Source organism: Microbulbifer maximicatervae (SeqCode) (assembly GCF_052468295.1).
In genome coordinates this window covers 4876939-4992281 of record NZ_CP174340.1, presented here as the reverse complement: position 1 = coordinate 4992281, position 115343 = coordinate 4876939, and the positions used below count along the sequence as shown (strand labels likewise).

The following is a 115343-nucleotide window of genomic DNA, read 5'->3' as shown; positions in this document are numbered from 1 at the left end:
TACCACTCCCAGGCCTCCGGGTTTATCGGCTCACCCACGGTGCCTAAGAGTCGCAGGGAGCTGCGCTCGGCGGCTTTTACAAACTCGTCACCCGCTCCCATCAACGCCCGAATCGCTGTCGGCGCGGTGTAGAAAATATTGACCTGATGCTTATCCACAACCTGCCAGAAGCGTGAGGCGTCCGGGAAAGTGGGCACGCCCTCAAACATCAGACTGGTGGCCCCGGCACACAATGGTCCATAGACGATATAGCTGTGCCCAGTGATCCAGCCCACATCGGCAGTACACCAGAAAATCTCTCCCTCGCGGTAATCAAAGGTATATTTGAAGGTCATGGTGGCCATCAGCAGATAGCCGGCAGTGGTATGCAGGACCCCTTTGGGTTTACCGGTAGAGCCCGAGGTATAAAGGATAAACAGCGGGTCCTCCGCTCCCATCACTTCAGGCGCGCAGTCCGGTTCCATCTCACCTATGGATTCGCCATACCAGATATCACGCTTGCTATCCCAGTCTACCGGTGTGCCCGTGTGTTTAACCACAATGGCCGTATGCACATTAGGGCAGTCCACCAGCGCTTTATCCACATTGGCTTTAAGCGGTACTCGCTTACCGCCGCGAACCGCTTCATCAGCAGTAATCACCAGGCGACAATCGGAATCGAGAATACGGTCTTTCAGGGACACCGGGGAGAAACCACCAAATACTACCGAGTGCACAGCGCCGATACGGGCACAGGCGAGCATGGCGTAAGCCGCCTCGGGGATCATCGGCATATAAATACACACCCGATCTCCCTTTTTAACCCCCCGGGATTTCAGCAGGTTGGCCAAGCGACACACATTTTCATAAAGGCTCTGATAGCTGATTGCCTTACTGTCAGCGGGATCATCTCCCTCCCACAGAATCGCAGTCTGCTCGCCACGGCTTGCCAGGTGCCGATCGATGCAGTTTACGGTTACGTTCAACTGGCCATCGGAGAACCAGGCGGTATGACCTTTGTGCAGATCCTCCTCAAGAACCTGGGTGAACGGCTTGTCCCACTGCAAAAAGTCCTTGGCCTGTTGTGCCCAAAACGCCTCTGGGCTCTCTACCGACTGGCGGTACATTGTCTCGTAGTCTTCGGCGCTAATAAGCGCATTGGCAGCAAAACCGGGGGAGACTGGGCGGGTATGCACTTCAGACATCATCTTCTCCTTTATTATTAGGGAGCCTCTGAATAACTCCGTAATGCCTCTGCGGGTCTTGAAGGCTGCAGATGTTAGGCGCAGCTCGCCGCGAATGGCCCTAGCCCTTTGCAAGAGCTGCAACGCAGCAGATGCGGCCTTCAAGGCCCGCCCTTCGGGGCTTACAGAGCGATTCACACTCCGCGTTGCGACTTCTTGAAAGGTCTAGACATTCCTGCGAAGCCGCGCCTTGATTGTGAACCGCTCTGCATGCCGGAGGCATCACGGAGTTATTCAGAGGCTCCTTAGCGCGGCATGGCTAGCCTAGAGAAATCTGAGTTTATTAGAGCTTTATTCTTGTCACTTTATAACATAGCCGCTGCGAAACAGTCCCCTCATCTCAAAATTTGGCATGGGGCGAAGACAATCCAACGCAGGCCCTGAAAGGTGCAAGTTAATCAGACAAGCAAACAGTAAAAGAAAGTTGATTAACAGCTCAATCACTTAGATCCAGACATCATTTTTCGCAGTTAGATCTCCACCGGCATCGCCCGTATTAACGACCCCTTTAGGCTCAATCAATAGTACTTCACATTCCTGTTCAGCTCTGGGTTTATGCTCCACACCCTTTGGTACTACCGTCATCTCACCAGGTCCAAGGGATATGACACTATCGCGAAACTCGATCTGCATATGCCCGGAAACTACAACAAACACCTCATCGGTATCGGGATGATCATGCCAGGTAAATTCACCCTGGATCTTAACCAATTTAAACTGGTAATCGTTCATCTCGGCAATCACTTTAGGGGACCAGTGCTCCGAGAACAGGTTCAATTTTTCTTTAAAATTGATAACTTTAGAATTCACTTTTATACCTACCTTTAATATGACTATATATCTGGAAAGCTTAGTTATCTCTGGATACTTCCAAAAGCTTCCTAAGCCTGCCCACAATATTCTGGTTAAATACCTGTATACCCTCCCTCCTCAGTAGTGCAGACACAACGCCAGAACCAACTATTTTCGTACCAGAAAAACTACCATCGTAAATATAATCACTACCACATGATGGGCTATTTTCCGTAAGTACTGCATATTTAATATTGTGCTGCAGACATAGCTGTAATGCCCGTTTAGCTCCCCGTATAAACTGCTCAGTTAAGTCTTCTTTATTTATCCCTAAAACTTTGGCTGAGCCCGCTAAAACCTCTGCACCTCTACCGCCGCTAATCTCAGCCGGAACCCTGGGAACAGGCAGTCCGACTGCAACCTCAGAAAACAAATCAACTTAAGTTTGCCTGTACCGGGTTTCCAGCCCGGTACATTTAGCAGAAAAAACTAACGAGATTGGAAAATAAGAAAGCGGTTATTACCCGAGTCGTTGATAATCAATTTATCTTCATAAGCGGTAATACCGTCGGGCCATTTCAGCGTAGCAGCACTTGGCAACTCCCCCTCGTCAGTAACCCCATTCTGGTTGCTGTCGTTGAAGGCACTGCGATCAAAATCTCCCTGCCCCAAGACAATATCTGCCGGAGCGAAGTTTTCCTGTGGCCACTGGTCCCAGATCAACACTCGGTTATTACCACTGTCCGCCACAAATAACTGAATGCCATTCGACCAGATACCCCGTTCGAATAAACTCAGGGTTTGTCGACTTGGGGGCAGGCCTTCACTGCTGACAAAATCTGCTTGCCCCAGAACTATATCCGCCGGAGCAAAGCTACTAGTCGGCATTGAGTTCCACAGGAGCACCCGGTTATTACCCGAGTCGGTGATGGCTAACTTTTCCCCATCGCTCCACACATCTTCGGGCATGTCCAATGTGCGGGCACTGGGTTGCTGAATAACCGAGCCATCTTGCTCACGGTCGTTAGCGGTGCAGTTTTCCAGTGTGGATTGGCCCAGCAGCCAATCCGGTGCCGCATCTTCCATTGAGGGCAAGTCATCCCATACCGCCACTCGAGCCATATACGACGAGGCAGCGAATACGCGCCCTTTGGCAATCATCGCACTGGAATAGGTAGCGCTGACACCCGGGCAGAAGTCCATTGGTAACTGGGCACTCGGCAGCGCCCGGCCATCTTCGGGAATAGTGTCGTAAACGAAAACACTGTAGCCATAAGTGGCAAGCGAAGAAAAAGAATAATTTATTAAAAGTTTACCGCCATCAACACTAATATTTGTTGGCCCGCTACCAAAATCTCCCCAGCTGCTATCGTCGAGGCTATCTTCATTGAGTGCCGCATTAGCCGGCGCTCCATTGCTTGTGGGGACCGAATTAAAAATTAACACCCGATTATTTGTATAATCGGGTACGAACAACTTCCCCTCATCAGTAACGGCAGCGGAACCCAGGGGCCCCTCGCCAAGATTTTTTGCACTGATGGCCGTCAAAGTACTGGAAAAATCATCCTGGCCTATCACGACCTGCGCACTGTCAAAATTCTCAAAGTACAATGGCACAGTAAAATTGTGCTGTTCAGCGGGGAGATCCAGGCCAGCGGGGTCTTTGGCTTCAAGGTGCAGGCTGCGATCCTGCCCGGACAGCCAGCGGCTCTTGGGAGCTATCACCAAGGTGTCGTCATTAAAGCGCGACTGGGACCAGGTCAGAGTGTATTCATCATCCAGCAAGGAACCGCTAATTTGCAGGCTGTCGCGATCTATCGACTCGGAAAACTGTACCGTGATTGCGCCATCCTTCTCCAAACGCTCCTGTGCTGGGGATACACTGACTACGGAAGGGGCATTTTCATCCACGGTATAGTGAGCATCAACCTCTGCCATCTGGTTGCCGGCTGCATCCTGCGCGGCAATTGTCAGGGAGAGTTCTAGCCCCTTTGCCCACTCCGCTATCGGGGTTAAGATCAGGGTGTCCTGATCGACTTGAGAGAGCTCTCCCATTTCCTGCATGGCGCCACTTAGGGACACATCCTCCAATGCCACCGCTTCGCTAAAATCCAGCAGTAGGGTGCCGGTTGCTGCAATAGAGGCCCCGCTGGCGGGAGTCAGCGTCAGGCTCGGCGGAGTGGTATCCACAGGCGCAGGATCTTCACCACCACCGCTGCCACCGCTGCCACCGCTGCAGCCATAAAACGCGGAACTGATCGCCAGTACCAATGCGGCTTTGATAAGCTTGCTATCGGCTTTAAAAAACTTGCCTTCCACCACTGCCTCCTACAGCCATTTAAATAGCCAACAGGGTATTCAGTCTTACCTGTTTATTGCCACAGCATTCACTGCCAATCTGAAACCTTAAAATGACAAAACCTAACGGGCTGGTTGCTGCGTCACAAAAAGAGAATTTTCAGGGACATTGCGCTAATCGTACTGACATCGGTGTAGAAGCGCTCATCATTGCTCACATTGTAAATATTGATTTACTCGAATTCGCGCAGACCAGCCAGTTCTGCCAGGTCCTCATCAATTGCCCAGGAACCGTCATACCAGAGTTCGGCCTGAGTCACTGCGGCCATGTGCAACTTGCACTTCAACATTTCAATTTGCATAGTTGGATGCCCCTCAGAGTTCCAGGGAAACATTGTCGATCAGGCGTGCTGCACTGGTGTACATAGCTCCCAGGATCGTGATTTCTTTATCGTCATCTGCCGCTGGCTGTAAATCCTTGCTGTAACAGATGAAGAAGTAGTCAACTCGAAAGCCACTCTCTTCAATTCGCTTGCGCGTCCCTTTCTCAAGGTCGGCGAAATTGGAGGGAACGGGGCGGACATGCACTGCGGTTTTAAATCCACTGCACTGTGGCGGGGGCGGGGGCGGGGGAGAAAGCAAACATCCAACAAGAACTGATGAAAAACTTAGAGGTATTGCGCTGGGGCCAAACCGCAACAATAGAAGGGAGATCGCCCTAAGTTTGCCTGTACCGGGTTACCAGCCCGGTACATTTAACAGAGAAAACTAGCGAGATTGGAAAATAAGAAAGCGGTTATTACCTGAGTCGTTGATAATCAACTTATCTTCATAAGCGGTAATACCGTCGGGCCATTTCAGCGTAGCAGCACTTGGCAACTCCCCCTCGTCAGTAACCCCATTTTGGTTACTGTCGTTGAAGGCACTGCGATCAAAATCTCCCTGCCCCAAGACAACATCTGCCGGAGCGAAATTTTCCTGTGGCCACTGGTTCCAGATCAACACTCGGTTATTATCACTGTCCGCCACAAATAGCTGAATACCGCTCGACCAGATACCCCGTCCGCCTAAACCCATGGTTTGTCGACTCGGGGGCCGGCTTTCATTGCTGACAAAATCTGCTTGCCCCAGAACTATATCCGCAGGAGCAAAGCTACTAAAAGGGGCAACTCTACTATTAGGCATTGAGTTCCATAGAAACACCCGGTTGTTATCCGAGTCGATGATGGCTAACTTTTCCCCATCGGTCCACACATCTCTGGGGTCAGCCAATGTGCGAGCACTGGGCTGAATAACCGAGCCATCCTGCTCACGGTCGTTAGCAGTGCAATTTTCCAGTGTAGACTGACCCAGTAGCCAATGCGGCGTCGAATTTGCAATTCGGGGCAAGTTATTCCACACCGCCACTCGAGACATAGACGACGAGACCGCGAATAGGCGCCCCTTGGCAATCTTTACACTTTCATACATAGAAAGTGAAGTTGAGCAGAAGGTATATGGCAACTTGGAAATCGGCTGCGCGCGACCATCTTCGGGAATAGTGTCGTAAACAGAAACACTGTGGCCACTTGAGGACCTAGAATAATTTATTACCAGTTTTCCGCTATCAAAACTGATGCCTGTTGGCTTACTAGCAACATCATCCTCACCGCTTTCGTCGAGACTATCTGCATTGAGCGCCGCATTAGCTGGCGCTCCATTGCTTGTGGGGATCGAATTAAAAATTAACACCCGGTCATTATTATAATCGGGTACAAATAGTTTTCCCTCATCAGTAACAGCCGCGGAACCCAGGGGGCCCTCGCCAAGATTTTTTGCATTGATGGCCGTCAAAGTACTGGAAAAATCATCCTGGCCGATCACGACCTGCGCGCTGTCAAAATTCTCAAAGTACAATGGCACAGTAAAACTGTGCTGTTCAGCGGGAATATCCAGGCCAGCGGGGTCTTTGGCTTCAAGGTGCAGGCTGCGATCCTGCCCGGACAGCCAGCGGCTCTTGGGAGCTATCACCAAGGTGTCGTCATTAAAGCGCGACTGGGACCAGGTCAGAGTGTATTCATCATCCAGCAAGGAACCGCTAATTTGCAGGCTGTCGCGATCTATCGACTCGGAAAACTGTATCGTGATTGCGCCATCCTTCTCCAAACGCTCCTGTGCTGGAGATACACTGACTACGGAAGGGGCAATTTCATCCACGGTATAGTGAGCATCAACCTCTGCCATCTGGTTGCCGGCTGCATCCTGCGCGGCAATTGTCAGGGAGAGTTCTAGCCCCTTTGCCCACTCCGCTATCGGAGTTAAGATCAGGGTGTCCTGATCGACTTGAGAGAGCTCTCCCATTTCCTGCATGGCGCCACTTAAGGACACATCCTCCAATGCCACCGCTTCGCTAAAATCCAGCAGTAGGGTGCCGGTTGCTGCAATAGAGGCCCCGCTGGCGGGAGTCAGTGTCAGGCTCGGCGGAGTGGTATCCACAGGCGCAGGATCTCCACCACCACCGCTGCCACCGCTGCAGCCATAAAACGCGGAACTGATCGCCAGTACCAATGCGGCTTTGATAAGCTTGCTATCGCCTTTAAAAAACTTGCCTTCCACCACTGCCTCCTGCAGCCATTTAAATAGCCGGCAGAGTATTCAGTCTTGCCTGTTTATTGCCACAGCAGTCACTGCCAATCTGAACCCCAAAAGTGACAAAGCCCAGCGGTTGAGTGCTGCATCACACAATGATTATTGTCAGGGGGCACTGCGCTATTCGTACTGACATCTGGGAGCCACCGGCTTCGCCGGTATTAATCAACCTATAAGGCCTAACTGTGATCAATATCTTTTTTACCGATCTAATTTTATTGATCCTAACAACTCATTTCGCTCTGGATACACTTCTCAATTCTCTAAGTTTCCCAACAGTATTTTGACTAAAAACTTTTATTCCAGCCCTTTGAACAAGTGCAGATACAACACCAAAACCCATTATTTTTTTCCCTGAAAAACTGCCATCGTAAATATAGTTACTTCCGCAAGAGGGACTATTTTCCGTAAGCACTGCATACTGGATATTGTGTTTTCTGCATAATTTCAGAGCCAGTTTGGCCCCCAGCATAAATTGCTCAGTTAGATCTGTTCTATCACTACCTATAACCCCGGCTGTTCCATCTAACACCTCTGTTCCACTTGCGCCACAGATCTCAGCCGGCACCCTCGGAATAGGCAATCCCGCCGCCACTTCCGGACACAAGGAAACAATTTTCTGCGTATCCACAAGCCACTCAAAATCATCGCTATAGGTCTCAGCACTACTACCGTCATAGCGCACGGCGCAGTTCAAAAGGCAGGAACTAACAAGTATTTTGGCCATATACATCTGAAGCTATGGTGGACACAATAGGAAACCGTACACTACCGCAACTGAGCCTAGGCTACTGGACAACGCAGGTTACCTGACAAGTAAATTAAGACAGAAAACCTGAATAGAAGGACAACCAAATCCTAGCCTGGCGAACAGCTCGTAAATAAAATCCTTAGAGTAATAAACCATGCAGCGTTCGGTCGTATTATTGATAATTTACTTGTTGGCAATCCCAGTCGCTAACGCCAAACAACTGGCAATTACTTTCGATGATGCCCCCCGTAAAGCCGATGGTTATTTTGATGGACCAACCCGGGCCAAAACGTTAATTAAAAACTTAGAAGAATATAAAGTTGGCAAAGTAGCTTTCTTTTCCAATACTCAATCCTTCGATAAGGAAGGATTGGAGCGGATGCACCGCTACGATAAGGCTGGGCATATTATTGGCAATCACACCCATAGCCATCCCAATTTTCTGGAAACAGGGCTATCCACTTATCAAACGGATTTTTTGCAGGCCCACCAGCTGCTTCAACAATTTGACAATTTTAAACCCTATTTTCGCTTTCCCTATCTGCGCGAGGGCGAAACTGTCGAAAAGCGCGATGGTATCCGGAATCTACTACAGAAAAATAACTATCAAAACGCCTATATCACCTTAAATAACTACGACTGGTATATCGAAGAACTTTTCCAAACGGCAGTAAAAGATGGGAAAGCAGTTGATATGGAAAGACTCTCCAACTTTTATGTCGACGTTCTTATGGCGAGCATTAAGTACTACGACGATATGGCAATTAAATATCTCGGGCGCTCCCCAAAGCACGTCATACTGTTGCATGAAATGGATATTTCAGCCCTATTTATTGGTGATCTGGCTGAACGACTGAGGAAGGAAGGCTGGGAGATAATTCCTTTAGAGGAGGCCTATCGGGACCCCATCGCCAAATACCAACTCGCCCAACCGATTAAATATAACCCTGGCAGAATCGGCGAAATCGCTTTAGCTAAGGGACAAAAGAAAAATCTCTGGCACTACACCCTGGATGAGTCCTACCTGGAAAAGAGGTTTAATCAGGAAGTGTTATTAATGTCTGATCAATAAGCGGCGGGGATGCTACAGGGCACAACGCCCTGTAGCGAAAAGAATCAGGCTTCGGCTAGCTGAACCGGAATCGTATTAGTGCTGCGCTCTACTTTGTTGTTCTCATCCAGGTAGACCAACTTGGGCTTGTGGTTATCGGCTTCGCCCTCTGTCATCTGCGCATAGGAAGCGATAATAATGCGGTCACCCACCTGTACTCTACGTGCAGCGGCGCCGTTCATGGAGATAATACCGGAACCGCGCTCGGCGAGGATCACATAGGTGTGGAAGCGCTCACCATTGCTCACATTGTAAATATCGATCTTCTCGAATTCGCGTAGGCCAGCCAGTTCTACCAGGTCCTCATCAATTGCACAGGAACCGTCATACCAGAGTTCGGCCTGAGTCACAGCGGCCATGTGCAACTTGCACTTCAACATTTCAATTTGCATAGTTGGATGCCCCTCAGAGTTCCAGGGAAACATTGTCGATCAGGCGCGCTGCACTGGTGTACATAGCTCCCAGGATCGTGATTTCTTTATCGTCATCTGCCGCTGGCTGTAAATCCTTGCTGTAACAGATGGAGAAGTAGTCAACTCGAAAGCCACTCTCTTCAATTCGCTTGCGCGCCTCTGTCTCGAGGTCGGCGAAATCCCGGCGTCCAGCCACAATTTCATCCTTGGCCCAGTTAAGTAACTGGTTGAGCACAGCAACCTTCGGTCGCTCTTCCGCAGTGATATAACCATTCCGAGAGCTCATTGCCAAGCCATCTTCCTCACGGTGCACCGGCGCCGCCACAATTTCCACCGGCATACACAGGTCTTCCACCATACGGCGGATCACTGCTAACTGCTGGAAATCCTTAATCCCGAAAATAGCCTTATCCGGCTGCACAATGTTGAAAAGCTTCGAAACTACGGTGGTGACCCCTTCAAAGTGACCCGGTCGGCTAGCGCCGCACAGGACATCGGTCATCGCCGGACAAACCACGCGGGTCTGCTGGTCCATGCCGTTGGGGTAAATCTCACCCTCATCCGGATGGAACAGGAAGTCACAGTCCGCTTCCCGCAGGCGGGCCATATCCCGCTCCATAGTGCGCGGATACTTATCCCAATCCTCATTCAAACCGAATTGCAGTCGGTTGACGAAGATAGATACCACAACCAGGTCGCAGTGTTGCTGGGCAATTTTGACCAGCTCTATATGGGCATCGTGCAGATTGCCCATGGTTGGCACAAAGCCGACGGTCTTGCCGTCTTTGCGGGCCTGGGCCAGCGCCTCGCGCAGACTTGCTACGTGGTGGAAGACTTGCATCTTGCTACCGCTCACTATGAATCAGCGCGGCATCATACTCGCTGAGACCTGGTGTCTCAACATAGCAAAATTGCCGCTCTCAATAAGATTTCGCCGCAGAATCCAGCCTGTGGCCCCGCCAGACAATCTCTGCCCACACCTGAATTGCTAGTCACTATCGACGCCTTCGATTGCCGCCGAATTTTACCCCATTCAGTTCAGGAAGTGTTCAGACCCGCCAGGGCAAACTTCACGCCAAGATACACAAAAGACCTGACCTGAAAGAAAAGAGCCCCACGCTCGGGAGAGATGTTATGAAACACCTCACTACTGCCATCGCCACCCTAAGCCTGCTGCTGATCGCAGCACCCGCCCTGTCCGAGTCACATCGCGGGCACCAGCGCGCCATGGACGACCACCACAAATATGGAAGAGCCGAACGCGAGCAGCGCCACTTAAAGAAACAGCACGACAAGCATCACGACCGCCAGCAGGAAAAGAAACGCCGCAGACAAGAGCGCAAGAAAGAAGAGCGCAGACGTGAACGCAGAGAGGAGCGCCAGCACCGCCGCGAAGTTCGCCACGCCTATAAAGAGGGCTACAACAAAGGCTATAACAAAGGGCATAGAAAAGGCCACAAGCAGGGCCACCGCCACGAATATCGCGCGGCACACAGACCGGTTTACCGCCACGGTTATCGCGGCCACCGCCCCCACTACCGTCCCTCGCACTACGGTTATGGCTACCGCTGGCGCCACCTGCCGCGTAATTTCGTCAGTATCAGTATCGGAACAGCGGGCTTCTACTATAGCGATGGAATTTTTTATCGCCCGGCTTCTCACGGCTACGTAGTAGCCCAGGCCCCCCACGGTGCTATCGTGCACAGCCTGCCAGCATCAGCACTGACCGTGGTAGCCGGTGGACACAATTACTACGTGGCTTATGACACCTACTACCTGTGGGACCATAGCCACCGCGGCTACCGGGTTGTCCCCAAGCCGACCTATTACTGATTACTCAATCCCCCCTCCCTGCGGCCCTCGGGCCGCCTTTTTTTACTCAAATTTGCGCAGATCAATCACCTTCTTCAGCCCCCTGTCGCAGAGTGCAAAAGAGCTGGCCACCCACTCACTCCCCATTTACTTTTCAGTGCGCAAAAATTAGCGTTTTTTTATCTATAGTTATTGCTTTCCGGCCCTGCTGGGCCCAAGATTCGCGCCCGCCAAATATCAACAGAAAGGCGCCATGAAGAAGCAACAAGTAAAAGACTGGACTTGCGAAGATTCGGCCGAACTCTACGGCATCCGCAATTGGGGCGCCGGATATTTCGATTTGAACGAAAATGGTGAAATTTCACTGCAAGTCGACGGCCCCAACGGGGTAACACACAGTGTTTCGCTGATGGACATTGCCCGAGGCGCCACCGAGCGCGGCTTGGGTATGCCCCTGCTATTGCGTATTGAGAACTTACTCGAAGCGCAGATCGCCCGGATTAACGAATCCTTTGCTCGCGCTATCGACGATTGCGGCTACGGCAATGTTTTTCGCGGCGTGTTCCCCATTAAGGTGAACCAGCAGTGTCAGGTGATTGAAGAAATTGCCAATGCCGGCCGCCGCTTTAACCACGGCCTGGAGGCGGGCAGTAAAGCAGAACTTATCGCTGCCCTGTCCATTCTGGATAACACCGAATCCCTGATCGTTTGCAACGGCTATAAGGACGAGGAATTTATTAACCTCGGACTGCAGGCCCAACGCCTGGGCGTACAGGTTTTCTTCGTCGTGGAAACGCCCTCGGAAGTGGAGACCATTATCCGCTGCGCCGAGCGCGAGCAGGTACGCCCCAATATCGGCGCACGGGTAAAACTCGCCTCCAAGGTGGGCGGCTACTGGAATGCGACCAGTGGCGACCGCAGTATTTTCGGTCTGGGCAGTAACGACCTGATCGCCATGGTCGATCAACTGCGCAACCACGATATGCTCGACTGTCTCAAGTTGCTGCACTATCACCTGGGCTCACAGGTACCGAATATCCGCGACATCCGCACCGGAGTTCTGGAAGCCTGCCGCTACTACGCCGATCTGGTGGAAGAAGGCGCACCCATGGGCTACCTGGATCTGGGCGGTGGCCTGGCGGTGGATTACGATGGCAGCAAGACCAATTACACCCACTCAAAGAATTACTCCCTGGACGAGTACTGTGTCGATGTAGTGGAAGCCATTATGGGCACCCTCGATAGCGAGGGAGTCGAACATCCGGTGATTATCACCGAATCCGGCCGCGCCACTGTAGCCTACTCCTCTGTACTGCTATTCGATATTCTCGACACTACCCGTTTCGAGCCGGTGGAGCTGGAGCACACCAAGATCAGCGAAGGCGACCACCAGATGCTGCTCAACCTGCAGGACGCAGTGCGCAGTATCACCCCCAAAAACCTGCAAGAGAGTTACAACGACGCGCTTTACTACCGCGATGAAGTGCGCTCTCTGTATCTGCACGGCCAGGTGAGCCTGCGCGAACGCGCCAATGCGGAAAACCTGTTCCTGCAGGGCGCCCAGGATATTCGCAAATTACTGGATGAGGCCGAAGAGATTCCCGCAGATCTGCAAGCTCTGCCGGAGGTACTGTCGGATATCTACTACGCCAATGTGAGCGTATTCCAATCGGTGCCGGATATCTGGGCTATCGACCAGGTATTTCCATTGTTGCCGATCCACCGCCTGGACGAAGCGCCGACGCGCTCCGCCATCATCGCCGACATCACCTGTGACTGTGACGGTAAGATCGACCGCTTTATCGGACGGGAAAAAGAGCAGAAAACCCTGCCCTTGCACGAACTAAAAGATGGCGAGGACTATATCCTCGGCACCTTCCTGATCGGCGCCTACCAGGAAACCCTGGGCGACCTGCACAACCTGTTTGGGGACACCAATGTCGTGAGCGTACGCATTCAGGAAGACGGCAGCATCGACTTCAGCCACGAGATTCACGGCGACAGTATTTCCGATGTACTGAGTTACGTAGAATATCAACCCAAGGCGCTGTTCGAGCGCTTCCGCCGCCTGGCGGAACGCGCCGTTAAACAGGGGCTGATTACCGCTGCCCAGCGCAAGCAGATTCTGCAGACTTATACCGCCAGCATGAGCGGTTACACCTATTTCGAAAAGTAAGTTTGAATAATAAGGCGCCAGCGCCTTTGAAAAGATAGCGGCAATAAAAGCCGCAGATTAAGGAGATCTTTATGGCCAACGTACTGATCATCGGCGCCGGCGGTGTCGGCCAGGTGGTTGCGCACAAGTGCGCACAGGTTGCTGAGGTATTTGAGAATATCACCCTGGCAAGCCGCACCAAAAGCAAGTGCGACAAGATTGCCGCTATGCTGCCGCGCAAAATCGACACCGCTGAAGTAGATGCGGACAATGTGCCTGAACTGGTAAAGCTGATCGAAAAAGTGAAGCCGGACCTGGTCATCAACGTGGCCCTGCCCTACCAGGATCTGCACATTATGGATGCCTGCCTGGAAACCGGCGTGCACTACCTGGATACCGCCAATTACGAGCCGCCGGAAGAGGCCAAGTTCGAGTACAAGTGGCAGTGGGCCTACCAGGAGAAATTTGAGAAAGCCGGCCTGATGGCACTGCTGGGCAGCGGCTTCGATCCCGGCGTCACCAGCGTATTTACCGCCTACGCCAAGAAGCACCACTTCGATCGTATCCACACCCTGGATATTCTCGACTGTAATGCCGGCGACCACGGCCTGCCGTTCGCCACCAACTTCAACCCGGAAATTAATATCCGCGAGATCACCGCCAACGGTCGCTACTGGGAAAATGGCCAGTGGGTTACCACCAAGCCGATGGAAGAGAAACGCGTATTCAACTTCCCCGAAGGCATTGGTGACAAGGATATCTACCTGCTCTACCACGAAGAGCTGGAATCCCTGTCCAAGCACTTCCCGGAAATTGAGCGCGCGCGTTTCTGGATGACCTTTGGCGAGAGCTACCTGAAGCACCTGGAAGTCCTGCAAAACGTCGGAATGACTGGCATTGAGCCGGTGGAGTTCCAGGGCCAGCAAATTGTACCTATCCAGTTCCTTAAAGAGTTGCTGCCAGATCCCGCCAGCCTCGGCCCGCTGACCAAGGGCAAGACCTGCATCGGCAACATTATCCGTGGCACTAAAGACGGCGAAGAGAAGATCTACTACGTCTACAACACCTGCGACCACCAGGACTGCTACCAGGAAGTTCAATCCCAGGCGATCTCCTACACCACCGGCGTACCGGCCATGATCGGTGCCAAGATGATGCTGGAAGGCAAGTGGATGAAGCCCGGCGTGTGGAATATGGAGCAGATGGATCCGGATCCCTTTATGGATGACCTGAACAAGTACGGCCTGCCCTGGCAGGAAACCTGGTTGGATAAGCCCTTCCAGTAAATCGCTTCTTTCCCGACCTAGCGGGGCGGACTCCAGTGCCCGCCCCGCCGCACCAGGATATAACGCACCATGGACCTCACTCCCCCCGTTGACTATTTCGGCAGCTTCGATCCCTACCGCGTTCCCTCTCCCTGTTTTGTGATCGATGAAATTGCCCTGCGCAATAATTTGGCATTGCTCGCCGATGTACAGGAACGCAGCGGGGCCAAGGTACTGGCAGCGCTCAAGGCCTTTTCCATGTTCAGCACCGGGCCCATCGTGGCTGAATATCTATCCGGGACCTGTGCCAGTGGCCTGCACGAAGCCAAACTGGGGTTCGAAGAGTACGGCGGTCGCGACAAAGGCAAGGAAGTTCATGTCTTCAGTGCCGCTTACAAGGATGAGGAACTGCGGGAAATACTGCAATTTGCCCACCATGTAATTTTCAATTCCTTCTCCCAGTGGAAGCGTTTTCGGGAGTTGTGCCTGGATATGCAACAGCAGCGGCCAGAGCTGCGTTTTGGCCTGCGTATCAACCCCGAACACTCCGAGGGCCACACCGATCTCTACGACCCCTGCGCCCCTTGTTCGCGCCTGGGCATCGTGCGCTCGCTGTTTGAAGGAGAGTCCCTCGAAGGCATCAGTGGCCTGCACTTCCACACGTTATGTGAACAGGATTTCAAACCTCTGCAGCGCACAATCGCTGCCGTGGAGGAGAAGTTTGGCGATCTGATACCACAAATGGAGTGGATTAATTTTGGCGGCGGCCACCATATTACTCGCCGGGATTACCAGGTGGATGAGCTGGTCGAAGCGGTGCGCAGCTTTTCCGACAAGCACAATGTACAGGTCTACCTGGAACCCGGTGAGGCCATCTCCCTGTTCGCAGGAGTCCTTGTGGCTGAGGTAGTGGATATCGCCTGGAATGGTGAAAACCAAGCCATCCTGGACGCCTCTGCCACCTGCCATATGCCCGATGTGCTGGAAATGCCCTACCGACCGGAAATTACCGGTGCCGCTCGCCCCGGTGACTTACCCCACACCTATCGCCTGGGCGGACAGAGTTGCCTGGCCGGCGACAGCATCGGCGAATACAGCTTCAGTCAACCACTGCGGATTGGCGAGCGACTGGTATTCGAGGAAATGGCCTACTACACCATGGTGAAAACCAATACTTTTAACGGTATCCCCCTACCGGCTATCGCCCTGTGGAATTCGGATACCGACGACCTGAAGATGATCAAAACTTTCGGCTACGAAGATTTTAAGGAACGCCTCTCCTAAACAGTGCCGATAGAGATAGATGCGGCAGGCAATGAGTTATTGCCTCCGCCAGAGGACCAGTAGATGTTGTCAGAAAACGAATACCCCATTTTTCTCGGCTCCGAAATCGAGCAGCCGAAGCCGGAAGACGCCCTCTTTCACATTATCCCCATCCCCTATGAGGAAACCGTCTCCTACGGTGGCGGCACCGGCAAGGGCCCGGCCTCCATCCTGGAAGCATCCTGGCAACTGGAAACTTTTGACAACTTCTCCAACCCCTGTGACCTGGGCATCTACACCCGCTCGCCGGTCTCGGTTTCCGGCCCTGCAGAACAGGTGATGGAGAATATCGCCGCCGCCACCAAAGAAGTGTTGGCGCTTGGCAAAATGCCGGTGGGTATCGGCGGTGAGCATTCGGTGACCTGGGGTATTATCAAAGGGCTACTGGACGCCGGTGAAACCGATTTTGGCGTGGTGCAGATCGATGCCCACGCCGACCTTCGCGATCGCTATGAGGGCCACAAACACAGCCACGCCAGCGTGATGCGTCTAGTGGTAGAAGCCGGTGTCCCCCTGTTCCAGCTGGGTATCCGCGCCTATTGCGAAGAGGAAGTGCAGGCCCGCAAGAACCACAACGTGGGCTATCTGGATGCCCACCAACTGGTGCCCAACAACGTGCAGGAATTCCAGTTACCGGAGAATTTCCCCAAGAAAGTCTTCTTTACACTGGATGTGGACGGTATGGACCCATCGGTCTTCCCTTCCACCGGCACCCCGGTACCCGGTGGTCTCGGCTGGTACCAGACCCTCAACTTATTCGAATCCGTTGCGCGACAAAGAGAGATTATCGGCTTCGATCTGCTGGAATTTTCACCGATCGAGGGCTTTCACGCCTATGATTTTGCCGCCGCACAGCTGATGTATAAGCTGATGGGAATCATCCAGCGCAACCGCTGACCACTGATCCAGCCTCCGGCACTTTGACAATTCTTAACCAATTAACCTGTCTTTAATGTCAGGATAAGGGTTAGTATGTCAAATGTGAGTAATCACTTCGCTGGAGAGACTGTGAATAAACTGAATGTCGTAATTGGCGCCAGTGCGTTCCTGGCGCTGGCCGCTTTTGCCTTTAGCCCACCGGCCGATGCGCGCGGTTATGAGCGCGGGGGAGATCATCGCCACCACCACCGTGGCGGTGTTTATCGCGGACCACGTGTTTCGATCGGATTTGTTGCGCCCGTACTACCCGTTGGCCATGTGCGTGTCGCAGTTGGCGGACGCCCTTTTTACTACCATGGCGGGCACTTCTACCGCCACGGTCCCCGTGGTTACGTCGTTGTCGCTGCCCCTCTGGGCGCCTCGGTAGTCACCCTGCCAACTAGTGCTGTCAGAGTCCATGTAGGCGGAATTACTTATTACCAGTACGCCGATGCCTACTATCAGTGGCACCCGGCTACCCGAACTTATGTCGTAGTAGCACCACCTGCAGTAACTGTAGCTCCAGCACCCGTAGCCGTTGTTCCTGCGCCTGCGCCGGCTGTCGCCGTTCCTGTTGCAACGGCAGCAGCTCCCGCTACTGTGCCTGCAACCCCGAACCCGGGCCCTGAGGGTTTCCAGCCAGGACAAGTGGTAGAGACCCTACCCAATGGCTACGCCGCTGAAATTATCAATGGCATCCAGTACTACCGCTATGGCGGCAATTACTTTATGCCGACCCAGCGCGATGGCCAGGAGGTCTACGTAGTCGTCAAGCTGTAAGCGCGGCTTCGCTTTCCAACCCGTGAAAGCGGGCAAACTGCCCCAGAGCCCGGTGGTAACTCGCCTCCAGCGAGACGCCGGGTTTCTTATTCCAGTGCAAGGCCTCTACCCGCAATACACCCGCATCCCGGTCTGCCTTCAAGTCCACCTGCCCCACGAATTGATCGCCGTATAAAATCGGCAGGCAAAAATAGCCATAGCGGCGCTTGGCCGCCGGTACATAGCACTCCAATTGATATTCAAAATCAAACAGCCGGCGCAGGCGTTTGCGCTGCAATATCACTGGGTCAAACGGGGATAACAGACGCACTTTGCGCGATGGTCGTACTGGCTCCCAATCCAGATGCTCGGTGAGCATCAGCTCTTTCCCCCACTGAGTGAGTTCACCGGTTGCCAACATGCGCTTAATTGCCAGCTGGATAAGGGGTTTGTCGTCCCTGCGCAGGTAAGCAATTTCCTCCGCTCGGCCAATCCCCTGGCACCCCAGAAAAGTGCGCACCAGATAGCTGCCGTACTCAATTTCCGAGGCGGCATTGGTCGAGATTTTTGCTGGCAGTATCCGCTCCGGGAGATCGAAGACTTTTTGAAAGCCCTCCCGGTGGCTGACCATCAGCTCACCTTCATGAAACAATTGCTCCAGGGCTTTCTTTTCATCAGACCACTCCCACCATCCACTCTTGGTGCGCACAAAATCGCTGGCCCGCAGGGCGCCCTCCTCTCGCACACGATCGAGAACATAGCGACACAGCTTGGCATTCTTTTCAAACCAGTGGCGCTGACCGGCGCGGATACGATCCATACGCACCCGCGCATAGGGGTAGTGGGCCATTGGCAGGTAGGCAGCGGCGTGGGACCAGTACTCGAAAATTTCGCGGTGCTCTTCAGCTTCAGCCAGGTGTGACTCGCGGTAACGGGGCAGGCGATTGTAGAGCTGGTGGTGGTGGGCCCGGGTAATTCGCTGGATAGCATCCAACTGTAGGGCGCCAAGATGTTGCAACAACCCCGACAATCCTTCAGTCCAAGAGCTGTGGATAAATTGGCGTTGCAGCACCAGTGCGCGGATCTTTTGCTCGGATAACAAGAGGTGGCTCCCCTAGGCTCGGATATTCGACAGCCGCGAACCTAGCAGAAAGGCTTATTCGCCCTGGTAGTATTCCGGCGCCAGATTATCGAAGCGAGTGTATTTGCCTACAAACGCTGCGCGGCAGGTGCCGATCTCACCGTTACGCTGCTTGCCGATAATCAACTCGGCCATCCCTTTATCCGGGCTGTCCTCGTTGTAGTATTCATCGCGGTAGATAAACAGGATCACGTCAGCGTCCTGCTCGATCGCCCCGGATTCCCGCAGGTCCGAGTTCATCGGCCGTTTGTTGGGGCGCTGCTCTACTCCCCGGTTAAGCTGCGACAGGGCAATCACCGGGCATTCATATTCTTTCGCCAGCGCCTTGAGAGAGCGGGAGATCTCGGAGATCTCCTGGGTGCGGCCCTCAGTAGACCCCTTCACCTGCATCAGCTGCAAGTAGTCCACCATAATCATGGCGGGCATACTCTTGGCCTCGGCGTCTTCGCGGCTTAACTTGGGGTTCTCGCGCATCAATTTGTTGATGTGATCGCGCACCGTGCGCTTGGTACGGGAGCGCACCTCACTGGGACTCAGTGCCGGCGTATCATCGATATACAGGGCCTTGCCCTTCATCTTCTGCACAGCGCTGGACAGCTTGGGCCAATCCTCTTCCTGCAGCTTGCCGTTCCTGATGCGCCCCTGGTCGATACGACCAATAGAGGACAACATCCGCATCACCAGGCTGTCCGAGGGCATCTCCATACTGAAGACCAGTGTCGGGCTCTCCTGGCAGAGCATGGCGCTCTCGATAAAATTCAATGCCAGTGCGGTCTTACCCATGGAGGGACGCGCGGCGAGAATAACCAGTTCGCCCGGCTGCCAGCCGGAGGTGCGCTGGTCCAGCTCGGTCAGACCGGTGCTGATACCGGTGATATCACCCTCGGTCTTGAACAGCTCATCGATGCGCTCGACGGTCTTTTTCAGCAGGGTATCCACGCCGACAAAGCCGCCCTCTTTGGCGCGCCCCTCGGCGATTTCCGCCACGCGGCGCTCAGCCATCTGCAGCAGGTCGGCGGAGGCAAGGCCACCGGGATTAAAACTGGTGCGGCTGATCTCACCGGCGGCGGCGATCAACTGGCGCAGCATGGAGCGCTCACGCACGATCTTAGCGTAGGCGACGATATTCGCTGCGGAGGGAGTGTTTTCGGCCAATTCCGCCAGGTAGGCGGGGCCACCCACTTCACCGAGCAGGTCGCGGCTGGCGAGGCCTTCGGCGAGGGTAACGATATCCAGGGGCTGTTCGCCATTACTCAGCTCGCCCATAACCGCAAAGATCTTGCGGTGGCTGGCGCTGAAGAAATCCTCTTCACTCAGCTGTTCGGCAACGGCATCAATACGGCCCGGGTCCAGCATCAGGCCGCCGAGCACAGACTGCTCCGCCTCTACCGAATGCGGCAGGGGTGAACTCTCTTCGCTGTGGATCTCTTCTTCTGGGGCGGCGTATTCGTCGATCATGGGACTTTACTGGATAGTAAAAACAAAACAGGCGCTGGACCCGATAGGGTGCAGCGCCCGATTGTAGCGCGGCTGGCGCCCGAAGCACCAACCGTTCGTCAGCAAAACCTTACTCGGCTTCGATAACGACTTTAACTGCAGCAATTACGTCGGAGTGCAGCTGTACGTCTACGTCGTACTCGCCCACTTCGCGCAGCGCGCCTTCCGGCAACTTAACTTCAGCTTTAGCTACTTCAACGCCACCAGCGGAGATCGCTTCAGCGATGTCGCGAGTGCCGATAGAACCGAACAGCTTGCCTTCGTCGCCAGCGTTAGCAGCGATGGTAACAACCAGGTCGGCCAGCTTGGTAGCGCGGCTCTCAGCTTCAGCCAGCTTAGCGGCAGCAGCGGCTTCCAGTTCAGCGCGCTTAGCTTCGAACTCAGCAATGTTAGCGGCGGTAGCAGCAATTGCCTTACCAGTCGGCAGCAGGAAATTGCGGCCAAAACCGGCTTTAACATCAACGCGGTCACCCACGTTGCCCAGTTTGCCTACTTTATCGAGCAGAATAACTTCCATCTCGGTTTCCTCAATTTCTGTATTGTGCGGGCGCGCTTATTTGGAAGAGCGTCCGCGAATATCTATCCAGCTATCTACCAGGGCCAGGCCGCAGAGGAAGCCTGCCAGGGGCAGCCCTCCAATCACCAGCATGATGTACATCGCCACCAGGGGACCTACCCCCCAACCGCGACTGGCAACCAGCCAGTGGACCAGGGCAATACCAGCTACCACCATCGGGAACGCAATCACCGCTCCCCAAAATGCGTAGCCTGGGGTTACCAAGCTGACTACCCACAACAACATACTTGTCGCTGACAGCCACAGGGGCAGGCGCAGCTGGTGGAACTCCTGGCGGAAACCGCCGGGGTTGTACAGCAGGGCCTGCCAGTAACGCCCCAGTACCAGAGCCAATGTGGCGCTCATCGCCGATATCAAGCCCAGGTAACCGGTAATTTGCAATTCACCCGAAAATATCTGCTTCAGTTCATCCATTGGAACAGTATTGGGCTGTTCCGCTGCATTCTCGACTGCCTGCAAGAACCCTTGCATCAGTCCTCCACTGAAGAGAGAGGTCAGCAATATGCCTGCTGCTGATGCCGCCGTTACAGCCACCAGGCCAGCGGCCCAGGAGCGACTGCTGCGCAATGCCATGGCGCCGCAAAATACTGCAACAAAATGGCCTGCGGATATACCAGTCACCAGTGGTGGTACATGACCACTCATACCCATAACGACAATCGGCAACAGAGCCCAGGCCAAAACCATCAGGCCGTCACTGCTGCCTCGGCGCAAACTCACCAGAGCGAGAATTGCCGGGCTTATCAGCGGAATCCCCAACATGGTGAGGATTACCGCCCTGACGCGTCCGCGCATAATAAATTCAGCTACGGCGCGCATATCTAGATAGCTTCTCTATTAATGAGTCTAAGCAAACTGCGGCTTAGGCTTCGTGGCTGTCCGTGTACGGCAGCAGGGCCAGGTAGCGAGCGCGCTTGACCGCAGAGGCCAGCTGACGCTGATACTTGGCTTTGGTACCTGTAATACGGCTAGGAACAATTTTGCCAGTCTCGGAGATGTAGGCTTTCAGGGTATCGAGATCTTTGTAGTCGATACGCTTAACACCTTCAGCGGTGAAACGGCAGAACTTGCGACGACGGAAAAAACGTGCCATCTGATAATCCCCTTACTCTTCGCTTTCAGCGTTATCGGAAGAAGCTTCTGCAGCGTCGGAAGAAGCTTTCTCTTCTCCGGCGCGCTCGCGACGCTCGGTGCGCTCTGCACGGGCAGCTTTGCGCTCACGGCTTTCTTTTTCCGCTTTCATGATCGGGCTCTCTTCAGTGATCGCCTCGTCTTCACGAATTACCAGATTACGGATAACCGCATCGTTGTAACGGAAGTTGGTAGTCAGTTCCTCAAGGGCTTCTTCAGAACATTCTACGTTCATCAGAATGTAGTGAGCCTTGTGGATCTTGTTGATCGGGTAAGCCAGACGGCGACGGCCCCAGTCTTCCAGACGGTGAACCTGTCCACCGCTCTCCTTGATGGACGCAGTGTAGCGCTCCACCATGCCAGGTACCTGCTCGCTCTGGTCCGGGTGAACCAGGAATACAATTTCGTAATGACGCATTTTAGCTCCTTACGGGTTAATCAGCCTCTCGGACAGTCCGATGAGGCAAGGAGTACAACGGGCACGGATAAACCGGGCCCATTGCGGGCGGCGTATTCTAGGCAGTTGTGGGGTTGGTTGCAAGTTGATCAATTACTTCAGCCCAATGCCTTCGCTAACCCGGTTGCAAGTTAACCAGTTGCATCAGGCCCTGTGCCTTCGCCCACCCGGTTGTAAGCTGATCAAAATGACTACCCTGCCACTCGCCTTGTTTCTGGGATTTGGCGGATTGGGACACAGCACTGCTCGGTCTGGTCATGGGTTTGGCAAGCTGGCTTCGCCTATGATGCCGGACTGTTAAAGGGAGAAGTACCATGCCCCAACAAACCCACCAATTAGAATTTGGCGCCTTCCAGGTACCAGTAACCACAGTACACAACGGCGAAGGCCCCCTGGTATTGGTGCTTCCCGCGATGGGCGTACCGGCCAACCGCTACCGCCTGCTCTTGGAAGAACTGCAAAAGCTCGGTTACAACACCGCCATCAGCGAATTGCCCGGCACCGGGGAGAGCCTGCCGCGCCCCCACCGAAATGCCGACTACGGCTACAACGATCTGGTGTTTTCGTTTATCCCGCAGTTAATCCAACTGCTGGAACAGCAATTCCCCCAGGGGCCAGCGCTGATTCTCGGCCACAGTATCGGCGGCCAAACCAGCACCCTGGCAGCCCGCGCCGGCCTCACTGGTAACGCCAAGGTTGTCAGCATCGCCTCCGGCCATGTGGACCACCGTAGCTGGAGTGGTCTGCACAAGTACGCCATCCTGCTCTTCGCCTCAATTGCCAGTGTGACCTCAAGCCTGCTGGGTTATTTCCCCGGTGCGCGCATGGGATTCGGCTGGCGCGAAGCGCGCAGGCTGATGAAAGACTGGGCCCGATCCATATTTAGCGGTCGCTTTGCACCGGAGGATCGCTTTGGGCAAATGGAAAAGACAAGCCAGCCCACCCTGCATATTGCGCTGGACGGCGACCCCTTCGCCCCTATTCAGGCTGCCCGTAAATTAGCGGCGATCGTCGGCGGCGAAACCCGGGAGATGAAACCCACTTATCCCAAGGGCAACCCTCACCTCAGCTGGATCAAGAATCCCGCCCCCGTAGTTGAGGCAGTACAGCAGTGGCTACATAAAGATCCCGCTCTCAACTGATTTTCCTTTTTTCTGTCTTTCCTGCATGGCCAAGAAAGCAATTCACAGCTTTCTTAGCCATGTATTAATAAAAACTGCCCGCTCCACCTCCCTCCCACATCGCAGCCAACAATCTTATTTGTCTTTCCGGTTTTCACGGTTCAGTTCCGTTTGTGGCCAGTGAATCAATCTCTTGAGCGGTAAATTCACCACTCAAACGACATCGCTCAAGTAGGTTATCCCCATGAACAACAGCCCATTCAATACCTTCACCAAGTTGCACCAAACTGACGCCCCATTGATCCTGCCAAATGCCTGGGATGCTGCCAGCGCTTTAATCTGCCAAAACACAGGCGCCCAAGCGGTAGGTACCAGCAGTGCCGCCGTCGCCTGGTCGCTGGGTTATGCCGATGGCGGTGCCCTGCCAGTTGAGGAACACCTAAACGCTATCGCGCGGATTGCCCGGGTGACCTCATTACCTCTGAGTGTGGATATTGAAGATGGATATTCCCAAAACCCCAAACAGGTAGCTGAGCTGGCCTGTAAAATGGTCGCGCTGGGAGTTGCAGGCATCAATATTGAAGATGGTAACGACACCCCCGAATGTCTCGGCGAAAAGATCAGCGCTATTCGCCAAGCACTAAACGGCCACCCGCTTTTTATTAATGCCCGTACCGATGTTTATCTCAACGCACTCTCCAGCGGTGATAAAGCGGTAAATATGTGTATAGAGAGGCTAGAGCTTTATAAGAGTGCCGGTGCTGACTGCGGCTTTGTGCCGGGGCTCTCTTCAGTTGAGGAGGCAAGGAGTTTGGCAGCGGGTATCGACCTGCCAATCAATATTATGCTGCTTCCGGGAATTGCTCCTATATCAGAGTTTTTTGCCGCAGGCATAAAGCGCTTTAGTACCGGGCCAGCTTTATTCCAATCCGTCTATGGCCATTTAAGCGAATCATTAAAACAGCTGGCAGCGGTTAAAAGTGACACTAATTTGTTTAGTAAGGCGTTGGACTACGGCACTATGAACTCTGCATTTACTTAAAGGATGTGGAAAGAAGTTTTATGTCCGGGTATTTCTATACCCGGCTTGTAAGGACTTGAAGTAACCCCGTGGATCAAAGTTTCGAAAGAACTAAATAAATCTCCGCTCACCAACCTAATATGGGAACACCGCAAGTTTAAATATTGAGCAATTCTCTAAATCTTAAATTGGGAAAAATTAGCTGTAGATATTTATACGACCCAACTGATGAGTTTAAAGAAACCATTACTCTATTAGGTAAGAGCCAGTTACCATTATTTATTTCGATTGCCAACCTGCCCACTTAGCAACATCTACCTGAACAACAAATGGTACTACTATCAGCCACCCACAAATACTTTTCATTCTCAGAAATATATTATTTTCCTAGTATCATTCTATGCCTCTGATATAAGTGCCATGACACTTTAACTTTTAGAGCAGTGTCAAATTGCTGCTTTTTATCTCAGCAAATATTAATAAGAAAGCCCTAAGGGGCTCCGAATAACTAAGCGATTCGAGAATCCAATTAACAATAAAAGTCATGGTAGATACTTTCATCACCATCCAGAGGTTATTTGGAAAGCTTTATAGAGGCCAGATTTGTTATAACCACTAGATTGCACGGCCAGTGAAGATCATCCCTGGCACGCGCAGAATAGACCAACTATTAGCCGTTGCGCTGACGCACGGCCTCAAACAAGCAAACACCTGTGGCAACAGAAACATTTAAGCTACTCACCTCTCCCGCCATAGGAATTTTGATCAAATGATCGCAATGTTCCCTAGTCAGGCGCCGCAAGCCGCTGCCCTCGGCCCCCATAACCAGCGCCAGAGGGCCGGTTAATTGGCTTTGGTATACATCCTGTTTCGCCTCACCGGCTGCACCATAAATCCACACTCCCACCTGTTGCAGCTGCTGCAATGCGCGAGCCAGGTTAGTTACGGTAACAAAGGGCAATACTTCGGCAGCGCCGCAGGCCACTTTGCGGGCTGTTGGCGTCAGCCCGGCAGATTTATCTTTCGGCGCAATCACCGCATGTACTCCGGCAGCCTCTGCCGAGCGCAGGCAGGCACCCAGGTTGTGGGGATCAGTCACTCCATCCAGCACTAATAAGAAAGGCGCTTCCCCGCGCTGATCCAGTTTTTTCAGCAGGTCGAACAGGAATTTTTCATCGTGAACTTTTGTTTTGCCAGAACAGATGGCAACAACACCCTGGTGATTAGCGCCATCCTCGACTTTTTCATCCAGCGCTCGCCGGTCAATAAAGCGCACGGCAATATCATTTTTTTCTGCCTGCTGAATTATTTTTTGCAGGCGCTGATCCTTGCGGCCACGCAGTAACAGAAGCTCCGATACATTCTGCGGAGAACCTTTTAGGAGGGCCTGCACCGCGTGCAGGCCATAGATAACTTCCTGACTCAATTTATTCCTCGATCACTTTTTCTTTTTACTGCTAGAAGAAATCTTTTTCTTCTTTTTTAGTTTACCCGAACGGGTTTTGGCGTTTTCAGCCTTTTGCGCGGCTTTACGGGCAGCCACTGCAGGCCGCTTTCCGCCCTTGCGTGTCGGGGTACGCTTTTTAATCTTGCGTTTGGGCTGGGCATCTTCACCTTGCCCGCCTTCACTTCGCCTATTGAGCGGCTCTTTTTCCGGTTTTGCTACAGGGGCTTCAACACTGGCCTCTACTGGCACAGCCTCATCTGAACCCACCTTGCGCTTGCGGAAAGGCGAGGACTTGGCTGTGGTCTCGGTATGCTTGGCCCAGGGGTTAGCACTGGTATTGCTGGGTTTTTCTTTTTTATCGCGACCCCGGCGCTCGCGCTCCAACTGATGTTCTACTGCCATTTCCATAGCGCGGGCACTCACCCGCGTACTCTCTTTCTTTTTCTTCGACTCACGCTTTGCGCGTGGGACCAGTTCATTCAAGGTGAAATCCACCTTGCGCTCTTCGAGATCCACCCGTGCAACCTGCACGGTGACAGAGTCACCCAAATGATAACGCTTGCCACTGCGCTCCCCGATAAGACGCTGGTGCGCCTGCTCAAAGCGATAATAGTCTTTGGGCAGGGCAGTGACATGTATCAGGCCCTCCACGTAGAGTTCATCCAACTCCACAAATAATCCAAAGCCGGTTACCGCACTTATAACACCGGAATAGGTCTCGCCCACATGGTCCTGCAAGTATTCACATTTAAGCCAGCTGAGCACATCCCGGGTCGCATCGTCGGCGCGCCGCTCGGTCAGGGAACATTGCTCCCCCAGCTGTAACATGGCCGGCATGTCGTAGGGCAAAATCTGCTCACGAGCAATCGGTTTGGCACCGGGCACAGAGTGAACTTTTTTTGCCACCGCAGCTTGGTTGGCGCTGCCGTTGCGTATCAACCAGCGCAGCGCTCGATGCAGGAGCAAATCCGGATAGCGGCGAATCGGGGAGGTGAAATGGGCATAGGCCGGGTAATCCAAACCGAAGTGTCCGCGATTCTCCGGCTGGTAAACCGCTTGGTTCATAGAGCGCAGCAGCATCACCTGAATAATATGCGCATCTGCACGGCCCTCGATCTGCTCCATCAGGTCCTGGAAATCTTTGGGCTGTGGCTCACCACCACCGGGAAGGCGCAGCCCCAATTCACCCAGGTATTCGCGCAAATTACTGAGCTTTTCCTCTTTGGGTGCATCGTGCACCCGGTAGAGTGCGGGCAGTTCCGATAACTCCATCAGACTCGCCGCGCAGACATTGGCCGCGAGCATACACTCTTCGATCAGCTTGTGAGCATCGTTGCGCACCACCGGGATAATTCGCTCAATTTTTCGCTGGGCGTCAAATATTATCCGGGTCTCGGTCGTCTCAAAATCAATAGCACCCCGGCGCTCCCGCGCTTGGCGCAACGCCAGGTAGAGGTCGTGGAGATTGTCCAGGTGTGGGGTAAGGGTCGCAAATTGCTTGCGGGCACCACTGTCGCGTTTATCCCGCTCATCGAGTATTTGCCCTACCTGGGTATAAGTCAGGCGCGCGTGGCTGCGCATAACCGCCTCAAAGAAACGATAATCCTGAATTTCACCGCTTCGGTTGATGTGCATTTCGCACACCATACACAACCGATCGACATCGGGGTTCAGGGAGCAAAGGCCGTTGGACAATTTCTCCGGCAGCATGGGTACAACAAAATCCGGAAAATAAACCGAGTTTCCGCGGCCGTGCGCTTCCTCATCCAACGCGCTACCCGGGCGCACATAGTGGGAAACATCGGCAATGGCTACCAGTAATTTCCAGTTGCCATCGGGTAAAAGTTCGCAATAGACCGCATCATCAAAATCCCGCGCGTCTTCACCATCAATAGTAACCAGCGGCAGCTGGCGTAGATCCACCCGGGATTTTTTGTGATCCTCAAGCACTTCATCGGCGATTTCATTGACCTCCGCCGTCAGTGCACTGGGCCAGGTGTGGGGAATTCCGTAATTGCGAATCGCAACGTCAATCTCCATACCCGGGGCAAGGTGGTCACCGAGAACTTCGCTAACCTCACCTTGCGGCACTTTATCCCGGCCCGGTTGGGTAACAATTTTTACTACGACATACTGGCCGTGATCGGCTCCGGCGGTATCCTCAGAGGCCACCATAATATCCAGGTTAATACGAGGATTGTCCGGGCGCACAAAACAAATACCGTTTTCCCGGTACAGGCGCCCAGCCAGCTGCTCGGTATTGTGCTTGATCACCCGAACAACAGCGCCCTCGCGTTTACCGCGAAAACCTCCGGGCGTTTCCCGCACTAATACTTCGTCACCATCAAAGACTTTGCGCATCTGTCGGTGGGATAAAAAAAGATCGGTGCCGCCATCGCTGGGGATAACAAAACCAAAACCGTCCCGGTGCCCCATAACCCGGCCGCGTATCAGGCTCATTTTATCCAGAACACCAAAATCACCGGCGCGGTTGCTGGCAATCTGCCCATCCCGGGACATGGCGATCAAGCGGCGGCGCACCCCTTCGCGGCGATCCTCATCGGTTATTTCCAGTAAATCGGCCACTGCTTCCCAGGGCACAGGTTCCGCCTGCTTCTCAAGGACTTGTAACAAGTACTCCCGACTGGGCACGGGCTTTTCATATTTCTCCGCCTCGCGCTGGGCATGAGGGTCAACATTGAAGGGGTCTGAGGTATTTTTTTGAGTCAAAACAGCATCCGTTGTTGGGCAGTTGCCAGGGTTGGCAACCTCCGGAGATTATCCGGCCATAAAGAAAGGCGGCGCCGATGGTGGATTCCTGGTCAATAATTCGCCGCTATTGCACGCATTATAAGCGATTTCGCCGATTTTCCCGACCCAAGAAAGAAATGTTGAAAAAAGCGCAACGCAGCCGTTGACACAGGGGGGGCAGATCTCTATAGTTCGCGTCCTCAACGGAGCACACGTTGAATTGCCCAGGTGGCGGAATTGGTAGACGCGCTAGCTTCAGGTGCTAGTGACCTTACGGTCGTGGAGGTTCAAGTCCTCTCCTGGGCACCAATTCCAAAAAGGCTGACTCGCAAGAGTCGGCCTTTTTTGTTTGTGGATTTTACAGTTGCCAAGATCACTTCTTTTCGATTACTTCAAAAGATAAAACACCCGATGTAAAAAAGCCGGCCCCGTGGGCCGGCTTTTTCTAAATAAAGTTAAACTCAATTAATCTAATTACATGCCCGCATTGCCCGAGAGCCCAGTGTGATCAGATTGATCAGCTGTTGAGTCTGAAGCCCCTTCATCTAGCACCGCATCAAAATCGGAACTCGTTTCAGGTACTTCCTCTACTACCGCAGATGCCGGTTGCAGCTCCCCAGATCTCAATCGCATCTCAGGGGAATTTACTGCATCCACGCCACTCGTATACGGGTTAACAGCACTGAAAATTGCGGGGTCCAACTGCGTGAAATCCTCCACACTATTTTGCACCGCAGACCTGAGGCCTTGAGCCGCTTGGGCGCCAGCGATAGATTGGAGTTCATCACCCTTACTCGTAAAGCTAGGCACCTGGCTTATAAATTCCGGTTCGTAATAAGAAATAGAAACGATTTCAACGTTCTGAGTTGCATCCATACGCAGAGGTATCAACTCACTACCAATCACACTCCAAAGTTCTGTATCCGTTCCCAGAGTGACATTGGCTGCCGTAATATGTGTATCTCCGTAGGTTTCAGCAGTAAGTGCCCCAAAGCCTAAGCTCGCCAGCTGTACGTTACCTCGCCCAGCATCGATTTCATCAATTACCAGGTCCTCTTGAGCCAGTACAGTTATATCAACATCAGGACCAGAGGTCGCTATCCCAAGAACACCAACATCAGATTCAATGTCTACATCTCCAGCAACGGTAAGCTCTGCACGATTTGCTTTCAGCACACCTCCGATAGTGCCGCTCGAACTGCTCACCACACTAATATCTCCAGTGCCATCGTAGCCCAATCGCATGCCACTAGAATGGAAAGATAATCCCGCCCCGTCACTATTAAATGGACCAGAGTAATCGCCACCATCGACAAAATCAAAACTCAAGTCTGTTTCCAGAGATAAATTACTCGCGGTGTTATCAAGCAGCTCAAATTCAGAGAAATCGTAATTACCTACACTATTTCCTGTAGAGAAAATCTGCCAAACATCGTCGGACATATTGTACTGGAAGGAATCGTTTCCAGAGCCGCCGGAAAGTGCAACAGCATGATCTCCCGCAGTATCCACCTGTAAATAGTCGTCACCGTCACCTAGCGAAATACTATCGATAGTAGTGCCAGAAAGCGTTACTGCATCGTCGCCTTCTCCACTGTCTATACCGTTAAGCTGCCCCCCAGACAAATTGAAGATATCCACTCCAGTACCAGCATAAATATATTCTATACCGCTAAATGAAAGTGACTTCTCGCTTGTCGACACACTATTTTGCGAGGCCGTTATATCCCAGTTTGCATCCACATTAGCGCCATAAAGCGAATCTTCAGCACTACCAGCAGATAAACTCTCCAAACCAGCAAAGGTTACCCCGCCTACAGTCATCGTATCCAAGCTGCTAAATACGTACTCACTAGCAACATCTTGGCCAACATAAACACCGGCGCCCTCAACAAGCTCTAGATTATCAAACTCAACAGAAATACTATTAACCGTAGCCATAGCGCCGCCGCTTACTAGCGAATTATCATTGACGCTAGAAGTCCAGGTTGCTCCATCCGCGATTACCGTGTCATCTCCAGTCCCGGCATCAAGTATTTCCAGGCCTGTAAAATTGATACCTGCAACGCTGATATCCCCCTCAGAAGAGAGGGTAAATTGATCATTACCTGAAGTACCAATTAACTTATCCGCACCATCATAACTTGTAACTAAATTAATTCCGGTAAAAGAAATACCCGCTGACTCAAGCCCATTATCAGTTAGCTCAAAAGTGTCATCAGCCCCAGTACCAAGTAATTGAGCATTATTAGTTGCAACTGCATCTATACCACTAAACTCAACATCGTTAACTGTAACTTCGCCATTGACACCATTGAGCTGCCAACTAGTTGCATCACTTGAAATTTGGTCGCCAACACTTGAACCAGCAGCTACTTGGGAAACCGAGCTGAAAGTAATTCCGCGAACCTTCAGTTCTTGCCCTAACTTACTTAGCTCAAATACATCCGACTGGTCATAGGTTGCTGCATCAACAATTGCGTTGTCAGCATCCACCATTTCAATGCCGCTGAAGTCGATACCCGTGATAGCGATATCGCCCTGATTTTGACCTAAGGTCCAACTCTCACTACTAATACTTTCTGTGCCAATAATCGAGTCTGAGGTTCCCGATGCTGCAATGCTAAACAGCGCAGAAAACTCCATATTATCGACTGTAACCAAAGCAGCGCCACCCTCACTACTAATAGTGAAGTCGTCACTATTACTGCTGCTCAGGCTGCCGTCGCCACCGCTCAGGGCTTCGGCGCCGGTGATGGTGACGCCGTTGTGCACCACTTGGTTGTCGGTGGCGGTCAGGCTCCAGCCGTAGTTGGCGCCGCCGCTGACACTGTCGGCACTGCCGCTGGCGGCGATGCTGCTGAGGCCGGCGAAGACCATGCTGTCGACGGTCACTTCGTCGGCGTCATCATTAAAGCTGTAGCTGTCGGTTTCGCTGCTGCTCAGGCTGCCGTCGCCACCGCTCAGGGCTTCGGCGCCGGTGATGGTGACACCGTTGTGCACCACTTGGTTGTCGGTGGCGGTCAGGCTCCAGCCGTAGTTGGCGCCGCCGCTGACACTGTCGGCACTGCCGCTGGCGGCGATGCTGCTGAGGCCGGCGAAGACCATGCTGTCGACGGTCACTTCGTCGGCGTCATCATTAAAGCTGTAGCTGTCGGTTTCGCTGCTGCTCAGGCTGCCGTCGCCACCACTCAGGGCTTCGGCGCCGGTGATGGTGACGCCGTTGTGCACCACTTGGTTGTCGGTGGCGGTCAGGCTCCAGCCGTAGTTGGCGCCGCCGCTGACACTGTCGGCACTGCCGCTGGCGGCGATGCTGCTGAGGTCGGCGAAGACCATGCTGTCGACGGTCACTTCGTCGGCGTCATCATTAAAGCTGTAGCTGTCGGTTTCGCTGCTGCTCAGGCTGCCGTCGCCACCGCTCAGGGCTTCGGCGCCGGTGATGGTGACGCCGTTGTGCACCACTTGGTTGTCGGTGGCGGTCAGGCTCCAGCCGTAGTTGGCGCCGCCGCTGACACTGTCGGCACTGCCGCTGGCGGCGATGCTGCTGAGGTCGGCGAAGACCATGCTGTCGACGGTCACTTCGTCGGCGTCATCATTAAAGCTGTAGCTGTCGGTTTCGCTGCTGCTCAGGCTGCCGTCGCCACCGCTCAGGGCTTCGGCGCCGGTGATGGTGACGCCGTTGTGCACCACTTGGTTGTCGGTGGCGGTCAGGCTCCAGCCGTAGTTGGCGCCGCCGCTGACACTGTCGGCACTGCCGCTGGCGGCGATGCTGCTGAGGCCGGCGAAGACCATGCTGTCGACGGTCACTTCGTCGGCGTCATCATTAAAGCTGTAGCTGTCGGTTTCGCTGCTGCTCAGGCTGCCGTCGCCACCGCTCAGGGCTTCGGCGCCGGTGATGGTGACGCCGTTGTGCACCACTTGGTTGTCGGTGGCGGTCAGGCTCCAGCCGTAGTTGGCGCCGCCGCTGGCACTGTCGGCACTGCCGCTGGCGGCGATGCTGCTGAGGCCGGCGAAGACCATGCTGTCGACGGTCACTTCGTCGGCGTCATCATTAAAGCTGTAGCTGTCGGTTTCGCTGCTGCTCAGGCTGCCGTCGCCACCGCTCAGGGCTTCGGCGCCGGTGATGGTGACGCCGTTGTGCACCACTTGGTTGTCGGTGGCGGTCAGGCTCCAGCCGTAGTTGGCGCCGCCGCTGACACTGTCGGCACTGCCGCTGGCGGCGATGCTGCTGAGGCCGGCGAAGACCATGCTGTCGACGGTCACTTCGTCGGCGTCATCATTAAAGCTGTAGCTGTCGGTTTCGCTGCTGCTCAGGCTGCCGTCGCCACCACTCAGGGCTTCGGCGCCGGTGATGGTGACGCCGTTGTGCACCACTTGGTTGTCGGTGGCGGTCAGGCTCCAGCCGTAGTTGGCGCCGCCGCTGACACTGTCGGCACTGCCGCTGGCGGCGATGCTGCTGAGGCCGGCGAAGACCATGCTGTCGACGGTCACTTCGTCGGCGTCATCATTAAAGCTGTAGCTGTCGGTTTCGCTGCTGCTCAGGCTGCCGTCGCCACCACTCAGGGCTTCGGCGCCGGTGATGGTGACGCCGTTGTGCACCACTTGGTTGTCGGTGGCGGTCAGGCTCCAGCCGTAGTTGGCGCCGCCGCTGACACTGTCGGCACTGCCGCTGGCGGCGATGCTGCTGAGGTCGGCGAAGACCATGCTGTCGACGGTCACTTCGTCGGCGTCATCATTAAAGCTGTAGCTGTCGGTTTCGCTGCTGCTCAGGCTGCCGTCGCCACCGCTCAGGGCTTCGGCGCCGGTGATGGTGACGCCGTTGTGCACCACTTGGTTGTCGGTGGCGGTCAGGCTCCAGCCGTAGTTGGCGCCGCCGCTGACACTGTCGGCACTGCCGCTGGCGGCGATGCTGCTGAGGCCGGCGAAGACCATGCTGTCGACGGTCACTTCGTCGGCGTCATCATTAAAGCTGTAGCTGTCGGTTTCGCTGCTGCTCAGGCTGCCGTCGCCACCGCTCAGGGCTTCGGCGCCGGTGATGGTGACGCCGTTGTGCACCACTTGGTTGTCGGTGGCGGTCAGGCTCCAGCCGTAGTTGGCGCCGCCGCTGACACTGTCGGCACTGCCGCTGGCGGCGATGCTGCTGAGGCCGGCGAAGACCATGCTGTCGACGGTCACTTCGTCGGCGTCATCATTAAAGCTGTAGCTGTCGGTTTCGCTGCTGCTCAGGCTGCCGTCGCCACCACTCAGGGCTTCGGCGCCGGTGATGGTGACGCCGTTGTGCACCACTTGGTTGTCGGTGGCGGTCAGGCTCCAGCCGTAGTTGGCGCCGCCGCTGACACTGTCGGCACTGCCGCTGGCGGCGATGCTGCTGAGGTCGGCGAAGACCATGCTGTCGACGGTCACTTCGTCGGCGTCATCATTAAAGCTGTAGCTGTCGGTTTCGCTGCTGCTCAGGCTGCCGTCGCCACCGCTCAGGGCTTCGGCGCCGGTGATGGTGACGCCGTTGTGCACCACTTGGTTGTCGGTGGCGGTCAGGCTCCAGCCGTAGTTGGCGCCGCCGCTGACACTGTCGGCACTGCCGCTGGCGGCGATGCTGCTGAGGTCGGCGAAGACCATGCTGTCGACGGTCACTTCGTCGGCGTCATCATTAAAGCTGTAGCTGTCGGTTTCGCTGCTGCTCAGGCTGCCGTCGCCACCGCTCAGGGCTTCGGCGCCGGTGATGGTGACGCCGTTGTGCACCACTTGGTTGTCGGTGGCGGTCAGGCTCCAGCCGTAGTTGGCGCCGCCGCTGACACTGTCGGCACTGCCGCTGGCGGCGATGCTGCTGAGGTCGGCGAAGACCATGCTGTCGACGGTCACTTCGTCGGCGTCATCATTAAAGCTGTAGCCGTCGGTTTCGCTGCTGCTCAGGCTGCCGTCGCCACCGCTCAGGGCTTCGGCGCCGGTGATGGTGACGCCGTTGTGCACCACTTGGTTGTCGGTGGCGGTCAGGCTCCAGCCGTAGTTGGCGCCGCCGCTGACACTGTCGGCACTGCCGCTGGCGGCGATGCTGCTGAGGCCGGCGAAGACCATGCTGTCGACGGTCACTTCGTCGGCGTCATCATTAAAGCTGTAGCTGTCGGTTTCGCTGCTGCTCAGGCTGCCGTCGCCACCACTCAGGGCTTCGGCGCCGGTGATGGTGACGCCGTTGTGCACCACTTGGTTGTCGGTGGCGGTCAGGCTCCAGCCGTAGTTGACGCCGCCGCTGACACTGTCGGCACTGCCGCTGGCGGCGATGCTGCTGAGGCCGGCGAAGACCATGCTGTCGACGGTCACTTCGTCGGCGTCATCATTAAAGCTGTAGCTGTCGGTTTCGCTGCTGCTCAGGCTGCCGTCGCCACCGCTCAGGGCTTCGGCGCCGGTGATGGTGACGCCGTTGTGCACCACTTGGTTGTCGGTGGCGGTCAGGCTCCAGCCGTAGTTGGCGCCGCCGCTGACACTGTCGGCACTGCCGCTGGCGGCGATGCTGCTGAGGCCGGCGAAGACCATGCTGTCGACGGTCACTTCGTCGGCGTCATCATTAAAGCTGTAGCTGTCGGTTTCGCTGCTGCTCAGGCTGCCGTCGCCACCACTCAGGGCTTCGGCGCCGGTGATGGTGACGCCGTTGTGCACCACTTGGTTGTCGGTGGCGGTCAGGCTCCAGCCGTAGTTGGCGCCGCCGCTGACACTGTCGGCACTGCCGCTGGCGGCGATGCTGCTGAGGCCGGCGAAGACCATGCTGTCGACGGTCACTTCGTCGGCGTCATCATTAAAGCTGTAGCTGTCGGTTTCGCTGCTGCTCAGGCTGCCGTCGCCACCACTCAGGGCTTCGGCGCCGGTGATGGTGACGCCGTTGTGCACCACTTGGTTGTCGGTGGCGGTCAGGCTCCAGCCGTAGTTGGCGCCGCCGCTGACACTGTCGGCACTGCCGCTGGCGGCGATGCTGCTGAGGTCGGCGAAGACCATGCTGTCGACGGTCACTTCGTCGGCGTCATCATTAAAGCTGTAGCTGTCGGTTTCGCTGCTGCTCAGGCTGCCGTCGCCACCGCTCAGGGCTTCGGCGCCGGTGATGGTGACGCCGTTGTGCACCACTTGGTTGTCGGTGGCGGTCAGGCTCCAGCCGTAGTTGGCGCCGCCGCTGACACTGTCGGCACTGCCGCTGGCGGCGATGCTGCTGAGGTCGGCGAAGACCATGCTGTCGACGGTCACTTCGTCGGCGTCATCATTAAAGCTGTAGCTGTCGGTTTCGCTGCTGCTCAGGCTGCCGTCGCCACCGCTCAGGGCTTCGGCGCCGGTGATGGTGACGCCGTTGTGCACCACTTGGTTGTCGGTGGCGGTCAGGCTCCAGCCGTAGTTGGCGCCGCCGCTGACACTGTCGGCACTGCCGCTGGCGGCGATGCTGCTGAGGCCGGCGAAGACCATGCTGTCGACGGTCACTTCGTCGGCGTCATCATTAAAGCTGTAGCTGTCGGTTTCGCTGCTGCTCAGGCTGCCGTCGCCACCGCTCAGGGCTTCGGCGCCGGTGATGGTGACGCCGTTGTGCACCACTTGGTTGTCGGTGGCGGTCAGGCTCCAGCCGTAGTTGGCGCCGCCGCTGACACTGTCGGCACTGCCGCTGGCGGCGATGCTGCTGAGGTCGGCGAAGACCATGCTGTCGACGGTCACTTCGTCGGCGTCATCATTAAAGCTGTAGCTGTCGGTTTCGCTGCTGCTCAGGCTGCCGTCGCCACCGCTCAGGGCTTCGGCGCCGGTGATGGTGACGCCGTTGTGCACCACTTGGTTGTCGGTGGCGGTCAGGCTCCAGCCGTAGTTGGCGCCGCCGCTGACACTGTCGGCACTGCCGCTGGCGGCGATGCTGCTGAGGTCGGCGAAGACCATGCTGTCGACGGTCACTTCGTCGGCGTCATCATTAAAGCTGTAGCTGTCGGTTTCGCTGCTGCTCAGGCTGCCGTCGCCACCGCTCAGGGCTTCGGCGCCGGTGATGGTGACGCCGTTGTGCACCACTTGGTTGTCGGTGGCGGTCAGGCTCCAGCCGTAGTTGGCGCCGCCGCTGACACTGTCGGCACTGCCGCTGGCGGCGATGCTGCTGAGGCCGGCGAAGACCATGCTGTCGACGGTCACTTCGTCGGCGTCATCATTAAAGCTGTAGCTGTCGGTTTCGCTGCTGCTCAGGCTGCCGTCGCCACCGCTCAGGGCTTCGGCGCCGGTGATGGTGACGCCGTTGTGCACCACTTGGTTGTCGGTGGCGGTCAGGCTCCAGCCGTAGTTGGCGCCGCCGCTGACACTGTCGGCACTGCCGCTGGCGGCGATGCTGCTGAGGTCGGCGAAGACCATGCTGTCGACGGTCACTTCGTCGGCGTCATCATTAAAGCTGTAGCTGTCGGTTTCGCTGCTGCTCAGGCTGCCGTCGCCACCGCTCAGGGCTTCGGCGCCGGTGATGGTGACGCCGTTGTGCACCACTTGGTTGTCGGTGGCGGTCAGGCTCCAGCCGTAGTTGGCGCCGCCGCTGACACTGTCGGCACTGCCGCTGGCGGCGATGCTGCTGAGGTCGGCGAAGACCATGCTGTCGACGGTCACTTCGTCGGCGTCATCATTAAAGCTGTAGCTGTCGGTTTCGCTGCTGCTCAGGCTGCCGTCGCCACCACTCAGGGCTTCGGCGCCGGTGATGGTGACGCCGTTGTGCACCACTTGGTTGTCGGTGGCGGTCAGGCTCCAGCCGTAGTTGGCGCCGCCGCTGACACTGTCGGCACTGCCGCTGGCGGCGATGCTGCTGAGGTCGGCGAAGACCATGCTGTCGACGGTCACTTCGTCGGCGTCATCATTAAAGCTGTAGCTGTCGGTTTCGCTGCTGCTCAGGCTGCCGTCGCCACCGCTCAGGGCTTCGGCGCCGGTGATGGTGACGCCGTTGTGCACCACTTGGTTGTCGGTGGCGGTCAGGCTCCAGCCGTAGTTGGCGCCGCCGCTGACACTGTCGGCACTGCCGCTGGCGGCGATGCTGCTGAGGTCGGCGAAGACCATGCTGTCGACGGTCACTTCGTCGGCGTCATCATTAAAGCTGTAGCTGTCGGTTTCGCTGCTGCTCAGGCTGCCGTCGCCACCGCTCAGGGCTTCGGCGCCGGTGATGGTGACGCCGTTGTGCACCACTTGGTTGTCGGTGGCGGTCAGGCTCCAGCCGTAGTTGGCGCCGCCGCTGACACTGTCGGCACTGCCGCTGGCGGCGATGCTGCTGAGGTCGGCGAAGACCATGCTGTCGACGGTCACTTCGTCGGCGTCATCATTAAAGCTGTAGCTGTCGGTTTCGCTGCTGCTCAGGCTGCCGTCGCCACCGCTCAGGGCTTCGGCGCCGGTGATGGTGACGCCGTTGTGCACCACTTGGTTGTCGGTGGCGGTCAGGCTCCAGCCGTAGTTGGCGCCGCCGCTGACACTGTCGGCACTGCCGCTGGCGGCGATGCTGCTGAGGCCGGCGAAGACCATGCTGTCGACGGTCACTTCGTCGGCGTCATCATTAAAGCTGTAGCTGTCGGTTTCGCTGCTGCTCAGGCTGCCGTCGCCACCACTCAGGGCTTCGGCGCCGGTGATGGTGACGCCGTTGTGCACCACTTGGTTGTCGGTGGCGGTCAGGCTCCAGCCGTAGTTGGCGCCGCCGCTGACACTGTCGGCACTGCCGCTGGCGGCGATGCTGCTGAGGTCGGCGAAGACCATGCTGTCGACGGTCACTTCGTCGGCGTCATCATTAAAGCTGTAGCTGTCGGTTTCGCTGCTGCTCAGGCTGCCGTCGCCACCGCTCAGGGCTTCGGCGCCGGTGATGGTGACGCCGTTGTGCACCACTTGGTTGTCGGTGGCGGTCAGGCTCCAGCCGTAGTTGGCGCCGCCGCTGACACTGTCGGCACTGCCGCTGGCGGCGATGCTGCTGAGGTCGGCGAAGACCATGCTGTCGACGGTCACTTCGTCGGCGTCATCATTAAAGCTGTAGCTGTCGGTTTCGCTGCTGCTCAGGCTGCCGTCGCCACCGCTCAGGGCTTCGGCGCCGGTGATGGTGACGCCGTTGTGCACCACTTGGTTGTCGGTGGCGGTCAGGCTCCAGCCGTAGTTGGCGCCGCCGCTGACACTGTCGGCACTGCCGCTGGCGGCGATGCTGCTGAGGCCGGCGAAGACCATGCTGTCGACGGTCACTTCGTCGGCGTCATCATTAAAGCTGTAGCTGTCGGTTTCGCTGCTGCTCAGGCTGCCGTCGCCACCGCTCAGGGCTTCGGCGCCGGTGATGGTGACGCCGTTGTGCACCACTTGGTTGTCGGTGGCGGTCAGGCTCCAGCCGTAGTTGGCGCCGCCGCTGACACTGTCGGCACTGCCGCTGGCGGCGATGCTGCTGAGGTCGGCGAAGACCATGCTGTCGACGGTCACTTCGTCGGCGTCATCATTAAAGCTGTAGCTGTCGGTTTCGCTGCTGCTCAGGCTGCCGTCGCCACCGCTCAGGGCTTCGGCGCCGGTGATGGTGACGCCGTTGTGCACCACTTGGTTGTCGGTGGCGGTCAGGCTCCAGCCGTAGTTGGCGCCGCCGCTGACACTGTCGGCACTGCCGCTGGCGGCGATGCTGCTGAGGCCGGCGAAGACCATGCTGTCGACGGTCACTTCGTCGGCGTCATCATTAAAGCTGTAGCTGTCGGTTTCGCTGCTGCTCAGGCTGCCGTCGCCACCGCTCAGGGCTTCGGCGCCGGTGATGGTGACACCGTTGTGCACCACTTGGTTGTCGGTGGCGGTCAGGCTCCAGCCGTAGTTGGCGCCGCCGCTGACACTGTCGGCACTGCCGCTGGCGGCGATGCTGCTGAGGCCGGCGAAGACCATGCTGTCGACGGTCACTTCGTCGGCGTCATCATTAAAGCTGTAGCTGTCGGTTTCGCTGCTGCTCAGGCTGCCGTCGCCACCACTCAGGGCTTCGGCGCCGGTGATGGTGACGCCGTTGTGCACCACTTGGTTGTCGGTGGCGGTCAGGCTCCAGCCGTAGTTGGCGCCGCCGCTGACACTGTCGGCACTGCCGCTGGCGGCGATGCTGCTGAGGCCGGCGAAGACCATGCTGTCGACGGTCACTTCGTCGGCGTCATCATTAAAGCTGTAGCTGTCGGTTTCGCTGCTGCTCAGGCTGCCGTCGCCACCACTCAGGGCTTCGGCGCCGGTGATGGTGACGCCGTTGTGCACCACTTGGTTGTCGGTGGCGGTCAGGCTCCAGCCGTAGTTGACGCCGCCGCTGACACTGTCGGCACTGCCGCTGGCGGCGATGCTGCTGAGGCCGGCGAAGACCATGCTGTCGACGGTCACTTCGTCGGCGTCATCATTAAAGATGTAGTGGTCATCATAGATACTGCTGAGGGCACCATTGCCGCCACTCACAGTGCCGGCATCAGCAATAGTAATTCCAGCATGGACCACCTGATTATCACTACTTGCCAGCGCCCAGCCATAACCATCTAAGCCTATTACTCCAGCATCGTCAGCAATTAGAAGGGTTACACCTTCAAAATTTATCTCGTAATTGGTTGCTGCATTTTCTGCTGTAACAATCCAATCCTCACCTGTATAGCCTGTAACACTATTTGCAAACCCATTAGTTATTACATTTTCCACACTCGTGAAGTTGTATTCATATCCATTGCTCAGATCACCATCAGTATCTGATGCGATATGACCACTCCCAAGAACATGAAAGTCACCTGACTGATCTGCTCCAATCGACAGGTAGCTCGCAGCGATGTCACTTAAATTAAGGAATAGAATGCCATTAATTTCACCGTCGTCTATATAAGCTTCATCGACTTCGAGCGTATCTGCTCCGCCAAGCGCATCAACAGTTTCCAGGTTGCTAAAGACAAGGCTGCCACCAACTTCTAGATCACCGCTATCAGTAATGGCAAACTCATCTACTCCATCGGTGCCCAGTAGGATATCGGTATCTGAACCATCCCCTTTGCTATTAGCATCAATAGTGCGATTAAAGCCGGTAAATGCAATCTCATTCGCAGTGATTTCACTGTCACTCACCAGAGCAAAGGTATCACTCTCCTCAGAACCAACGATTACCCCTGTTGTGCTATCAGTAAACGTCACACTATCCATATTTTGGAAAGTGATGCCGGTATTAATCAGCTCTTTGGCAGTACCAGTGAGATCTACTTGTGTTGCGGTAATCAAGGTATCCGCATCACTGGCATCCGACTCCGTACCCGCATCGATGGTGCTGTTAAAGCCCGTAAAGCTAATCTCGTTTGCAGTGATTTCCGAGCTGCTGACGATCTCGAAAGTATCACTGTTACTGGAGCCCGCAATAATGCCGGTTGTGGCATCACTAAACGCCACACTGTCCATATTCTGGAAAGTGATGCCGGTATTAATTAGCTCTTTGGCAGTACCGGTGAGATCTACTTGTGTTGCGGTAATCAGGGTATCCGCATCACTGGCATCCGACTCGACGCCCGCGTCGATGGTGCTGTTAAAGCCCGTAAAGCTAATCTCGTTTGCGGTAATTTCCGAGCTGCTGACGATCTCGAAAGTATCACTGTTACTGGAGCCCGCAATAATGCCGGTTGTGGCATCACTAAACGCCACACTGTCCATATTCTGGAAAGTGATGCCGGTATTAATTAGTTCTTTGGCAGTACCGGTGAGATCTACTTGTGTTGCGGTAATCAGGGTATCCGCATCACTGGCATCCGACTCGATACCCGCGTCGATGGTGCTGTTAAAGCCCGTAAAGCTAATCTCGTTTGCGGTAATTTCCGAGCTGCTGACGATCTCGAAAGTATCACTGTTACTGGAGCCCGCAATAATGCCGGTTGTGGCATCACTAAACGCCACACTGTCCATATTCTGGAAAGTGATGCCGGTATTAATTAGCTCTTTAGCAGTACCGGTGAGATCTACTTGTGTTGCGGTAATCAGGGTATCCGCATCACTGGCATCGGACTCGATACCCGCGTCGATGGTGCTGTTAAAGCCCGTAAAGCTAATCTCATTTGCGGTAATTTCCGAGCTGCTGACGATCTCGAAAGTATCACTGTTACTGGAGCCCGCAATTATGCCGGTTGTGGCATCGCTAAACGCCACACTGTCCATATTTTGGAAAGTGATACCGGTATTAATTAGCTCTTTGGCAGTACCGGTGAGATCTACCTGAGAAGCGGTAATCAGGGTATCCGCATCACTGGCATCGGACTCGATACCCGCGTCGATGGTGCTGTTAAAGCCCGTAAAGCTAATCTCGTTTGCGGTAATTTCCGAGCTGCTGACGATCTCGAAAGTATCACTGTTACTGGAGCCCGCAATAATGCCGGTTGTGGCATCGCTAAACGCCACACTGTCCATATTCTGGAAAGTGATGCCGGTATTAATTAGCTCTTTGGCAGTACCGGTGAGATCTACTTGTGTTGCGGTAATTAGGGTATCCGCATCACTGGCATCGGACTCGATACCCGCGTCGATGGTGCTGTTAAAGCCCGTAAAGCTAATCTCGTTTGCGGTAATTTCCGAGCTGCTGACGATCTCGAAAGTATCACTGTTACTGGAGCCCGCAATAATGCCGGTTGTGGCATCACTAAACGCCACACTGTCCATATTCTGGAAAGTGATGCCGGTATTAATTAGCTCTTTGGCAGTACCGGTGAGATCTACTTGTGTTGCGGTAATCAGGGTATCCGCATCACTGGCATCCGACTCGATACCCGCGTCGATGGTGCTGTTAAAGCCCGTAAAGCTAATCTCGTTTGCGGTAATTTCCGAGCTGCTGACGATCTCGAAAGTATCACTGTTACTGGAGCCCGCAATAATGCCGGTTGTGGCATCGCTAAACGCCACACTGTCCATATTTTGGAAAGTGATGCCGGTATTAATTAGCTCTTTGGCAGTACCGGTGAGATCTACTTGTGTTGCGGTAATCAGGGTATCCGCATCACTGGCATCGGACTCGACGCCCGCGTCGATAGTGCTGTTAAAGCCCGTAAAGCTAATCTCGTTTGCGGTAATTTCCGAGCTGCTGACGATCTCGAAAGTATCACTGTTACTGGAGCCCGCAATAATGCCGGTTGTGGCATCACTAAACGCCACACTGTCCATATTCTGGAAAGTGATGCCGGTATTAATCAGCTCTTTGGCAGTACCGGTAAGATCTACTTGTGTTGCGGTAATCAAGGTATCCGCATCACTGGCATCCGACTCGATACCCGCGTCGATGGTGCTGTTAAAGCCCGTAAAGCTAATCTCGTTTGCGGTAATTTCCGAGCTGCTGACGATCTCGAAAGTATCACTGTTACTGGAGCCCTCAATAATGCCGGTTGTGGCATCGCTAAACGCCACACTGTCCATATTCTGGAAAGTGATGCCGGTATTAATTAGCTCTTTGGCAGTACCGGTGAGATCTACTTGTGTTGCGGTAATCAGGGTATCCGCATCACTGGCATCGGACTCGGTACCCGCATCGATAGTGCTATTAAAGTCAGTAAAAGTGATGTTGTTAGCAATAAGTTCCGAGCTGCTGACGACTTCGAAAGTATCACTGTTACTGGAGCCCGCAATAATGCCGGTTGTGGCATCACTAAACGCCACACTGTCCATATTCTGGAAAGTGATGCCGGTATTAATTAGCTCTTTGGCAGTACCGGTGAGATCTACTTGTGTTGCGGTAGTTAAAGTATCTATAACACCGCTATCAGCACCGGCATCAACAATTTCCAGGTTGCTAAAGACAAGGCTGCCACCAACTTCTAGATCACCACTATCAGTAATGGCAAACTCATCTACTCCATCGGTACCCAGTAAGACATCGGTATCTGAACCATCCCCTTTGCTATTAGCATCAATAGTGCGATTAAAGCCGGTAAATGCAATCTCATTCGCAGTGATTTCACTGTCACTCACCAGAGCAAAGGTATCACTCTCCTCAGAACCAACGATTACCCCTGTTGTGCTATCAGTAAACGCCACACTATCCATATTCTGGAAAGTGATACCGGTATTAATTAGCTCTTTGGCAGTACCGGTGAGATCTACCTGAGAAGCGGTAATCAGAGTATCCGCATCACTGGCATCGGACTCGGTACCCGCATCGATAGTGCTATTAAAGTCAGTAAAAGTGATGTCGTTAGCAATAAGTTCCGAGCTGCTGACGACCTCGAAAGTATCACTGTTACTGGAGCCCGCAATAATGCCGGTTGTGGCATCACTAAACGCCACACTGTCCATATTCTGGAAAGTGATGCCGGTATTAATTAGCTCTTTGGCAGTACCGGTGAGATCTACTTGTGTTGCAGTAGTTAAAGTATCTATAACACCGCTATCAGCACCGGCATCAACAATTTCCAGGTTGCTAAAGACAAGGCTGCCACCAACTTCTAGATCACCGCTATCAGTAATGGCAAACTCATCTACTCCATCGGTGCCCAGTAGGATATCGGTATCTGAACCATCCCCTTTGCTATTAGCATCAATAGTGCGATTAAAGCCGGTAAATGCAATCTCATTCGCAGTGATTTCACTGTCACTCACCAGAGCAAAGGTATCACTCTCCTCAGAACCAACGATTACCCCTGTTGTGCTATCAGTAAACGTCACACTATCCATATTTTGGAAAGTGATGCCGGTATTAATCAGCTCTTTGGCAGTACCAGTGAGATCTACTTGTGTTGCGGTAATCAAGGTATCCGCATCACTGGCATCCGACTCCGTACCCGCATCGATGGTGCTGTTAAAGCCCGTAAAGCTAATCTCGTTTGCAGTGATTTCCGAGCTGCTGACGATCTCGAAAGTATCACTGTTACTGGAGCCCGCAATAATGCCGGTTGTGGCATCACTAAACGCCACACTGTCCATATTCTGGAAAGTGATGCCGGTATTAATTAGCTCTTTGGCAGTACCGGTGAGATCTACTTGTGTTGCGGTAATCAGGGTATCCGCATCACTGGCATCCGACTCGACGCCCGCGTCGATGGTGCTGTTAAAGCCCGTAAAGCTAATCTCGTTTGCGGTAATTTCCGAGCTGCTGACGATCTCGAAAGTATCACTGTTACTGGAGCCCGCAATAATGCCGGTTGTGGCATCACTAAACGCCACACTGTCCATATTCTGGAAAGTGATGCCGGTATTAATTAGTTCTTTGGCAGTACCGGTGAGATCTACTTGTGTTGCGGTAATCAGGGTATCCGCATCACTGGCATCCGACTCGATACCCGCGTCGATGGTGCTGTTAAAGCCCGTAAAGCTAATCTCGTTTGCGGTAATTTCCGAGCTGCTGACGATCTCGAAAGTATCACTGTTACTGGAGCCCGCAATAATGCCGGTTGTGGCATCACTAAACGCCACACTGTCCATATTCTGGAAAGTGATGCCGGTATTAATTAGCTCTTTAGCAGTACCGGTGAGATCTACTTGTGTTGCGGTAATCAGGGTATCCGCATCACTGGCATCGGACTCGATACCCGCGTCGATGGTGCTGTTAAAGCCCGTAAAGCTAATCTCATTTGCGGTAATTTCCGAGCTGCTGACGATCTCGAAAGTATCACTGTTACTGGAGCCCGCAATTATGCCGGTTGTGGCATCGCTAAACGCCACACTGTCCATATTTTGGAAAGTGATACCGGTATTAATTAGCTCTTTGGCAGTACCGGTGAGATCTACCTGAGAAGCGGTAATCAGGGTATCCGCATCACTGGCATCGGACTCGATACCCGCGTCGATGGTGCTGTTAAAGCCCGTAAAGCTAATCTCGTTTGCGGTAATTTCCGAGCTGCTGACGATCTCGAAAGTATCACTGTTACTGGAGCCCGCAATAATGCCGGTTGTGGCATCGCTAAACGCCACACTGTCCATATTCTGGAAAGTGATGCCGGTATTAATTAGCTCTTTGGCAGTACCGGTGAGATCTACTTGTGTTGCGGTAATTAGGGTATCCGCATCACTGGCATCGGACTCGATACCCGCGTCGATGGTGCTGTTAAAGCCCGTAAAGCTAATCTCGTTTGCGGTAATTTCCGAGCTGCTGACGATCTCGAAAGTATCACTGTTACTGGAGCCCGCAATAATGCCGGTTGTGGCATCACTAAACGCCACACTGTCCATATTCTGGAAAGTGATGCCGGTATTAATTAGCTCTTTGGCAGTACCGGTGAGATCTACTTGTGTTGCGGTAATCAGGGTATCCGCATCACTGGCATCCGACTCGATACCCGCGTCGATGGTGCTGTTAAAGCCCGTAAAGCTAATCTCGTTTGCGGTAATTTCCGAGCTGCTGACGATCTCGAAAGTATCACTGTTACTGGAGCCCGCAATAATGCCGGTTGTGGCATCGCTAAACGCCACACTGTCCATATTTTGGAAAGTGATGCCGGTATTAATTAGCTCTTTGGCAGTACCGGTGAGATCTACTTGTGTTGCGGTAATCAGGGTATCCGCATCACTGGCATCGGACTCGACGCCCGCGTCGATAGTGCTGTTAAAGCCCGTAAAGCTAATCTCGTTTGCGGTAATTTCCGAGCTGCTGACGATCTCGAAAGTATCACTGTTACTGGAGCCCGCAATAATGCCGGTTGTGGCATCACTAAACGCCACACTGTCCATATTCTGGAAAGTGATGCCGGTATTAATCAGCTCTTTGGCAGTACCGGTAAGATCTACTTGTGTTGCGGTAATCAAGGTATCCGCATCACTGGCATCCGACTCGATACCCGCGTCGATGGTGCTGTTAAAGCCCGTAAAGCTAATCTCGTTTGCGGTAATTTCCGAGCTGCTGACGATCTCGAAAGTATCACTGTTACTGGAGCCCGCAATAATGCCGGTTGTGGCATCACTAAACGCCACACTGTCCATATTCTGGAAAGTGATGCCGGTATTAATTAGCTCTTTAGCAGTACCGGTGAGATCTACTTGTGTTGCGGTAATCAGGGTATCCGCATCACTGGCATCGGACTCGATACCCGCGTCGATGGTGCTGTTAAAGCCCGTAAAGCTAATCTCGTTTGCGGTAATTTCCGAGCTGCTGACGATCTCGAAAGTATCACTGCCACTGGAGCCCGCAATTATGCCGGTTGTGGCATCGCTAAACGCCACACTATCCATATTTTGGAAAGTGATGCCGGTATTAATTAGTTCTTTGGCAGTACCGGTGAGATCTACTTGTGTTGCAGTAGTTAAAGTATCTATAACACCGCTATCAGCACCGGCATCAACAATTTCCAGGTTGCTAAAGACAAGGCTGCCACCAACTTCTAGATCACCGCTATCAGTAAGGGCAAACTCATCTACTCCATCGGTGCCCAGTAGGATATCGGTATCTGAACCATCCCCTTTGCTATTAGCATCAATAGTGCGATTAAAGCCGGTAAACGCAATCTCATTCGCAGTGATTTCACTGTCACTCACCAGAGCAAAGGTATCACTCTCCTCAGAACCAACGATTACCCCTGTTGTGCTATCAGTAAACGTCACACTATCCATATTCTGGAAAGTGATACCGGTATTAATTAGCTCTTTGGCAGTACCGGTGAGATCTACCTGAGAAGCGGTAATCAGGGTATCCGCATCACTGGCATCGGACTCGACGCCCGCGTCGATGGTGCTGTTAAAGCCCGTAAAGCTAATCTCGTTTGCAGTGATTTCCGAGCTACTGACGATCTCGAAAGTATCACTGTTACTGGAGCCTGCAATAATGCCGGTTGTGGCATCGCTAAACGCCACACTGTCCATATTCTGGAAAGTGATGCCGGTATTAATTAGCTCTTTAGCAGTACCGGTGAGATCTACTTGTGTTGCGGTAATCAGGGTATCCGCATCACTGGCATCCGACTCGATACCCGCATCGATAGTGCTATTAAAGTCAGTAAAAGTGATGTCGTTAGCAATAAGTTCCGAGCTGCTGACGACCTCAAAAGTATCACTGTTACTGGAACCTGCAATAATGCCGGTTGTGGCATCGCTAAACGCCACACTGTCCATATTCTGGAAAGTGATGCCGGTATTAATTAGCTCTTTGGCAGTACCGGTGAGATCTACTTGTGTTGCGGTAATCAAGGTATCCGCATCACTGGCATCCGACTCGATACCCGCGTCGATGGTGCTGTTAAAGCCCGTAAAGCTAATCTCGTTTGCAGTGATTTCCGAGCTGCTGACGATCTCGAAAGTATCACTGTTACTGGAGCCTGCAATAATGCCGGTTGTGGCATCACTAAACGCCACACTGTCCATATTCTGGAAAGTGATGCCGGTATTAATTAGCTCTTTGGCAGTACCGGTGAGATCTACTTGTGTTGCAGTAGTTAAAGTATCTATAACACCGCTATCAGCACCGGCATCAACAATTTCCAGGTTGCTAAAGACAAGGCTGCCACCAACTTCTAGATCACCGCTATCAGTAATGGCAAACTCATCTACTCCATCGGTGCCCAGTAAGACATCGGTATCTGAACCATCCCCTTTGCTATTAGCATCAATAGTGCGATTAAAGCCGGTAAATGCAATCTCATTCGCAGTGATTTCACTGTCACTCACCAGAGCAAAGGTATCACTCTCCTCAGAACCAACGATTAACCCTGTTGTGCTATCAGTAAACGTCACACTATCCATATTCTGGAAAGTGATACCGGTATTAATTAGCTCTTTGGCAGTACCGGTGAGATCTACTTGTGTTGCGGTAATCAAGGTGTCCGCATCACTGGCATCGGATTCGGTACCCGCATCGATAGTGCTGTTAAAGTCAGTAAAAGTGATGTCGTTAGCAATAAGTTCCGAGCTGCTGACGACCTCAAAAGTATCACTGTTGCTGGAACCTGCAATAATGCCGGTTGTGGCATCGCTAAACGCCACACTGTCCATATTCTGGAAAGTGATGCCGGTATTAATTAGCTCTTTGGCAGTACCGGTGAGATCTACTTGTGTTGCGGTAATCAGGGTATCCGCATCACTGGCATCGGACTCGATACCCGCGTCGATGGTGCTGTTAAAGCCCGTAAAGCTAATCTCGTTTGCGGTAATTTCCGAGCTGCTGACGATCTCGAAAGTATCACTGTTACTGGAGCCCGCAATAATGCCGGTTGTGGCATCACTAAACGCCACACTGTCCATATTCTGGAAAGTGATGCCGGTATTAATTAGCTCTTTGGCAGTACCGGTGAGATCTACTTGTGTTGCAGTAGTTAAAGTATCTATAACACCGCTATCAGCACCGGCATCAACAATTTCCAGGTTGCTAAAGACAAGGCTGCCACCAACTTCTAGATCACCGCTATCAGTAATGGCAAACTCATCTACTCCATCGGTGCCCAGTAAGACATCGGTATCTGAACCATCCCCTTTGCTATTAGCATCAATAGTGCGATTAAAGCCGGTAAATGCAATCTCATTCGCAGTGATTTCACTGTCACTCACCAGAGCAAAGGTATCACTCTCCTCAGAACCAACGATTACCCCTGTTGTGCTATCAGTAAACGTCACACTATCCATATTCTGGAAAGTGATACCGGTATTAATTAGCTCTTTGGCAGTACCGGTGAGATCTACTTGTGTTGCGGTAGTCAGAATATCCGCATCACTAGCATCCGACTCGACGCCCGCGTCGATGGTGCTATTAAAGTCGGTAAAAGTGATGTCGTTAGCAATAAGTTCCGAGCTGCTGACGACCTCGAAAGTATCACTGTTACTGGAACCTGCAATAATGCCCGTTGTGGCATCGCTAAACGCCACACTGTCCAAGTTTTGGAAAGTAATGCCGGTATTAATCAACTCTTTGGCGGTGCCGGTGAGATCTACTTGTGTTGCGGTAGTTAAAGTATCTATAACACCGCTATCAGCACCGGCATCAACAATTTCCAGATTGCTAAAGACAAGGTTGCCACCAACTTCTAGATCACCGCTATCGGTAATGGCAAACTCATCTACTCCATCGGTGCCCAGTAGGATATCGGTATCTGAACCATCCCCTTTGCTATTAGCATCAATAGCGCGATTAAAGCCGGTAAACGCAATCTCATTCGCAGTGATTTCACTGTCACTCACCAGAGTAAAGGTATCACTCTCCTCAGAACCAACAATTACCCCTGTTATGCTATCAGTAAACGTCACACTATCCATATTTTGGAAAGTGATACCGGTATTAATTAGTTCTTTGGCAGTACCGGTGAGATCTACTTGTGTTGCGGTAGCCAGGATATCCGCATCACTGGCATCCGACTCGACGCCCGCATCGATGGTGCTATTAAAGTCGGTAAAAGTGATGTCGTTAGCAATAAGTTCCGAGCTGCTGACGATTTCGAAAGTGTCACTGTTACTGGAGCCCGCAATAATGCCCGTTGTGGCATCGCTAAACGCCACACTGTCCAAGTTTTGGAAAGTAATGCCGGTATTAATCAACTCTTTGGCGGTGCCGGTGAGATCTACTTGTGTTGCGGTAGTTAAAGTATCTATAACACCGCTATCAGCACCGGCATCAACAATTTCCAGGTTGCTAAAGACAAGGTTGCCACCAACTTCTAGATCACCGCTATCGGTAATGGCAAACTCATCTACTCCATCGGTGCCCAGTAGGATATCGGTATCTGAACCATCCCCTTTGCTATTAGCATCAATAGCGCGATTAAAGCCGGTAAACGCAATCTCATTCGCAGTGATTTCACTGTCACTCACCAGAGTAAAGGTATCACTCTCCTCAGAACCAAAGATTACCCCTGTTATGCTATCAGTAAACGTCACACTATCCATATTTTGGAAAGTGATACCGGTATTAATTAGTTCTTTGGCAGTACCGGTGAGATTTACTTGTGTTGCGGTAGTCAGGATATCCGCATCACTGGCACCCGACTCGACGCCCGCATCAATGGTGCTATTAAAGTCGGTAAAAGTGATATCGTTAGCAATAAGTTCCGAGCTGCTGACGATCTCGAAAGTATCACTACTGCTGGAACCCGCAATAATGCCGGTTGTGGTATTACTAAAATCTACCGCATCCAAATTCTGAAAAGTAGTCCCATTATTAACAAGCTCTTTTTCAGCACCGGTTAAATCTGCCTGGGTGGCGGTAATTAACTTATCAGTAACACCACTATTAGAGCCGGCATCTACTACTTCTATATCGCTAAAAGATATACTAGTGGCGGAATCATCCTCACTCTTGGAAACACTAAAACTATGCTCTACAGCCCCGGAGCTAATATATTCAGCTTCGGATGAAAGCGTATATTTATCTTCTCCTTCACCACCGGTGATTACCGCAGTTCCAGAAAATTCTATATCACCAAGTTCGTTTTCTGAGCCCTCGCCAGACTGCCCCACTAAGAATGAAAAATTAGTAGCCTCGATAGAACCAGTATTAACAAATGAATCTGTCGTGTTAACCTCAAGTTGCGCATTGACATCTTCAGTTACTCCGTCAGATAGGAGAGAAACCTCTAGGTCTCCACTGTTAATAACACTCCCACCAGAACCAAAAAGACGAATTTTTCCATCACTGGTATCAATACCTCTAGCCTGAATAGAGCCTTCATTATTTACGGCAGCAGTGAATAAATCACTAGATACATTTGCTTCCATTAAGACAGTTGCAGACTCAATAGAACCACTATTAAGCACCGCACTTTCAACACCTAGCGTATTTTCCGCTACAGCAGATGTCACCTCAACTCCGATCAACCCATCGGAGTCAAAGGTTAAAGCAGCTGCATCCCCTGCTGCTAAAACCACTAACTCAGCTTGAATCAGTCCGGTTGTGTCAGCGAGAGAGGTATCTCCAAGGCTGTTCTCTACGTACTTACCTACGAGGACTGCACTAGATGCGTTAATAACGCCTCTATTAATAACAAAGCCCGCTTGACCATCAACGCCGGCACTTTCAAGTACGAAGTCCGTGTTTAAAAATTCCTCATCCGAGTATTCACTCGGGTCAATAGCAAGCCCAGAAACAGTGAGTGCGCCTACATTTACTGTCGCTGTTTCCGTGAAGAGAACCCCCCGAGGGTTCACCAAAATAACATGACCATCTGCCTGTATTGACCCGTGAATCGTACTTGCGCTTTCGTCAAGAATTCTATTGATAGCAATATCGCTTTCTGACTGCAGAAAACTAACTATCTCATCTTCCTCAACATCAAACGAATCCCAATCAATCGCTAAAAGATCTTGGCCTTGAGTAATGGTGGTTACATTACCAACCGTAGTTATACTGCTATCTTCAGCGCCGACGGTAATTACACCATTCTGCGGCGCAGCATGAACCAAAGGGCTTAGTATTCCAGCTACCATTCCAAAACATGTCAGATTTGACATTCTGATTGCTGAGGCCAGCTTAGTTAACTTCAGAGAATGTTTATTGCTTTTCATACCAGCACCTTTCGTAGAGCTCCTGCTCAACTTCAGCTAATAAATAATTTTAACTAATTAGTTATAAAATACAGAAAAATCCGCATATACCGTCGGCTCATCCATATCGAGCCCCGTGCCTTCAATTGATGAGGCAGTCTTAATCGGCCAGGCTACCGATAGTTTACTGGCAAAAAATTCATTCCAGTTAAACTTAAAGAGTAAACCTCCACCGGCAAATCTCGCCCAATCATCTTGTTTGCCTTCTTTATAGTTATTTACGATGCCATAGCCAAAATCAGTAAATAACGCCATTTGAAACATATCATTTAGACGCTGATCAAATAGGATCGGATTTATCATATCTGGAAAAGTCATATACCATTCAGCAGATAATAGTCCTGCGGTATCAGCTGAAAAATCCCTTACATCAAACGCCCGCACCCCATTGGCCCCACCGAGCGACAACTGTTCAAAAGCTGGTAAAGCACTATCACTATATTGTGCTCGGGCCTTGAGTATCAGACGTGATTGATCATCGCTAAATGGCATAGGTAAAAACAGGAGGGAACTGCCACTCAAAGAAAACTTAGCAAAATTATCACCGCGGTCCTCTTGCAGAGACTCCTCTAGCTCTCTTCGATGCTCTCCATATTGAATATTTGTACTCAATATATTAAGCATGGGAATCACACCACTAGAGAGATGATCAAAGTAAAGGCCCAGCTCTCCACCATATACGTGATCGCCCGGCTCATCAAAAGAAGTGATGGCCAAAAGATTAGACTTTTTCTCTGTTAAACTGAAAGAACCGGTAAGGTTAAAATCCCTAGATCTTCGGAATTTATGATCTAAAGTAATCGCATAACTTTTGTTATCACCATGTATATCCAGCTTATTTACTGTATTATCTGGGTCTTCTACGTCTTTTAAAATAAATTCATTGTGAGCAGCCGAGAATTGAACTCGAGTGCGGGGACCAAAAATTGGAAAACTATACTTAAACTGCCCCAAATCTGAACCAAAATTTGATTCATAATTAGTTAAGCTAGTCGATTTTAAATATCCAACGGAAAGAGCATCACCGATCCCTAAGGGATTTAGCCAGTCAATGGTTGTATAGAAACGTTGGTCGCCTGTGTAAGCTGAGCCATGGTTATCGGTTCTGAAGGTGGCTTTCCAACCTTTTGCATCTCGAACCTTTAAGTTAAGCCGTGTTTCGCCTGGATTTTCTCCTGCACTAAAATAGCCAGTAACATTTAAGCCCGGCAAGTCATTTAGTAGATAAAGCCCCTCCTCAATACTCTCATGATTAACTAATTTTCCTCGCTGCCCCTCAAAAGGCTCTGCTAACTGCTCTAATGCATATCCCTTATTGTCTTCCGCAACAACCTGCCCTAACAAACCTTCTTGAACCGTGAGAGTAACCACACCGTTTTCAACTTCCTGTGCAGGAATTTGAACTTGCGCAAGAAATAAGCCTTGGCGACGATAGAAATTAGTGAGTTCCGCGGCTATTTCTTCAAGGTCCGCATAACTAATACCACGTTCTTTATTTTGCTTTTCGATAACACTAATTAATTTTCGCAATTCCGAAGGACCCAATCCGCCTGGATTGAACTGGGCATCCATACCATCCAGCAATACTGCTAGTTCTTCCAGATTCTCCACTGTATAGCCACTAGAAAGGATTTTGTCCTCCTTCATGAACTTAATACGCAGATCCTCAGCCATCTTCTCGACCGTTTCACGATCAATACCGAATTCTGGGTACTCTTCCAGACGGTGGAATTGAAATTTTTTGATTGTAATTCGCGGTCCTTGATTCCTTTGAGATACTTCTGGAATTTCAGTATCCAGATTAGGGGCTTTTGCTTCGTAAGTGCGCTGCAAAAAATCCTTAGTTACATCAGCCTCATTAACTGTGGCTGTATCTTGATCAAAAGCCTCTCTAACCTGACTTCTAAAACTCGAACCTTCATCCTGAGCATAACCAGGACATTGAAACAGTAAAAAGCTAGCAGCCACCGCGAATGCCAGCTTATTTTTTTTAAGCCCGAGCATTTTTCCCCCAGACAATTAATTTAAGAAATTTCAGTATGCCAAGCTGTTGTGTACTTATTTCAGTCTCGGTCAAAAACAGATTATTAATTTACATCCCTAACAATACGAAACCCTGTTAATCGATCTGGCTCGCCAGTATGGTGTTTCTTGGTTATTGCCAAACAACGACTCATAGGGTCCTCTCGGCTACCGCCAAGTGCCATTATCTCTTCGCCAGTGCCACGAACCCACTCTTGAACATTCCCCACAGGGTTTACCAGACCAAACCCGTTTGCGGAACCAGAGCTCACCGGTACTAGCTCAGCACCTTTTTCAATACCCCCGTACTTCAAGTGACAGTTGCGGTCTGCAACTTCACCCTGCCCATTAGCACTCGCAGCCGCGAACCATTCCTGCTCAGTGGGCAAGCGGTATTTATACCCGGTTTCATCGCTCAACCAGTTCAGATAAGCCTCAGCTATCTCAATGGGTAAATTATTTGCTGGCAACGCTGATAAACCCAGCTGCAATGTCCCACAACCGCCAATGGTGTCACAATAAATTTGGAGGTCTCCATTACTGACCTCATATTTCCCTACAGCCAAATGGCGCCCACCTTCTCCCTTGATAACGACCATCGCCGGGCCTTGAGTTCCATCTGCCAAGCGATCACGACAACTGTATCGCTCACCTCGCCCACCACTGCCCGGCGGGAGGTGGCCGCAGAAATCCAAGCGAAACTCCTTCAAAGGTTGATAAGTAGGTACAAGAGCTCTGAACTGATCGACTAAGGACTCCGTTTGAACTGGGTCCCTCGCACCCAAGGTTGACGCGCATTTCGCCAACTCAGCGCCGACGACAGGTCTAATTTTTCTCGCTTTTACCGCATCAAGGCGCGCAAGCCGGGAAAGCTGTGCACCAACACCTGGAACGCTCATTTCAAAGCTGCAAGTCAGTGCAACCTCCATATCATCGAGCACCGCATCAATTTCTTTTTGCTTAGCGGCGGCTACACGACGGCGCTCGGCCCTCTCCTCAGCCAGACGAAGCTGCTCAGCCTCTCGTTCTGCTGCTACTCGCTCAGCTTCTAGCCTCTCCCGCAAGCTTTCTCTATCTGCAGCTAGCTGCGATTTGATCGCCGCCGCTTCACTGGAATCACCATACCAATTAGCCACGCCCTTGAGCATTACATCTGCCTGATCAAGATTGCCTAGATTCAATTGACCTGTAGCGGCTGCCAAAAATAGCTCTGATATCTGGCGACGCGAAGTATCTTGAAACTCTTTATCAGCAGGGTTCAACTCAGCGTACTCTGCCAATTCAAGCCTGAGATCCTCTTCCCAGGCAGGAGTCAGAATACTCAGTGCGATTAGCCTAGATATTGCCTCTTTTTTGTCCGCAGTACGGCGCTCCAACAACTCCTGCTCATGTTTGCGCTCCAGCTCAACCCTGACCCGCTCCTGTTCCACTGCGTTCTGTTGCTGCAAGTGGCTGTAACCTACTACAGCCCCACCTAAGACCAGTACAAACGCGCTTCCCAGAACCCACTTCCAAGCGTGACTGACGAAGAAAGCCTGAACAAATTTATCAACTGTACTTGTTCGATTTTCCCGTTTCAGCTCAAGCGCTAATTCAAGTGCTCTCCACTGCCGACGATTAAGCCCCTTGATTCGCTTGGGCCGCAGGCCCTGCTCTAGCGCCTTATCTGCTGGTGTCTTGTCATACGGGTGACGACCGCAAAACAGCTCGTAGGCTACACACCCAAGTGCAAAAACATCGTCACTCGGAGCCGGCTCTGCCCCTTTAAGCATTTCAAGGCTTGCATATGCAGGGGTCAGAGCTCCGAGAGTACCTGCGTCAAATACGGTAGTTTCACCAACCTTGTTGGCGATTCCGCCTTCAGAGACAGCTCGGGCAATACCGAAGTCAAATACTTTTGCACCTTTCTTATTGGTGACAAAAATATTGCCTGGCTTAAAGTCCGAGTGAACAATTTTATGGGAGTGGGCATATATCAGGGCTTGGGAGATATCCCAAAATACCGAGCGGGCACGCTCGGGCTCCAACCCAACATCGGCATGGTCGCGCAACAACTTGTCCAATGGAGCACCCTCAAGGAACTCCATTGTCATAAACACGCGATCTCCATCGCGGTCAAAATCGTAAACCGTTACGATATTAGGGTGTGCAAGCGTTTGTGATTTACGCGCTTCCCGCTGGAGAGAAATAAAAGCATCGGGATGCTTTTGGAAATCATCATTAAGCAGCTTGATAGCGACATAGGGCTCGCTGTCACTGGCTTCCAATTTACGGCGGTCAAGGGCTTTGTAAACTGCCCCCATCCCCCCAACACCCAGGAGTTTGTCAAGCTCAAATCGACCTTTGATTACAGTTTTAGTCACTGCATTTGAGCCGGAAGCTTCAAAGGGTTCAGGTATTACTGCCGAATCAGCAGAAACACCACCCAAAACTTCATTAGCCCCAGCCCCACTTCCCATCCGATTAGGATTAGGAGAAGGAGCAAAGACAGTAGCATCTGAGCTAAAGCTGGCAGCAGCCGAAGGGATTACCGGTTGGGCTCCTTTAACAGGGGGGTGATCATTTGCTCCAGTCTTATCCTGCTGCACAACAACGGTGATATCACCATCTTCTGTCAGCCCACTGGTTGATTGGCCTGAGCCCGGCGGAGTGTCACTCGGCCGAACAATACGCGTCTTATCGTTCAATTCCGCCTCCATGGGAAACCATTACGACACATCCAAATCCGCAAAAACTTTGTTATTGATCTAATGGGCAAGGCAATAAAGTAGGGTGCGAAGTATATCGAACAGCCTATGTGGCAACAATGAACCAATATTCAAATAAATTTGCCTTAACACGCCATCAAACTATTATTTTGATCCAGCCCCCGAAAACACTGAGTATCGCTCCGATTTAAGACTGAATTACATATTATTACAAAGCAAGCTTATCAAAAAAATACCGGTAAATGCTTTCAAATAGATATTTGACTGTCAATCAATATGCATGACTCAAACCACTTATTTATCCCCGCTAGAGATTTGTTAGTTTTTAGCAATGTTAAATTAGTGTCAGAGTCAATTTGAGCAAACAGGCATAAATCGTAACAGCATAAAATTGCCTCTCGAAATTAGTGCCAGAGTCGATTAAATAACTCGAAAATTAGTTTGTTTTTAGCTTTCTCTTTGTTTAAATCATCACAGTTGCCACCGCGACGACCACCTGAACTACTGCGAATCGCGGTGGTAAGGGATTAACCACCAACATCACACGCCAACTAATGAGGGACATCCCATGGCTATCTACATGAACTACAACAACAAAGCCATCAAAGGCAATGTTACTGCTTCCGGCTACGAGGACTGGATCGAAATTGACAGCTTCAACTTCGGCGTTGGCCGCGGTATTACCATGGAAGCTGGCGCCATGTCAAACCGCGAAGCTTCTCGTCCAAGCCTGAGCGAAGTAAGCTTCACCAAGCGCATCGACGCTGCTTCTGGCGGTCTGTTCAAATCTTCTGTAACCGGTGACGAAGGTGTTACCGTTGAGATCCACGTAGTACAAACCGGTGCTAACTCTGTAGAGAAGTACGCTGTTTACAAACTGGAAAACACCCTGATTTCCTCCTACAGCATCGGAGCTTCCGCTGGTGGCGCTCCGGCTGAGTCTGTATCCCTGAGTTACGCTAAAATCGAAGCCGACCTCAACCACGCAGACAAGACCAATAAGAACCCCAAAAATATGCGTGTTGGATACGACCTGGAAACAGCCAAGCCGCTGTAAGCCAGCAGAATCTGATCTGCATATACAATGGTCTGCAGGAAATTCTGCAGACCATTATTTTGCAGTTATTTAGCTGAGCGCTTATTGAGTTTTCAGCTAAATAACTGAATGTATAATAACTAGTACTATTCTCCAAGGCACCGTAGGGATAGTAGGGGCTGCCCATGACTACATTAAATCAAGATAGAAGACTGATTAAAGTCGACAGCCCGCTCGGCACGGATGCGGTAATCGCTACCAGCCTGCAAGGCGAAGAGCACATATCCAAACTCTTCCGCTATGAACTTCAGCTCCTGTCCGATGACCATGCAATAAGCCAGAAAGATATCGTCGGCAAAGCTGTTACCGTTTCTGTACACCACTCAGAAACTCCTCGCTATATCAATGGTTACGTTACTCAACTGTCTCTGCGCGATGTTAACGCTGAGGGAGTGCGAAGTTATAGCGCCACAATTCAACCTGGCCTTTGGTTTACCAGCCTCGGGGGCTCCAACAGAATTTTTGAAAAGAAATCTGCCAAACAGATTCTTGAAGAAGTTTTGGGCGAGTACAGCAAAGTTGTAAAGCTAAGTGTTAAATTAAATGCTGAATATATAACTCGTGAATATTGTGTGCAGTTTGATGAAAGTGATTTTGAGTTCATCAATCGCCTTATGGCTGAAGAGGGTATCTCCTATTACTTCAAGCATTCAAATGGGCAACACGAACTTGTACTTTGTGATGATAGCCAGGATTTCTATGACTGTGAAAGCGAACAGGTAGAATACGATGGGAGCGGCAGTCATCCTACAAAAAATACCGTAAGTAGCTGGCAGCGAAATTTCAATTATCATGGTGGTGGCTTTGAACTGAAAGATTATTGTGAGTTCACCGCAACAAAAGATAATAAACAGCAAGTTAAAACCACCAGCCAACTAAATGATGTCAGCAATTACATGCGTGGCCTTTATGGGCTAAATCATTTTCAGGCTGACGGTGAAAATAAGCACAAATTTACAGATAGCTACCATAAGGCGCTAGCCGAGCGCTCAATGGAAGCACAAGAAGCTTTATTTGATGTGAGCCATGGGCGCAGTGACTGCCCCTCATTCACAGCTGGCGGCCGCTTTAATTTTGACCACACATTATCGTCAGAAAAAGGGAAGTACCTGATTACTTCCGTACATATCTCTGCTACAGACGGCAATAGTGCGGAAACACATTTCCACAATACTTTCAGTTGCATCCCATCATCAGTAACTCCAAGACCTGAGCCAAATATTTTTGCGAAGAAGGTACACTCTCCGCAAGTCGCACGCGTTCTTGAAGTTAAGGCCACCACTTCTGACAGTTCACAAGACCCCTACACCCAAATCAAAGTGAAATTCCCATGGAATTCGCAACAGAACAGCTGTTGGGTACGGGTGATGCAGTCATTTGCCGGAAAAAACTGGGGTGCAAACTTTGTCCCCAGAGTCAATCAAGAAGTTATTGTTACTTATATTAATGGTGATCCGGATAGACCGCTGATAACCGGAGCCGTATATAACGGTGATAATCCGGGCCCCAATTACACTGCGACACAAAGTGGCTGGAAAACTGAATATGAAGGTAGCGCCTTTAACGAACTTCGGTTTGATGATAAAGGCGGAAGCGAAGAGCTTTATATGGAAGCCGGCAAAGACCATAACTTTGTCGTCCATAATGATCAAACAGGGAAGATAGAAAACAAACAAACCCTTGAGGTTAAACAAGACCGGACTATTACGGTTACCGACGGCAGTGAAGTTGTCACCATCTCAAAAGGTGATCAGAAACTCAATGTCAGTAAAGGCAATCAAGTTGTCACTATCGGGTCAGGAAATCACACACTCAAGGTCAGTAAGGGTTCTCAAACTACTGATGCAATGGGCGCAATTAAGATTTCCTCCAAAGCATCCATTGAATTAAAAGTCGGCGGTAGCAGTATTAAACTGACTCCAGCTGGTATCACCATCAAAGGAACAATGCTTTCCTGTAAGGGCGACGCTACTGCAGAAGTTAAAGGTGGCGGAATGCTGACCCTGAAAGGCGGCGTAACCATGATTAACTGATGGGGATATATCAATGACAGACCTCATTAAAGTAGAAGCTCTCACCGCAGATGAGCTACTTAAGAATTTTGAAGTTAGTGACGAGGCAGAAGATTATCTGGTACCGGATACAGCACCAGAAGTCAGCATAAACCGCCTTGTGGAAGCAGGCCTATTTCCAGACGCGATCAAGTTGCTTGCTCATGGCCTACCAAAGCGGGAAGCCGTGTGGTGGGCTTGCCTCGCGGCCCGAGATATCCAAGGCCCTCAAACTGACGATGACAATGTGAATGCGCTTAATGCAGCTGAGACTTGGGCAAAAAAGCCCAGTGAAGAAGCCCGCTTACGCTGCAAACTATTCGGCGATAAAACAAAACATAAAACTCCAGCGAGCTGGGCGGCTACGGCAGCGAGTTGGTGTCATGGGAGCTTAGCAGCCGAAGGTGAGCCGGTAGTAGAGCCGCCAGAACACCTTTATGCTCATGCAGTCGCCGGCAGTGTTACCCTTGCTGCCGTGCTATCTGACCCAGTCGATCCAAATAAAAGGTTCATGCGCTATATGGAGCAAGGGCTCGATCTAGCACGAGGCGGAAACGGTAGGGTTGAGGGATAAACTATGGGTAAACCAGCTTCCCGTATTGGTGACATGCATGTATGCCCAATGGTCACCGGCACAGTACCCCATGTGGGTGGCCCAGTTGTAAGCCCAGGAGCACCCACCGTTATCATCGGTGGGATGCCTTCAGCAACCGTAGGTAGCACTTGTACCTGTGTTGGACCGCCCGATACGGTCGCTATGGGAAGCACTACAGTAATGTTGCAAAAGAAACCCGCAGCAAGGATGGGAGATACCACAGGGCATGGCGGGAAAATAGTTATTGGCTGCCCGACGGTTTTAATTGGCGGCTGAAAATGTCTAGATTTCTTTTATTTATTGTAATAATACTTTCATCCACTAGCGGAGTATCTATGTCACTTTTCACAAAAGATGAGGTTTTTCTTTTTTCTCCCGTTAATGGCTATTTAACATATGAAAACTCCCCAACTCAAAATACATCAGTAAAAAGAGTAGTGGAATGTGATGGAAAAACTTATGAAGATATTACTATAACTGATAGTTACGGCCACTTTTCTTTTGAACCACTCACAAAACTAGAGAGAAATTTGCTTCCCAAAGAGTTCGTTTCTCATCAGAAAATAATAGTTAACTATAATGGAACAGATTATTTAATTTGGGAAACAGTAAAGAGAAGCGAAGAACTGAATTCTGAACTTGAGGGTAAAAAGCTAGATTTCCAGTGCGAAATAACGGATGAATACAAATTTATTCATTTGACATTCAATTCTGTGGGCACCAACTGCAAACTTAAAGCACAAGACAGCTAACAGCCCTAAAGTATTAATCAATCACCTACATAACATCTACCACTCATAAAAATAATAAGCCTTTAACAATAAAGACCTAATCATCAGCACGTGTGCTACGTGTTAACACTTAATCATGAGCAGAAAACCATCTGGTCAAGATATGTTGTATTTCATACGTATTTATCGGAGTTAATTAGCAACAAACCACCGAGGTATTTCATATCACGGTTAGGAGGACTAAGATGGGAAGTACAATTACGCATAAAGATGCTGCATTATTAGCAAGCTCAGTTTACGAAATTCAAAGCGATAAATTCACCCCACCAACTATTGATCGCTTTAAAAACCAGTGGGATCTTTCAAATCATGATGATGTAATTGAAGGCTCTTCTGGCACATTATGGGTTATAAAGAAAAGAACCGGATTTGGAGTTATAGCAAGAGGAAAAGGAGAATTTAAGGGTGATGTACTCATTCTTCTAAGAGGAACTGACAATAACTTCGATTGGGCAACGGATGCAACCGTTGGGTTTTCCCCATCAGAAACTGGAAGAATTGTTCACACCGGTTTCAATAAATGTTTTGGTAGTATCCTGCCAGAGATTAAAGAAAAAGTTTCTTCCCTGGGTCACAACGTAAGAACGATCCACTGTGTTGGACACAGCCTTGGAGGAGCTCTAGCAACGCTTACCAGTGAATGGTTAAAAAAATCAGGGCTATCTCCAACTAACAATATAAAACTTTATACTTTCGGCAGTCCAAGAGTTGGGGCTTTAAGTTTTGTTAAACTGGTGACCAGTGAGTTAAATAAAGGTAAAGATATATATCGGGTGTATCATAAAACGGACGTTGTTCCTATGGTGCCAATGTGGCCTTTTTATCATTTACCATATGGGGAGAAAGCATATTGTCTGAACAGCCCGGGGAACTCACCTTCAGGTGAATACCATAAAATGTTTAGATATATAGAGAGTGTAAATAAGGCTAGCTCTTGGGATACTATGTATGAACTAGAACCACCCACCTCTCCATCAGAAATTGAAAATTGGCTTAAGTCTGACAGCCCAATAAGCTTCACAATTAATACAATGGACATGATCAATAAGGCCATATCTTATGTGATCTTGAAAATTCTAAAACTAACTGGGATTGCCGTTCAATTCGGCATAGCGACAGGTGTGACGCTGTTAGACATGCTAGCTTATGTTCTACAACAAGGAATTGACTTCTCCAAAAGTCTATCTTCTTGGGTATATAATTTGATCAAGAAGATAATGATTATGCTAGGAATGAAGATCAAAAAAGATATAAACCTAACATATCAGTTTATTCGACACATCCTTACCTCATTAAAACAAAAAATTGATCTTCTTGTCGAAAAAGCAGCAAGATCAATATTTAGAGATGAATAAACTTAGAAATCACTAGAGCGAAAGCTTGCAATATATTTTGTTTAGAAATACGACACTTAAACTATTGAAGGCTTGGTGGTTTTCACGCCACCGAGCCTTCACTAAACTTAAGCTACGCTATAGGCAAATTCCCCATCCTCAGCTGCAGATACTTTAATTGCTTTCACTTCTTCACCGCGCGCCATTTTATCCAAACATTCACTAGCCAATTCCGGCAATAATGTTTTATTCAGAATAACTTCAATATTACGAGCACCTGTATCAGCTTCGTGGCAACGAGCAACAATGTTAATCAAAACATCCTCGTCATAGCTAAAGGAAGCTCCGTAATGCTCGTGAACGCGCTTTTCAATCTTACGCATATTGATTCTGCAAATCTCTACCAGATTCTCATCATCGAGAGGGTAATAAGCAATCACATTTGCTCGACCGAGGAAAGCAGGCTTGAATTTTTGTAGCAGATGTGGGCGGATATTATCCATCAATACGTCTGGCTCAGGCTTTTCTTCTACCTGATTGAAGATAGCTCTAATTGCATCCTCCCCTGCATTGGAGGTCATAATTATTACGGTATTCTTGAAGTCGATATCCCTTCCTTCACCGTCTTTAATAGTCCCCTTGTCAAACAGGTTATAGAAAACATCCTGTACACCTGGGTGAGCTTTTTCCATCTCATCCAATAAGATTACTGAATAAGGCTTACGGCGTGCAGCTTCGGTAAGAACTCCGCCCTCTCCGTAGCCTACATAGCCGGGAGGAGAGCCCAACAGCATAGATACTTTATGCTCTTCCTTGAATTCAGCCATATTGATGGTCGTGATATTTTGCTCTCCACCAAACAGCTCGTCAGCCAAGGCAAGGGCAGTCTCTGTTTTACCTACACCACTAGTACCACAGAACATAAACACACCCACCGGTTTACGTGGGTCTGTCAAGCCTGCTCGAGAAGTGCGAATTGCCTGAGATACAGCCTCGATAGCATGGGGCTGACCAATAACACGCTTATTTAGGCGCTCTGCCAAAGTCTTCACAGCAATGATTTCATCGCTAACCATCTTACCGACAGGAATTCCAGTCCAGTTGGCAACTACTGCGGCAATAGCCTGTTCATCGACAGCTGGCTGCATTAACGGGGTATCCCCCTGGATAACTTCCAAGTCCGCAGTTAATGTTTTGAGCTGTTGCTGATAGTCGGCTAATAAGGCCTCGTCGGGTGTATCTTCACCTTCACCACCTTGGGCCTTCATAAACTCTACATCGATCTGATCGCGGAGTTGCTGAATCTGTCCGATTAGCTCATTCTCTTTAAGTAATTGCTGTTCGAGAACTTCCAAACGCTTTTCTTCGGAAGCTTTAAACTCTTTTAGCTCTGCCAGTTGCTCCTCATGCTCACCCATTGCTGCGTTTTCACGCTGAAGTTTAGCCAGGGTAGTATTAGTGCGATCAATATTGATACGAGCATCTTCAATCGCCCCAGGAGTAGCAGACTGGCTAAGAGCGACGCGCGCGCAGGCCGTATCCAGTAAGCTAACCGACTTATCTGGCAATTGGCGCCCGGGAATATAACGATGAGATAACTTGACCGAAGCTATGATAGCTTCATCCAGAATGCGTACTTTATGGTGCTCCTCCAGCGAGGTTGCGATACCACGCATCATATCAATCGCGTTGCTCTCATCAGGCTCTTCCACTTTTACTACCTGGAATCTACGGGTCAAAGCAGGATCGCGTTCAAAATACTTCTTATATTCCGCCCAGGTTGTGGCAGCTAAAGTACGCAATTCACCACGAGCCAGTGCAGGCTTCAGGAGATTAGCCGCATCCCCCTGTCCCTCTTTACCGCCCGCACCAATCATGGTGTGCGCTTCATCAATAAATAAAATAATTGGCGTTGCAGATGCCCGCACTTCTGAAATTACAGACTTTAAGCGGTTTTCAAACTCACCTTTTACACTGGCGCCAGCCTGAAGAAGTCCCAAGTCAAGCGTGCGCACGGCTACACCGCGCAATGGCTCAGGTACATCACCACTAGCTATTCGAAGAGCAAAGCCTTCAACGACGGCAGTTTTACCAACACCTGCTTCACCAGTAAGGATCGGATTATTTTGGCGCCGGCGAGTTAAGATATCGATACATTGGCGTATTTCCTCATCACGACCAAGTACAGGGTCAATCTCTCCCTTCTTCGCTCTTTCAGTTAGATTGATTGTATATTTGTCCAGAGCCGGAGCTTTAGAAGCAGCTGCAGCAACTGCAGCTGCGCCATCATCCATATCCGCCGTGGCACTAATATGACTAGATTCTCCACTTTGCCCAAACATTGCACGAGCGGTTTCGCGAATCGATTCTGGAGCTATCTCTTTCAGTTCTGGGCAGGATTCTAAAATCTGGCGACGGGAGGTTTCTTCCAATAAAAGCGCAGCCAAAAAGTGTCCGGAGCTGATTGCTCTATGCCCATAATCAATAGAAGCCAGCATCCAAGCATTCTTCGCTGCTTCTACGATAGTTGGGGACAGGGCTGGTGGACGGCTGCTGCCGGCCCGAAATCCAGCAATCGCTGTAGCCAGCTGCTTGGCAAAATTTGCTGGATTACAGTCGTGTTTTTCCAACAGATGGTAAAGGTCAGTATCAGACTGATCCAAAAGTTTCAGTAACCAATGCTCTAATTCAACATTGTACTGGTTCTGTGACAGACAAAGCCCAGCAGCGCCCTCTAGTGAGTCACGCATATGCGGTGTCATAGTATCAACCAATCGCTTCAAATCGATATTGATCACGTTGAATATCCTTTCCTAAATAATAAAGTTATTAATTTTACTTATGCAGCAGGTAAAGCTTCATCAGGTGAAATATTGTCTGCACTTAAGGTTATTTGTACTAACCTTTCACCATCTTGTTCACTAGCCATGTGAGTATTCCATCCCAGTAAAGGTTCATTCTCAGCTTTTCTATTTAGCTGAACAGGTGCCACCTGGCTGGTTGAAAGTGTCACCGACAACTCAAAATCCAATTCAATACCAGCACTAAAGTGAATAAACTCCTTAAGCGATTCCAACTTTTTCGTACCCGGAGCAATAGTCATAAATTGCTCATAAGGCATTGACTCAATAATTACTCGAAATTTATTCTGGGCTTGGAAGCAGTGCGTACCCAGAATGGTATTTACTCCCAAGCAATTATTAATACCCTTCGGCACCTGAGCACTGGGCAGTCGACACAAGATATCATCCGGTAACTCATCCCACTGTCCCTGGAATTGTTCGATGCTTACCGTTAAATCAAAATAATGCTTGATCATGCTGGATAAAGCGGTAGCGGAACAGCGTCCGCTGGAAAGATGTCCTCCCATTCCAACAAGTGCTTCATCCGGTATCGGCATTCGATAGCGCATTTCACTTGTGCCAAGCCCTGCTAGGGATGCAAGAGCCTGGGTAAACTTGTCTGGCTCTCTAGAATTCTGCAGGCGTTGCCGTTCATAATTCACAGGCAACTGGTATTTATGCCAAGATTGGTAAAAAAGAGAGATACTCCGGTGATTAAACATATCCAGAAAATCACGCAGTGCCGTATTGTTCTCCCTAAGTTCCCTTTGCACTAACTCTGTCAGATAATACGGCATCACTCCCTGACTACCGATTAACCCTGTAAAACCCACCTCCATATGCCACTGATGAGTCTCATTTTCATCGGGTTCTTCATGTTCAACGTTTTTCTTCTCTAGACGTAAAACATCCGAACTAACAAAAGACAACCCAGATTGAGCACTAAACCGAATCAGCTCTTTATTCGGAGGGGCAGCACTCGCTATAGGTTCTTTACTGAAACCTGTACCTGCCAGATGTACTGCACGCTCTACCAGCCTTACCGCTTGAAAAAAATCAAAGTTATAAGGCTCTCGGCGTAAACGCTCAATTACAGTAAAGCTTTTTCGCCGGCGCGAGGTGGCCATCGCTTCAACTCCCCATCTCGGCCACTCATAGTGGCAATCAGTTTTGTAAATGAATTAATTGAACAGTATAAGCCCAGGAAACGCTCTATGATGCTAGAAAATAACAATGGACTTGTTCCTGTTAACATCATGGAATCAAGTTCAATCTCAACTTCTGTGCCGCGACATAAAACTACACTTTGATCAATCTGAATCGGAGCAGTAACCGGTTTAGTATTAAGCTTCAAGAGTGATTCAATCAGGTTGCGAGTACTTGCCGAATCACGAAAATCGTAAAGCCTAAAAATTTCTTTTAACGCATTACATCCCTCTGCACCTGATAGGGAAAGATGATTTAAGTTAAGGTGGGAAATTAACCTCCAATATCCTCGCTCTCGTCGAGGCGGCCGTATAGTTGCCGTTGGGGAAACCACACAACTAATTCGGCTAACTGGCAAATCACCGTCAACAACCTCTAAATAAGGTTGGGCGCTACCACTAGGTAATTTCTTGGCCAGATTACGATTACAACACGTTAACTTAATATCTAATGTCTGATCACTAATTCGATGCGGATTAAAGTCAAGATCGACTAAGCTTATATCTATCTCGGATGCTTGTTCATTCCGATGCTCCCCTTCGATCACATCTCTGCGACGACTAAACCAAAAGGCAGATTGATCAGCATGATGTTGACTGTGCCGAATTCCATAGAAAGGCCGATAACCGGTTGTCTCTCCATCAGCGTTAGTTGCCGCGACTTCATCCACTGAGTATATTTCCAAGCCATCACTCCTACGAGCATCCGGGACCACATGGTAACTATACTGCGAGTGATTAAGTGGAATAGGATCTGCACTTTGCTTAAATAAATTAACAACCGGAGCACAACCCAAAGCAAACATGCTTGGAGAAATCTGTTTTTCCAACTCTTCATGAGTTTCGGATAAATAAAAATACAGATTTAGCGTATCGTCAAAGCTCTCGTTTAACGCCTCACTAATGTTCAACATATCCAAGAAAAGGAACTTTTCTGGAAAAGCAAAATATTCAGTTAGTAGTCGATATCCTACGAATGCGGTATCAGGATATGGCAATAAACCCTCATCTGGACTTAGCCCCACTTGACATATTTCATCCGGAGAGAGAAAAGTTGGCTTTGGATCACTCTCCCCATTGGCAACAACCAACCTTACACACTTACTGAGTAGCAGGTCATATAAACTATAGATATGAGATGGTTGGCCACGAAGGAAAAATCGGAGACTCTCAGGGTTTAAATCAGAAAATTTTATGCTTGGGCTAAAAGTTTTAAGAGACAATTTTAAAACAGCATTAGCGCCCTGAATGTCATTACAGCCCGGAGCGATAAATGGCCTTGGCATCAGAGTGGCACTTACCGCCTGAAATGGACAAATTTCTGCCGGATAACAAGTAGTAAAGCGGCAGGTTTGCCCTTGAAAACTATCACTTTCGAGTAACGTCTTTGTTTCTACGCGAGTTATCGCATCCAAATCCTTTTCCGGTTCAAACTGAACAATGGCACAAGAGGGAATAGGACGAAGATAATGAGGATACAGAGTTTCCAGCATTGCATCCGTTAACTCCGGAAAATCATCACTCAGCTTTTGCTGCACCCGAGCATTCATGTAAGCGAAGCCGGACAACAGTCGCCCTACTAAAGGATCATCAACTGTGTCTGCATCCAGCTGAAGTCGGGATGCGGCAGCTGGGTGCATCTTTGCAAATTCAGCAGAAGTTTGCTGAATGAATGCGAGCTCGCGCTCGTAGAGATCTATTAACTTTTCACTCATCACATAATCTCAGAGACATCCACCAGCTGGGTAACTGGGTTGAGTGCCGAATCAAATACAATAACTTCCGATGCTGGATTTACATGTAATACAGCTTCTACACGAAAGCGTATACTAGGATCTTCGACATCCACTTTGTCTTGGGTGGTTACTTTTACCGAACGTATTCTGGGCTCAAAATTTAAAATTGTTTTTTCAATATCTCGACAAAACTGTTTTCGGCTAGCGGCAGAAGAAAGATTGACTGTTGATAGGTCTGGCAACCCATAGTTAATATTCGACTGTTCTAAACTTTCATGAGTCGAAGGTGCGGAAATACATTTAAATCTTGTGTTGAACAAGTATTCCAAATCACGACGCACCCCTTCACGCAACTGTCTCAACACTTGATGGGATTGATGTACATCCAATTTACTAGATGATTGTAATAATCGATCCAATACCGGTGCCAATAGTCGCTTTTCTCTAACCATAATAATTAGGTAGCTCCGACGCCGATTGTTGCCAATGCGGTTGTAAGTTTTAACTCGGATACAAGATGGTCAACGGTGTAATGACTCTTGAGATGAATCACACTTTGATAGCTACCCGCTTTACCTGGCTCATCCGTTACTTGCACCCGGGACTCCCGTAGAGGGTATCGAGCCTGCATTTCCCAGGAAAGGTCATCCCTTCCCGTTGTATATTCATCCAGCCAATGCTGCAACTGCCGCTCGCAATCTGCAGCATTCATATAAGCACCCACCTTATCCCTTATCATTACCTTGATATAATGAGCAAATCGAGATGCGCAAAGTATTTGTTGTAACATGGAGCTAATACGCGCATTAGCCGTGGCTGCTTTAGAAGTGAATTGCTTCGGCCTTTGAAGTGATGGAACACTATTAAAGGCGCTGTAAGGGGTATCGTAACAATGACTCAAGCATACATACCCTAAGTCACTTAAATCCCGCTCAGCAAAATCAGTTACCAAAATTGAAGTGGCCATTCGGATCATGCCAGGAGTACTATCTGGCCTATAAGGCACCATTGGTAGCTGGGTTACCAACCCTCCCCCCAAATGATCACGAGCAACTCCTCTAATATGTGAAAACCAGCCAACTTCACTAAATTCTCTTAATAGCACGGTACCCAATGCAAAGCAGGCGTTCCCCCATAAATAATTCTGGTTATGGGGTGCCCGTACCTGTTCCTGAAACCTCAAACCACGATAGGATGAAAACTCCTGATTATAGGGTTCTCTCATTAAAACTTGAGGAAGTGTTAAAGCAATAAATCGGCTGTCTTCCAGGTCCCGAAGGCCATTCCATCGAATGTATTCCTTTTGACGGAATACTTCTGAAAAATTGATAGGCTTTGCTAGATCCGAAAAGTTGTCTACGCCAAAAAGTTGTGGGGCTGATGCACAAACAAACGGTGCAAAGGCTGCGGCTGCAGTATGTGCGATGCCCTGCAAAGTAAAGACATCATCATAAGGGTGATCAGGCAGTGGCCGATGAGATACATAGTAATCTCCAAGTAACAAACCAAATGGCTCACCGCCTGGAGTACCGAACTCTTCATTGTATATAAGATGAAACAGGCCAGATTGGTCAAAATCCGGGGCCCTCTCCATATCCTTCGCCAGCTCTTTCCAGCTGGCATCTAAGAGTTTGATTTTAATATTTTCAGCATGGGGCGTATCAAACACTAAGAGGGATAGCCCCCGCCAGCTCGCTTCAAGTCTCTGAAACTTCTGGTGATGAATTATACAATTCAGCTGGTCACAGATTAGTTCATCCAACTCGGCGATAATTCGACCAAGATATTGGCGAACGGAATAATTATCCCTATTTGTACGAGGGGATAATTCTGTGAGCCAATATTCAAATGCAAAAAGGTCATCCGGTTCCTGCAGAAATTTATGTAGCTCTCTCTGCTGCCCTCTCGCCAATTTCTCCGGTAGAACATCTGGTTGATCTTCCAATATTTGGTCATGTGCTGCACGGGGCACCGGTATACTCCAACAAGAATTATTATTTGAATAAATAATGGTGAAACGCTGGCCTTGAACAAGGCCATGTGAAGAGAGAACCCGCCCCTAAGAGCGGGCCCGGAGCCTTATCCCGCAGATGGGATATTTGCCACCATACGCAAGGATGTCGTCAATTCTTCCATCTGTAACCAGGGTTTCAGATAGGCAATCGCACTGTAACATCCAGGCTGACCCGGAATCTCTTTTACTTCTACACGCGCTTCAGAAAGCGGGTACTTCGCTTTCATTTCAGGGCTCGCATCAGGATTGGAGTTAGTGTACTGGGAGATCCACTTGTTCAACCAACGCTCACAATCACCGGCTTCCATAAAGGAACCCACTTTATCGCGCGCCATTACCTTGAGGTAATGTGCAATACGGGAAGTCGCCATTAAATAAGGCAAACGGGCAGAAATAGCTGCGTTAGCAGTGGCGTCAGGGTCATCGTATGCCTTTGCCTTTTGCGCACTTTGAGCACCAAAGAATACCGAGTAATCCGTATTCTTGTAGTGACACAGAGGCAAGAAGCCTTGAGCGCTTAACTCCGCTTCACGGCGATCGGTAATACCAATCTCTGTGGGACATTTCTGATCGAGATCCCCATCGTCACTCTTGAACACGTGAGATGGTAGCCCTTCTACTTTACCACCACCCTCAGCACCGCGAATTGCAGTACACCAGGAGTTCTCAGCGAATGCTTGTGTCATGGTGGTGCCCATAACATAAGAAGCATTCATCCAGCAGTATTGATCGTGCTCTGCTGGACGGGAAACGCCGTCTTCATCCACTTCAAATTCTTCGAAGTCAAAAGCTTCAATCGGCTTGGTGTTAGCACCATAAGGGGTACGGGCCAGGGTACGCGGCATTACCAAGGTGACAAAACGGGAGTCGTCACTGTCACGGAAACTGCGCCACTTGATGTACTCGGCGGATTCAAAAATACCACCCAGATCTCTCGGTTTGGAAAGCTCCGTGTAGTCATCAAAACCAAACATGCCGGCACCGGCAGCTGCAACAAACGGACAGAAGCCAGCCGCAGCAACATTAGACATCTTGCTCAGAAGCTCGATATCCTCAGGGTGGCTGGTGAACTCGAAATCCCCGATCATTACGCCGTAGGGCTCACCACCCGCAGTACCAAACTCTTCTTCATAGATTTTTTTGAAGGTCTGGCTCTGGTCGAACTCAACTGCCTTATCCAGGTCGCGGAAGAGCTCGCGCTTGCTCAAATTGAGCATGCGGATTTTCATGGTAGCGCCAGTTTCCGAGTTCATGACCAGGTGATTCAGACCACGCCATGATCCTTCCAGCTTCTGGAATTTCTCGTCATGCAAAATCGCAGACAGCTGCTGGGACATGGCCTTATCAATCGCGCTAACAGCTTTCTTGATGGTCTGGGTCAGGTTGCGATCCCAGGTGACCGTCCCTTTCATTACTTGCTCTGTCAAATTCGCAAGCAAGTCTTGTGCTTCTTGAGGCTCAGTTTGTTTAGTTGCCGCAATCGCCTGGTCTAGAAGACTCGCAGATTGCTCTTCAGCTTCACTTCCTGCAACATTTTCTACTTCAGTGCTCATTCTGAGTCCTCTCCTTTATCCTCATTCAAGCCCAACTGGTCAGAGATAGCGCTGACGTTTTCTGTGCTCTTGAGAATATCCTCAAGTACTTTTTCAAGCTCCTCAGAGCGATCAGCTTTACTCAGCAGATCACGCAGCTTGCTACGGGCTTCAAGCAATTGCTTTAGTGGCTCAACCTGCTCAACAATCTGCTCCGGCGAGAAGGCGTCCATGTTGTTGAAGTCGAGATCAACAGCCATCTTGCTACCGTCACCAGTCAGGGTGTTTTCAACCTGCAAGTTCAACTTTGGGTTTACTTTACCCATTACGTCGTTGAAGTTATCGCGGTCAATTTGGATAAACTTACGATCTTTCAGAGCTTTGCGATTCTCGGCATTATCACCAGAGTAATCACCCATAACACCCGCCACAAAAGGAAGCTCCTTTTTGACTTCGGCTCCGTTAGTTTCAACATCGTAAGTGATATGTACACGCGGCTTACGCACGCGCTTAAGTTTGTTGTGGATGCTTTCAGACATCTAAGGTCTCCTTTCCGACTTTAGGGACTGCTGTTCTCAGTTAATTACCAACCAGTGCTGGCTTCTTCTTGCGGTTGCTCACCCCAACCTTCATCAGAGACTGGCGCGGATACACTTTCAGTAGGTGTATCTGCGGCAACCGCAGGAGCTGATGACGTGCCACTTGTAGTCACTGGTGGGGTTATATATTTTTGTGTATCCGTGCCATCGAGACGAACTCCCGTCAACTGGGAGTAAAGCGCCTTCGACTGATCATCAGGTAGCAATTCAGACATCAATTGTGAAACGGTCATTCGTCCCCAGCCTATCAGCCTCTCCAGGCCGGGCGCCAGCGGCGTATGCGGCTCATAGGTACGAAAATACTTTGCCGCCTGCTCAAGCAATTTTAAGGCATCTTCTCTGGACACTACCGGACCGGTAGGGACAGCTACAGCAGAGGCAGCCACAGAAGTAACCGCTGCTGCAGCTGCATTTCCAGCTTGAACTTCCCCAGCAGGCTCTTTTGATGATTCAGACGCCACATCTTCTTGAGTCTGCTCCATAGACTCCAAGTGCGTCTTATAAATAAAGCGGCTTGTCCGCAACACCTCATCCAATAGAGATGAAATATTCGTGGATGGGGGGGCATCATGGCCGCAGCTTTGTCGCAGGCTATCATTTATGGTCTTAAAGTGCCCCAGCGCTGCCTCGATTGTCTGGACGAGGTTTTGAGCCCATTCACCGCTCGCACTGTTTACACATTGATCAATCTGCTCAAGGTTGTAACCCAGCGTTTCTATTCGAGCAGCCTTGGCATCGTCATCTGCAATTCTGTCAGCATCCCGAGCCTGTTGGAATTGGAAGAATGAATAGTCCCCATAATCCCCTTCGGGAGTAATACCGGCACTGCGAATAGGCATTAGCAAGGTGCCATCACCACCATCACCATTCAAACCTGTCAGGGGTGCTACTTTTGTCTCAAGGCCATCTTCGTCTGGTAAGGGATACAGACCTTCCCAATATTGCTCTACTAACGAGTCGATCACCTGCAGGCCATCTCTCAAGCCAATAAAGCCATGTAAGCGAATCAAGGCCTCGGTATACCAGCTGGCAACCTCCAAGTCCTTACTCTTTTTCCCTAGGATATTTTCTGCAGCTTTTGCTACATCCCTCCAAGGTGCGAGTAGGTCTGTGTCTGCATCATCGAACATTGCGGAGCGTTCAGCAGCTCTTGCACTGTTGCGAGCATCTTTGATCGAGTAATAATCAGAAGTTGGCGAACGATCCTCTCGGATATCTTCCCCTACGGGATTATCCTCTGAGATTGGAGCAACTAATTCATCGATATTTATCGTGTTTGGGAATGCCATCAAAAAAGGCCCTTATACCGAATCAAATCCTTTAATCAGAATTCTGAGAAGAGTACACGTTGTAGATATCTAATCAAGGCAAATAATGCGCTTGGTACCTATTACTTTAAAAAACATGTTCAGTTGACAATTTTACGCTATTTATTTTTGTTAGATTTTGGCTTCTTATTCCAAGCTATTACATCGGAACTAATGTTGGATCGCAACCGGCCGTATTAGCTACAAGTGTAAATGTGGTAAAAATATGCAAAAATTCAGTTCTACTTCTCTCAGAATCTTGAATAGATGACCACAAAAACACGGAATAGAAACTGTCCTGACATTGAAAAAATGTGACTAAGTAGTGAACTGGCGTTTCTGTAATATCAGCAGACATCTCATAAATATGTCCACTATGGTTACCCCCTCTCAACACTTCTGGTCCTGATATAAGAACACCGTTCTCCACTCTGGTCAGGCATTGCTGTATTTGGGCTTTTCCAAAATGGTCAAGTAACAAACCTTGGGGGAGCTGACTTCGTTCCTGTCTCAATACAATCAAGTAGCGACTCAACTCTGGACTTCCCGCCTGAATTACCGCTTCCCGATTCAAGCTATCAAACTTTTGCCACCCCGAAGGAACCCCTATAGAAATCGTTCCCTCTTTATCTTCTAAGAAGGTAAGAGTCGGGGGCAAAGGAGATTCACCATAATTACTAGACTTTGCAGTACAGTGTATCAACTGATCATTCTGATAGAGCTGAGTGTGCCAGCCAGCCAACCAGAATTTATTCACTAACTGGCGGGCTTCCCCTCTATCATCCGTAGATTTGATTTGTGATTTTACACCTGTCAGAAGCCCCTTTATCTGACTAAAATTCAAGCCAAATTCGCGTCCTAATGCAGCTATTGCATAGCGTCGCTCCACAGAACTTCTTTTCTCCCCAGTAAAAATTATTCCGTAAGACATATCAGCAACCTTCGCTTCCTGCTCTGATACCTTCTTGACAAACCAGAGCCTTTGCTCCTTCCTTCTGGTTTCATTCTGCCCTTTCGCTTCATTAAACTGACGCTCTTAGGCAATAACACTTAATTAGATGTAGGTTGTTTTCTTCTAAATCAATGAAGCACTTTTACTTTATACTTCTGGTACAACGCACTTAAAGCTGATGCTTTCTGTAAGGAAAATAAATGAGAATAAATAAATGGAAGGTAACCCAACTCTCGTAACTTTAAAAATTTTTCCGCTTCAAGCTTTTGTAGCCTCGATTCAGAAATGCAATATACCCCTGTAAATTTATGTTTAAGGCCATCAGCCAAATCTATATTAATTATCTTTTCTTCTAGCAAATTGAACTTCTGCAAAATATCAATAAATTTCCAGACCTGCATCCTATTAAAGTGGCTTTTTTTTAGCCGGCGCTGTATTTCTAAGAGGTCTTTGCTTGCCTTTCCATCTACCTCAAATAAACTAACACTAGGAGAAGTGCATTTACCGGCGGATAGGAGCGAAGATTCGATACAAATATATGCACTGGAAAAATCATTTTGTTTATACTTCAAACAAAAAGGATAATTACGAACAGATTCAGGAACATATTCCCCTTGCCACTGCCCTTCTTGCCAGAAAAGATTTTCACCTGGTTTCACACCAAGCAATGCACTACTTTCAAGCTTCCCAGAGTCTTTTGACTTAGCAAATATGATAGGGCATGCATGCGCTACCGGTGTAAACTCAGTCAAAAGAATTGAACAAACATGTAAATTTTTACTGTGGGAAAGATCGCTTTTAAGTAATCTAACATTACGATGCTTTTTCTTATCCAACACGACCCACTGTTTCACATTGCGCCCCCACATCCTAATTCATATTTTGCTGCAATCGTACACCAAGCATTGAACTGTACAGTTCTGGGCTCGGCAATGACGGGCATAACAAAGTTGTCGGGGCCAAGTGCTGTGACCCCTCGCTCCACCACAGACTATATGCGGAGTAGCTACTTTTGCTCATCTGCCCTAAAAGACCTGCAAAGCCTCTTTCCAGACTATTCGATTGGCCTGTGGAGACGACAAAGTCCCCCTGTGCTGGAGGCAGAGAGATAATGCCCGCTCTGTCAGGGGGAGCACTAAACGCCTCACATAATTGGTCTGCATGTAGCATATTTTGTAGCGATGTAATTGCTAATTCCGACAAGCTCTGGAACCAGCTCTTAGCATCAGACATAAAAGCAAATGCATCCACTACCGGGGATAGAGGAGCAGCAAATGTCAACGGAAAATAGCGCCCAACACTATCCACACTAGGCACTAAAATTCCGGCCCACGCATTGGCATCAATGATGCCTTTGCTGTGGACAAACCTCCAAACAGGACTGGTCAAGTAGTAGTCCAACCACTCTTGACCTACGAGTTCACGAGAACCAAATACCGCTCGTTGTAACCAGCCATCCCATACAGTGACAAAACTACCCGGCAGCTGCCGCTGAACAAAGTCCCCGTGACCCGGCAACTTACCAAAAATACCAACTGTATTTTGCAAATCATCTACTCCGTCTACAGGGTCTCAGGGCATCGATATCCGCGCAGTAAACTGCGGTCGAACGGATTGTTTACATTAGATGCAATCAATTTAAATTGAGCCTTTCGCCCTTCCTCAGAGAAAGTGACAAAGTGCTCTGCATTACTTCGCCCGGCTTCCAAATCTGAGCTCGCTAGCAGTCTGTACCATGCCCAGTCCCCTTCAAAATGCTTGCGATGAACAGTCTCATTCAGATCTTCAAAGATAATGCGGACGCGATTACTTTCACCACCACGCCAAGTCAGCTTTTTAGTGGTTTTAGGGCCATGGGAGTAAGGAACTCGCTGCTCTCCAAGTTCAAGTTCAAACAAACGAACACTGGAATCCAGTTTCGTAGGCTCAATACGGAAAGAGTAAGAAGCTCCTTCGCCGGCACTGAAGAAAGTTTTTCGAATACGTTCAGCTCGACGCAACTGGGAAAGGGCTTCCCTTGAAAGGCTAATACCCTGCCCTTCAACGTATTTGATTTTCCAGTTTCTGGTATCCACAAATGGCTTCAGATACTGATTGACAAATTTCTCCTCAATACCACCTGGCTTGAAGTACTGGTTAAACTCCATCACCGGCACTTCCTGATCACGGTCGCTACGCAGTGGGTACCGGTTTGCCAGGCTATTGCTATAGCTTTGATACACCTCTTCACGCCAGACACGGTTGATATGCGCCTTAGTCTTGGCCATTACCAGCCCCCAAGCGCTATCAGCAATATCTGTCAGCCACTGGTCAAAAGGTGCTGGCGCATTGGCAGCCTTAACCCTTAACTGTTTAATCGCATCGCTACCGCCGGCAAAACGCGCTTTGGCACGTCCAAAGGCCGCTTGATTCGAATCGGGAGCGCTGTCGATCTCAGTGAGGTATTCCTGAATTTTATTAATAGTATCCAGGTATTCTTGGATACGCGCTGGCCGCCCCTTCTCACTCTGAGTGATTCGCTGGACCTCCTCAAACCTAACATCAACAATGTTTGGCTTGTAATGATCCTGCAAGGCACTGGTTGCACTACCCAGTGCGGCTTGTCCCAGCTTTCGAGTAGTACTGGATACAGGTAGAGGTACCCCAGAAGCATCGACTGGCACTTCAGGACGAAGGGTCAGACGAGTGTTATCTGAAGTTATCTCGGTAATCGCAAGCAGGGGTGAATAAATAGGATCAGACAACTTTGACAACACATCCAATGCCTGTGAAGTGCTACCAAACCTCTGTATTTTGAACCCGCCAAGGAAGCCCTGCCAACGCTGTAAGTACTCCCCAAGATAGATTCGTTTTACTTCCTCACCAAGCTTTTCACGGTCGGCTTCGGTAAAGTCCTCACCACTCAGATCTCCTCCATAAATCCAGCGTTCTTCAGCCATATTTGTCATCAGCTGAGAGTCTGCTCCAAAGTCCAGTTCTTTATAACCCGCCTTTGTATAGAGGAAGGGAATCGTGAAGTTTGGATTATTGGCTCCCATACCAAAAATTTGCTGAGTGTCTCCACCAATTTCCTGGTAGAGATCTACAGGAGTCAATCCGAAGTCACTATTTTGTAGTTGAGCAAATAACCGCTGAGGCACAGGGATACGACGCAGTTGTTGTCGCGCGCGAGCTACCACCCTCTCATTCTCTTCAATTGAATTGGGTAGAGGCTGAATAAATAGTTGATCTAGGTGGTAGCGCAGTTCTTCCTGCCTCCCAGCTTCACCGGGTAGCTGACGCTCCCAGCGAGCAGTGTAGTAAGCCTCTATGGTTTTCAAATCCATTTTATCTGGATTAAAAAACATCAAATAGGTTTTGAGAGTACTTACCAAAGCGGGATCATTACTTCCGAGACGACTTAAGTCACTCTCTATATCGCGAAGTAAAGCGGGAAGATAAATAGTTTCTAATTTATGGCGATAGAGATCATTTGCCGCGGTATCAATTCTGGTGTCATAAAGTCCCAAATTGCCAATCCACGGATGTTCCTCACGATCGTAGACCGCACTAGCCCGCTTCAAAGGCTCTAACAAATTTAAGGCACTGATGGGCGTAATATTTTTGCCTTTCAGCTCACTCTCTGCACCTTGGTACGCGCTGAGATTATCGCTAACCTCTCCCATGGATAATTTATTCTGTGCGAGACTGCCACTCCATAAGAAAATAGCTCCGACAAAGCCTCCCGCCAAAGTAGCAAAAACTCCCCGGCGTAACCAAAGGTTAGCTGACTCAATCCGGCGATTAACGCCTACTAATTCAGCCTCGGGGAAAACGACATCCTTCAATAGTCGATGCAAGAAAAAGCTCTTACCAACACCCTGGAATTTTGGCCCGACGCTACGCTCTAGTCCAAAATCAGCAGTTACGGAGGACATCATACGGTCAACAGGACTGCCCTCCTGAGTGCCACTAGTAAAGTAGACCCCTCTGACCATAGGGACGGTTTCGTAACGATTTGGACCGAAAGTCTGCTTTACAAAATCTGTCAAAATATCTGTAAGGCTTTCCATTCGGGCAGGAAAACCTTGCAACAACGCCCGCTTCTCTACATTCCTCTCCTGATGAACACGCCACAATACGCGTTGGTTCAAACGCTCTATCAGCTGCTCAAATTCTGCTTTGAAATTATCGAGAGGGGCCCCTACAGTGGCGTTAGCTTCACGGGGAAAACTCATTCCCCAAACTTGCTCACGCTCAGCTTGAGAGAGGTTGTCGAAAAACTCTGTAAACCCTGCAACTAAGTCACATTTTGTGAAAGTGAGATAAATCGGGAAGCGAATACCCAACTCTTGTTGCAGTTCATTTACACGCTGGCGGATAATTTTTGCCTGGTGTTGGCGCTGCTCTTCAGTTTGCATCATTAAATCTTGCAAGCTAATTGCAACCAGAGCACCATTGATCGGGCGGCGGCGGCGGTATCTTTTCAATAAGCTCAGAAAAGCTTTCCAAGCGCTATTATCGTAAACCCGGTGACTGTCCTGAGTCGTATAACGCCCTGCGGTATCAATTAAAACTGCATCATTGGTAAACCACCAATCACAGTTACGGGTGCCCCCTACCCCACCCAGGGCTTCCTTCCCATGACTCTGCGCCAGAGGAAATTCCAACCCGGAATTCACCAGGGCTGTTGTTTTACCACAACCGGGAGGCCCAATAATGATGTACCAGGGAAGCTGATAAAGGGAAACTTGTCCCTTGTCAGATTTAAACCGAGCACTACGTAATACACCCATCGCTTCACGGAAGCGACCAGAAAGAGCATTCAACTCTTCCAGCGAGCGTTCTTCGTCTGGATCTGTAGAATCGGCTTCTTGTGATTCCTCAATGCCTTTTATTAAAGCCTGGTTTTGGCGTCTCTCTACCAACCATTGGCTAATATTCCACACAAGCCAAATAGCAAAAATAAAAACAATAATAGTTAGTCGGACAGAGTGAGAAAGCGTGGCATTATCACTACCAAACTTAATGTAATCAGCCGCAAACCAAATGAGGAGGGAAAGAGCTGAGAGCCCTATGAGCCCCAACACCCACTTATTGGTAAAAAAGTTACGCAAGCGTTTCATGAATTGCTCCGTCTTCCAGGGTATCGACCATACCCAGGATCAATATCAGCCCGAGTGTTACCCTTCTCCTTGCGGAGACTCATCATCACTTTTGGACAAATCTAAAATCTGGTCCGCGACCGGTGTCGTCGTTTCATAGAGCCACCAGCGATAACCACTATAAGTTGCAAGTAACAACCCCAGGACAACACTCATAATCACCCAGAGGGGTATATAGTGAATCAGCCGGGATTTTCGCTCTACGCATCCTTGCCAACGCGGCGAAAGATCTCGGTCCATTGGCTGCTTATGCTGTTCAATTGTTCTGTAGAGCTCATCACGAATCTGTTCTATTTGTTCATGTCCACGCTGTACGAGCCGATATTTACCCTGAAAGCCCAAGCTCAAACACAGATAAAAAAGCTCAAGGAGTTCCAAATGACTTGCGGGAGTTTCCAGCATGCGCTGCAAAATGACAAAACACTTCTCCCCTCCAAAAGTCTCTTTGTGAAATAGGCTAAGTAGAGAGTGCTGGCTCCAACCGCTAGCTGTACCCCAAGGCGTGGTCAAAACAACCTCGTCCACGACAGTACATAGCAAGTAACGGGCTGTTAGCACTGATTCAGGTGTTAAAGCCAGCTGCTTTGCCTCACGCTCGAAGCTTTGGATTTCCGTAGTAAGTCGCTTGTGCAGATCTGGTACGTTGGCGTGGTTCATCGTTGTGCGCAATTTGATAATTACGCCTAACAATTTTGAAGCCGCAGACACCAATGGATTAAGACTGTTGCGGACCTGAGCCTCGACCGGGGCATCTTGGCTGGCAAAGAATTGTGGCTGAGCCTGAGCTGCTGCCGGTGCCGCTGCGGCACCGGGTGTCGGTATCAAAACCGTTCTATCCCCAGCATTAGGGGCCCGTGGAGGAGTAAAGCTGTCATTACTCATATTAATTATTCCTTATGGCCCAGAGTTCCATAGTTAATCCAGGGAACTCTGCGCCCAGATGCACTGCAAAACCACCCGAGCGAGTCATGGCCTGCCATAACTCTCCACTGCGCTCCACCTCAAAGTAAGTGAACCCTGCGTGATAGGGGATTTGTCGAGGAGCCACGGGAAGTGGGCGCAGAGTCAAGCCAGGCAACTGCGCAGAGATAAGTTCTCTAATCGCCTCAACTGGGGCAACCTTTGCCTGCGTGGGGAAGCGGCTGCGCAATAGATCGCCAGGCATATCCGCTTTTGCGGCCATAATAAAACTGGCTGATTTTAATAATGAAGGATCGGTAACCGGAGCAACATATATCCCGAATTTGCGCTGCACCAATTCCATTGCAATCGCTGTTTGCTCCAGTACTGTGGAGAGCGACTGCCTAAGTGCTGAAAACAGCCCAGCAAAGCTTACTTGCAGATCCTCATGTGCATACACCGGAATTTCTGGAGGGCGCTTAGACTGAGCAGTAAACGTCGAAAGTTCGCCTGCCAACTGCAATAATTCAAGAAATAAGTTGTGCGGATGTAATCGGGGCTGAGCCGTGATCTGCTTTAATAAGGGTTCAAAGCGGTTAATAACCTGCAGTAACAAATAATCAGCAATTTCTGCAGATCCGCTTCTTCCGCTGTCGCTCAAACGATGACCCAGAGCCGAGCCTCGATGGTCGAGCAATCCTTTTACTTCTTCAATATATGCATTGATAACCGCAGAAGTCTCCGCATTTAACAGCGGTGGGATATAGTCGGAATCAAGCTCTACCGGCTTTTCTGGTTGGCGCTCTTTAATTCGGGCAACTCCAACCGCAGCATAGCCACTCAGATCATCACTACCTAATTTGAGACAAGCTCTTAACTTTCCGACTTGGATACGCGCGGACTCACCAGAAGACGCCGCACTATTACGGGCATCAAAGTTCGAAGCCTGATAACGTGCCTGCGGGAAGTCCTCTTGATCTCGAATCGACTCCTGGCTACCTGGGCGCTTCATCGGCACACATAAGTAGACTATTTCATCACGAGTATTAACCGGAACATCCAGAACATCCGGCAAATGCTCATTTTCAGGGGCAAGTATCGGGGTACCATCGGGGAAAACAGCTTTCACTCTCGATAGAGAAATTTTTCCCATCGATAATGGCTCACTATCGATCGCCAGCTCGACAATCCCCCAGGTATAAGGCCCGAGCGGAGCTGTGCGCGCTTCGACAAGCTGTTCGAGATAGCGATCCTGCTGTTGAAAATGCTGAGGGCGTAAAAACATGCCCTCGCTCCAGATCACTTTATTGTTTGCCGACATAAATGTTCCTTAAAAAGCTCTCGTAATATTTCCAGGGCAGCAATTTTTATTGCCCGGGCAATAATTTCTGCCCTATTGAGACCGCTGCATATCAGGGAGCGTTTTTTTCATTCTTTCATAATCTTCTTTGGAGATTGTTACTGTTTCCCCACTATCATCTTCGCTGCCACGAGTAGTCAATTTTGCTCGACGACGCTTGGCAATATCATCTGGCGAACCAATTCGTACATCGGCCAGCGATACTTCATATTCATTTTTTTTGTGGTCTGTAATTGGCAGCACCATTAGTGCCTCTGCATCCTGATACTGTACAAACTCAGCTAGAAGCCCGATATATTTTACGTCCGGAGTTAAAGCCAGTTCTTCTATACGCTGTTCCCCTGGAGCAAACTCTTTAAGGATTACAGTATCAATCAAATCCTTGCCGAGGCGGGATTGAGCATTCTCGTAAAGGTTAAGAAAATCTTCACGGGCAAACTGGCGCTCATCCGCGAGCATAAACACTCGTATAACAACGGGAGAAGCTCGGCCATCATCATCTGGGTTTACGTCATTCTGTGTCTCTACAACCAACTCGAGACTGGTATCCAGATTTAGAGTCCGCCTCGTTGTTTGGCAACCAACAACTGCAACTGCCAAAACAGCGATTAAACTGACCTGAAATAATTTTTTTATCGACACAAGCAATTCCCTCTTTTCCGTCAACTTATTAATTTTTAATGCTTCGCGCATTTTTTAACTCTGATAATTGATTTTCATAAGTAACTGCAAATTCATCACCAAACAACTTGCGATAGCAATTATCCGGATCACTAACTAGCTCCCTGTAAATTGCAGTAAATCCTTCCCATTTTTTTGCATTTTTGTTTCCAAAAACGCCGGAAGTATTCCCCAGTCTGCGCTCAATATTTTCCGGGCTAAAGAATTTGAGCATGGCGTTGTAACCTGCTCTCATTCCAGCCAAAACCGCAACTTGATGATCTGACAAATCATCAAAACTATCCTTCACTGCCTCAGCGGGATTCATAAAAGCACCGGTACCCGCAAACATGGCTTCCAATGCATCCCGTTCCGTAGCACTAAATTTCAGCGGATTATTAGCTTCCGTTTGAATCATGGTTCGCTGCACACGCAGCTCATTCTTAATGCTGTTTCTTGCGCGCAAAAGGTCAATAAGACGAGCTACTGTTTCCTGGACAATTTCAGCTGCTTGCTGGTCCGCCTGTTGCAACTGGACCGGGTTCATATTCAGGCCAAGAGTAGATGCAAAAACGCTCCCCCCTGAAGAACCTGTGGGCTGAGTTACTGGGGATTGCTGTAAATGCGAAAACTGCTGAGCTTGGGCAGCCAAATCCGGTTGTGGATTTGGTTTTGGCTGTAGTTGCGGTTGCGGTTGCGGTTGCGGTTGCGGTTGCGGTTGCGGTTGCGGTTGCGGTTGCGAGGACGATTGCCCGGAACCAAACCCTGGAGCGCCATCAACTTGTTGCCCCCGCATAGCAGCGAAAGAGTCTGCAAAGGGGTTATCTTGAGCAGGCGGAGAAATTGGCTGCTGATTAAATCCCTGGGGCTGCCCTAGCGGCTGAGATTGCATTGCCTGTGGCTGTGGCTGTGGCTGTGGCTGTGGCTGTGGCTGTGGCTGTGGCTGTGGCTGCATAGCCTGAGGTTGTGGTATCGGAGTTGCGACAGGTTGCTGTGAAATCCCCTGGAAACCACCCATAGGAACTTGCGGCTGCGGAGATACCACTTGAGGTTCAGGCACCGCAACCGTCTCAACAACAGGTTCCGGTATCGGCTGGGGATTTATTTGCATTGAGTGCTGGTCAGCTGGCACATGATCATCGTCACTACCATCTTTCCACCACTCATCATCAGACCATTGATTACTGGATTGCTGCTGACCCGCAGACCCCACTAAGCCACCGACGGGTGACATCTCAGGAACACCACCAACAAGACCAGACGGGTCAGATTGACCAAAGGCAGCAAGTGGGTCCAGAGGGCCCGATTCCGAGGTGAGAAGACTATCGCTAGTTGGGGTATTAGCCTGATTACCCAGCCCAATCGAGCCCCACTCCCCAGTTTGAGCCACATCTGACTTCGGGCTGGAACCCGGCTCAAGCCAACTATCCAATTCTTTCGCTTCTGCCTGGCTTTGCATTTTTGCCATGGCATCCGCGCTGAATGTTGTTCGATCCGAGGTATCGAGAAAATCTGCACTTCCCAGACCTTTGGGAAGATCTCCCTCTTCCTTAGGCTGTCGCAGTGAAACTTTCAATTTATATTCCCCGAGAACGATCATGTCGCCCTCTTTTAATGGGACTTGATTTCCCTTTCCTAACGGATTTTCTGAATCATTGTAATAGGTTCCATTAGTACTAGTATCTACCAGAAAAAACTGATTATCGGTAAAGGAAATCTGTGCGTGTTTTGAGGAAACCACTCGATCTGGATCGGGTAAAACCCAATAATTATCGGCAGAGCGACCCAAACTGCCACCAGCTTTCGTGAACAGTTTTGTATGTTTAAGCATATTGGCGCCAGAAGGGTCGGCCAATACTGATAGAATTAGATCCATTTATTCCTGACTCACAATAGTGGTTTATTCATAGTCTTCAGGTAGATTTTTGCCTGCGTATACCTGTAAAGATCCAATCCCTACACTTACACCCAAGGGCCTTTGAGGGTACCGCCACCCAGAGAGCTAAAGCTCGGAAGAATGACTTGATCCCGCCCTTGCACCGAACGCATAGTGCTAATACCAGCCTGCATAAATTTTGCAGCTGCCCTATCTGTCAGGAGCGCTTCTGCACAAGGCGTCAATAATTCGCCATTAGGTAACTTGCGTAAATGAAGGGGTAAGTCTTCATAGCTTGCAGACGAAGGGGGCTGTAATTTGCCAGTTTGAGAAAAGCCTTGGGAAACCGCTAACCCCAATAAATAAACACTATTCCCCCAAAGATAATATTCATGACCCTGCTCTGGGGTTAATTCTTCAAAATTAAAATACTCTGTTGTAGAAGTATTTTTCCCAAAGGGGAGTCTCAGCATAAATCTGGGAGCTGCCAACGCAACATGCTCACTAGCAGAGTATTCACGGACCGCCTGCCAACTTTCCGCAAACTGATCGCTCAACGGATAGTACCAATCATCAGGATCTACTGAACCTGACAAGTTTGGACAGCCTGCTAATTTTGGATCCCCACCCAATAAAAGTGCACTTCCCGCAGCTTCTGCAATCGTGGATAAATCTATCAGCAGGTGAAGGTCTCGCTCCTCATCAGTAACAAAGTAATCCCCTATGACTAAGTTATAGGGGATATTTCCAGAAGCTGTTTCACGCTCAACCAGTAACTTAAATATCTGCGACTTTTCCAAGTCGCTTTCGGCTTCAGCAAAATCAGCTAGAAGCTCTTCTTTACTAACGTCTATTAAGTAAAAATCCAGGTTCCCGTGCTCTTCGACACGTCTCAGCAAAAGTTGCAGACTCAGCCAACTAGCCTCTAACTGACGAAAATCACTGTGATGCATCAGTTTACGCATCGCATCAGACGTAGCTTCAGCCAGGGCATTTAGATATTCACCCTGGCGAGGGTCCTCACTTTTCTGCACGTAAGGAGCGACAATATCTTTGATTAGCTGGTCAACCTGGAAAGTATTTTGACCTTCCTTTGCATTACGCTCTCGACCGGCAGCCAGGATTTCATCCAATATCGACTGCTCGCTATCGCGCTGACCCAAGCCCTGCTGAGTGGCTAACTCTGGTTTCCACTGTTGAATTTCCTCAGCAGCCTGCTGGAACTGACGCGGATCGAGCAGCCTGCGCTCCAGCTCAATAAACTTCTTAAACAATGGCAAACGGCTATAAAGGTAATCTGGGTGCAAATCATCAAAGCATGGTAATCCCAGAGGGCGATCCAGTACGGGCAACTGCAAACTCACGCCTAGATCAGCAAAAACGCCCTCAAAGGTATCGCGATTCAACAGGTATACCCTTCGACTGGAAATCGTTTCGGGTTCACACTGGCGGCGACTCGCTCTCCCGCTGAAATCACCCAGGATCGCAACTTTCAATCTATCAGTGCCAAAATCCATAACTGGTTTTTCCTTATTGTTATCGCCAAGGATCTGAAATCCCGTTGAAATGCTGGGCCTACTCACAATTTGTCACCTGCTGACAGGGCTTAATTACCCTACTTCTTATGGCCTTTTAACGCCCTCAACCCGACATTAGGTTTTAGCTAGGCAGTTTCTTTTGGTTCTTTTTCGACTTTATTTGCTTTTTTAGGGCGACCACGCTTAAGCGGTCGTACTCTTTGGTTAACAATCTGCTCAATTTTCTCTTTAAACGCATCCCCGCCGAGCACATGACCTAACTTAATCGTTTCAGCGATATAGTCGAGCAACTTTCGATCAAAGCTATACTGAAATAACTTCCTGTAAGATTGCGCTCTCTCCACCACTGTATCCCCAAGAGATAGATACAAGCGGTGATCCTTGATCAAATTATCTTTCTTAATGTTTGCGTGATGGTTAAAACTTGACCACTCGTAATCCTCAAGGGAGTCTGACAATCCCAAATACAGTGGGCGCAACTCTACGTATCTGTAACAGGTCAACAAATACGCATCAGAATCAATCAAGCTGGACTTATAGCGTCCTCGCCATAGTGTTCCGGAGCGCTTGTAACGGTGATTGACAAACTGCACATAGCGACGCCCAAGGGATTGCATCATAGATGATATCCCATCCGGTATCGTGGGCGTAGCTATGATCTGGATCATATTGGGCAATAAAACATATGCGTGAACATCAACGCCATATTGGTCTGACGCGTTACGCAAACTAATCAAATAATATTGATAATCTTCCTCGTCAAAGAAGCAGGGCAGATTGTTGTGGCCTACCTGCACAATATGCTGGGGAACATTTATCAAATTGAGCCTGGGCAAACGGGGCATTTTGCCTATGGGTCCTTTTTTAGCTGGCTTAAAGCCTTTTCTGTAGAGAGGTAAGGCTCTTATTATCGCAAATCAGTGAAAAGTATTTCAAACTTGGTATGCGAGCAAGTTAACATTAGCCTCGGTGATCGGTTGTAATAATATTACGCCGCATTGTATTGCTTTTTATTAAAGGGGAGTTGCACCAGACATGGATCAAATTAGTCTGGCGGTCAACGGGCGCACTGACATTGGTCAGGTTCGTGAGGAAAACGAAGATAGCATTCGCTGGTACGCGTCGGCGGAGCAGCCTTTTGCCTATATTGTGGTAGCCGACGGGATGGGCGGTTACACCGGTGGCGCCACCGCCAGTAAAATTGCAGCTGAGACGGTTCAAGCCCATCTCGATGACCTGCTGAAACACACTTTTTTCTCCTGCACGTCTGAACAGCAACAGCTTATATTGCGCGCCACCCTTATCGACGCAGTCAACAGCGCAAATACAGCTCTAATCAATACCAAAAACCTGAACCCTCAGTTTTCCAATATGGGAACAACTTTGGTTGCCGCGGTCATGTGGCGCGACTTTTTAATCGTTGCACATATTGGCGATTCTCGCGCATACCTGTGGAACAATTATGGATTGCAGCGCCTTACACGAGATCACAGCGTTGTACAGGAGATGATTGATTCAGGTCAATTAACCCCCGAGCAAGCCAAAGAGTCCAATGTCCGCAACCATATTACCCGTGCCTTGGGGGTTTCCAGCAGTGTAGAGGCGGATATAAATAGCTGGAAACTCACGCAAAACGCACTCCTTTTGTTATGTAGCGACGGGCTCACTGAATATCTTGATGATCATGCGATAGAGCGCGTACTGGCCACTCATCGTCCGGCATTAGAGTGTGTATATCGTTTTATTGACGATGCTAATCGCCTAGGTGGGCGCGACAATATTACTGCAGGGATATTGGAATATTCTTCACAATCATTGCGTCAAATACTCCCCCACGAACAAAGTGTTACCGAACGTCCCAGTTCTTCTGACGTAACAATTAGAAAGTTACACCGCTAATTTGATTTACCGGATACTGTAATATGACACCGGAACGTCTAACCCAGCTAATACCTAACTTACTCAATACGCTTACCCCTCCGACAATTACTCTTTCTCATGAGAGCCCTGCATCGGCTGTGCGCTGGCTCTCTCAGGTCGAACATACTTTAAAAAACATCTCATCCACTCCAGTGAGTGAGGGCTTTTGGCCAAAGCTGCCAAGTATCACGTCTAATCGCTTTAGTATCGATTCAGCACCAATATTACCCCTCCTGTATGAAGCTGAAGACAACCCCACGCAATTCACCAATACCCCTGGTATTAACCCCGAGAACGAGGTGGTACCAGCTTTAGATCGTTGCCATCGAATTAACGGGCACGTCGTTACCGCAACAGGGGAAGTCGCTTTCGAGCGAACAGACGTACTTATTCCTGGACCGCTGCCGTTTGAATGGAAACGATATTTTCGCTCCTCTCTCAATGAGGATACTGGCATTGGTGTGGGCTGGCGGCACTCTCTCAGTGAAAAGCTTGTTGTACACGATAACGTTGTAAAGCTGGTTACTGCCGAAGGGAGGTCTGTAAAATTCAAATTACCCGCCATTGGTCACGGGTGCTACAACCGCTTTGAGCGGTTGATGTTATTCAGGCAAAGCCTGCACAGTTATCGATTGACGACATTCAATCAGCATCACAAAATATTTCGCGCTGATGGTGTAAATAGCGCTCTACCACTTGTAGAAATCAGGGATCAATTTGGTAACGCCATAACAATCGACTATCAGGAGGGCCTGCCTAAGAAAATGGTCAGCTCCTGGGGTCGTGTTGTTGAATTTAACTGCCAGAACGGTCATATCCATAATTTAATAAATAGCCACGCTGCCGAAGGTCAAAGCGACCTCTGCAACTACAATTATCAAGATGGTCAACTACTCGAAAGTTGTAGCGGCCTTAAAAGAGAAAGATACCAATATAACAATACACAGTTGGTACAGTTAAATAATAGCCAATCTGGAATTTATCAATTTACCTACGATGCACACGACCGGTGCCAGCTAGTACAGTCCAATGAATTAATCACCAGTCTAAACTGGCACGCAAGTCATAATACCTGCACGATCGAGTCAGAGCTGTCCGGTCCCATTTATATACGCTTTAACAAGTTCGGCCAGAGAATTTCTGAACAGCAGCAATCTCGTAGCCTTAGCTGGCTTTTTGATTCCTACGGCAATCTCAGTGAAGAAATTCAGGCCAACGGCCATAGGCTTTTCTTCCGTCACGATGAATTCGGCCGGCTTGTCCGATCCACCTCTCACAATATTAGTAATCGATATCTCTATGACGATCGCGGCTATTTACAAGCGGCAGTTATCAATGGAGAGACCCTATGGCAATACAAGTTTAACGAGAAGGGACGCCCAGAACGTATTGTCGACCCGGCAAAACAAGTTTGGCTGTTTCTCTATACAGATAGGGGGCAGATCACACAGATTCAGGACCCAGAGGGAGGCAAAGTGGACTTCAGCTGGGATGGGCAAGGCCAACTGCAGTCCGTTCGTAGAGACGATAAAGTTCTGAGCTTTGAGTACGACCACTGGCAACGAATCACTTCGCTTAAGATGAATGGTGAAGTATGGCGTGAGTGGAGTTATGGCAATGCGGGTGAATTGCGTGAAGCCCACCTGGGTATTCACCAGTACGGTCTGGACTACTCTGAACGCGGCCTGCCCAATGCCATCCACGGAGACAGTGGCCAGAGTATTCTTTGTGATTATGACAACGCGGGCCGCCCGTGCCATATCAATTTCGCTGATGGTAACAACTGGGAATTAATCTACAGCCCTAAGGATGAACTGACCTGCCTGGAGAGCCCAGTAGGGAATTACTACTGGGAATATGATCACTACGGGCAATTAGTCAGCCACAAGGCACCACAGGATCGAACTTGGCGCTGGCATTACAATATAGACGGCAGCCTGCATGAATATTGTGATAATGACTCTCGCTGGTACTTTAATTATAACGACAGCGGTGTATTAACCGGTATTCGCAATAACAGTGGCCAAAATAGTGAGTTCCACTACGACCAACATAACAGGCTGGTACAGGCAGATAATGCCCTTTCCTCAGTGCGCTTTAAATACGACAGCCGCGGTCGGGTAACCGCAGAGCATCACGACAGTGCCGATATCCGGGATTTCAGTCTTCAGTATCAATATGACAAACGCGGCTGGTTAAAGAGTGCCAGCTCTGACAATCTCGACTTGTCTTATACATTCGCCCCTTGTGGAGCCCTGTATGGAATCGATGCCAATGGTGAAGCCATTGTTCGCACCGAATCCAAAGGCCAAGATATCCTCCAGGTTCAAGGAGAGGTTCGCAGTAATCACAAATATTTATTTGGGCGCCTGGTAGGTATGGAGTCCGGTCAAGCACTTTCCTGGCACTTTGATAAATCCCCTCCCCTGCAAATGACAAACCCGCTGCGGGCACAGCAAAGTCCGACTCAACCTCAAACAGAAAGTGACAAGCGCGGCAACATTATTAGTGAAAGCAACATACCAGGCCGCAAGGATTATCAATACCAGTACGACGGCTGGGGCCTGATGAGCCATGCGGAGTGCGGGGAATTTAAAACCTACTTCCGCTACGACCCCTTCGGTCGGCGGTTAAGCAAGACATGTACCCACCGAAAATCAACCCGCCAGCGCCGCGTTGTCACTATTTGGAGCAGCCTGGGTATCTGGGGGGAAATTCACAATATTGACGGCAAGTCCCGAGGTTTAAGCCATTGGATTCACCAACCCCAAACCAATGCCATTCTCTGCCAATGGACTGCCGACAATATTGAGCATTACCTTTCCAACCCCGATGGCAAGCCACTCGCGATTTTTGATACCCAAGGTGCCGCTCAGTGGTCACAAGGTGGGGAGGCTGGAGAGAAAGGAAAAGACCCCCACAATCAAGGGCCGAGTGCCTGGCGGGGAACTAACTTGCTCGCGGATGTAGAGACCGGGCTGTGGTACCACCCCTCCGGCTACTGGAGCCCAGCCCTCGGCATCTGGCTAAATGGGGACCGCTCACATAACCTGACGACTTCTGCCCAATCAATCGGGCAGCTGTAGCGAAGTACTCGGGCAGCTGCATCAACATTTGCTGCCCGGGTCAACTCTTATCTGCCTATACACTATGGGTATATCTATTTGCCCGTAAGTGTTATGGAAGAGCGCTCGGATTTTGAGATCGGTGGGGTCCATGTCGCCAGGGGCGAGTCCTGCCATATTGATCTGCCCGTTGTGCGGCTTTACACAAGCACAGAAATGGCAATCCCAGTTTATGTGCAGCGCGGTAAAAAAGATGGTCCCAAGATGTTCGTTTGTGCCGCCATACACGGTGACGAACTCAACGGTATTGAAGTAATAAGCCGGCTTATCCAAAGCGGCCGCCTAAAGTCATTGCGCGGGACCCTGGTTGCAGTTCCAATGGTTAATGTTTACGGGGTACTGCAACACACTCGCTACCTACCTGACAGGCGCGACCTAAACCGCTCGTTCCCAGGGTCGGCAAAGGGGTCTCTCGCCGCACGTATGGCTCACGTCTTCCTCAAGGAAATAGTCACCAAATGCGACTATGGCATCGACTTACACACAGGAGCCGTACATCGCAGTAACCTCCCCCAAATTCGCGCTAACTTGGACGACGAGCAAACCCGAAAACTCGCCAAGGCCTTCGGTGTTCCCGTGCTACTCAACGCTTCTATTCGCGACGGATCCCTGCGCCAAGCAGCCGCGGATCTCGGGGTGAGAGTATTATTGTATGAAGCTGGTGAAGCCCTGCGCTTTGATGAACTCAGTATCCGCGCCGGTGTTAAAGGTGTGATCAATATGATGAAGCAGCTGGAGATGTTGCCGCAAACCCGAAAGACAAATGTGATAGAGCCATTTGTTGCTCGACGCAGCGGTTGGCTTCGCGCGGGGGATAGCGGCATCGCCAATCATCTTAAGGCACTTGGGGATCAGGTCTACCGGGGAGACCTGCTGGCGACCATTGCAGATCCATACGGCCAGGAACTGGACCAGCTGATCTGTAATGAGGATGGAATCATTATTGGGCGACAGAATATCCCCCTGGTTCAGGAAGGCGAGGCGATGTACCACATCGCCTACTTCCGTGAACCCGAGGGTGTTGTCGAGAACCTGGAGCTACTCCAGGATACGCTCCTACCGGATGAGAACTTTTAGGGAGTCCCTATTGTTTCTTCAACAACTCCAGGACTTCCTTGCTCGGGTAGCCTTGAACTTCAACGCCGGCACTCTTTTCAAATTCACTCACCGCTTTGCGGGTACCCGGACCTGCCTTGCCATCAATTTCTCCGGTGTAAAACCCTTTTTGTTTGAGCAACTTCTGTAACTCTTCCACTTGAACACTATCCAGTGGAGTAAATGGGCGCTTCCAATCATTTACCAAAGGCGCACCGCCGCCAATCCGGTCTGCCAACAGGCCTATAGCTATCGCATAGCGATCTGAATTGTTGTAACGCTTGAGGACAAAGAAGTTCTTGAACACTAAAAACGCCGGGCCATTGCGGCCGTCTGGTAACTTTAATTCGGCAATGGCTTTCTTGCTGGGAAAGGGCTCGCCATTAGCTCGTGTGACACCAAGCTTTTCCCATTCGGCTACCGACATCTTTCCCGCGGGCATTTTACGAGCGGGAATATTGACCTCATAACCCCAGGGCTTTCCTCGCTGCCAACCGTTACTGGATAGCAGGTTGGCGGCGGTGGCGAGCGCATCCGGAATGGAGTTCCAGATATCCCGTTTACCATCACCATCGATATCCACCGCATAGGCTTGATAACTGGTGGGAATAAATTGGGTATGCCCCATAGCTCCGGCCCAAGAGCCCAACAAGTGCTCACCCTCGATATCACCGGCCTGCAAGATTTTTAGCGCGGCCAGCAGTTGCTGACGGCCAAACTTTTTACGCTGGGGATCCGCATAGGCGAGTGTTGCCAGTGAGCGAATGACACTGCGCATTACCTTGTCGTTGCCGAGGATGCCGCCAAAACTGGATTCCACAGACCAAATCGCAAGCAGGATATTGGGGCCCACCCCAAAGCGCTTCTGGATCTTGTCCAACCAGGGCTTCATTTTTTCTTTTTCCCGCTTGCCTCGTTCGATCGCTCTCTTTTGCACCCGATTATCAAAGTACTGCCACACCGGTGCTTTGAATTCGGGCTGATAGGCTGCGCGATCCAGAACCCATTGGTCTGGAGAAGTGATTCCTTTAAAGGCTTGGTCGTAAACCTCCGCAGAGATTCCACTCTTGATAGCGGTTTTACGGAACTCCTTTACCCACTGTTCGAAGGCCGGATCGGCTTTCTCTTGTGCATGGGTATTGGAAACCAGGAGAACCGCGCTTATCGCGAGGATGGCAGACAGATATTGAAACCATTGCAATTTGGGCATGGAGTTACCTTCGACACAACTTTTGCTCGCTCAAGGGTAGAACGAGCCACTCTTATCCGAAAGGTGGATTGGCCGGTAACCGTTGAACTTCCCACCTACTATTAAACTGGACAGTCACATGAGAGGGAAGTTCGTGCTGCTCACCTTTAGGGTGAGCTCTGCCGCAAAACGGGAAGATTAGGGAATGACGTAAAACAGCACCGCAAAGAAGTGCAATATACCGCCCGCCAGTACAAAGAGATGCCAAATTGCATGGTGGAAGCGCAGGCTGCGCCAGAGGTAAAAAGCGATTCCGCCGGTGTAGCAGAGGCCACCGAGAACTAACAGCCACAAACCGCCAGTTTCCAGGCTATCCGACAGCGGCTTGATAGCAGCCACCACGACCCATCCCATCAAGGCACTGAGAGTGATAGATAGAGCTCGAATCTTCTTCAGCGGGGTGAACTGAATAATCAATCCGATCAGCGCGAGCCCCCAAATAATACCGAACAGCCACCAACCCCAAGGGCCCCTCAGGGTAACCAGGGTGAAGGGAGTATAGGTTCCAGCAATCAATAGAAAGATTGACGAGTGGTCCAGGGTCCGCAGTATCGCTTTGGCGCCGATATGGCTGACTGCGTGGTACAGCGTGGAGGCTAGGAAACAGAGTATCAGGGTGGAGGCATAGACGCTGGAGCTGACAATATGCCAAGCGTCCCCGCGCAGGGCAGCAAATCCGGTCAATACACCCAGACCGGCAATCGCCAGAAGAGCTCCAACACCATGTGTCACACTGTTGGCGATCTCTTCAGCAAAACTGTAACGACTGGCAACGGAAACGGAAGATGACATAAATTAGCCCGGTTAAATTCAGGTCATAAGCCTGCGTGTAGTGCACGACCAATAACTTGGAACAGGTCTAATGATCAGAGGCCTCACTTAAAATAGCAAGGCCATCACCAGACTGCACATTCACAACCGGGCGGTCAGGGCTTAAACGCTAGCGTTGTGAATACCCATTTCGCACAAAGCGGAAGATTCGCGAACAATGGTTTCGTTGCGATCGGGGCCTGTAGAAACAATATCTACCGGAGCGCCCACCAGCTCTTCGATTCGAGCGATATAGGCGCGTGCATTGGCCGGCAAATCTGCTTCACGACGCACACCAAAAGTATTCTCTGTCCAACCGGGCATAGACTCATAAACCGGCTCGACACCTTCCCAACCTGCGGCATCAAAAGGTACTGGTACTTCTTCACCAGCGCTGTTGCGGTAGCCCACACAAACCTTTACCTCCTCGAGGCCATCGAGAACATCCAGTTTGGTCAGGCACAGGCCAGAAATACTGTTGATTCGGATCGCGTGGCGCACAGCAACAGCGTCAAACCAACCGGTGCGGCGCTGGCGGCCAGTGGTAGCGCCAAACTCGTGACCTTTTTCACCCAGGTGACGACCAACTTCGCAGTCCAGCTCAGTTGGGAAAGGACCACCGCCAACGCGGGTGGTGTAGGCCTTGGTAATGCCCAATACATAATCCAGGTACAGAGGACCAAAACCAGAACCAGTAGCGGTACCGCCAGCAGTGGTATTAGAGGAAGTTACGAACGGGTAGGTACCGTGGTCAATATCCAGCAGGGAACCCTGGGCGCCTTCGAACAGGATATGCTCTCCGTTCTCGCGCGCTTTGTGCAGGTGATCGGCAACGTCGGTGATCATCGGCACCAGTTGCTCACGCCAGATTTTGGCCTGCTCAACGGTGTCCTCATAACTGACCGGGTCAACTTTGTAGTATTCGGTCAGAGCGAAGTTGTGGTAATCAATCAGCTCTTTCAGCTGGTGGCAGAAGTTATCCCAGTTGCACAGATCACCCAGGCGAAGACCGCGACGAGCAACTTTATCTTCGTAAGCGGGACCAATACCGCGACCTGTAGTACCGATCGCTTTGGCGCCGCGTGCTTTTTCACGGGCCTGATCGAGGGCAACATGTACTGGCAAGATCAGCGGACACGCCGGGGAAAGACGCAGGCGCTCGCGAACAGGAACTTCACGCTCTTCCAGCTCAGCCATCTCTTTCAGCAGCGCCTCCGGGGAGAGCACCACACCATTGCCGATCAAGCAGGTTACGCTGGGGCGCAGGATACCGGAGGGAATCAGGTGCAGTACGGTTTTTTCGCCATCGATAACCAGGGTGTGGCCCGCATTGTGACCACCCTGGAAACGCACTACCAGCGAGACCTTCTCGGTTAGCAAATCGACAATCTTGCCCTTGCCCTCATCGCCCCACTGGGTACCCAGTACTACTACATTCTTGCCCATCTGTATAAATCTCTAAACTCAGGTTTTTCTCTGCGGGAGCCGGGGCCCCACATAAATGGATGTCTGCGGGTAGGCCCGCGCGATAATAGGCACATCCACTGCGCCCGAAAAATCAGTCTCGTGGTTTTACTACCCACGAATCACCCTCAGCAACCAGCTCTCGGTCACAGCGGGAATCCAGTTCACTATCGGCACCACCAGCGAGGGCTGTGATGACGACTTCACCTTGAGCCCGCAGCTCGTGAATCGCCTTCCACAGTTCAGCGCCCTGGGAGCCTCTGACATCTGGCGCCAATATCGCAGCGCCCTCTTCAACGGCAGCGCTGCCCAGATTACTCAATGCCACCAGGTCACTACTGAAGCCTGTTGCTGGGCGATCGCGCCCAAACACGGCCCCGATACCGTTGTAGCGTCCACCGTTGGCCAATGCCTGGCCGTGGCCCGGTGTGTAGGCGGCGAATACCAGACCTGTTTCATAGTCGTAGCCGCGTACTTCACTCAAATCGAAGAACAGTGTCACCTCTGGATAGCGCTCATTCAGAGCCTCAGCTACCTGCCTCAAATCGGAAACTGCCGCCAGCAAATTTTGCGGGGCTTCAGAAAAGAGTTCGCGGGCCTTATCTAGGCATTCCCGTCCCCCAACCAGCCCCGGGAGCGCCTTCAGCCACTCGGCAGCCTTCTGGTCGCCAACATTCTCCTCAACCCACTCGCACAGATCAGCAGTCGCCTTGCTCTGTAACATTGCCAACAGGGCGCTGCGCTGCTCGTCATTGAGGCCCGCCGCTTCAACCAGACTCTGGTAAATCGCGACGTGGCCCAGGTCCAGGTGCACTTGGCTGACACCCGCTACCTGAAGGCTTTGCAGCATCAGCGAGATCACCTCGAGGTCTGCACCGAGGTTGTCCACTCCAAACAGCTCCGCACCAACCTGTATCGGCGCTCGCGAGCCCATCGGGGTTCGCGGCTTGGTGTACACCACCTGACCGGCGTAGCAGAGGCGGTTAGCGCCTCTGCGGGGAAAGCTGTGGGCATCGATCCGCGCAGTCTGCGGAGTCATATCCGCGCGTATACCTAAAGTGCGTCCAGATATCTGGTCGGTAACCTTAAAGGTGCTCAGATCTACATCATGGCCCATCCCAATCAGGAGGGACTCGGTGAATTCCAACATCGGCGGTATCACCAACTCGTACCCCCAGCAGTGGTAGAGGTCCAGTAGTTGGCGGCGCAGAGTCTCCAATTGCACGGCATCCGCAGGCAGAATTTCTGCAATGCCATCCGGTAACATCCAGCGATCGGCTTGAGTCATGATGAAATGAATTCGTCAGCGAAGAAATTGCGGTGCCACAGCGCTTGCCACAAACGAGCCGCAGCACTTCCCACAAAAAAACCGGGCTGAGCCCGGTTTGCGTGATTTTAGCACCAAGTGCTAACAGGAAGGTAGGGTTATCGAATCTAACCCGGCGCCTATAGCACCAGTTGCCCAGTGCTACACAGCATTTTCAGCCCTACTCTCCTTTCGGGTCTTTCAGGTAGCGGAAGAATTCGCTATCTGGATCGACCAGCAGCATATCTGACTTGCTTCGGAAGGACTCCTTGTAAGCCTGCAGACTGCGGGTAAAGCGGTAAAACTCCGGATTCTTGCTGTAGGCCGCAGCGTAAATAGCTGCCGCCTCTGCATCACCCGCACCGCGTAACTCTTCCGCCTGGCGGTAGGCCTCGGATTCAATCACCACTTTCTGGCGATCTGCGTTGGCCTTGATACGCTCACTAGCCTCCTCACCCTTGGCGCGGTGATCCCGCGCTTCCAGTTCACGGCCGGCGCGCATCCGCTGGAATACGGACTCGGAGACTTCCGGCGGCAGGTCGATGCGCTTGACCCGCACATCGATCACTTCCACACCCAGACTCTTCTGGGCAACCTGACTCAGGTTCTTGGTGATCTCCGCCATTAGCGCATCGCGCTCATCCGTATCTTCCTTGTCTACGTTCTCACCGCTGACTACCTCGTGCAGTGTGCGCACACCAAACTGGTTGCGCAGGCGGTCGTTGATTTGCTCTGACAACAGACGCACCGCATTGCGCTCATCACCGCGAGTGGCGATATAGAACTTATCCACATCGGAGATTCGGTACTTAGCGTACGAATCAACCATCATAAATTTGTTCTCACTGTTGAGCATACGCACGGGGCTGGAATCCACCGTTTGAATGCGCGCGTCAAACTTGCGCAGCTTTTCCGCAATAGGAAACTTGAAGTAAAGCCCCGGCTCGGTATAGGTGCGCACCAGCTCACCAAAGCGCAGCAACACGGCTTTTTCAGTCTCTTTCACCACAAAGGCGCTGGAGGAAAGAACCAGCACGCCCAGCAGGATGACAACAATAATACCCAGTGTTTTGTTATTCATATCATCCCCTCCTAGCGAATAGCCTGGCTGCGGCGGCTACTGGCGGTATCCTGGCGCAGACGCTCAACAATACGCTGGTAGACTTCCTCAATCATGACCGGCGAGGTGCCCTGGCTCTGGGCCGCGCGCACCGCACCCGCACTCCCCTGTGCCAGCTTGTCCAGCGGTAGATACATCATGTTATTGCCGCCCTCGACGTCCACCATCACTTTGGAGGTGCTGGACATCACATCCTGCATCGCGTCCAGATAGAGGCGTTCGCGGGTCACTTGCGGGGCGCGCTCGTATTCGGCCAGCAGCTTCTCAAAGCGCACCGCCTCACCGCGGGCACTCTCCACTACGCGGGCCTTGTAGGCCTCGGCCTCTTCGATAATGCGCTGAGCCTGACCGCGAGCCACCGGAATTTTCTCGTTGGCGTAGGCCTGGGCTTCATTTTGCAGACGCACTTCGTCCTCACGGGCCTTGGTGACATCGTCAAAGGCATCCTGAACCTCGCGCGGCGCCTTGGCGTCAGTGAGGTTGACCACATCCACTCGAATACCGGTCTGGTACAGATCCAGATACTCCTGCAATCGCTGCTGAGTATCGGCAGAGACCTGGGTCCGGTTCTGTGAGATCACACCGTTGAGGCTGAGAGAGCCGACGACGTGGCGCAGGGCGCTATCGGTCGCCTCCTGTAAACTCTTCACCGGGTCGCGAACCCGCAGAACGAAGGACTCGGCATCGCCAACCTGCCACTGCACGGTGAGTACCACCTCTACAATATTGGCGTCTTCGGTCAGCATCTGCCCGGTCGTGCGCTCGGTGCGCACCTCGGTCATATTCACCTTGGTCACGCTATCGATCAGCGGCGGATTCCAGTGCAGACCGGCGGACTCTGTCGAGTGGTATTTACCCAGGCGCAAAACAACCGCCTGTTCGTTGGCATTGACCTGATAAATCCCCAGGCCACCGTAAATCAATACAGCGAGACCAATCACCAGTACCCAGGGAAATTTGACAGAGTCGCCACTTGGGCTGCCGCTGCCACCACCACCAAACAGGCCACCTAGTTTCTGCTGAATTTTTCGCAGTAGTTCATCGAGATCGGGCGGGCCTCCGTTATTGCGGTTACCGCCACCACCCCAGGGGTCTTTATTGTTACCACCCGGCTCATTCCAGGCCATTTAACTTACTCCAACTATGATCACTTAATCTTTTACTTCGGCGGATTCTAGCATCCATTGCCGACAAAATATTGCCGACAGGCCCTAGCCTGAGGCAAGTGGGCAGTCTGCGGAGACCAACCCCGAACAAATTCGACTAAAGGTCGTAATATGACCTGAATTTTAAAATCAATGTTTATACGACAACTACTCGGCAATGGGTTCTTCCAAAACCCATTCCGGCGCGTCATTGCCAGCAATATGTGGCGCCAGCAGACGCTGGAAATCACTACGCGGCAATAATATTTGCAATTCGCAGTCACCATTGTCGCGGTAGACTTCCGACTGCACCGCATTAATTTCAAATAGCTGCGCTCGCAGCCTGGACTGATGGGGCTTCACTACCAATTGCCCGCGCACCATTTGCTCGCCCAGGCGCTCGGCAATAGCCTCAATTAAAAGTTCACAACCCGCGCCTGTTACCGCAGAGAGCCAAACTGCTCGGGGTACACCCTGATCATCCCGGTCTATACGCGGTTCAAAATCTGCCAGCAGGTCAATTTTGTTATAAACCACCAGTTGCGGCAGTTCTGAAGCATCAATTTCCTCCAGAACCGTTTGCACCTCTTCCATCAGGTGTAATCGATCATCTGCCGCAGCGTCCACCACATGTAGAAGCAACGTCGCACTGGCGGCCTCTTCCAGGGTTGCCCGGAATGCCTCTACCAGTTTATGCGGCAAGTGAGAGACAAATCCCACCGTATCAGCCAATACCATGGCGCCAACATTGGGTAATTCAACCCTGCGCATGGTCGGGTCGAGGGTGGCAAACAATTGGTCCCTGACATAGACATCTGCATCGGTCAGGCGATTAAACAGAGTCGACTTGCCCGCATTGGTGTAGCCGACCAGAGATACGGTGGCCATTTCTGCCCGGGAACGCGCGCGGCGCCCCTGCTCCCGCTGGCGGCGTACCTTTTCCAGCCGCTTCTCGATGGAGTCTATGCGCGCGCGCAGCAATCGCCGGTCTGTCTCCAACTGGGTTTCACCGGGTCCACGTAGGCCGATACCACCCTTTTGCCTCTCCAGGTGGGTCCAACCTCGCACCAACCGCGTTGCCATATGGCGCAGCTGGGCCAATTCCACTTGAAGCTTACCTTCGTGAGTTCGCGCACGCTGGGCAAAAATATCCAGAATAAGCCCTGTGCGATCCAGCACCCGGCACTTTAATTCGCGCTCAATATTGCGCTCCTGACTCGGAGACAGGATGTGATCAAAGATAACCAGGGCGGCTTCCTGATCTTTGACTACCTGGCGAATCTCCTCCAATTTACCTCGGCCAACAAAGGTCTTTGGGTCTGGAGTGGCGCGCTGGCCGAAAATAAAACTGACAGGATCTGCTCCGGCAGATAGGGCCAACTCCTCAAATTCACGAGGGTCGTCGGGACTGTCGATGGCGGAGAGTTCTAGGTGTACCAGTACTGCGAGCTCACCGGATTCCGGTCGATCGAAAAACAATGGGAATTCTCTATTGCGAAAAGGGCGCGATAAGCCCTGACTGAGGTGACAACCGGCAAGCCCTGCAAGGGGCTCACCGAGCTGCTGGCGCCCCGGCAAAACGGGGTGCAGGTGAAATTGATACGGATCTTTTAGCTAAAGGATTCGCGCTCACCGCCTTCACCATTACCCTCGCCGCCATGCTGGGCTGCGGGATTCAATAGCGGTACGCGCACTGCACGCGACGGAACAACCGTAGAAATGGCGTGCTTATACACCATTTGGCTCACAGTATTTTTGAGTAACACCACGAACTGGTCGAAGGATTCAATTTGCCCTTGGAGCTTGATGCCGTTTACCAGATAGATAGAAACCGGAATACGCTCTTTGCGCAATACGTTGAGGTAAGGGTCTTGTAAGCTGTGCCCTTTTGACATCTTTTTTCTCCTTGTCAAAAAGCTGAATGCGGTATGCAGGCCGCAATCGCACCCGCGAAGAGCGCGGATCAAAAAACGACTGAGGTTGAATACGCGTATAAGTAGTGTAGTAGCGAGCCGGAAAAGGCCGGACTCTGTGAAAACTGACTGAACGGGCTTGTCGTTTAATAGCCCAACCACGTTATGGATGCTTAAGCGAGAAATTTCAAGGCTTCTGCCAATATTTCGTCATTCTCACGCACCCCACCTTGCTCATCCTGAGTGTACAAAGTTAGCAGGTCTGGCCAGCGCCGCAGCCAGGTTAACTGGCGCTTGGCAAGCTGCCTCGTCGCCGCAATTCCAGCGGCCACCATATCATCGTAATCGGTTTGGCCTTGCAAGTGTTGCCAAACTTGCCGATATCCCACCGCGCGAATTGCCGGTAAGTCCTCGTGCAGGTCTCCCCGGTCCAGCAGGCCCTGGACTTCATCAATAAAGCCCGCCGCGAGCATCTTGCGAAAACGCAGTTCAATACGCTGGTGAAGCAGGGATCGATCGCGGGGCATAATGGCCATCTGACACACTTGGTACTGCTCCTGTATTCCCCCAGCTTCCTGCTCGCGACGCAACTGCGAAAGCGGAACACCGGTGAGGCGGTAAACTTCCAGCCCCCTTTCGATACGTACCGAATGGTTGGGATGTAGCTCAGCCGCCAACTGCGGGTCCACCTGGGCCAGCTCCGCATGCAATGCAGGCCACCCTTCACGCTCTGCGCGAGCTTCAATTTCTGCTCTCACCGCTGCGTCTGCCTCAGGCAATTTTGCCATGCCTTCCAACAGAGCACGGAAATACAACATAGTTCCGCCAACCAGTAATGGCACTTTACCAGCAGCGGTAATTTCTGCCATAGCTTCCAGCGCATCTTTGCGGAAACGACCTACCGAATAAGACTCAGACGGGTCACAGATATCGATCAAACGGTGAGGGTATGCAGCTAGCTCTTCCACTGAGGGCTTGGCCGAGCCGATATCAAGGCCTCGATATACGAGAGCAGAATCAACACTAATTAATTCCACAGGCAAACGATCGGCGAGCGCCATGGCCAGATCCGTTTTGCCGGAGGCCGTTGGACCCATCAAGAAAATTACACGGGGCTTATCACCCGGCAAGCTGTTATTCAAACTACCACCCACTTCTGCCGCGTACCTATTGGCCGCGCATAAACCACTTATCCATATCTGCCAGTTTAACCTGGGTCCAGGTCGGGCGACCGTGGTTGCACTGGCCACTGCGCTCCGTGCGCTCCATGTCCCGCAGCAGAGCATTCATTTCAGGGATTGTCAGACGTCGGTTTGCGCGAACAGAACCGTGACAAGCCATTGTCCCCAGCACTTCGTTGATACGCTCACCAATACGGGCGCTGTCGCCCTCGCCGAGCAGATCCGAGAGTACATCGCGCACCAGCTGTTCCACTTCCGCGCCGTGCAGCATTGTGGGTACCTGGCGCACCAGCAAAGTCTCCGGGCCAGCCCGCTGCAATACGAAACCAAGCGCGGTAAACACCTCGCTGCGCTCCTCGAAGCAGTCCGCTTCCCGCTGGCTGACAGCCAGGCTTACAGGAACCAGGAGGGGTTGAGCCTGAATTCCACCGGCCGCATAAGCCACTTTCATCTGCTCATAGACAATGCGCTCATGGGCAGCGTGCATATCGACAACAACCATCCCATGCTCGTTTTGCGCGAGAATATAGATTCCATGCAACTGCGCCAGAGCAAAGCCCAGCGGCGGCACTTCGGATTCGCTTTCAATGCCCGCACCGGCCCCTATGGTCGTCCCGGAAGATGCTTGGGGCACGGGCACTGGCCGGCTGCTAGGAGCATCCTGCAGCTGTTGTGTCGCCGGGGATGAGTCCTGATACGGTTGGTGCAGAGCGCCGTAAGCATTCATCTGCTCGCGCAAATTTGAGGGCGAGGGACGATTGCTGAGTGGCATTTTATGCTGCCCGGCAAATTCACCGGCCTGCAAACCCGTGACCTGTTCCTGGCACTCCTGCTCTGGCTCGCTTTCTGTTTCCTCTTTCTGCCCCGGGCGCACATCCGCCAGGGCCCGGTGCAAACTGCCAAACAGGAAGTCGTGTACCAGGCGACTATCGCGAAAACGCACTTCGTGTTTGGTCGGGTGCACATTCACATCGACGGAAGCCGGGTCCAGCTCCAGGTAAAGTACAAATGCCGGATGGCGACCGTGGTACAAAACATCGGCGAACGCCCGGCGCACCGCGTGGCTGACCACCTTGTCGCGAATAGCCCGGCCATTGACATAAAAGAATTGTAAGTCGGCCTGGGAGCGCGAGAATGCGGGCTCCGCAACCCACCCCCACAGGCGAAGGCCGCTGCGCTCCACATCGATATGCAGCGCATTCTGCATAAATGCCGGCCCACACACCTGGGCCACACGGCGCTCCATTTCCACCCGCCCGGTGCCCGCGCGCAGATTATGCACACCCTTGCCGTTGTGGCGCAGGCTGATAGAGACATCAAATCGGGACAGCGCCAGACGCTTAATCGTCTCGTCAATGCGATTGAATTCTGTTTTTTCTGTGCGCAGGAATTTCCGCCGAGCAGGCGTATTGAAGAACAGGTCGCGCACATCCACCGTGGTGCCACGGGGGTGAGCCGAGGGCGCGAGCTGCGCCTGCATGTCGCGGCCCTCCGCACTTACCTGCCAACCCTTGCCACTTTCATCGCGGCTGCTGGTCAATGCCAGGCGCGCCACCGAGGAAATACTGGCGAGGGCCTCACCGCGAAAGCCCAGGGTGGCCACCGCCTCCAGGTCTTCCAATGCATGAATCTTGGAAGTCGCGTGGCGGGCCAGGGCCATTGGCAGGTCTTCCCGCTCTATGCCCTTGCCGTTATCGCGCACTTTCATGCGCTTGCTACCACCGCCATCCACATCGACCTCTAGCCGTGTAGCGCCCGCATCCAGGCTGTTTTCCAGCAACTCCTTGATTACTGATGCCGGGCGCTCAACTACCTCACCAGCTGCAATCTGGTTGGCGAGGCGGGGAGAGAGTTGCTGGATTTTATCGTGCATGAATCTGGCCTGTTAATGCTGCAAGGACCGCTCGACACTGAGGTCTCAGCCGGAAGGAATACTCAGGGTCTGCCCCACTCGAATCACGGAGTTCTTGATGCCATTCGCTCTCATCAGGGCGGCGACGGAGATATTATATCGCGCCGCGATACCCGAAAGGGTCTCCCCGCGAGCGATAACGTGGTTGCGAGATTTATCGCTCTGGTTGGCGGCGAGCCAGGTATCCGCCGGGGGACGGCTCTTAAAGTGCGCCACTATACCGTCACTGAGCTTTTGCGCCAGCTTGCGCTGGAAACTGGGATCGCGCAGGCGTTTCGCTTCCTGGGGATTGGTAATAAAACCCGTCTCCACCAAAATTGAAGGCACATCCGGCGAACGCAGCACCGAGAAATTGGCCTGCTCTACCTGTTTTTTGTGCAGGTGAGTGACGGTGCCAATCTGTGACAGCACACTGGCGCCGATATCCAGGCTGGCATTCATGGTGGCAGTCATAGAAAGGTCGAGCAATACGCCGGCCAGGGTGTCATCCTTATCGCCCAGACTCAAACTGCCGGCGCCACCGATAAGGTCGGACTCGTTTTCCCGCGCGGCTAAAAAGCGGGCGGTTTCACTGGTTGCACCCCGGGAGGAGACCGCGTAGACCCCAGCGCCACGGGCATCTTTACGGGTAAAGGCATCGGCGTGGATCGACACAAAAAGGTCCGCACGCATATTGCGCCCAATTTTTACCCGTTCCCGCAGAGGAATATAGTAATCCCCTGTGCGCACCAGTTTGGCAGTAAAGCCCTTCTCACCGTTTATCTTTTTGTGCAGCTGTTTGGCAATCGCCAGCACCACATCCTTTTCCCGCAAGCGACCGGGACCGGAAGCCCCGGGGTCTTCCCCGCCGTGCCCTGCATCAATAGCGACAATGATATTGCGTTCACTACTGACCTGCTCCAGCGTCTTCTCGCTGCCTTTAACCTCGTCATAAAGGTCGATCACCAGCCGGTCCGGCAGACTTTCGTGGCGCGGCAGAACAAAGCTGCGCGGATTGATCTGCTGCTTAAGGTCCAGTACCACCCGCAGGTCGCGCTTGTTTTGACGGGCGTGGCGCACCCGCGCGATCGGGGTCTTGTCCAGGTCCAACTTATCCAGCTCTGCTTTCAGCTCAGTCCCCGAGAGATCGACAACCACCCGGTGCGGGCCCCTGAGGGTAAATAGCTTGTGCTCCGCCGGGCCACTCAAGTCAAACACCAGGCGCGTATGGTCGGGGGCGCGCCACACCCGCACACCATCCACGTCTACCGCAGAGGCCGGCAGGACAGCAGCCAACCACAGCGCGACAATTGATAGAGACCGCCACATCAAACTCATTACTTCCCAGCCCCTTTGCTTATAGGTATCGGTAATTCCCTGTACTCTGGTGTTTTCAGGATTCTGGCAACAACTTTTGCAGTAGATCCAGCACCCGCTCCCCCTGGGGTGAATGCGCGATCAACCTGAGCTGGCGGCCGCTTTCAGGGACATCCAACTCAACCTCCAGGTCCGGGGCGGGCAGTATGCCCTCGCCCCGTTCGGGCCACTCGACCAGACTCAAGCTCTGCGCAGAGAAGTAATCCCGCACCCCCATAAATTCCAACTCTTCCGGGTCACCCAGGCGATAGAGGTCGAAGTGGTAAACCCGGTGCGCACCGAGATCATAGGGCTCCACCAGGGTATAGGTGGGACTCTTTACTGCGCCCTCGTGCCCAAAGGCCCTCAGCACCCCCCGGCAAAAAGTCGTCTTGCCCGCACCCAGCTGGCCGTGCAAATACAGCGTCAGCCCCTGCTGCAGGCCCGCCGCGAGACAGGCCCGCCCGAGCGAGTTGCCGCCGGATACGGTGGCTGCTTCATCAGCCAAATGCAATGTCAGTTCACTCGCCATCAATCTACCAAACGTCTAATCCAGGGTAATAAATCCGTCGCGAGCAATCCGCGCAGGCCCTCTTCGGCAGCGCGATTGCCCGCCTCTCCATGTAACCACACCGCCAGTCGGGCAGCCTCCAGTAGCGGCAGGTGCTGACCAATCAATGCTGCGATAATGCCAGTGAGCAGGTCCCCCATACCACCGGAAGCCATACCGGGGTTACCCGTGTTGATCAGGTCAACGCCGCCATCGTGTGCAATCAGGGTGCCGGCGCCTTTTAATATCACTACGCCACTGAATTTTTGCTGAACTGCCACGGCAGCTGCGCGCGGATCGGCAAGCACCTCAGCGGTATCACAGCCCAGGAGGCGGGCGGCCTCCCCCACATGGGGGGTCAGCACCCAGTCGTCCCGCCGCACCCCCGCCAGGACCCGGCCCCCGGCGAGAATATTCAAGGCATCGGCATCTACGACCAGGGGTACCTGAGCGCGGCCGGCTCGCGCCAGCAGCTGCTCACTCCAGGGGGAGCGCCCCAAACCGGGGCCCACGGCAATCACGCTGGGGCCTTCGAGCAGCGGTTCCAGCTCCTGCCCGGAGATCACCGGGTGGGCCATCACTTCCGGGCTGCGGGTCAGCGCCGCAGGCAAGTGCTCGGGGCGGGTCGCCAGGGAAATCAGCCCGGCACCACAGCGCGCAGCAGATTGCGCGGCCATCAATGCGGCACCGCCGAAGCCGCTATCACCACCCACCACCAGAATATGGCCAAACTGGTTTTTAAAACTATCGGCCGCGCGCGCAGGCAGGCGACGGATGGCATCCCCCTCGTAGCGCATAGCCAAGGGTTCGACCGCCCGATAGGCGGCCTCGGGTGCCCCCAAGTCTTCGAAAATCACCTCTCCGCAGAGCGCCGGGCCGCGACCGCAGTAGAGCCCCATTTTGCGCCCGATAAAAGTCACCGTCATATCGGCACTGACCGCCTCGCCGGCACTGCCGGTATCGGCACTCAGACCGGAGGGGATATCCACCGCCAACACCGGACCGGGGCTTTTGCGGATTCGCTCAAGCGCATGCGCCACGCCGGAACGCAGCTCACCGCTAAAGCCCGTTCCCAGCAGCGCATCCACAATTAGGGTATTGGCATCCGCCGTATCCAGCTCTGCGAGGGAGTTCACCACCTGAACACCCTCCCGGCAGGCGTACTCATAGGCCTCGCGGGCGTCGCCGCTCAGGTGCTGAGGATCGCTACACGCATAGACGGTGACCGGGATTTTCTTTTGTGCGGCAAGCGCGGCTATCACATAGCCGTCGCCACCGTTGTTCCCACCACCGCAGAAAACCTGGAGGCGGCCGATCTCCGGCCAGCGCCTGCGTAGATGTGAAAAAGCCGCGCGACCGGCGCGCTTCATCAGTTGGATAGAGGGGATTTCCAGTACAGCAATTGTCTGTCGATCCAGCTCACGTACCGACTCGGCACTGTATAGAGGTTGAGGCGTGTCCATGCAGCTCCCGCGATGTGGTCAAGAATTCATCTGTGGCAAAATAGGCAATTACATCGCCATCGTTTGCGCCAACCGCAAAGTATACCGCCCCGGCCAGGCATTGTGCTTGCAGGGAATATCGAGCCGCTTTATCTATGACCGAATCACTGCTCGTCGACTTAGCCCAACAGATCAAAATTTGGGGCAGAGAACTGGGCTTCCAACAAGTGGGTATTACCGATTGCCAGTTGGAGGAGGAAGGGGAACGCCTGCGCGCCTGGATTGATGCGGGCTATCACGCTGATATGGACTGGATGGGCGCTCACGGTGAAAAACGCTGGCGCCCCGAATTATTGGAGCCGGGAACACTGCGGGTCATCAGCGTGCGTCTGGACTACCTGCCGCCGGACACCCAGCCGATTAAAGTGTTGAAGGATGCGAGTAAAGCCTATGTATCCCGCTATGCGAATGGCCGCGATTACCACAAGTTGATCCGCAAACGCCTGGCCAATCTATCAAAGCAAATTGATACCTATTGCGCCGAGCGAGGCATTGAATCGAAAGGTCGGGCTTTTACCGACAGCGCCCCGGTGATGGAGAAGGCCCTGGCAGCCAAGGCCGGCCTGGGCTGGATTGGTAAAAATACGCTGGTACTGAATTCGACCGCCGGCTCTTACTTTTTCCTCGGCGAAATCTACACCAACTTGCCACTGCCCATAGATATCAGCGAGGAGCATGATCAGTGTGGCGACTGTGTCGCCTGCCTCAGGGTTTGCCCCACCGATGCCTTTATCGATGACCGCACCCTGGATGCGCGGCGCTGCATCTCCTACCTCACTATTGAAAACAAAGGCCCAATCCCTGAGGAATTTCGCGAGCCCATCGGCAACCGAATATACGGCTGCGACGACTGCCAGATAGTGTGCCCTTGGAATAAGTTCGCCAAGCCCACCAAGGAAAAAGATTTTCATCCCCGACACGGACTGGACAATGGCGAGCTACTGAAGTTGTTTACCTGGAGCGAAGAGGAGTTCCTGCGCAAGACTGAGGGTTCGGCGATTCGCCGAATCGGCCACGAGCGCTGGCTGCGCAACCTGGCTGTAGCCCTGGGCAATGGGGAGGCCACGCCCGAAGTCATCAACACCCTGGAGAGTGCGCGCGTCGACGCCACGCCCCTGGTGCTGGAGCATATCGATTGGGCGCTGGAGCGGTTGCGCAGCGGGCGCAGGCGCAAGCGTAAAATCAAACGCAAGCCCGCTGGCTAATCGGGAGTGGGGGTCAGAGGCGGAAAAAAGTCTCGCGGTAGTGGCGCAATTCCTCAATAGAATCGCGGATATCGTCGAGCGCCAAATGGCTGCTGTGTTTTTTAACTCCATCCAAAACCTCCGGGCGCCAGCGACGAGCCAATTCCTTCACCGAGCTGACATCCAAGTTGCGATAGTGGAAATAGGACTCCAACTCCGGCATATATTTCACCAGGAAGCGGCGATCCTGGCCGATAGAGTTGCCACACATGGGAGATGCTCCCTCAGGGACCCACTGTCGCAAGAACTCCAGGGTCTCCCTCTCCGCGTCCCTTTCGGAAATACTGGATTCTTTAACCCGCGTTACCAGCCCGGAACCACCGTGCTGTTCGGTATTCCATTCATCCATTGCATCTAGCAAGGCATCGCTCTGGTGGATGACCATTGAGGGACCCTCGGCGAGAATCTCCAGGCGTGAATCCGTCACGATTGTGGCAATTTCAATAATGCGCTCTTTGTCCGGATTTAGGCCTGTCATCTCCAGGTCAATCCAGATCAGGTTGTTCTGATCCACAACGGCTCTCCTCAAACTTTCCGCGCAAGTTACCGCAACTACCCTGCAATAGCTATAATCCGCCGCTAGTCTCCAGGTGCTAGTGCATGAGTAAACGCAAATTAAATCGCCGCCAACAGTGGCGTATCAACAAAATCCAGCAGGAACGCGAAGCCCGCGCCCGCAAGCGCGAGCAATCTGCCGAAGAGGCCCTGGAAGAGGGGCAACTGGGGCAGGAACAGATCGGCCTGGTTATCGCCAACTATGGCACACAGGTTTTAGTGGAGAGCGAGAGTGATCCGAGCCTGCGCCAGCGCTGCCATTTGCGCGCCAATATCGAAACTCTGGTGACCGGCGATCGCGTTGCCTGGCACCCCGCCAGTGAAGATAGCGACGGGGGCATTGGTGTTATCGGCGCGCGCCTGCCGCGCAATTCCGAGCTGCAAAGACCCGATCGCTACGGCGACCTGAAAACTGTCGCAGCCAATATCGATCGCATATTGATCGTTATCGCCCCTTACCCCGAACCTTTTGCCAATGCCATCGACCGCTACCTGGTAGCCGCAGAGACCACCGGCATAGCACCCATGCTGCTGCTCAACAAAACCGACCTGATCGATGAGCGCAATCGCGATTCATTGGAAGAGCTACTCGCCCCCTACCCGGGGCTCGGCTATCCGGTTTTAAGGTTATCCACCAAAACTGGCGAGGGCCTGCCGGAACTGCTGGAAACCCTTGCGCAAGGATGTAGCGTTTTTGTAGGGCAGTCCGGGGTGGGCAAGTCATCCCTGGTCAATGCACTGCTTCCCAGTGCCGGCGCCCGCACCGGTGCTCTGTCAGAGGCCACCCAGAAGGGGACTCACACCACTACAGCGGCGGAACTGTTTCACCTGCCCAGTGGGGGTGATCTGATAGACTCCCCCGGGATTCGCGAGTTTGGACTCTGGCATATGGAGGAGGCCGCCCTACTGGAAGGGTTTGTGGAATTCCGACCATTTATAGGACACTGCCGCTTTCGCGACTGCCGCCACCAGGGCGAACCCGGTTGCGCTATCCAGGAGGCTCTGACCGATGGAAAAATTAGCGAGCGCCGCATGAATAGTTTTCTGCATTTGCGCAACAGCCTGGAATCGGAGAACAAGTTTTGAAACTGATCATCGAAGCGGATGAGCTCGCGACTCAGCTTGAGCGCGAAGAACTGCTGATTGTAGACCTCAGCTCACCCCACAATTACCTCAACGGCCATATCCCAGGAGCCGTTCACCTGCCGTTCCAGGCGCTGATGGCTGGCACCGCGCCCGCACCGGGCAAGCTGCCCGGCATCGAACAGCTGACCCAGGTGTTTCAAGCTATTGGCTTAAAGCCGGAACAACATGTGGTCGCCTGTGACGACGAGGGCGGTGGTTGGGCTGGGCGCTTTTTGTGGACCCTGGAAATGATAGGCCACCGCAATTACAGCTACTTGAATGGCGGCATGTTGGCCTGGCGAGGCGCCGGCCTTCCTCTCACTACCGAGGCACCGGATATCGAGCCGAGTGATATTCAAATCACCGTCAACAGCACAGCTGCAATGGACGCCCAGCAAATCCAGGATCAACTGGGCAATGATGAATTCCTTGTTTGGGATGCTCGCTCACCCCAGGAATATCGCGGTGAGCGGGTCCTGGCCATGAAGGGCGGTCATATCCCGGGAGCAATCAATTGCGAGTGGACCCAATTGATGGACCCGCAAAAAGACTTGCGTATTCGTGCGGATGCCCGCGAATTCCTCGCTGCACTGGGAATTGATAGCTCACACAAGATTGTCACCCACTGCCAGAGCCATCACCGCTCCGCTTTTACCTGGTTAGTGGGCAAGTCCCTGGGATTTGATATTCGCGCTTATCCAGGCTCCTGGAGTGAGTGGGGCAATTTGCCCAATACTCCGGTACAGCAGTAGATACATTGAGAAAAGACGTAGATTTATGAACCCTAAACTTTTTGCCGCCCTGCAATACCTAACGCCGCAACACGCACTCTCCCGCGCTGCCGGCTGGTTGGCGAATACAGAGCTCAAGTGGATCAAAGATCCTTTCACCCGCTGGTTTGTTGAGAAGTACGGCGTGGATATGCAGGAGGCCAAAGAGAGCGACTGCACTGCCTACCGCACCTTCAATGAATTCTTCACCCGCGAGCTGGTGGACGGAGCCCGTCCCATTATCGAAGGGCAACACACCCTCGCCAGCCCTGCCGACGGCGCCATCAGCCAGCTGGGCCAGGTCCATAACGGTCGTATTTTCCAGGCTAAAGGTCACGACTACAGCCTGGTTGAACTGGTGGGCGGTGATCCCAAGGTAGCGGCGCAATTTAATGACGGACACTTCGCTACTGTGTATCTGTCACCGAAGGATTATCACCGGGTGCATATGCCCATGGCAGGCACCCTGCGCAGCATGACCTATGTGCCTGGGCAGCTTTTCTCTGTAAATACGGTAACGGCAGAAAACGTTCCGCGCCTGTTCGCTCGCAATGAGCGCCTAGTCTGTGTATTCGATACGGAAGCAGGCCCCATGGCAATGATCCTGGTGGGTGCAATGATTGTCGCCGGTATCGAAACCGTTTGGGCCGGACAAGTCGCTCCGATCCAGCGCAAAGTCATCAACACAGATTATCTGGATAAGGCACCTGTCCACCTGGAGAAAGGTGAGGAGATGGGACGCTTTAAGCTGGGCTCTACCGTCATTATGCTATTTGGCGCAGACCAGGTGAGCTGGCTCGACCAGCTTGAAGCCGAGTCTCCCGTGCGCATGGGTGAGCATTTCGGAAATTTACTATCCGGCAAGGACTGATTAATAAGGAACAGCGGCAGTCTTTAGGAGGTTCCTAAACTGCCGCCTCGGGAAAAAAGAACGTTTATTTTGTCAGGCGCGTCAGCAGCTGCCCCAGTCGGCCACCGCGGAATAAATAATTGTCGCGAATATTCGCCGCATCCACCTGGGGGTAAGCTCCGGGTTCTATATCCCTGAGGATACTGACCTTTTCCTCGACACTCATCTTGCCACGCTCGATAAGCTTCTGTTCTCGATCCTCAACTTCAGCCAAGTCACACAGGCGAGGCCTGCTGAGCGTTTGTTTTTGCCCATCGAGAACGATCATCACCTTTGGTCGCAAGCGCCGGTCGTAGGTCTGTTCCACCACCACGCCGACTTCTCCGGTGGACAACTCTACCTGAGTACCCGTGGGATAGAGGCCAATAGCTTGAATGAACTCCACCACCAACTGTTCTTGGTAGGCAATACCCCGCAGGTCATATAACTTGGCAACTGCCCGGGATGGCGCTACCGGCTCACTGGAACCTCTAGGGTTAGTGGCTTCATCATAGAAAGTCACTATGCCGCACATGCGCGCCAACACTGAAATCCTGTCACCGCGCAAGCCCTCAGGGTAACCACTGCCATCGTGGCGCTCGCAGTGGGCACTAATGACTTCGATAACCTTCGGGTCTATTTGTGGGTCTGCCGACAGCATCTGAACGCTGTGCTGCACAAACTTTCGATACTCCAGTTCACTGCGCGGGTCGCGCTGCTTCATCTGCAACACTTCCCCGTCGATAGCCAGTTTACCTACATCCTTCAGCAGAGTAGCCACCCCCAGCTTTAGCAAATCACTGCGTGAAAGACCGATATGACGGCCGAATAGCACCGCCCAAATACTGGCACGCACCGAGTGACTGTAGGTGTGCTCATCCTTATCCCGCACACGGGCCAACCAGGCAAATGCATCGGGACTGCGCAGCACACTTTCTACTAAATCCTCAACGACCTGATTGACCTGCTGCACCGGTATGGGCCTGTTGTTGGCAACAAGGCCCATTACCTCACTCATGCCATAGAGGATCTGACCGTGGAGCTTACGCGCATTACTGGCTTCCCGCTGTACCGGCTGCGGAGGGGGGTATTTTTTATGGGAAACAGTGACAGGTTTACAGGGAATAGTGACCGCTGTGCGACCAGAAGCACGACCCTTTGCGGAAGCGTCGCTGCCTCCGAGTAATCGGCGCAGGGTAACACCGGCACTGCCGACAGTTTTGTGGATATCGACATAAACAAACCGGCAGTATTTCTGTAGCTGGCGGATTTCTTCCAAATCGCGGATATAAAAACCCTGCAGCGCAAATGGGGTTCGTGTCCAAGGCCTATCGAGCTTGGAGACAAACATGCCACGCTGTAAATCACCGACAGAAATTTTTGCTTGTTCGATTGCCACTGGGGAAGGTGCCGACAACTGTAGTTAACGCTAAAACGCTGCCCTGAAAGACCCCGTGGCGTAAAATCCTCGGTCCTCTAGGCAAGCTCACCTTTATATCATGGAGAGATATTAAGGTTCACCCGCCCAAAGTGAGACTGTATTCACAGACTCAGAGATCAGTAGCCAGTTTAGGCGTGATATTGAGCTGACAGCTCTACCACAGCTTCAATCATGGCTCCGGCATGTTTGGGATCTACCTTGGGGGTGATTCCGTGACCTAGATTGAAAACGTGGCCACTACCCTGACCAAAAGACTTCAAAACAGCCGCCACTTCCGTGCGAATTCGTTCGGGGCTCGCGTAGAGAACAGCTGGGTCCAAATTGCCTTGCAGGGCCACTTTGTCTCCCACGCGGGCGCGGGCGCTGCCAATGTCTGTCGTCCAATCCAAGCCCAGGGCGTCAGCGCCAGTATCAGCCATTGCCTCCAGCCACTGGCCGCCGCCCTTAGTGAACAGGATTGCCGGCACTCGACGACCGTCAACTTCTTTAATCAGCCCCTGGAGGATTCTCTGCATATATTTCAGGGAGAATTCACGGTAAGCACTGTGGCTGAGTGCCCCGCCCCAGGTGTCAAAGATCTGCACGGCCTGGGCGCCAGCGCGAATCTGGGCGTTCAGGTAATCGGTAACAGAGTCGGCCAGCACTGTGAGTAGCTGGTGCATCAGCTCAGGGCGGTTGTAGAGCATTTCCTTACAGCGGGCAAAATCCTTGCTGGAGCCACCTTCAACCATATAAGTCGCCAGCGTCCACGGGCTGCCGGAGAAGCCGATAAGCGGCACGCGACCATTCAATTCGCGGCGGATGGTGGACACCGCATTCATCACATAGTCCAAATCCTTTTCGCTGTTCACCACTTCCAGGGCTTCGATATCGGCCGCCGTGCGCAGGGGCTTGTGGAACTTGGGGCCCTCTCCTTCAGAGAAATAGAGACCCAAGCCCATGGCATCGGGAATAGTCAGGATATCGGAAAACAGAATGGCGGCGTCCAGCGGGTAGCGCTCCAGGGGTTGCAGCGTTACCTCACAGGCCAGCTCGGTATTGCGGCACAGATCCATAAAGCTGCCAGCTTCGGCACGACTGGCTCGATATTCCGGCAGGTAGCGCCCCGCCTGTCGCATCATCCACACAGGCGTTCGATCCACTGGCTGGCGCAGAAGGGCGCGAAGAAAGCGGTCGTTTTTCAATTCGGACGGTTTGGTATCAGACATAGGCACACCGAGCGGGCTAAAAAAACGAGCATTGTACAGGGGCTTGGCCGCTATACACAGGGTGGCAAAGATATTGCGAGGTGCCTATTGGGACTGGCACAAATGTGCACGGAATAATTGGGCAGTGAGGGACCGTGCCCCCACTGCAAATCAGAAACGATTAAATATCCAAGTAATCGAGAATACCTTCACCGGCCTGGCGCCCTTCCCAGATAGCGGTCACTACCAGGTCG

At 51.6% G+C, this 115343-nt stretch carries 77 protein-coding genes, 1 tRNA gene and 1 pseudogene (2 of these 79 only partly in view); 23 read left to right on the top strand and 56 right to left on the bottom strand.

Annotated features, from left to right (window positions below; all coding sequences use genetic code 11):
* The 8 genes and pseudogenes from acs to ACJJIQ_RS21995 all read right to left on the bottom strand — a co-directional run.
* A protein-coding gene (gene acs / locus ACJJIQ_RS22030; RefSeq protein ID WP_445364844.1) for an acetate--CoA ligase crosses the window boundary here: on the bottom strand, positions 1-1184 show its 5' portion. It extends 754 nt beyond the left edge of the window; only the first 1184 of its 1938 coding nucleotides appear in the window; its start codon is at positions 1182-1184; the stop codon falls past the left edge of the window.
* A gap of 483 nt (positions 1185-1667) precedes the next feature.
* Positions 1668-2033, bottom strand: a complete 366-nt coding sequence (locus ACJJIQ_RS22025; RefSeq protein ID WP_413664150.1) for a cupin domain-containing protein — start codon at positions 2031-2033, stop codon at positions 1668-1670.
* Positions 2034-2073: 40 nt separating this feature from the next.
* A complete protein-coding gene (locus ACJJIQ_RS22020) occupies positions 2074-2448 on the bottom strand; it encodes a 2-thiouracil desulfurase family protein (RefSeq protein WP_445363048.1) in 375 nt (124 codons plus the stop codon).
* A gap of 56 nt (positions 2449-2504) precedes the next feature.
* Positions 2505-4334, bottom strand: coding sequence for an Ig-like domain-containing protein (locus tag ACJJIQ_RS22015; protein WP_445363047.1), 1830 nt, complete (start codon positions 4332-4334; stop codon positions 2505-2507).
* Positions 4335-4549: 215 nt separating this feature from the next.
* Positions 4550-4675: pseudogene (locus ACJJIQ_RS22010) on the bottom strand (aspartate 1-decarboxylase); the annotation flags it as partial.
* Between the two features lie 13 nt (positions 4676-4688).
* Positions 4689-4901: a pantoate--beta-alanine ligase gene (locus ACJJIQ_RS22005; RefSeq protein ID WP_445363046.1), complete on the bottom strand. Its 213-nt coding sequence runs from the start codon at positions 4899-4901 to the stop codon at positions 4689-4691.
* Between the two features lie 180 nt (positions 4902-5081).
* Complete coding sequence (locus tag ACJJIQ_RS22000; RefSeq protein ID WP_445363045.1) at positions 5082-6908, bottom strand: Ig-like domain-containing protein; 1827 nt, start codon at positions 6906-6908, stop codon at positions 5082-5084.
* A gap of 265 nt (positions 6909-7173) precedes the next feature.
* The gene (locus tag ACJJIQ_RS21995; RefSeq protein WP_445363044.1) at positions 7174-7668 is read right to left on the bottom strand and encodes a 2-thiouracil desulfurase family protein; all 495 of its coding nucleotides are present in this window, start codon (positions 7666-7668) and stop codon (positions 7174-7176) included.
* 178 nt (positions 7669-7846) lie between these two features.
* On the opposite strand from ACJJIQ_RS21995, the gene ACJJIQ_RS21990 reads away from it, so the two are divergent.
* Positions 7847-8764 carry a polysaccharide deacetylase family protein gene (locus ACJJIQ_RS21990; protein ID WP_445363043.1) on the top strand — a complete coding sequence of 306 codons (918 nt, stop codon included), beginning with the start codon at positions 7847-7849 and terminating at the stop codon, positions 8762-8764.
* 44 nt (positions 8765-8808) lie between these two features.
* Here ACJJIQ_RS21990 and panD read toward each other — a convergent pair whose 3' ends face one another.
* Complete coding sequence (panD, locus tag ACJJIQ_RS21985; RefSeq protein WP_413664143.1) at positions 8809-9195, bottom strand: aspartate 1-decarboxylase; 387 nt, start codon at positions 9193-9195, stop codon at positions 8809-8811.
* A 13-nt stretch (positions 9196-9208) separates the two neighbouring features.
* Positions 9209-10057: a pantoate--beta-alanine ligase gene (panC, locus tag ACJJIQ_RS21980; protein WP_445364843.1), complete on the bottom strand. Its 849-nt coding sequence runs from the start codon at positions 10055-10057 to the stop codon at positions 9209-9211.
* A gap of 293 nt (positions 10058-10350) precedes the next feature.
* Between panC and ACJJIQ_RS21975 the strand changes: the two genes are divergently transcribed.
* The 6 genes from ACJJIQ_RS21975 (at position 10351) to ACJJIQ_RS21950 (ending at position 17469) form a co-directional block, all read left to right on the top strand.
* The gene (locus ACJJIQ_RS21975) at positions 10351-11049 is read left to right on the top strand and encodes a DUF6515 family protein (RefSeq protein WP_413664141.1); all 699 of its coding nucleotides are present in this window, start codon (positions 10351-10353) and stop codon (positions 11047-11049) included.
* 232 nt (positions 11050-11281) lie between these two features.
* Positions 11282-13204, top strand: coding sequence for a biosynthetic arginine decarboxylase (gene speA, locus ACJJIQ_RS21970; RefSeq protein WP_445359332.1), 1923 nt, complete (start codon positions 11282-11284; stop codon positions 13202-13204).
* A gap of 71 nt (positions 13205-13275) precedes the next feature.
* Positions 13276-14469 (top strand): saccharopine dehydrogenase family protein, encoded by a 1194-nt coding sequence (locus ACJJIQ_RS21965; protein WP_444906588.1) that lies wholly within the window; start codon positions 13276-13278, stop codon positions 14467-14469.
* Between the two features lie 69 nt (positions 14470-14538).
* Complete coding sequence (gene nspC / locus ACJJIQ_RS21960; protein WP_108731493.1) at positions 14539-15732, top strand: carboxynorspermidine decarboxylase; 1194 nt, start codon at positions 14539-14541, stop codon at positions 15730-15732.
* Positions 15733-15795: 63 nt separating this feature from the next.
* Positions 15796-16668: an agmatinase gene (speB, locus tag ACJJIQ_RS21955; RefSeq protein WP_445363042.1), complete on the top strand. Its 873-nt coding sequence runs from the start codon at positions 15796-15798 to the stop codon at positions 16666-16668.
* A 111-nt stretch (positions 16669-16779) separates the two neighbouring features.
* Complete coding sequence (locus ACJJIQ_RS21950; RefSeq protein ID WP_445363041.1) at positions 16780-17469, top strand: DUF6515 family protein; 690 nt, start codon at positions 16780-16782, stop codon at positions 17467-17469.
* Here the strand turns inward: ACJJIQ_RS21950 and ACJJIQ_RS21945 are convergent.
* From ACJJIQ_RS21945 to rpsF, 6 genes are all read right to left on the bottom strand, one after another.
* Complete coding sequence (locus ACJJIQ_RS21945) at positions 17459-18550, bottom strand: winged helix-turn-helix domain-containing protein (protein ID WP_445363040.1); 1092 nt, start codon at positions 18548-18550, stop codon at positions 17459-17461. The genes ACJJIQ_RS21950 and ACJJIQ_RS21945 overlap by 11 nt on opposite strands.
* Before the next feature lie 54 nt (positions 18551-18604).
* Positions 18605-20047, bottom strand: a complete 1443-nt coding sequence (dnaB, locus tag ACJJIQ_RS21940) for a replicative DNA helicase (protein WP_445363039.1) — start codon at positions 20045-20047, stop codon at positions 18605-18607.
* Between the two features lie 109 nt (positions 20048-20156).
* A complete protein-coding gene (rplI, locus tag ACJJIQ_RS21935; protein WP_282930238.1) occupies positions 20157-20603 on the bottom strand; it encodes a 50S ribosomal protein L9 in 447 nt (148 codons plus the stop codon).
* 36 nt (positions 20604-20639) lie between these two features.
* Positions 20640-21482, bottom strand: a complete 843-nt coding sequence (locus ACJJIQ_RS21930; protein WP_413664135.1) for a YybS family protein — start codon at positions 21480-21482, stop codon at positions 20640-20642.
* Between the two features lie 43 nt (positions 21483-21525).
* Positions 21526-21756, bottom strand: coding sequence for a 30S ribosomal protein S18 (rpsR, locus tag ACJJIQ_RS21925; RefSeq protein WP_108731487.1), 231 nt, complete (start codon positions 21754-21756; stop codon positions 21526-21528).
* A 12-nt stretch (positions 21757-21768) separates the two neighbouring features.
* Positions 21769-22212: a 30S ribosomal protein S6 gene (gene rpsF, locus ACJJIQ_RS21920; RefSeq protein ID WP_282930240.1), complete on the bottom strand. Its 444-nt coding sequence runs from the start codon at positions 22210-22212 to the stop codon at positions 21769-21771.
* A gap of 353 nt (positions 22213-22565) precedes the next feature.
* Here rpsF and ACJJIQ_RS21915 point away from each other — a divergent pair, with 353 nt between their 5' ends.
* Positions 22566-23393 (top strand): alpha/beta fold hydrolase, encoded by an 828-nt coding sequence (locus ACJJIQ_RS21915; RefSeq protein ID WP_444895409.1) that lies wholly within the window; start codon positions 22566-22568, stop codon positions 23391-23393.
* Positions 23394-23616: 223 nt separating this feature from the next.
* On the top strand, positions 23617-24414 hold the full coding sequence (locus ACJJIQ_RS21910) for an isocitrate lyase/PEP mutase family protein (protein ID WP_445363038.1): 798 nt from the start codon (positions 23617-23619) through the stop codon (positions 24412-24414).
* 649 nt (positions 24415-25063) lie between these two features.
* Here the strand turns inward: ACJJIQ_RS21910 and rlmB are convergent.
* Both rlmB and rnr read right to left on the bottom strand, forming a co-directional pair.
* Positions 25064-25819: a 23S rRNA (guanosine(2251)-2'-O)-methyltransferase RlmB gene (gene rlmB / locus ACJJIQ_RS21905; RefSeq protein WP_445363037.1), complete on the bottom strand. Its 756-nt coding sequence runs from the start codon at positions 25817-25819 to the stop codon at positions 25064-25066.
* Positions 25820-25831: 12 nt separating this feature from the next.
* A complete protein-coding gene (gene rnr / locus ACJJIQ_RS21900; protein WP_445363036.1) occupies positions 25832-28570 on the bottom strand; it encodes a ribonuclease R in 2739 nt (912 codons plus the stop codon).
* 243 nt (positions 28571-28813) lie between these two features.
* On the opposite strand from rnr, the gene ACJJIQ_RS21895 reads away from it, so the two are divergent.
* Positions 28814-28900 (top strand) — tRNA-Leu (locus ACJJIQ_RS21895).
* Positions 28901-29065: 165 nt separating this feature from the next.
* On the opposite strand, the gene ACJJIQ_RS21890 is transcribed toward ACJJIQ_RS21895, so the two are convergent.
* The 3 genes from ACJJIQ_RS21890 to ACJJIQ_RS21880 form a co-directional block, all read right to left on the bottom strand.
* A complete protein-coding gene (locus ACJJIQ_RS21890; protein ID WP_445363035.1) occupies positions 29066-51895 on the bottom strand; it encodes a beta strand repeat-containing protein in 22830 nt (7609 codons plus the stop codon).
* A 111-nt stretch (positions 51896-52006) separates the two neighbouring features.
* Positions 52007-53992, bottom strand: a complete 1986-nt coding sequence (locus ACJJIQ_RS21885; protein WP_445363034.1) for a ShlB/FhaC/HecB family hemolysin secretion/activation protein — start codon at positions 53990-53992, stop codon at positions 52007-52009.
* Between the two features lie 83 nt (positions 53993-54075).
* On the bottom strand, positions 54076-56697 hold the full coding sequence (locus tag ACJJIQ_RS21880; protein WP_445363033.1) for a bifunctional serine/threonine-protein kinase/formylglycine-generating enzyme family protein: 2622 nt from the start codon (positions 56695-56697) through the stop codon (positions 54076-54078).
* A gap of 589 nt (positions 56698-57286) precedes the next feature.
* On the opposite strand from ACJJIQ_RS21880, the gene ACJJIQ_RS21875 reads away from it, so the two are divergent.
* The 6 genes from ACJJIQ_RS21875 to ACJJIQ_RS21850 all read left to right on the top strand — a co-directional run bounded on the left by ACJJIQ_RS21875 (position 57287) and on the right by ACJJIQ_RS21850 (position 62606).
* A complete protein-coding gene (locus tag ACJJIQ_RS21875; protein ID WP_413664127.1) occupies positions 57287-57775 on the top strand; it encodes an Hcp family type VI secretion system effector in 489 nt (162 codons plus the stop codon).
* Positions 57776-57939: 164 nt separating this feature from the next.
* Positions 57940-59847 carry a type VI secretion system Vgr family protein gene (locus ACJJIQ_RS21870; protein WP_445363032.1) on the top strand — a complete coding sequence of 636 codons (1908 nt, stop codon included), beginning with the start codon at positions 57940-57942 and terminating at the stop codon, positions 59845-59847.
* A gap of 13 nt (positions 59848-59860) precedes the next feature.
* Positions 59861-60439, top strand: coding sequence for a DUF6931 family protein (locus tag ACJJIQ_RS21865; RefSeq protein ID WP_445363031.1), 579 nt, complete (start codon positions 59861-59863; stop codon positions 60437-60439).
* Positions 60440-60442: 3 nt separating this feature from the next.
* Positions 60443-60736, top strand: a complete 294-nt coding sequence (locus ACJJIQ_RS21860) for a PAAR domain-containing contractile injection system baseplate protein (RefSeq protein ID WP_413664124.1) — start codon at positions 60443-60445, stop codon at positions 60734-60736.
* Between the two features lie 59 nt (positions 60737-60795).
* Positions 60796-61212: a DUF6795 domain-containing protein gene (locus tag ACJJIQ_RS21855; RefSeq protein WP_445363030.1), complete on the top strand. Its 417-nt coding sequence runs from the start codon at positions 60796-60798 to the stop codon at positions 61210-61212.
* A 224-nt stretch (positions 61213-61436) separates the two neighbouring features.
* Positions 61437-62606, top strand: coding sequence for a lipase family protein (locus ACJJIQ_RS21850; RefSeq protein ID WP_445363029.1), 1170 nt, complete (start codon positions 61437-61439; stop codon positions 62604-62606).
* Positions 62607-62713: 107 nt separating this feature from the next.
* Here ACJJIQ_RS21850 and tssH read toward each other — a convergent pair whose 3' ends face one another.
* The 18 genes from tssH to ACJJIQ_RS21760 form a co-directional block, all read right to left on the bottom strand.
* Positions 62714-65383, bottom strand: a complete 2670-nt coding sequence (tssH, locus tag ACJJIQ_RS21845; RefSeq protein WP_445363028.1) for a type VI secretion system ATPase TssH — start codon at positions 65381-65383, stop codon at positions 62714-62716.
* Positions 65384-65424: 41 nt separating this feature from the next.
* Positions 65425-66555, bottom strand: a complete 1131-nt coding sequence (tssG, locus tag ACJJIQ_RS21840) for a type VI secretion system baseplate subunit TssG (RefSeq protein WP_445363027.1) — start codon at positions 66553-66555, stop codon at positions 65425-65427.
* Entirely contained in the window at positions 66519-68348 is a 1830-nt protein-coding gene (gene tssF / locus ACJJIQ_RS21835; RefSeq protein WP_445363026.1) for a type VI secretion system baseplate subunit TssF, read from the bottom strand. Before tssF ends, tssG begins: the two co-directional genes overlap by 37 nt.
* Positions 68348-68821, bottom strand: a complete 474-nt coding sequence (gene tssE, locus ACJJIQ_RS21830) for a type VI secretion system baseplate subunit TssE (protein WP_444895421.1) — start codon at positions 68819-68821, stop codon at positions 68348-68350. Before tssE ends, tssF begins: the two co-directional genes overlap by 1 nt.
* A 5-nt stretch (positions 68822-68826) precedes the next feature.
* On the bottom strand, positions 68827-70341 hold the full coding sequence (gene tssC, locus ACJJIQ_RS21825; protein WP_445363025.1) for a type VI secretion system contractile sheath large subunit: 1515 nt from the start codon (positions 70339-70341) through the stop codon (positions 68827-68829).
* A 107-nt stretch (positions 70342-70448) separates the two neighbouring features.
* Positions 70449-71936 carry a type VI secretion system contractile sheath large subunit gene (tssC, locus tag ACJJIQ_RS21820; RefSeq protein ID WP_444895423.1) on the bottom strand — a complete coding sequence of 496 codons (1488 nt, stop codon included), beginning with the start codon at positions 71934-71936 and terminating at the stop codon, positions 70449-70451.
* Positions 71933-72454 carry a type VI secretion system contractile sheath small subunit gene (gene tssB / locus ACJJIQ_RS21815; RefSeq protein ID WP_413664115.1) on the bottom strand — a complete coding sequence of 174 codons (522 nt, stop codon included), beginning with the start codon at positions 72452-72454 and terminating at the stop codon, positions 71933-71935. The genes tssC (ACJJIQ_RS21820) and tssB overlap by 4 nt, the downstream gene beginning before the upstream one ends.
* Before the next feature lie 44 nt (positions 72455-72498).
* Entirely contained in the window at positions 72499-73803 is a 1305-nt protein-coding gene (gene tssA / locus ACJJIQ_RS21810; RefSeq protein WP_445363024.1) for a type VI secretion system protein TssA, read from the bottom strand.
* 178 nt (positions 73804-73981) lie between these two features.
* Positions 73982-74752: a hypothetical protein gene (locus tag ACJJIQ_RS21805; RefSeq protein WP_445363023.1), complete on the bottom strand. Its 771-nt coding sequence runs from the start codon at positions 74750-74752 to the stop codon at positions 73982-73984.
* A 149-nt stretch (positions 74753-74901) separates the two neighbouring features.
* Positions 74902-75627, bottom strand: coding sequence for a SapC family protein (locus ACJJIQ_RS21800; RefSeq protein ID WP_445363022.1), 726 nt, complete (start codon positions 75625-75627; stop codon positions 74902-74904).
* 16 nt (positions 75628-75643) lie between these two features.
* The gene (gene tagF, locus ACJJIQ_RS21795; RefSeq protein WP_444895427.1) at positions 75644-76321 is read right to left on the bottom strand and encodes a type VI secretion system-associated protein TagF; all 678 of its coding nucleotides are present in this window, start codon (positions 76319-76321) and stop codon (positions 75644-75646) included.
* Between the two features lie 14 nt (positions 76322-76335).
* Complete coding sequence (tssM, locus tag ACJJIQ_RS21790; RefSeq protein ID WP_445363021.1) at positions 76336-79878, bottom strand: type VI secretion system membrane subunit TssM; 3543 nt, start codon at positions 79876-79878, stop codon at positions 76336-76338.
* 57 nt (positions 79879-79935) lie between these two features.
* A complete protein-coding gene (gene icmH, locus ACJJIQ_RS21785) occupies positions 79936-80799 on the bottom strand; it encodes a type IVB secretion system protein IcmH/DotU (RefSeq protein WP_413664109.1) in 864 nt (287 codons plus the stop codon).
* A gap of 1 nt (position 80800) precedes the next feature.
* Positions 80801-82138 (bottom strand): type VI secretion system baseplate subunit TssK, encoded by a 1338-nt coding sequence (tssK, locus tag ACJJIQ_RS21780; RefSeq protein ID WP_413664108.1) that lies wholly within the window; start codon positions 82136-82138, stop codon positions 80801-80803.
* A gap of 72 nt (positions 82139-82210) precedes the next feature.
* A complete protein-coding gene (tssJ, locus tag ACJJIQ_RS21775) occupies positions 82211-82870 on the bottom strand; it encodes a type VI secretion system lipoprotein TssJ (protein WP_413664107.1) in 660 nt (219 codons plus the stop codon).
* Positions 82848-84713, bottom strand: coding sequence for a type VI secretion system-associated FHA domain protein TagH (gene tagH / locus ACJJIQ_RS21770; RefSeq protein WP_445363020.1), 1866 nt, complete (start codon positions 84711-84713; stop codon positions 82848-82850). The genes tssJ and tagH overlap by 23 nt, the downstream gene beginning before the upstream one ends.
* Before the next feature lie 86 nt (positions 84714-84799).
* Positions 84800-86296 carry a type VI secretion system contractile sheath domain-containing protein gene (locus tag ACJJIQ_RS21765; RefSeq protein WP_445363019.1) on the bottom strand — a complete coding sequence of 499 codons (1497 nt, stop codon included), beginning with the start codon at positions 86294-86296 and terminating at the stop codon, positions 84800-84802.
* A gap of 80 nt (positions 86297-86376) precedes the next feature.
* Positions 86377-87096, bottom strand: a complete 720-nt coding sequence (locus ACJJIQ_RS21760) for a transposase (RefSeq protein WP_413664104.1) — start codon at positions 87094-87096, stop codon at positions 86377-86379.
* Positions 87097-87286: 190 nt separating this feature from the next.
* Here ACJJIQ_RS21760 and ACJJIQ_RS21755 point away from each other — a divergent pair, with 190 nt between their 5' ends.
* From ACJJIQ_RS21755 to ACJJIQ_RS21745, 3 genes are all read left to right on the top strand, one after another.
* Positions 87287-88150, top strand: a complete 864-nt coding sequence (locus tag ACJJIQ_RS21755; protein WP_413664103.1) for a Stp1/IreP family PP2C-type Ser/Thr phosphatase — start codon at positions 87287-87289, stop codon at positions 88148-88150.
* A gap of 23 nt (positions 88151-88173) precedes the next feature.
* Positions 88174-91257 carry a DUF6531 domain-containing protein gene (locus tag ACJJIQ_RS21750; RefSeq protein WP_445363018.1) on the top strand — a complete coding sequence of 1028 codons (3084 nt, stop codon included), beginning with the start codon at positions 88174-88176 and terminating at the stop codon, positions 91255-91257.
* 93 nt (positions 91258-91350) lie between these two features.
* Positions 91351-92373, top strand: coding sequence for a succinylglutamate desuccinylase/aspartoacylase family protein (locus tag ACJJIQ_RS21745; protein ID WP_445364842.1), 1023 nt, complete (start codon positions 91351-91353; stop codon positions 92371-92373).
* A gap of 7 nt (positions 92374-92380) precedes the next feature.
* On the opposite strand, the gene ACJJIQ_RS21740 is transcribed toward ACJJIQ_RS21745, so the two are convergent.
* The 13 genes from ACJJIQ_RS21740 to ACJJIQ_RS21680 all read right to left on the bottom strand — a co-directional run bounded on the left by ACJJIQ_RS21740 (position 92381) and on the right by ACJJIQ_RS21680 (position 107839).
* On the bottom strand, positions 92381-93601 hold the full coding sequence (locus ACJJIQ_RS21740; RefSeq protein ID WP_445363017.1) for a lytic murein transglycosylase: 1221 nt from the start codon (positions 93599-93601) through the stop codon (positions 92381-92383).
* Positions 93602-93778: 177 nt separating this feature from the next.
* Positions 93779-94432: a PAQR family membrane homeostasis protein TrhA gene (trhA, locus tag ACJJIQ_RS21735; RefSeq protein WP_282930278.1), complete on the bottom strand. Its 654-nt coding sequence runs from the start codon at positions 94430-94432 to the stop codon at positions 93779-93781.
* Between the two features lie 141 nt (positions 94433-94573).
* On the bottom strand, positions 94574-95896 hold the full coding sequence (locus ACJJIQ_RS21730) for an adenylosuccinate synthase (RefSeq protein ID WP_413664100.1): 1323 nt from the start codon (positions 95894-95896) through the stop codon (positions 94574-94576).
* Positions 95897-96008: 112 nt separating this feature from the next.
* Positions 96009-97202 carry an ATP phosphoribosyltransferase regulatory subunit gene (locus ACJJIQ_RS21725; RefSeq protein ID WP_445363016.1) on the bottom strand — a complete coding sequence of 398 codons (1194 nt, stop codon included), beginning with the start codon at positions 97200-97202 and terminating at the stop codon, positions 96009-96011.
* A gap of 199 nt (positions 97203-97401) precedes the next feature.
* Positions 97402-98301, bottom strand: a complete 900-nt coding sequence (gene hflC, locus ACJJIQ_RS21720) for a protease modulator HflC (protein ID WP_445363015.1) — start codon at positions 98299-98301, stop codon at positions 97402-97404.
* An 11-nt stretch (positions 98302-98312) separates the two neighbouring features.
* Positions 98313-99467 (bottom strand): FtsH protease activity modulator HflK, encoded by a 1155-nt coding sequence (hflK, locus tag ACJJIQ_RS21715; RefSeq protein ID WP_445363014.1) that lies wholly within the window; start codon positions 99465-99467, stop codon positions 98313-98315.
* Between the two features lie 186 nt (positions 99468-99653).
* Positions 99654-100964 (bottom strand): ribosome rescue GTPase HflX, encoded by a 1311-nt coding sequence (gene hflX, locus ACJJIQ_RS21710; RefSeq protein WP_413664097.1) that lies wholly within the window; start codon positions 100962-100964, stop codon positions 99654-99656.
* A 131-nt stretch (positions 100965-101095) separates the two neighbouring features.
* Positions 101096-101380: an RNA chaperone Hfq gene (gene hfq / locus ACJJIQ_RS21705; RefSeq protein ID WP_020413623.1), complete on the bottom strand. Its 285-nt coding sequence runs from the start codon at positions 101378-101380 to the stop codon at positions 101096-101098.
* Between the two features lie 191 nt (positions 101381-101571).
* On the bottom strand, positions 101572-102495 hold the full coding sequence (gene miaA / locus ACJJIQ_RS21700) for a tRNA (adenosine(37)-N6)-dimethylallyltransferase MiaA (RefSeq protein WP_445364841.1): 924 nt from the start codon (positions 102493-102495) through the stop codon (positions 101572-101574).
* A gap of 70 nt (positions 102496-102565) precedes the next feature.
* Positions 102566-104452, bottom strand: a complete 1887-nt coding sequence (gene mutL, locus ACJJIQ_RS21695; protein ID WP_445363013.1) for a DNA mismatch repair endonuclease MutL — start codon at positions 104450-104452, stop codon at positions 102566-102568.
* A gap of 45 nt (positions 104453-104497) precedes the next feature.
* The gene (locus ACJJIQ_RS21690) at positions 104498-105808 is read right to left on the bottom strand and encodes an N-acetylmuramoyl-L-alanine amidase (protein ID WP_445363012.1); all 1311 of its coding nucleotides are present in this window, start codon (positions 105806-105808) and stop codon (positions 104498-104500) included.
* A gap of 55 nt (positions 105809-105863) precedes the next feature.
* Positions 105864-106358 (bottom strand): tRNA (adenosine(37)-N6)-threonylcarbamoyltransferase complex ATPase subunit type 1 TsaE, encoded by a 495-nt coding sequence (gene tsaE / locus ACJJIQ_RS21685; RefSeq protein WP_444943353.1) that lies wholly within the window; start codon positions 106356-106358, stop codon positions 105864-105866.
* Positions 106358-107839, bottom strand: coding sequence for an NAD(P)H-hydrate dehydratase (locus ACJJIQ_RS21680; RefSeq protein ID WP_445363011.1), 1482 nt, complete (start codon positions 107837-107839; stop codon positions 106358-106360). The genes tsaE and ACJJIQ_RS21680 overlap by 1 nt, the downstream gene beginning before the upstream one ends.
* Positions 107840-107973: 134 nt before the next feature.
* On the opposite strand from ACJJIQ_RS21680, the gene queG reads away from it, so the two are divergent.
* On the top strand, positions 107974-109083 hold the full coding sequence (queG, locus tag ACJJIQ_RS21675; protein ID WP_445363010.1) for a tRNA epoxyqueuosine(34) reductase QueG: 1110 nt from the start codon (positions 107974-107976) through the stop codon (positions 109081-109083).
* A gap of 13 nt (positions 109084-109096) precedes the next feature.
* Here queG and orn read toward each other — a convergent pair whose 3' ends face one another.
* Entirely contained in the window at positions 109097-109636 is a 540-nt protein-coding gene (gene orn / locus ACJJIQ_RS21670; protein ID WP_108731440.1) for an oligoribonuclease, read from the bottom strand.
* 86 nt (positions 109637-109722) lie between these two features.
* Between orn and rsgA the strand changes: the two genes are divergently transcribed.
* Genes rsgA through asd form a run of 3 tightly spaced genes read left to right on the top strand, consistent with a single transcriptional unit; the run spans position 109723 to position 112443 of the window.
* The gene (gene rsgA, locus ACJJIQ_RS21665) at positions 109723-110763 is read left to right on the top strand and encodes a small ribosomal subunit biogenesis GTPase RsgA (protein WP_444926468.1); all 1041 of its coding nucleotides are present in this window, start codon (positions 109723-109725) and stop codon (positions 110761-110763) included.
* Complete coding sequence (locus tag ACJJIQ_RS21660) at positions 110760-111554, top strand: sulfurtransferase (protein ID WP_445363009.1); 795 nt, start codon at positions 110760-110762, stop codon at positions 111552-111554. Before rsgA ends, ACJJIQ_RS21660 begins: the two co-directional genes overlap by 4 nt.
* Positions 111555-111579: 25 nt before the next feature.
* Complete coding sequence (asd, locus tag ACJJIQ_RS21655; protein ID WP_445363008.1) at positions 111580-112443, top strand: archaetidylserine decarboxylase; 864 nt, start codon at positions 111580-111582, stop codon at positions 112441-112443.
* Between the two features lie 64 nt (positions 112444-112507).
* Here the strand turns inward: asd and ACJJIQ_RS21650 are convergent, their stop codons facing one another.
* The 3 genes from ACJJIQ_RS21650 to ACJJIQ_RS21640 form a co-directional block, all read right to left on the bottom strand.
* Positions 112508-113860: a cyclic di-GMP phosphodiesterase gene (locus ACJJIQ_RS21650; RefSeq protein ID WP_445363007.1), complete on the bottom strand. Its 1353-nt coding sequence runs from the start codon at positions 113858-113860 to the stop codon at positions 112508-112510.
* A gap of 170 nt (positions 113861-114030) precedes the next feature.
* Positions 114031-115110 carry a uroporphyrinogen decarboxylase gene (hemE, locus tag ACJJIQ_RS21645; protein ID WP_108731435.1) on the bottom strand — a complete coding sequence of 360 codons (1080 nt, stop codon included), beginning with the start codon at positions 115108-115110 and terminating at the stop codon, positions 114031-114033.
* A gap of 160 nt (positions 115111-115270) precedes the next feature.
* Positions 115271-115343 carry the final stretch of a glutamate synthase small subunit GltD family protein gene (locus ACJJIQ_RS21640; RefSeq protein WP_445363006.1) on the bottom strand. 1346 nt of this gene lie beyond the right edge of the window, so the window shows 73 of its 1419 coding nt (coding positions 1347-1419); its start codon lies off the right edge, out of view; the stop codon is at positions 115271-115273.

Bases quoted from the DNA above. Each gene is read 5' to 3' on its own strand.
- ACJJIQ_RS21805 (WP_445363023.1), bottom strand. From the start codon at position 74,752: ATGTCTTACGGAATAATTTTTACTGGGGAGAAAAGAAGTTCTGTGGAG.
- trhA (WP_282930278.1), bottom strand. From the start codon at position 94,432: ATGTCATCTTCCGTTTCCGTTGCCAGTCGTTACAGTTTTGCTGAAGAG.
- ACJJIQ_RS21875 (WP_413664127.1), top strand. From the start codon at position 57,287: ATGGCTATCTACATGAACTACAACAACAAAGCCATCAAAGGCAATGTT.
- miaA (WP_445364841.1), bottom strand. From the start codon at position 102,495: ATGGGTCCAACGGCCTCCGGCAAAACGGATCTGGCCATGGCGCTCGCC.
- ACJJIQ_RS21990 (WP_445363043.1), top strand. From the start codon at position 7,847: ATGCAGCGTTCGGTCGTATTATTGATAATTTACTTGTTGGCAATCCCA.
- tssK (WP_413664108.1), bottom strand. From the start codon at position 82,138: ATGTCGGCAAACAATAAAGTGATCTGGAGCGAGGGCATGTTTTTACGC.
- ACJJIQ_RS21890 (WP_445363035.1), bottom strand. From the start codon at position 51,895: ATGTCAAATCTGACATGTTTTGGAATGGTAGCTGGAATACTAAGCCCT.
- ACJJIQ_RS21725 (WP_445363016.1), bottom strand. From the start codon at position 97,202: ATGACTCAAGCCGATCGCTGGATGTTACCGGATGGCATTGCAGAAATT.
- ACJJIQ_RS21730 (WP_413664100.1), bottom strand. From the start codon at position 95,896: ATGGGCAAGAATGTAGTAGTACTGGGTACCCAGTGGGGCGATGAGGGC.
- dnaB (WP_445363039.1), bottom strand. From the start codon at position 20,047: ATGATCGACGAATACGCCGCCCCAGAAGAAGAGATCCACAGCGAAGAG.
- ACJJIQ_RS21690 (WP_445363012.1), bottom strand. From the start codon at position 105,808: ATGAGTTTGATGTGGCGGTCTCTATCAATTGTCGCGCTGTGGTTGGCT.
- ACJJIQ_RS21850 (WP_445363029.1), top strand. From the start codon at position 61,437: ATGGGAAGTACAATTACGCATAAAGATGCTGCATTATTAGCAAGCTCA.
- ACJJIQ_RS21750 (WP_445363018.1), top strand. From the start codon at position 88,174: ATGACACCGGAACGTCTAACCCAGCTAATACCTAACTTACTCAATACG.
- tssA (WP_445363024.1), bottom strand. From the start codon at position 73,803: ATGGCATTCCCAAACACGATAAATATCGATGAATTAGTTGCTCCAATC.
- hflC (WP_445363015.1), bottom strand. From the start codon at position 98,301: ATGAATAACAAAACACTGGGTATTATTGTTGTCATCCTGCTGGGCGTG.
- panC (WP_445364843.1), bottom strand. From the start codon at position 10,057: ATGCAAGTCTTCCACCACGTAGCAAGTCTGCGCGAGGCGCTGGCCCAG.
- ACJJIQ_RS21860 (WP_413664124.1), top strand. From the start codon at position 60,443: ATGGGTAAACCAGCTTCCCGTATTGGTGACATGCATGTATGCCCAATG.
- ACJJIQ_RS21740 (WP_445363017.1), bottom strand. From the start codon at position 93,601: ATGCCCAAATTGCAATGGTTTCAATATCTGTCTGCCATCCTCGCGATA.
- ACJJIQ_RS21755 (WP_413664103.1), top strand. From the start codon at position 87,287: ATGGATCAAATTAGTCTGGCGGTCAACGGGCGCACTGACATTGGTCAG.
- panD (WP_413664143.1), bottom strand. From the start codon at position 9,195: ATGCAAATTGAAATGTTGAAGTGCAAGTTGCACATGGCCGCTGTGACT.
- speB (WP_445363042.1), top strand. From the start codon at position 15,796: ATGTTGTCAGAAAACGAATACCCCATTTTTCTCGGCTCCGAAATCGAG.
- tsaE (WP_444943353.1), bottom strand. From the start codon at position 106,358: ATGGCGAGTGAACTGACATTGCATTTGGCTGATGAAGCAGCCACCGTA.
- rplI (WP_282930238.1), bottom strand. From the start codon at position 20,603: ATGGAAGTTATTCTGCTCGATAAAGTAGGCAAACTGGGCAACGTGGGT.
- tagH (WP_445363020.1), bottom strand. From the start codon at position 84,713: ATGGATCTAATTCTATCAGTATTGGCCGACCCTTCTGGCGCCAATATG.
- ACJJIQ_RS21930 (WP_413664135.1), bottom strand. From the start codon at position 21,482: ATGCGCGCCGTAGCTGAATTTATTATGCGCGGACGCGTCAGGGCGGTA.
- hemE (WP_108731435.1), bottom strand. From the start codon at position 115,110: ATGTCTGATACCAAACCGTCCGAATTGAAAAACGACCGCTTTCTTCGC.
- rsgA (WP_444926468.1), top strand. From the start codon at position 109,723: ATGAGTAAACGCAAATTAAATCGCCGCCAACAGTGGCGTATCAACAAA.
- ACJJIQ_RS21865 (WP_445363031.1), top strand. From the start codon at position 59,861: ATGACAGACCTCATTAAAGTAGAAGCTCTCACCGCAGATGAGCTACTT.
- tssE (WP_444895421.1), bottom strand. From the start codon at position 68,821: ATGGTTAGAGAAAAGCGACTATTGGCACCGGTATTGGATCGATTATTA.
- icmH (WP_413664109.1), bottom strand. From the start codon at position 80,799: ATGAGTAATGACAGCTTTACTCCTCCACGGGCCCCTAATGCTGGGGAT.
- tssC (WP_444895423.1), bottom strand. From the start codon at position 71,936: ATGAGCACTGAAGTAGAAAATGTTGCAGGAAGTGAAGCTGAAGAGCAA.
- ACJJIQ_RS21885 (WP_445363034.1), bottom strand. From the start codon at position 53,992: ATGCTCGGGCTTAAAAAAAATAAGCTGGCATTCGCGGTGGCTGCTAGC.
- tssB (WP_413664115.1), bottom strand. From the start codon at position 72,454: ATGTCTGAAAGCATCCACAACAAACTTAAGCGCGTGCGTAAGCCGCGT.
- tssF (WP_445363026.1), bottom strand. From the start codon at position 68,348: ATGAGTGAAAAGTTAATAGATCTCTACGAGCGCGAGCTCGCATTCATT.
- mutL (WP_445363013.1), bottom strand. From the start codon at position 104,452: ATGCACGATAAAATCCAGCAACTCTCTCCCCGCCTCGCCAACCAGATT.
- ACJJIQ_RS21975 (WP_413664141.1), top strand. From the start codon at position 10,351: ATGAAACACCTCACTACTGCCATCGCCACCCTAAGCCTGCTGCTGATC.
- ACJJIQ_RS21910 (WP_445363038.1), top strand. From the start codon at position 23,617: ATGAACAACAGCCCATTCAATACCTTCACCAAGTTGCACCAAACTGAC.
- ACJJIQ_RS21680 (WP_445363011.1), bottom strand. From the start codon at position 107,839: ATGGACACGCCTCAACCTCTATACAGTGCCGAGTCGGTACGTGAGCTG.
- tssG (WP_445363027.1), bottom strand. From the start codon at position 66,555: ATGGCCACCTCGCGCCGGCGAAAAAGCTTTACTGTAATTGAGCGTTTA.
- ACJJIQ_RS21965 (WP_444906588.1), top strand. From the start codon at position 13,276: ATGGCCAACGTACTGATCATCGGCGCCGGCGGTGTCGGCCAGGTGGTT.
- hfq (WP_020413623.1), bottom strand. From the start codon at position 101,380: ATGTCAAAAGGGCACAGCTTACAAGACCCTTACCTCAACGTATTGCGC.
- asd (WP_445363008.1), top strand. From the start codon at position 111,580: ATGAACCCTAAACTTTTTGCCGCCCTGCAATACCTAACGCCGCAACAC.
- ACJJIQ_RS21760 (WP_413664104.1), bottom strand. From the start codon at position 87,096: ATGCCCCGTTTGCCCAGGCTCAATTTGATAAATGTTCCCCAGCATATT.
- hflK (WP_445363014.1), bottom strand. From the start codon at position 99,467: ATGGCCTGGAATGAGCCGGGTGGTAACAATAAAGACCCCTGGGGTGGT.
- rpsR (WP_108731487.1), bottom strand. From the start codon at position 21,756: ATGGCACGTTTTTTCCGTCGTCGCAAGTTCTGCCGTTTCACCGCTGAA.
- ACJJIQ_RS21745 (WP_445364842.1), top strand. From the start codon at position 91,351: ATGGAAGAGCGCTCGGATTTTGAGATCGGTGGGGTCCATGTCGCCAGG.
- rpsF (WP_282930240.1), bottom strand. From the start codon at position 22,212: ATGCGTCATTACGAAATTGTATTCCTGGTTCACCCGGACCAGAGCGAG.
- ACJJIQ_RS21855 (WP_445363030.1), top strand. From the start codon at position 60,796: ATGTCACTTTTCACAAAAGATGAGGTTTTTCTTTTTTCTCCCGTTAAT.
- ACJJIQ_RS21915 (WP_444895409.1), top strand. From the start codon at position 22,566: ATGCCCCAACAAACCCACCAATTAGAATTTGGCGCCTTCCAGGTACCA.
- queG (WP_445363010.1), top strand. From the start codon at position 107,974: ATGACCGAATCACTGCTCGTCGACTTAGCCCAACAGATCAAAATTTGG.
- ACJJIQ_RS21870 (WP_445363032.1), top strand. From the start codon at position 57,940: ATGACTACATTAAATCAAGATAGAAGACTGATTAAAGTCGACAGCCCG.
- nspC (WP_108731493.1), top strand. From the start codon at position 14,539: ATGGACCTCACTCCCCCCGTTGACTATTTCGGCAGCTTCGATCCCTAC.
- speA (WP_445359332.1), top strand. From the start codon at position 11,282: ATGAAGAAGCAACAAGTAAAAGACTGGACTTGCGAAGATTCGGCCGAA.
- tssJ (WP_413664107.1), bottom strand. From the start codon at position 82,870: ATGCGCGAAGCATTAAAAATTAATAAGTTGACGGAAAAGAGGGAATTG.
- ACJJIQ_RS21995 (WP_445363044.1), bottom strand. From the start codon at position 7,668: ATGGCCAAAATACTTGTTAGTTCCTGCCTTTTGAACTGCGCCGTGCGC.
- tssM (WP_445363021.1), bottom strand. From the start codon at position 79,878: ATGAAACGCTTGCGTAACTTTTTTACCAATAAGTGGGTGTTGGGGCTC.